Here is a 109,868-nt window from a genome sequence, read left to right as displayed (position 1 = left end):
AGCCATCCGGCACCCCCGGCTCGCGGCGGAGGCGGCAGCGGGAAAATACCAGGCCGAACTCCTGCGAGGCCGGGGTGCTGGGCGCGGCGACATAGCCGAAGCCGTCGGCGTTCGGGACATAACGCGTGACGAGCTCGCAGCGTTCGAACCAGGCCGCGGCGCCGCCGAAGATGAAGTCCACCCCGCCGACGATGCGGCTATCGGCGATCAGGGTGCGGGCCTGGAGGTAGAAACTGTCCTGAAAGCCGAGCAGCACGCAGCGATCGATGGTGGTGCGGTCCGCCTCGCGGCCCACCGCCAGCGCCACTGCCTGCGCGCCATTGCCGGCGCCGTCGCGCCGCGCGCCGACATAGTCGAAGCTGTTGGCGATGGTGAGGCCGCGCAGCGTCACGTCGGGCGCGGCGATGGTGAGCGTCCCCGATCCTCCGGTCCCCCAGCTGCCGCCGCCGGGCTTCGCCGTGCCGGCCGCGGTGCCATATTGGAGGATCGTGCCGGGGCTGCCCTGGAGGGTGACGCCGGGCGCGCGCACCGTCAGCTTCTCGGTGAAGATGCCGGGCCCGAGCAGGATGCGAAAGGGCCGCCCCGCCCTTTCCGCCCGCGCCAGCGCGGCACCGAGCGTGCCGGTGGCGGGATCGACCACCGCATCCCAGGGCTCGCCAACCCGCGCCGCCACCGGCAGCGGCAACGTCAGCGTACCGGCGAGCAAGGCGCGCCGCGCGATCATCCGCCCCGGCTTCCCCACGCGTTCCCGTGCCCAACCGGGGCCGAGCACCCGGCGGAGCCGGCCAGGGGCCGCAGGCTGCGGAGAAGCCGGTCAAGCGCCGTCGGATATTGGCTGCGCCTTTGGTCGCTCCGATAGAAGCTCAGATATGCTGCGAAGGGCCGCTCTCGAAACACGAAGAACAGCGCGACGGTTCGCTCGCCCGGCGCGTTGGCATCGCAGCTGGCCTTGTCGACGAGCTTGCCGGTTGCCGTGACACCATAGCCCTGCGCCGAGGCGGAGGTCACGAACAGGCTCAGCACAAGGGCAAGAAGTTGCATGACTGCGCTCCCGGTAGCGATGCCGTTCGGCTCTCTGAAACATACCCTGGCGTTCCGCGTCACCAAGCGGACGCCCCGTCATCCCCAGCGATAGTTGAAGCTGATGCTGATCCGCGGCACCTTGCCCGAGCCGGGTGGAACCTCGTGGCGCAGCCAGCTTTCCCACAGCAGCACCGTGCCGGGCTCGGGCAGGATCTCGACAAAGCCCAGCAAGGCCTCCGGCGCGTCCTCGCGCCGCGGCGGCGCCGCCATCATCATGGCATGGCGCGGATCCTCCAGCTTGAGGCCCCGCGAACCCTTGGGCAGCGCGACATAGAGCGTGCCGGAGACGGCGCTGTGCGGATGGATGTGCGCGCCATGCCCGCCCTTGCCGTCGAGCACGTTCACCCAGAGGCTGTCGAGCTTGAGCTTCCGGCCCTGCAGATCGAAGGCACAGGCCTTGGCGAATTGCGCGACATGCCTGTCGAGCAAACGCTTGAGGTCCGCGAAATTGGGGTCGCGGATCGGCAGGTCGTCGAGCGAGGCATAGCTGGTATAGCCGCGATACTCATGCTCGCGGCACCAGCGGCGGCCAGCCATGTCGTCCTCGGCCAGCTGGAGGCAGGACTGCTCCAGCGCCTCCAGGAGATCGGGATCGCCCAGCGGCTGCTCGTAGAGCAGAGTGGCGAAGAGCGTGCGCATCCCCGCCCTACCCCGTCATCCCGGCGAAAGCCGGGATCTCTTGCCGCTCCGTCCCCGCGCCTTCGCCTGAGATCCCGGCTTTCGCCGGGATGACGGGTATGGCCCGGACGACGACCGGGCGTTCAATACGCACGCGCCACCAGGATGCGCTCGACCGCGGGCGCGCCGGTGAAGATGCAGGCGCCGGTGGCCGGCGTCGCATCGTTCGGCACGTTGCGGAAGGTGAGCTTCAGCGCCTTCAGCCGCTCGACCACCTTGTCGAGATCGGCCCCGCCCGGCCTGGCCCATTCGACCTCGACCCAGCCGGGGAACTTGCCCGCGCCCTCGAAATAGGCCTCCAGCCCGGCAAAGTCGGTTACGTCGCGAACGATGTTCGCGTCGGTGCGCTCCCTGGCCTGCTCGAACAGCGCCTTCTGCACCGCCTCGAGCTGGCCGACCGCCTCGGCGAGAAAGGCGTCGCGCCCGACAATGGCCGAGTTGAGCTTGCCGTCCTCGCGGTACAGGTCGGTGCGAACAGTGACCGAGACGTTGCCGCCGGCCATGTCGCGCCCGCCGACCTCGACGACAAGCGGCGCGCCCTTCTTGATCCAGCCCCAGCGCTTGGTGACTGCCTTGGCGGCGCGCAGGTCGAGCAGCGCGCGCACCGGTTCGCCGAACGCATGTTGCTTCGACAGTTCCTGCTGGATGCCCTTGCAATAGTCGATCAGCGCGGCGTCCTCGTCATTGTCGCGCAGCATCGGCACGATCACCACCTGCCAGGGCGCGATGCGGGGCGGCACGCGCAGGCCGTCATCGTCGCCATGCGTCATGATCAGCCCGCCGATCATGCGGGTCGACATGCCCCAGCTCGTCGTCTGGGCCAGCTCGAGCTGACCTTCCGAATTCTGGAACTTGATGTCCTGCGCGCTCGAGAAAGTGGTGCCCAGGAAGTGCGAGGTGCCCGCCTGGAGCGCCTTGCCGTCCTGCATCATCGCCTCGATGCTGTAGGTCGAGACCGCGCCGGGGAAGCGCTCATTCTCGGGCTTCTCGCCGGCGATCACCGGCATCGCCACGCATTCCTCGGCGAAGCTGCGATAGACTTCGAGCATCTTCATCGTCTCTTCGCGCGCTTCCTCGACGCTGGCATGGGCGGTGTGCCCTTCCTGCCAGAGGAACTCGGCGGTGCGCAGGAACATGCGGGTGCGCATCTCCCAGCGGACGACGTTCGCCCATTGGTTGATCAGCACGGGCAGGTCGCGCCACGACTGGACCCAGCGGCTGAACGCGGCGCCGATCACCGTCTCCGACGTGGGGCGCACGACCAGCGGCTCCTCCAGCTTCGCCTCGGGGTCGGGGATCATCCTGCCGTCCTTGTGGATCAGCCGGTGATGGGTGACGACCGCCATCTCCTTGGCGAAGCCGTCGACATGCTCGGCCTCCTTCTCGAAATAGGAGAGCGGGATGAACAGCGGGAAATAGCAATTCTCATGGCCGGTCGCCTTGATGCGATCGTCGAGCAGGCGCTGGATCCGCTCCCAGATGCCATAGCCCCACGGCCGGATGACCATGCAGCCGCGCACGCCGCTCTCCTCGGCCATATCGGCCTCGGTGATGACGGTCTGATACCATTCGGCGAAATTGGCTTCGCGGGTGACGTTGAGCGCATGCTTGATCATGGCCGTGCCTCTAAATGCGTGGCCGGCCCGCCGCAAGCGAGCCGATGTTCAACCTTATAGTTGCACGATTCGTTGAATCGCTTGACACCCCCCGCAAGCGCGCGGCGACGCAGCGGGGGCATGGCGGGCGGCGAAGCCCGCCCGCATGGCAGTGCCAGCGAAAATCCTACATTGCCAGTGGCAGGGCTGCTCGGCCAGTGGCAGGGCTGCTCGGCCAGGAACCGGGCGAATGGTTCGAGGGATGCGTGGATGATGGGCAGGCGTTGGCGGATCGTGGCGCTGGGGGTGGTGGCGCTCGGGCTGGCGGCGATGGCGATCACCCAGCTGCCGCGCACCGGGCCGCGAAGCCCCCTCACCGATCCGGCGGCGGTGGAGCGCGAGCTGCTCGCCGACCGGCCCGGCGGGCAGTTGAGCGCGGCGATCAAGCGGACTTTCCCGGAGGAGTTCGAAGCGCTCAAGGCGGTGGTGGCCGAGCGCGCGCGGGCGGGCGGCGGGCCGCAGGACATCCAGCAGGCAGCAGGCACCTTCGTCAGCGAGGCGACGCGGCGTCACCGCGCCGGCCTGGCCCAGGCGCCGGCACCGCAGCTGCGCGCCTATCTGGCGGCGGAGACCGCGCTGGCGGGCAAGCTCGCGGCGACCTCGCCCGAGCGGTGCGATGCCTATTTCGCCGATCCGCTCGACGATGCCGCCTGGTTCGCGCCGGACCTGCGCGAACTCTATCTCCGGCAGAACATCGCGCTGTGGGAGGCCGCGGCGGCGGCACGCGACCATCCCGCCGGCCGGGCGATCACCCCGGGCGAAGCGAAGCCGGCGGCGGCGTGCGACGCGGGGCTGGCCGCGCTCGCGACGGCCGCGGCGCTGCCCCCGGCACAGTTCGAGCAGGTCTATCCGTCGATGCTTTGGGTCGAGAACCCAGCGCGGCCCTTGCGATGATTCCGGCCATCCCCGCGCGGGCGGGGAGCCGGGGCTTGCCGATTGCGGCTTGGCCCAGGGTTGCCGCCGGCGGCGCCCTGCCGCAAAGGCTCCGGCGTGCAGGGCGATCAGATATTGAAGGGCATCTTGCTGCGATTGTTCGCGGTCGCCTGCCTCGCGACCATGTCGGCGCTGATCAAGCTGGCCGAGATGCGCGGCGCCGGGCTGGTCGAGACGATGTTCCATCGCCAGCTCTGGGCAGTGCCGCTGGTGACCGCATGGGTGGCGGCGGGCCCCGGCCTGGGATCGATCCGGACGCGGCGCTTCGGCGCGCATGCCGCCCGCACCGCCGTGGGGCTGACCGGCATGGTCTTTACCTTCGGCGCGGTGCTGCTGCTGCCGCTGGCCGAGGCAGTGACCTTCCAGTTCACCGTCCCGATCTTCGCGACGATCCTGGGCGCGGTGCTGCTCAAGGAGCCGACCGGCCGGCATCGCTGGGGCGCGGTGATCGCGGGGTTCGCCGGCGTGCTGATCGTCGCGCAGCCGGGGAGCACGCACATCCCCGCGTTCGGGGCGATGGTGGGGCTGCTCGCCGCGCTGTTCGTGGCGATCGTGGCGATCCTGCTGCGGCAGATCGGCAAGACCGAGGCGACGGGGACGACGGTGTTCTGGTTCTCGGTCCTTTCCGTGCCGGTGCTGGCGATCCCCTATGCCTTTGCGTTCAAGGCGCATGACCCGGTGACCTGGGCGATGCTGGTGGGGATCGGGCTGATCGGCGGCGTCGGCCAGCTGGCGCTGACCGGATCGGTGAAGCACGCGCCGGTGAGCGCGGTGGTGCCGATGGACTATTCCAGCCTGATCTGGGGCACGCTCTATGGCTGGGCGATCTTCGGCATGTGGCCAAGCGCCTGGACCTGGCTGGGCGCGCCGGTGATCATCGCGAGCGGGCTCTACATCGTGTGGCGCGAGCGGCGGCGCGGGATCCCGGATCCGGCCGTGACCAGTGCGGAGATGGAGCCGGTGTGATCCGGCCGCGCCCCTCCCTGAAAGGGAGGGGAGTCTCAGGCTCGCCGGTACACCAGCATCAGGTTGTTCGCCGGCATCTCGACCAGCCGCACCGGCGACAGGCCGTGCGGCGCGGCGGCCGCGGTCACGGCTTCCACGAAGCGCAGCCCGAAGCGCGGATCCTTGTCCTTCAGCCACAGCTCGAACTGCTCGTTCGACAGCGCCGTCTCCACGCCTTCGCGGCGATAGGGACCGTAGAGGATCAGCGGGGCACCCGGGCCAAGCGCCCTGCCCGCCCCCGCCAGCAGCCCGAGCGTCGCTTCCCAGGGGCTGATATGGACCATGTTGACGCACAGGATCGCATCCGCCGCCGGGAAAACGGCCGAGGCCGCATCGATCTCCAGCGGCGGGCGGACATTGGCCAGCCCCGCGCACCAGTCCGCGATCGATGCCAGCGCATCGGCATCGGGGTCGCTCGGCTGCCAGGTCAGCCCGGGAAAGCGCCCGGCGAAGCAGGCGCAATGCTCGCCGCTGCCGCTCGCGATCTCGAGGACCTGGCCGGAAGCCGGCAGCTCCTCCGCCAGCACCGCGGCGATCGGATCGCGGTTCCGCGCGGTAGCCGGGGCGTGGCGCCTCATCCGGCGCGCGCCTGTTCGAGCAGACGGCGGGCGCGCAGGAACATCTCCACCCGCTGCAGCGTCAGCATGCCGAGCGCGAAGGCGATCAGCACGTCGGTCATCGCCATCACGTCGAAATGCACGCCGGGAATGCCGAGCGTCTCGGCATTGCGGGCGAGCGAGCGGATGAGGACGAGCGCGAGGATGAACGCCATCGCGGCGAGCGAGCCCCGCTGCGAGATCTCGTGCGTCTCCGGATTCACCGTGATCTGCATCATCCGGCCGCGCTGCCAGCCGAGCGCGGCACCGGCGAGCAGGGCGGCGGCCGCCGCCGCCCAGGTCATTGGCGCGGGCGGGATGTTCCAGAAGGTGAAGCCAGTGATCGCCAGATAGAGCGCGGGCACGATCCACAACCGCTCGACCCGCAACGGCCGCTCGCGGGTGAGCCGGCGGAAGCGCAGCGCGAGCACCACCAGGATGATCGCGATCGGGATGAGCTGGTAGAGCGGATTGGGATGAATGGGCTGCGCGTGCATCGATGGGAACCCCCGGAAGACTTGCAAGTGATCTATATAAGTAATACAGTACTTATGCCAGCCGAACTGGATGGCAAAGGCAAGAGGATTGCGCATGCGGCCACGCCGGTCCATCAGGGCGCCCGGAGGGTTCATGGACGTCGATCACGATAGCGCGGGGGTGAAGTTCGCGCCGCCTGCCGCTTTCCTTGGCATGCTGGTGGTGGGCCTGGCGCTGGGCAGGCTGCTGGGCAGCCCGGGACTGCCGCTCGCCCATTCGACCGAGCGCGGCCTGGGTTCGCTGGCGACGCTGCTCGGCGTGGGAATCATGCTTTCCGCCCTGGGCCTGCTCCGCGCCGCGGGCACCGATCCCAAGCCATGGAAGCGCTCCACCACGCTCGTCACCGACGGCGTCTATCGCTGGTCGCGCAATCCGATGTATTTCGGCATGGCGCTGGCCTATGCGGGCGTGGCGATCTGGATGGACAGCCTGGTCGCCCTGCTGCTGCTCATCCCGCTGATCTTCGTGATCCAGCGCGAAGTGATCGAGCGCGAGGAGAGCTATCTCGCGCGCAAATTCGGCGAGCGCTATCTCAGCTACAAGTCCGCGGTGCGCCGCTGGATCTGAGCGCCCGGCGCTCAGGGGTGCCGGGGATAATCGCCACGTATCGCGAGGCAGTAGCGCAGCTGCTTCTGCTGGTCGGTCGCCGCGGCGGGGATCGCCTTGCGCAGATCGGGCAATGCGAAATCCGTCTTGCCGTCGCCGCCATAGCTGTTGCCGAGGAGCGTGAAGAGCACGTGATAGTTGCGGATGGGCAGGAGCCGGCCATCGGCTTCGGCCCAGCCCTCGGGGCAATAGCGGGCGGGAAAGAGCATGATCTCGCCGACAAAGGGGTCGTTGCCCGCATAAGCCGGCATCGGCACCGAAAGCGTGGCGGCGGCGATGGCAGCGGCGAGCAGCGCGGTCTTCATGTCGGATTCCCCTTTGTCCGTTTCGGGGCACGCTGCCCCGGCAGCACGCCACAAGGCAAACCGCATTTGCACGGTTCCGGGGCTATCGCGCTGTGACATAAAGAAAAAGGCCGAGGCATCGCGCCCCGGCCTTTCGCTGTCCAGCCCTGCCCCGAGGGGAAGAGGAAGCCCAGGCTATTCCGCCGCTTCGGCCGGGGCCGGCGCCTTCCACGCCAGCACCGGCTTGCGCGCGGCGAGCGTCTCGTCGAGGCGGCGGCGCGGGGCGAAGTGCGGCGCGGTGCGGATCGTCGGGTCGCCGTTCTTGGCACGAGCCGCCACGCTGCGGAACGCGCCGATGAACTGGTCGAGCGTCGCCTTGCTCTCCGTCTCGGTCGGCTCCACCAGCATCGCGCCGTGGACGACCAGCGGGAAATACACCGTCATCGGGTGATAGCCCTCATCGATCAGCCCCTTGGCAATGTCGATCGTCGACAGCCCCTCGGGCAGCCCCTTGTCGCTGAAGATCGCCTCATGCATGCACGGGCCGAACTTGGCGAAGGGCGCGTCGAGCACGTCCTCCATCGAGCGCAGGATATAGTTGGCGTTGAGCACCGAATCCTCGGCGACCTGGCGCAGGCCGTCGGCGCCGTGGCTGAGGATATAGGTCAGCGCGCGGGTGAACATGCCCATCTGGCCGTTGAACGCGGTCATGCGGCCGAAGGTGCCGGCATGATGCTCGCCCGCGGTCTCTTCCTCGACGAGATGGAACTTGTCCCCGTCCTTCTCGACGAAGGGCAGCGGCGCATAGGGGGCCAGCGCCGCCGACAACACGACCGGGCCCGAGCCCGGGCCGCCGCCGCCATGCGGAGTCGAGAAGGTCTTGTGCAGGTTGATGTGCATCGCATCGACGCCGAGATCGCCCGGGCGGACCCGGCCGACGATCGCGTTGAAGTTGGCGCCGTCGCAATAGACATAGCCGCCCGCCGCATGCACCGCGTCCGAGATCGCCTTCATGTCGCGCTCGAACAGGCCGCAGGTATTGGGGTTGGTGATCATCACGCCGGCGATGTCGGGCCCCAGCCGCGCCTTGAGCGCCTCCAGGTCGACGCGGCCGTCCTCGGTGGCGGGAATGTCCTCGACCGAGAAGCCGGCGAACGCCGCCGTCGCCGGATTGGTGCCGTGCGCGCTGGTCGGCACGAGCAGGATCTTGCGGTCCTGCTGGCCCTGCGCGTCGAGCGCCGAGCGGATCGCGAGGATGCCGCAAAGTTCCCCGTGCGCACCGGCCTTGGGGCTCATCGCCACGGCCTGCATGCCGGTGAGCGTGATCAGCCAGTGCGCGAGCTGGTCGATGACCTCGAGCGCGCCCTGCACCGTGTCTACGGGCGCGAGCGGGTGGATGTCGGCGAAGCCCGGCAGGCGCGCCATGCGCTCGTTCAGGCGCGGATTGTGCTTCATCGTGCACGAGCCGAGCGGGAACAGGCCCAGGTCGATCGCGTAGTTCTGGCGGCTTAGGCGCGTATAGTGGCGCACCGTCTCGGGCTCGGACAGGCCGGGCAGGCCGATCGCCGCGTCGCGGGTCAGGCCGCCGAGGCGCGACTTGGCCTGGGGCACTTCGCCGAAATCGACGCCGGTGGTCTCGCTGGAGCCGATCTCGAAGATCAGCGCTTCCTCGAGCATCAGCGCGCGGTTGCCGGTGAAGGTCGAGAGGTCGCTGGCTTCGCCTGCCTGCGGGGTGGTCGGGCGCCAGCCGGACTGGTTGATCGTGCTCATGCCAGCACCTCCTGGAGCGCGGAGGCAAGCGTCTCGACGTCCTCCGAAGTAGTGGTTTCGGTGACCGCGACGATCAGGCCGTTGGCGAGCGCGTCGGCACCCGGATAGAGGCGGCCGAGCGACACGCCGGCAAGGATGCCCTGGTCGGCGAGCTGGCGCACGACCGGGCGGGCTTCCTTCGACAGCTTCAGCGTGAACTCGTTGAAGAAGGTCGGGGTGACCAGCTCGACACCCGGCACCTGGGCCAGGCGGTCGGCAGCGGCCGAGGCCGTGGCATGGTTGATCGCGGCGAGCTGGCGCAGGCCCTTCTCGCCGAGCAGCGTCATGTGCACCGACATGGCGAGCGCACAGAGCACGGACGAGGTGCAGATGTTCGAGGTCGCCTTCTCGCGGCGGATATGCTGCTCGCGAGTGGAGAGCGTCAGCACATAGCCGCGCTTGCCCTCGGCATCCTGGGTCTCGCCGCAGAGACGGCCGGGCATCTGGCGGACCAGCTTCTCCGAGCAGGCAAACAGGCCCACGTACGGTCCGCCGAACTGCAGGCCGACGCCGAGCGACTGGCCCTCGCCCACCACGATGTCCGCGCCCATTTCGCCGGGCGACTTGATCGCACCCAGCGCGACCGGCTCGGTGACCACGGCGACGAGCAGCGCCTTCTTGGCGTGCGCGGCTTCGGCAAGCTTCGACAGGTCGGCGATGCGGCCGAGAATGTCGGGATACTGGACCACGACGCAGCTGGTGTCGTCGTCGATCTGGGCGATCAGGTCATCGGTGTCCGGGGTCGGGCTCAGCGTGGGGAGCGCGGTGACCAGCTGGTCGCCGGTGAACTTCGCCATGGTCTCGGCAACCGAGACATAATGCGGGTGCAGGCCGCCCGAGAGGATCGCCTTGCCGCGCTTGGTGACGCGGCGCGCCATGGTGATGGCTTCCCAGCACGCGGTCGAGCCGTCGTACATCGAGGCGTTCGCCACGTCGCAGCCGAGCAGCCGCGCGACCTGCGACTGGAACTCGAACATCATCTGCAGCGTGCCCTGCGCGATTTCCGGCTGATAGGGCGTGTAGGCGGTGAGGAACTCGCCGCGCTGGATGATGTGATCGACGCTGGCCGGCACATGGTGGCGATAGGCGCCGGCGCCGAGGAAGAAGGGCGCTGCCCCTGCCGCCAGGTTCTTGGCGGCGAGCTTCGTCATATGGCGTTCGACCGCGAGCTCGCTGGCATGCATCGGCAGGCCCGCGATCGGACCGTCGAGCACGGCCGCGGCGGGAACGTCGGCGAAGAGATCGTCGATCGACTTGGCGCCGATGACGCCGAGCATCGCCTCGCGATCGGGCTGGGTAAGGGGCAGGTAGCGCATGTTTACCTTCTCGATGAATTTACAGGTGCGCCCTCGGACTCGGTCCAGACGCGGATATCGGTGGGTTTGATGCCGTAGGAATGATCGGAGTCGGGTATGCCGTTGCAGCCATCCTTCGCGATGGTGCCGGTCATGATGACGTAGCTGTTCTGCAGCGGCCCGGCCTTATCGACGAATGCGTCATCCGCCGCATCCTCCGCCTTGAACCCGAGTGGCGAGAACCGGTTAACGCTCTGTTGTGCCCGCTTCGCGGCGTCACTGAGCGCGTTGCTACCGCCTAGCGCCTGAAGATTCGTCCACGCGCTCGCATACGCACTCCAACTCGCCTTATGCGGTGCAAGGAAGCAGCCGTCGCGCGTACATTCGCCCAGATATCCCATCGCCTGGACAGGCTTGGCCTTGTACGCTGCACAATTGGCGAGAATGTCCGCGACCTTGACCTGCGGTGCGGCAGCGCCGCACCCTGTTGCCAGGAGCAGGATCAAGGCCAGCGCATTCCTCACAGCTTCGAGACGTATTCCTGATAGGCGCTGTCGTTCATCAGGCTTTCCAGCTCGCCCGGATCGGCGAGGGTGAGCTTGAAGAACCAGCCTTCGCCCTCGGGGTCCTCATTGACCAGCGCGGGATTGTCGGCGAGCTCGGCATTGCCCTCGATCACCGTGCCCGAGACCGGCGCATAGACGTCGGACGCGGCCTTGACCGACTCCACGACGGCCGCATCGTCGCCCTTCGACACTTGCTTGCCCTCGTCCGGCACCTCGACGAACACGATGTCGCCGAGCTGGCTCTGGGCATATTCGGTGATGCCGACAGTGGCGGTGTCGCCGTCGACGTCGACCCACTCATGGTCCTCGGTGAAATAGCGGCTCATCAGGCTCCCTTTCTGACGTAACGATGGGGGACGAAGGGCATCTTCACGACCTCCGCCGCATGAATCTTGCCGCGCTGGGCAAGGGTGATCTTCGTGCCCGGCTCCGCGCTGGCGGCCGGCACATAGGCCATGGCGATCGGCTGCTGCAGCGTCGGCGCGAACCCGCCCGAGGTGACCTTGCCGACCTCGTTGCCGTCGGCGTCGAGGACGAGGCCGCCCTCGCGGACCGGCTGGCGCCCCTCGACGACCAGGCCGACGCGCTTGAGGATCGAGCCGTTCTCCCGCTCCAGCATGATGCGCGCATGGCCGGGAAAGCCGCCTTCCTCACGGCGGCGCTTCTTGAGCGCGAAGCCCAGGGCGGCGGCGACCGGCGTGGTCTCGGTATCGAGATCATGGCCGTAGAGCGGCAGATCGGCTTCCAGGCGCAGCGAATCGCGGGCACCGAGGCCGATCGGCTTCACTTCCGGCTGGGCGGTGATCGCATCGGCCAGCGCCTCGGCACCCTCGACGGGAACCGAGATCTCGAAGCCGTCCTCGCCGGTATAGCCCGAGCGGCTGATCCACAGGTCGCGGCCCTGCCACGCGAAGGGCGCGCCCTGCATGAAGACGAGCGCGGAGACGCCGGGGATCACGCGCTCCAGCGCGGCGGCCGCTTCCGGCCCCTGGAGCGCGAGCAGGGCATGGTCCTCCATGTGGTTCATGCCGATCTCGTCCGCCAGGAACTCGCGGAAATGGGCGATGTCGTCCCATTTGCAGGCGCCGTTGACGACCATATAGACTTCGCCCTCGGCAAGGCGGGTCAGCATCAGGTCGTCCAGGATGCCGCCATTCTCGGCCATCAGCAGCGAATAGACCGGGTGGGAGAGCTTGGCGGCCTGGATGTCCGCCGGCATCAGCGCCTCGAGCGCGGCCTCGACGCCCTCGCCGGTGAAGGTCAGCTGGCCCATATGGCTGACGTCGAACAGCCCGGCATGCGCGCGCACCCAGAGATGCTCGGCCATGATGCCTTCATACTGAACCGGCATCTCGTAGCCGGCGAAGGGAACCATGCGGCCGCCCCGGGCGCGGTGCCACTGGTCGAGCGGGAGCAGGCGAAGCTCTTCGGCGCCCTCCCCGCCTTCGGGATCGCCGCCAAGGGGCTGGTCCTGGACTTGCTGGCTCATCGCGGCACTCCGGATTCGAGAGGGATTCGACGAAGCGGCGCGGAATCCCCGCGCACCGTTCCATCGCCCCCTCTGTCACGGAACCTGAGAGCTTTCGCCAGTCGCCTGGCTTACCCCTTCGGTGGGACGTGGCCGGGCCGCGTCCGCTTTCCAGAGTGTCGTGTCCGCGCGGTCCCTGGTGCCTGAGAGATTCCGGGGCGGTTGCTCCTTCGGCGGTGGGTTGCCCCACACTCTCCCGCGCGTGCCTGTCGACGGGCGCAGCCTTGGCCGTGGGGATGATTCGAGTCAATCACAGAAACTCCCCTCCCGCTTGCGGGAGGGGTCGGGGGAGGGAATGAAGTGCGCGAGGGAGCGTCATGCACGCCACTCACCACAGCCCCTCCCCTAACCCCTCCCGCAAGCTGGAGGGGGAATTAGGTTACCGCGTGACGTTGTACTTCAGCTGGTCCTCGGTCAGCTGGAAGCCCACCAGCGCCTCGAACGTGGCCGAGAGCACCGCGCCGCGGATCGAGGGATCGGCCAGCGGGTCCATCGCCGCCGCCTGCTCGCCGGCCTTGCGCTTCTCGGTGAGGCGCTTGCGGACCTCGTCGGGCAGCGTCGCGGCGGCGCGGTCGACATAGGTGGTGGCGGTGCCGCTGGTCTGGGCGCGCAGCTGGCCCGGCTCGAAGTGCACGGTGACGCGGTTGATCCGCTTGGCGACCACCGACGTGCCGCCACGCACCACCGTCACGAAATAGGGGAAGCTCACGTCGCGCGGGCCCTCGGCGCTCTGGCGGCGCGCCAGCACGTCGAAATTGACCGTGGTGACGACCTGCAGCCCGGCATCGTCGCAGGTCGAAGTGACGTTGGTCATCACCGCATTGACGTCGATCGCGCTGGCCTCGCGGCTGGTCGCCGGGTTGAAGATGGTCATGTCGCCCGTGCCCGCGGGAATCGCGACGTGCGGGCAGGCCGAGCGCACCGCCGTGACGCCGGCGCCACCGCCATTGGCATCGATTTCGCCGGTGCGGCTGCATGCGCCGAGCGCGAGCGGGATCAGAGCGAAAACGGCGAGGTTGCGGACCAAGACGGAAACCCTTTCAAACACACGGGACCAGATGGGGTCCAAAACGGCGCGCAGCATAGGAACCGCGTTGAGCCCGCGCAAGCAATCGCGTAGGTGCGAGGCGGAACTATGGCAGACCCTGTAAAACCCTTCCTCGAGCTGCTGATCGCAGCGCCCCGCGGCTTCTGCGCCGGAGTCGACCGTGCCATTCGCATCGTCGAGCTGGCGATCGAGAAATATGGCGCGCCCGTCTATGTGCGCCACGAGATCGTGCACAACAAATATGTGGTCGACAGCCTGAAGGCGAAGGGCGCGATCTTCGTCGAGGAGCTCGACCAGGTGCCCGACGATGTGCCGGTGGTGTTCTCGGCGCATGGCGTGCCCAAGGCGGTGCCCGCCAAGGCGGAGGAGCGTGGACTCGAATATCTCGACGCCACCTGCCCGCTCGTCTCCAAGGTCCATCGCCAGGCCGAGCGGCTGGTCGCCGCCGGGCGGCACATATTGTTCATCGGCCATGCCGGCCACCCCGAAGTGATCGGCACCTTCGGCCAGGTGCCCGCGGGATCGATGACGCTGGTGGAAACGCCCGCCGATGCCGAGGCCGTGCAGGTCTCCGATCCCGGCAATCTCGCCTTCCTGACCCAGACCACGCTCTCGGTGGACGACACGGCGGCGACGCTGGCGGTGCTCCAGCGCCGCTTCCCGGACATACTGGCGCCCGGCCCGAACGACATCTGCTATGCGACCACCAACCGCCAGGGCGCGGTAAAGGCCATCGCCTCGTCGGTCGACCTGGTGCTGATCATCGGCGGCCGGAACTCGTCCAACTCGCTCCGCCTGGTCGAGGTGGCCGAGCGGCAGGGTACCACCGCCCATCTGATCCAGCGCGCGGAGGATGTGGACTGGGACTGGTTCGCCGGAGTCGGCACGGTCGGCGTGAGCGCGGGCGCCTCGGCCCCCGAGCTGCTGGTCCGCGAGCTGGTCGACAAGCTCTCCGAGCGCTTCGAAGTGCGCGAGCGCGAAGTCGAGACGGTGCCCGAGAACGTCACCTTCAAGCTGCCGCGCGGGCTGGAAGCGGCCTGATGCACGCCCCAAGCACAACTGCGGTTGTGCACGGGGCGCCGGCAGGAGATGGGTCGCCCCGTTCGCGGGGATGACGAAGGGGGAAATGTGGCAGTCTATACGCAGGTTTCGGCGGAGGCCCTGTCGGACTTCCTGGCGAAGTTCGACATGGGCGAACTCGTCTCGGCCAAGGGCATCGCCGAGGGCGTGGAGAATTCCAACTATCTGGTCGACACGACGAAGAGCCGCTTCATCCTGACGCTCTACGAGAAGCGCGTCGCCGCCGGCGACCTGCCCTATTTCATGGCGCTGCTCGAGCATCTGGCGGGCAAGGGCCTGCCCGTGCCGCCCGCGGTGCCCGATCGCGACGGCACGCTGATCCACGAGCTGGAGGGGCGGCCGGCCTGCCTGATCCAGTTCCTGTCCGGCGTCTCCGTGTCGCACCCGACGCCGGCCCAGGCGCATGCCGCCGCCGAGGCGATGGGCAGGATGCACGCCGCCGCCGCCGACTTCCCGCTCGACCGGCCCAACTCGATGGGCTTCGACACCTGGCTGCCGCTGTTCGAGCGCTGCGGCCGCAGCCTCGACGAGATCGCGCCCGGCCTCTACGACGATATCGGCTTCGCCCTCGACGGCGTCCGCTCCGCATGGCCCGGCGACCATATGGACCGCTGCGCGATCCATGCCGATCTTTTCCCCGACAATGTCCTGATGCTCGGCAATCGGGTGACCGGCCTGATCGACTTCTATTTCGCCTGCACCGATATCCGGATCTATGATCTCGCCGTGATGCACGCCGCCTGGTCGTTCGACGCCGGCGGCCGCGCGCACGACAAGGCGGTGGGCGATGCGCTGATCCAGGGCTATTCGCGGAGCTTCCCGCTGAGCGACCCGGAGCAGGCGGCATTCCCGGTGCTGGCGACCGGCGCGTGCATCCGCTTCACGCTGTCGCGTGCCTGGGACTGGCTCAACACGCCCGTGGACGCGCTGGTGACGCGCAAGGACCCGCTCGCTTTCTGGCGCCGCGTGAAAACCTATGACAGCGACCTGGGGAGCCGGCTAAGGACGCTCGCCTGATGGAATTGCAACATGTCGAGATCGCCACCGATGGCGCGTGCAAGGGCAACCCGGGCAAGGGCGGCTGGGGCGTGGTGCTGCGCATGGGCGGCGTCGAGAAGGAACTCTCCGGCGGCGAGAAGCACACCACCAACAACCGCATGGAGCTGATGGCGGCGATCCAGGGGTTGAGCGCGCTCAAGCGCCCCTGCCGCGTCACGCTGTCGACCGACAGCCGCTATGTGCTGGACGGCCTGACCAAGTGGATCCATGGCTGGCTGAAGAATGGCTGGAAGACCGCCGACAAGAAGCCGGTGAAGAATGCCGATCTCTGGCAGGAGCTGCTCGCCGCCGCCAAGCCGCACCGCGTGGAATGGGTGTGGGTGAAGGGCCATGCCGGCCATCCCGACAACGAACGGGCCGACAAGCTGGCCAGCGACGCGGCGATCGCCGCATAGCTCTCCCCTTGGCGGGATGACCGGCCGCCCGCCTCCGCGCCGAGCCGCGGGGCACCCGGGCCATGGATCCCCGGGCGGTCCAGTCCCGGACCATCCCGCCTGAACCCTTTCGGCCCTGGCCCCGCCCGCGAATCCAATCCCCGCATGGGCTGGAAATGGTCCCCCCCGGTCCATGGCCGATCGCGACGTTCCGGCGGAAGTTCGGCCTCTCCAGATCGAGAGGACGATTCCAGGTGCGCGTGCTGATCGGCCCCATGGCGCGACAAGCGGGAAGGCAGGGCATCCAGCGGCTGCTCGAATGGGCGCCGGAGGGAATGATCAATTTCAACATCGTGCATTGTGTCGGGAACTGGCCGGCCCTGCTGGAGGCCGTCAGGATCGGTGCCGAGGACGCCACGCGCAAATACGACGTTCTGGTGGCGGAGTTCCGCCTCTCCGGCAGTCCCGAATTCGCCGCGATCAACACGCTCGACCCGACCATCTCGGTGATCGACATCGACCTCGACCGGGGCACCAGCAACACCCCGATGTTCGATGTCAGCAGCGCGAAACTGCGGCGCCTCGCCGAATGGCTGACCAAGGAAGCTGGGCTGACCTCGACGCCGGCGGCGATGGCCGCCCTGGTAGGGAATGCCGACGAGCATGCGCCGGAAACCCCTGCCGAGGGAGGACGCGTCCCGGAACCGGGAACGCCGCGCGAAACGCGGGAGCGCGAGGGGCCGTCCGCAGCCCCGGAGCCCGAGGCATCGGAAGAACGGCCCATGCCCGAGGCGCCGTTCCGGCCACGGCTGGTCGCGACGGGCACCCATGCACCGCCCGATCCCGAAGCCCAGCTCGAGGATCTCGTGCTCTGGCTCGAGCTGCGCCTCGCATCGATGCTGTCGCCTTCCTCCGCGGAAATCCTAAGCCTCGACCTTCCCGGCTGGGGGATCAATGCCAACCGCGCGCGCCTCCTGCTCGGCGACGACCTCGCGGAACTGCCGCAGCCCGAGTTGCTGCGCCGCTGGGAGGAAGTGGATGCGCGGCTGCATGGCTATGTCGAGGCGGCGCGGCATCACTCCGGCGGCAGCGCACTGGGCTCGATCTGCCACGCTTTCGGCCTCGATGAGATCGAACGGCAGATGCTGTGGATCGCCGCCGCGCCCGACATCGCCGGGAATCTCGCACAGGCGATCGGCTTCCTCAACGACGACCTTTCCGTTCGCCGCCCGACCTTCTCCCTGCTCGCGCAGATGATCGAGGGCGCCGGCCGGCCGTGGAAGCTGCAGCGACGCCTTGCCGGCAGCCATCCCTTTGGCCGCTTCCGCCTCCTGAACACCGTGCGCACCGAGGTCCTGACGCCGGACAGCCTGTGCCCGCTCCGGGTTCCCGAAGACATCGTCGCCCTGTTGCGCGGCTGCCCGCCCGACGCCATCGAAGGCGCTACGCTCTATGATCCGGCTGATTTCGCCGAAGCGTTCGATCCCCAGCTCGCGCTCGTCCAATGGGCGGCGGGCCGCGGGGCAGGCGAGCGGCCGATCATGCACTTCCATGCCCCGCCGTCGGAAGCCGCCTGGCTCGCGAGGCAGCTCGCATCGGCCGGCAATCGCGTGCTCGTCGGAAACCTCGCCCCAGTCGCGGGACAGGAGCCGCAGACGGCGCTCGACAGGCTGTTGTCGTTCGGGCACCCGCTCCATCAGGAAGCGCCGATCGCCTCCGCCATCAGCGTGCCGCATGCGACGACACGGCATGCCCAGGCCGGGCATATCAATCTTTCATGAATCAATTAGTTCATAGCGGCGCCGTGAAGGCACATGAAAAGCGGGCGGCCCCTTGGGACCGCCCGAGAATATGAGACACTGCGAAGTTGCAATCAGCCAGCGCCTCGGGGCTGGTTGATCGGATCAGAAATCCACCTTCGCGCCGACGCGGAAATAACGGCCCATGATGTTCGGGCCGGCCCAGGCCGGGTTGTAGCCGAAGATGCTGTAGGCAGCGTTCGGATCGAAGGGCGGCTTGGTGTCGAGCAGGTTGAGCACGTTCAGCGACAGCGAGAAATTGTCGTTGATCCGGTGCTGGATGGTGAGATCGACGTTCCAGATGTCCTTCGAACGGCATTGCACCGGCGTGCCGTCGCCATAGGTCACGGCACCATGCTCGACCGCGCTCGCGCAGTCGAACGGCGTCGCGCCCATGTCGACCTGCGATACGTGATAGCCGGCCGTGTAATAGGCAGTGGCCGTCACGCTGGTGGCGCCGAGCTGCAGCGTGTTCTGCCAGCTGGCGCGCCAGCGCGGCGAGCCCGAACACGAGGTGTTGTTGCATGGGCTGAGCGTGCCCTCATAACGCTGCGTCGGCTGCACCTCGCCGGTGATCGGATCGACCAGCGTGAGATGGTTCTTGTCGAGGTACGATGCCTCGAACGAACTGATCCAGCGCACGCCCTCGGTCAGCTTCAGGTTGGCGTTGAAGCCGGCATCGATGCCCTGGACGACCTGATTGTTGGCATTGGCATAGGACGCCTGGATGGTGCCGATATGCGGCAATGCGTTCGGATTGGCCGGATCCACCGGCCCGGGCCGGACAGTGAAGCCGGGAATGTTCACGACGCCGTTGTTGCGATAATAGGCATCGAGCACCGGCGCGGTGTTGTTCACGCCGACGATCTGGTCCTTGACCTTGATCCGCCAGAAATCGAGCGTGAAGCTCAGCCCCCGGATCGGCTCGAAGATCACGCCGGCGGTCAGGCTTTCCGACTTCTCCGGCCGCAGCGCGGGGTTGCCCACATTGGTGAGGCCCAGGGCGAATTGCTGCGTGGCATAGGCGTTGTTGCCATGCGCCGCGCAGAAGCTCGCATAGGTCTGGCAGAACGTGCCGCCGCCGCGAGTCACGAAGCCCGTGGTCGGCAGGCCGAAGGCTTCGTTGAAGCTCGGGATGCGGAAGCCCTTCGACCAGGTGCCGCGCAGCGCAAGGGCCCGGATCGGCGTGATCTTGGCGCCGACCTTGGGCGAGAAATTCTTCTGCCCGGTCGAATAGGAATCGTAGCGGCCCGAGAGATTCAGCTCGATCTTCTCCAGCGCGGTCGCCTGGATTTCGCCAAAGGCCGAGAAGACCTTGCGGCTGCCCGAGGTGCCGACCGCGTTGATGTCGTAATAGCGCTCCCAGGGATGCGCATCATTGCCGGGATTGGCGCTCGGCGCATCGATCGACTCATAGCGATAGGAGAGGCCGCCCGCTGCATCGACGCCGCCGCCCGGCAGGTCGAACACGTGCCGCGACAGGTTCGCAGTCGCCTGCCACAGGTCCGAGCTCGAGATCGTGGTCTTTTTCGGCGCGATATAATCCCAGACGCTTTGCGGATTCGCCGACGGGTTGGTGAAGTTGAACGTGCCGCGCGCGAGCACGTCCATGATGCGCTGCGCGATGAGATAGTTGGTCTGGGTGCGGGTGAGCTTGGAGTTGGCGGCGACGAAGCTCGCCGAATAGTCGAAGCCGGCGATCTGGCCGGACAGGCCGATCGTGCCGCGCAGCGTGCGCGACACCGAATCGTCCGCGCGTTGACGATCCGAGCGGAACAGGACCTGCGCGGTCTGGCCGGCAGCCGCGAAGGGGTTCTGCGGGTTGAGCGTGCCGTTGGTGGCGTTGCAGCCCGTGTTCAGCCCGTTGGGCGTGCCCACGCCGCTGGCGCAGACATAGACCGGCATGATCGCATAATAGGTGCCCACGGAGGTGGGATCCGGCATGAAGTAGTTGAACTGCTTCGGCGTCGACGTCGCATGGGTGGACGTCTTGTAATAGTTCGCCTGTGCGTAGAACTGGTGCGAATCACCGATATTGGCGGTGAAGCGGCTGGACACGCCGAAGCGCTCCACGTCCGGCAGCAGCATCAGATAGTCGGTCGGATTGCCCTCGCATATGATGCCGTTCGCGGGGGCCGTGCCCAGCTTTGCAATCTGGGCGGCGGTGAGTTGCCGCCGCGCGGCCCGCCCGCAATCGACCGAGGCGTTGAGATAGGAGAACCGCCCCGCGCCGATCGCCGCACCCGGAGTCGTCACCGGGCGAACCAGCGCGACATTGGGCGTGGCGATCATGCCGTTCACCGAACCATCGACATTGATGCCGTTCCAGTTGTTGTTCTTCATGCAGGCGCCGCCCGCGTTGCAGATCCGGCTCCAGTCGGTGGTGTTGAACGGATAGTCGCGGTCGCGCGCCCAGAGCGGGTTCTGCTTCAGATATTCGCCGCCGATATAGAAATTGAAGCCCTGCTCGTTGAGGTCGCCATAGCCCCAGGTCAGGTCGGCGCGCTGCTCGCCCGCATCGCCGCGCTGCGATATGCCGGCCGAGACATTGGCGTGGAGCCCCTTGATCTCCTTCTTGGTGATCACGTTGATCACGCCGGCCACCGCGTCGGCGCCATAGGTCGATGAGGCGCCGTCCTTCAGCACGTCGATCCGCTCGATGATCGCGTTCGGGATGGTGTTCATGTCGACGAAGTTGCGCTGGCCGTCGTCCGCGAGCGGATAGGGCGCCATGCGCAGGCCGTCGAAAATGGTCAGCGTGGCCTGCACGGTGAGGCCGCGCAGCGAGATCGCGCTCGCGCCCGCGGCGAAGTTGGCGCTCGCGTTCCAGCCCTGGGTGATCGTGCCGGCATTGCCCGCCGACAGGCGCTGCAGCGCCTCGGTGACGGTGTTCAGGCCGCGCTGCTCCAGCGTCTCGGCCGAGAGCACGGTGACCGGCGACGGCGTCTCCATGTCGGTGCGCCGGATCAGCGAGCCGGTGACGACGATCTGGTCGCCGGTTTCCACCGCTGGCGCTTCGCCGGGATCTGCCTGGGTGCCGGACTGGCTGGAAGTGCCCCGGTCCTGTGCCAGCGCGGCGGGCGCCTGGGCGGCGCCGAGCACGAGCGCCGAAAGCGCGGCCGTGGCGCGCAATATGTTCCTGAAGTGCACGAAGTTACCCCTTTCAAGTCCGCGGCCCTTTTGGGCCTGCCGATGGGCAACTATGCCGTGCTATCCGATCGCCGTGCGTAAGCTCTTCGAAAGCAAAGCGTAAATTTTCTGAAAAGACATCCGTCGGCGATAGCCTCGCATGGGCGCATATCATCGCTCCTCATCCCGCCGCCATATCGGCGGGATGGCACGGCATTTTCGGAAACGCGCCCGATCGAGCGCCGATGTCAGCCGGGCGAGCCTCGGCCGGGGCCAGCCTTCCGGGGCAAGGGCTCGAGGCGCCGGTGCAGCAGCTTCTCGACCAGTCCGCGATAATAGCCGGCGAGCTCCGGCTCGTCGCCGATGATCTCGAGGGCACGGACGATCGGTACCCATCCGTTCGCGCCGTTGACGAAGATGGCCGCCCCCGTGCGCCGATCGGGCGAGAAATAGACGAGATCGGTCTCGCCTTCGTCATTCCCCGTGTGCTGGAGCACGGTGTGGCGGCCGTAGCGCTGCACCTGCCATCCAAAGGAATAGCCATAGCGATCCGGGCAGCGGCGGGTGAAGCGGAGCTCGCAGCCATAGCGCCCGTCGCCGGCGAGCGGAGTCACGATCCGCTCGCGGATAGCGCGCGTCTCCGATCCCCGCCGCGATGCCGCGATCAGGCGCTCGAGAAACGCGCCATAGGCGTCGGGCGTCGCGATCAGGTCATAGGCGGCGCCCAGCCCGCTCCCCTCCCTGAGCCCCGGATACAGCGATGCCATGTCGAGGAACCGGCCGTCCGCGCCCATGGGCAGCGCAAGCCGCCCCGCGGTCCAGACCGGCAGCTCGCCCACCGCCATGTGCGTGATGGCCCAGGGGCGCAGCAGGGTTTCCGCCGTGAGCGCCCGCAACGTCATGCCCGTCTTCGCCTGGGCATAGCGCGCGGCAAGCTCGATGCCCGCACCCGAATAGCGATAGCGGGTGCCGGGCGCCCAGTCGAAGGCGAGCTTGCCTTCGGGATAATCGTCGGTCCAGTTGCGCAGCCCCGAGCGATGCGAGAGCAGGATGCGCGTGGTGAGCAGCTTGTAGCGCGGATCCCCGGCGAGATCCGGCGACGCGACATGGGCGGCGATCGGCTCGTCCAGGTCGATCCGACGCGCCGCCGCCAGCGCGAGCAGCGTCTCCGCCGTGACCGTCTTCGCGATCGACGCGGTGTTGAACACCGTGTCCGCGCTGATCGGCACGCCCGGCGCCTGCTCGCCATAATGACCCGACCAGATCAGGCGGCCGTCACGGACCACCGCGATGCCGATGCCCCCGATCTTCTCCGCCCGCACGATTTCCGGCATCCACCGCGCCATCGCGGCATCGAGCCTGGCGGCGGCCGGAGTCACGTCCCTGGCCGCCAGCGGCTGGGCCGCGAAACCGGCAATTGCGAGGGCGGGGATAACCCGCCTGACCATCCAGTGCTTCATATGCTGCATGTGCTGCCCCTCATTTGCCGGAATAGGGGCCGGACCGTGTGGCCAGCGGCGGTGCCTGCATCGCGGTCATCACGCTCAGGCACAGGTCGAACATCCGCTCGCCCGCTGCTTCCGTGGCGATATTGCTCATCGCCACCACGGCCCGGCCGGTTCCCGGCTCCACCATCATCCCGGTCGTGAACCCCACATCCTGCCCCATGTGAAAGGCGATGGCGCGCCCCTCGACCCGCAGCAGGAACCATCCCAGGCCGATCGCGGGCTCCCACTGCGCCCGGTCCGGACGATCGACGGCGGCGCCGGGCCGCAGCATCGCCGCGATACCGGCATCGGAGAGCAGCCGCCGCGTGCCGCGTCCCGGCACCGCCGCCCAATAGCGCGCCCAGCGCAGCATGTCGGCCGCATCGGCATAGAGCGTCGAGCTACCCGCATGGACGCGGTTATAGGGGAAGACCGCGCTCACCCGCACCTGTCCGCCCTCCGCCATGTGCGGCGCGGAGAGACGGCGGCGATCGACTTCGGCGAGCAGCAGCGAGCTGTGCCGCATGCCGAGCGGCGCCAGCACATGCCGGCGCACATAAAGCTCGAACGGCATGCCGCTGGCCTTGGCGATCACGTCGCCAAGCACGTCATAGGCAAGGTTGCTGTAATGCACCGCCGCGCCGGGATCGCTCACCAGCCTCAGCCCGGCGAGACCGCGCACCCAGCGCTCGAGCGCCGCGTCGGAAGTCTGCGGGCGCTCCCATTCATAATCCTCGATATCGGGCAGGCCTGAGCTGTGGTTGAGCATCTGCCGGATCGTGACGCGCCCGAAGCGGGGATCGGCGAGACGGAAATAGGGCAGGTAGCGGGTGGGCGAGGCGTCCAGGTCGAGCCGTCCCTGCTCGGCCAGCTGCAATATAGCCGTGGCGACGAAGGGCTTGGTCACCGAGGCCATGTGGAAGACCGTGCGCCGGTCGACCGGCACGCCGGTGGCGAGGCTGGCGGTGCCGGCGGCGGCGATGTGCGAACGACCATCGCCATCACTCCAGCCGATCACCATGCCCGGCGCGCCGGTAGCGCGGATATATTCCGCGGCGGCGTCACGGCGATGCGGCAGGGACGTGGTGGTGGCGCAGCCGGCCGTCAGCAACAGCAATCCGGACAGCAAGATGCGAAGCATCAGGCCAGCCGCTGCGCCGCGAAGAACGCGTCACGGTTCAGCTGCAGATCGACGCTGTCGCACCATTCCGTCCCGACGAGCAGGGTCCGCTCGCGCCTGCCGGTCTCACGGAAGCCGAGCCGGTCCAGCAGGCGCAGGCACGCGGCATTGCGCGGATCGACATCGGCGGTCACCACAGGCAGTCCGTGCACCTCGAACCCCCGGGCGAGCACGGCGCCAAGCGCTTCCGCGGCGAACCCGCGGCCCCAGCTGCGCGGGTGCAGGATCAGGCCGATCTCCGGAAACCGATAGAAGCCGACCTTGCCGATCACCGCGCCGTCATGCTCGACGACGAAATCCTCGCCTTCGCCGGGTGGGATGGCGAGCATGTCGGCCAGCCATTCCCTCGACTCGCCAATGGCCGAATGGGGCGGATGCGACCAATAGGCCGTCGCCACCGGATCGCCCAGTATCGCGTGCATCGCGGCCAGGTCCCCGGCGCGCGCCGGCCTTAGCGTCAGTCGGGTGGTATGAAGCGCCCCAGCCGGGCCCGGTCTTGCATTCGAGAACGTCACTTGCCCTCCGCATAGCGCGCCACCCATTCGGGCGGCTCCTGCTCCTTGCTGCCATCGACCTTGACCTGGCGCTCGCTCGCCCAGCGATAACCCCACATCGGGCCGTATTTCGTCGCGACGCGCGGCGACTCCCGATAGGCCGGGTCCGACTGCGCCTCGTCCAGCGAGACGAAGCGATAGCCCTGCTGGCGGACCAGGCGCAACAGCCGGTCCAGGGTCGCCGCGTTCAGCCGATTGAGGTGCAGCAGCAGGATCGCGGGCGGCTCATAGCCGAGCACGGTGCGGTCGAGCGCGGCATAATAGGCGATCTGGGTCCGGCTGTGCGCGAGATAGGCCTCCTCGATACGCCGGCGCATCCAGTCGTCCGCGCCCGCGAGCGCCCGCTCATAGGCCTGGTCGAACACATAGTCGGACGTATCGATCGTCGCGGCGGCCAGCCGGTAGCCCCGGCCGGCGAGCAGCGCCTCCGCGGCCTGCCGCTTCGCCGCCGTGTCGCCGACATGATTGTAGGGGAAGCGGAAGAACCGGAGCTTGCGTCCCGCCGCCTCGGCCATCGGCCGGATCGTCGCCTCGCCGTCGGTCACTTCGCGGGCGATGCCGTCAACGTCCAGGCGGTTGCTGTCGGCATGGGTGGAACCGTGATTGCCGAGTTCCAGCAGGCCGCGGTTCCATTCGCGGAGCAAATCGGGGCCGACATCGCCCAGGGCACGCACATGCTGCTCCGTGACGAAGCCGGTTGCCGGCACGCGCTGCCGCTTCAGCACCGCCACGATGGCGCGATTGGCGTCGGCGGCCGCACGCTTCCCGCCGGCCTCGGGGGCCGATGCATGGACATAGGGCAAGTCGTCAAAGGTGATCGCCACCCGGCGCTCGGCGGCCGGCGGCGCGGCTTGCTGCTGCGCCCGTGCGGGATGGAGCATGGCCGATAGCAGCAGCGTCGCCGCCAGAACCCCGCTTCCCCGGCGCGCCCGGCGCCACGGACCCGTCTTCATCGATGCCCCCTTCGTCGTCATCCGTTCCTCCGTGCGCACCGGCCGACGCCGCGGTCCGGACCCAAGATTGCGTGAACATTGCGCCGGCGGCGCCGCGGTTCAGTTCAGGAAGCGGACCGTGGACCGCTCGACCGTCTTGCCCTTCTCCTCGGCCTCGGTGCGCATCACGCCCAGCCCGGGCACGAAGAACTCGACGAGCTCGTACCGCATCGGGATCGCGATCCCGATGACCCGGAAGGACACGTTGAGCGTCGAGCGGATGACGAACGCCTGCTTGCGCCCTTGCGGCGTGTCGATCGCCTCGAATGCACGCACGCGGCGATCGGAGAGATTGAACCTGACCTTCATGGCCTTGCCCCTGGTCTCGCCGTCCAGATCGAAATCCACGCGCGATTCGAGGGCATCGCCGACCCGCATGCCGCCGGGATAGCGGAGCAGGACGGGGCGGCGCGACGACAGCGCCTCCTTCTGGCTCGGCAGGCTTCCGGTGAGGTCGAGCAGCAGGTCGCCATTCTCGCAGCGCGCCTCGCTCGTCGTCGCGGGCTCGCGCGTGTCGAGGCTGCGGGTCGTGAGCAGCGCCGTGGCCGATCGCGGCGTGACCTGCCCCGCCTGCACGGTCATCAGCTTGCGGTTCTTGACCGATCCGCCCGCGTCCAGGGTGACCGTCTCGACCCGGCGGCCGTTGGCGAAATAATAATAGCCGGCGCAATCCACGGGCACGCCGGGGCCGGCGGCCGCGCTCAGCGCCGCAGCCAGAAGCGGGAACAACATCGCGGTCTCCGTCTCGTTGGCGTCAGGTGCAGGGGTAGCTGCGACCGTCATCGGCGCGATAGGTGTCGCTGCCCTCGTCGTAATTGCCGTAGCGCTCGAGGCAGTAGCGCCGGCGCTCCCGGGCCTTCTTCTTGCCGTCACTGGTGAGCGCGACGATCAGCCCGCCGACCAGCGCGGTGCCGATGACGCCGGTCACGACACCCTTGGTCCGCGCATCGTCGCGCCGCTTGCGCTCCGCTTCGCGTCGCCAGTGATCCTCGCGCTCGCGTTCCCAGCGCGAGCGGTCCCGCTCGCAATGGATCCGGTCGCGGCCGTCGCGCCAGTCGCAACGCGGCCGGTCCCATCCGCCATCGCCATGCCAGTCGCCGCGGCGCTCCTCCTGCCCCGCGCCCGCCGGCATGCCGGCGACGGGCGGGCCGGCCGCCAGACAGGCGGCCGCGCCAAGCGCCAGGGCCGTTCGGCCAAGTCTCGCCATCATCCCATGCACTCCTCGACACGCGCCCCTGCCGGGCGCGGTTCGAGTAGAGCGGATCGACATTGCGCCAGTCTGGCGCGGCCCCGGTCAGCAGCCGAGCTCGGGGTTCAGATAGCTGTCGATCCGCCAGCCCGCGGAGGTCCGATGGGCATAGAAGGTGTAGAAGCAGCGCTTCTCCGCGGTGGTCGTCGGCGCATATTCCGTCCGCCGCCGCCCCCGCTCGTACGTGGTGGTCTCGCTGCCGCCGCTGGTGGTCGTCTCGACCTCCATCCACTGATAGGCGCGGCGTCCGTCGGGAAGATCGCGCACGTCGACCGGCGGGCCGTAGCGGGCCATCACCGCCTCGGGCGGTCGGCCGACATAGCCGCGCATGATGTCCGCCGAGCATCCCTGCAGCGCCACCGCCAATGCGAGCCAGCCGGCGCCATGCGCCGCCCGCCGGGAAGCGGGAACGAAGAAACGAAACGACATGCGCATTCTCCGGAAGCCTGATCGCCCGCACGCGCTCTCCCGCCCGAAGCTTGCGTCAACCTTGCGTGCTCTCGACGAATTCGAGCCGCATGATCGTTCCGCCGGCCGGCGCCTCCAGCGCGCAGGCCGTGCCGCCATGCAGCGTCATGACCTGGCGGACGAGATTCAGCCCCAGGCCCGAGCCCGTGCCGCGCGCGCGGAGCCGGTGGAACGGGTCGAACACCCGGTCGCGCTCTTCCGCGGGAATGCCGGGACCGTCATCCTCGACTTCGATGGCCGTGCCCTGGATGCGCAGGAGCACGTTCCGCCCGCCATGATCGATCGCGTTCTGGATGAGGTTCGCGAGCACCCGCTCGACGGCGGCGGGATCCCCCCGCACCGGCCGGCCACCCAGATCGGCGACTTCGAGATCGCCGCCGCCCGTGATCACCAGCGGGGCGATATCGGCGGCGACGCCGCGCGCGATATGGCCGAGATCCACCCCCTCCCGGAGCGGGGCGAAGCGTTCGAGCCGCTGCAGATCGAGCAGTTGCTCCGCCAGCGTCGCCAGGCGCGCGACGTCGCGCTGCAGCCGCGCTGCCAGGGGGATGTCGGCCGACGCCTCGATCTTCGCCTGCAATATCGCAATGGGCGTGCGCAATTCGTGCGCGGCGTCGACGATGAAGCGCTGTTGCCGGTCATAGCCTTCATCGAGCCGGCGAAGCGCGCCGTTCATGGACTCGACCAGCGGCACGACCTCCGCCGGAAGCCCTTCGGGCGACAGCCGGGTGCCCCGCCGATCAATGTCTATCCGCCCCGCTTGCCGAGCGGCGATGGAGAGCCGCCGGAAGGCGCGGCGAATGATCAGCGGCGTGACGACGATCGTGATCAGCGCCAGCAGGCTGAGCACCGGGATCATCATCAGGTTCGACAGGAAGAGCACGACGAAGGTCATGCTGAACAGCCCGCCCTTGCCGATCACGGTGAACTCGCCCGCAGGCCCGGCGGCACGGCGCACCACGGCGATGTCGCGGAACGGTGGGGACGTGTCCCGGATGTCGGCGAAGGTGATGCGATCGAGATTGTGGGCGATCGGCTGGTAGAGCGAGGGAACCTCACCGAAGGTGACGAACTCGCCGCGATCGCTTCGCGCCACGAACCAGAGGCCGGGCGTGGTCGTCCGCAGCTCGGCGAGTTCCTTCGTCTCCGCCAGGCGAAGCCGGCCATCGGCACCGCGCTGGATCGCGCGCGCCGCCACTTCGGTGAACTGGGGGTCGATCAGCGCCCCGCCCTCGTCCGCGCGGATCAGATAGCCGACGAGCGCCGCGCTGAAGACGAGCAGGATCGAGATCTGGAAGGCGAGCAGCCGGACGATCAGCTGGCGTTTGAGCGACACCGGCCGCGATGCTTTCATGGGCAATGCCGCAGCAGGTAGCCGACGCCGCGGATGGTATGGATCTGAACCTCCGCATCGGCTTCGGAAAGCCGCCTGCGCAGGCGCGAAATATGCGAATCGAGCGTGTTCGACTGGATCTCGTCATCGAAGCCGTAGACCGCATCCTCGAGCGCGGTACGCAGCACCGTGCGCCCCCGCCGCCGCATCAGCGCCGCGAGCACGCGCAACTCGCGGCGGGGCAGATCGAGCCGCTCGCCGCGCACCAGCGCCTCGTCATGCGCCATGTCATAGACCAGCTCGCCCACCTGCACTTCGTTGAGCGGCAACGCGGCCGGCCGCCGCCGGATCGCACGGATGCGGGCGAGCAGCTCCTCCATCGCGAACGGCTTGGCGAGATAGTCGTCGGCGCCGAGATCAAGCCCCACGACACGGTCCTCGACCTCGGCGCGCGCGGTTATCACGATCACCGGAATGCCGGGGATCCATTGCCGCAGCTCCGCGATCGCGTCGACGCCGTCCCCGTCGGGAAGCGCGCGGTCGAGCAGGACCGCATCGCTATTGGCGAGCCGGGCCGCCTCGCGCAGATCGGCAAGGCCGGTGACGTGATCGACGACATAGCCTTCGCGCTCCAGCACGGTCCGCAACGCGCCCGCCAACTCGGCCTCGTCCTCGACCAGCAATATACGCACTATACTTCTTCCTGCTTCCGCCCGGGCCGCCGGCGATAGGCCGGGTTTGCCATCGAAGCCGCTGGGCGCCAAGCGCCAGACGGGGTGAGGACGGACGGCCAAATGGCCGCCCGCCCTCGGGTTGAGAACGGACGGTCTCTCCTCCGTCCATCCTCGGGGCACTTTAAAAGCCGACCGACAGGCCCAGCCGGATATTCGAGGAGGTCAGCCCGTCGCGATAATTCGCCCGATCATATTCCGCCCGCGCATATACGCCCGGGCTGACGCCGGCCTCGATGCCGGCGCCCCACAGAAAGCCCTTCTCGGTCAGGTTGGTGCGGATATCCTTGAGGTTGGCAGCCCGGAAATCCGTCGTCTCCCGCACGCGCAGCCAGCTATAGCCGGCCCGGCCGTACAGCAGGACGTTCGGCGCCGGCAGGATCCCCGCGCGACCCGAGGCGTCCCAGGTCCAGCCCGGCTTCAGCGCATAATCGCCCGTGGGGCTGGCCGCGGTCAGGGTCTTGCCGCCCCGGCCGATCCCGGCCTCGGCACCGATCACCAGCAGATCGCCGAGCTGCGCGTCATAGCCGATATGGCCGCGATAGCCGATGCCACCCTTGCTCTGGTCGATGCGCGAAGCGATCCGCGGCAGGGAATAGTCGCCGTCTTGCCAGCGATAGTCGACCGAAACGCCGACCTTGACGCCGCTGAATGTCGCATCGCCTCCCGATTGCGCAAAGGCGGTTCCGGGCATTGCCGCCAAGACGCCGATCAGTACACAGATACGCTTCATCGAATTTCCCTCCGGTCTCACACGGGCCGCCCTTTCCGACGGTCCTGCACCCGGTTGGGCGACGAACCTTGCCTCAGCATTGCGCCGCGGAATCCGCCGAAAGATCCCGCCCCTGCCCTTCCATCCGCAGCCGATATCCGACGCCACGGACCGTCTCGATGCCGATATTGCGGCCGGTCGCGCGATCGAGCTTCAAGCGCAGGTTGCTCATGTGGACATCGATGCTCCGGTCATAGGGATGGCGGGAGCGCCCCAGGACCGCGAGGCACAGCGCGTCCCTGGTGGAGACCGTGTCGCCGCCGTGCATCAGCAGTTCGAGCAGGTTGAACTCGGTTGCGGTCAGGACGACCTGCTGATCTCCCCAGAGCGTGGCGCGGCGGGCCCGGTCGAGCCGCAGCCGGCCGGCCGAGATCGTCGGCTGGGCCGGCATGTCGCGGGTACGGCGCAGCACGGCGCGGAGCCGGGCGAGGAGCTCGCGCGGGAAACAGGGCTTCGCCAGATAGTCGTCAGCACCGAGCTCCAGGCCGATGACCCGTTCGACATCGTCATCGCCCCGCGCGGTCAGCATCACGACGGCGACGGCGCTGCGAGCCCGGACGCGGCGGAGCACTTCGATGCCGTCGATCCCGGGCAGCATCACGTCGAGAAGCACCAGGGCGAACCTGCCGGACAAGGCGAGGTCGACGCCTTCCTCCCCCGTCGCGCTGGCCGTCACCCGAAAGCCCTGCGGAAGCAGATAGTCGCCCATCAGGGCACCCAGCTGAACATCGTCGTCGATAAGCAATATCTCGATCATGTCGGCCCGGCACATATCGGAACCCCCCTCCCAAACGGAGGTCAGGCAGCCGCGAGGCGCGAGAGCGGGACGGCGCCGCCGAGCGCCGCGGAGTCAGCAAGACGCAATTTCATACCCACATCACCATCTGCCGGATCAACCGAACGGATTGCCCCGCAAGGTTGCGCGAACCTTGCGGCGCCAGGCCCTATTCCGCGTCGCCGCCGGTGAGCGCCGCGCGCAGCCGCAGGACCTGATCGTTGAGCGCGACCATCTGGGGCACGCTCAGCCGCGAACTGGCAAGCAGCGCATCGGTGAGGCACGAAGCGCGGCTCCGCAGCGCCCGGCCCTTCGGCTGCAGGAACACCTGCACCTGGCGCTCGTCCTTCGGGTTGCGCTTGCGCGCCACGAAGCCCGCGGCCTCCAGCCGCTTCATGAGCGGGGTTATCGTGCTCGGCTCGAGCGCCAGCCGGTCGGCAATGGCCGAGATGGTCTGGCCGTCGCGCTCCCACAACGTGCTCAACACCAGATATTGCGGATAGGTCACACCCAGCGAATCGAGCATCGGCTTGTAGAGCCGGTTGATCGCGATCGACGTGGAGTAGAGCGAGAAACAGAGCTGCGCATCGAGCGGCAGCGGCTCTCCGGTGGGAGTGGTCACGATAATCCTCGCTTCCGAATCATGAACTTACGACAAAATACATATCGCGATAAATTTCTTCTGGACAAGGAGGGCGAAGGGGTGCAGTTAATAATTATCGCGATAAAGAGTGTTGCGACAAACTTTGGAAAGGAGACCTCAGATGACCAAGTCCAAGATGCTGCTCGCCGCCGCTGCCACCCTCGCTCTCGGCACGGCCCCCGCCTCGGCCCAGGAAAAGGCTGCCACCCCCGTCAAGTCGGTCGTGCTGGTGCATGGCGGGTTCGTCGACGGCTCCGGCTGGATGGACGTCTACAAGATCCTGAAGAAGGACGGCTATGACGTCACCATCGTCCAGAACCCGACCAACGCGCTCGCCGACGATGTTGCGGTGACCCGGCGCGCGATCGCCGCCGCCAAGGGCCAGGTGATCCTGGTCGGCCACAGCTATGGCGGCGTGGTCGTCTCGGAAGCGGGCACCGATCCCAAGGTCGCCGGCGTGGTCTACATCGCCGCTTTCGCGCCGGACAAGGGCGAGTCGGTCTCGTCCCTGATCGCCAACCCCGCTCCCGGCGCTCCGGTGCCGCCGATCCTGCCGCCCCAGGATGGCTATCTGTTCCTCGACAAGGCCAGGTTCGCCGCCGCCTTCGCCGCCGACGTGAAGCCCGATGTCGCCGGGTTCATGGCGGACTCGCAGGTTCCCTGGGGGGTCGAGGCGCTGCAGGGTGCGGTCACCACCCCGGCCTGGCGGGTGAAGCCGAGCTGGTACCTGGTCGCCAGCGACGACCATATGATCCCGCCGGCGGCACAGCGCCAGATGGCGGCGCGGGCCGGGGCGCATGTCAGCGAAGTCGCGGGCAGCCATGCGGTCTATGTCTCGAAGCCGGCCGCCGTCGCCGCGGTCATCGAAGCGGCCGCGAAGGGCACGAAATAAGCCGCTTCCCCCGCCGTTCCCGGATGCCGGGCCTCGATCGAGGTCCGGCGTTCGGCGTTTCAGCGGCGCAGCAGCCAGGTGAGCGCGCTCTCGGCGCGCGCGAAGATGCGCAGATAGGGCTGGGTCATCTCGCGGCGCACCTGCATCCGGGCGATCGCGCTCTCGGTGACGACCGCGATGCGGCTCGCCTGGGGAAAGCCGGCAAAGTGGCGGCGAAAGGCGCGCACCGCCTCCTGCGCCTGCACCCCGCTACGGCGCATGTCCATGCGCAGGAGATAGCCTGGCACGAAACCCTCGGCATCGAACTGGTCGCGCAGCTTGCGGGCATAATCGCCGACCCGATCGGGCTCGAACATGGCGAGCCACTCGATATCGAGCAGATTCAATTCCTTGCGAAAGGTCACGCGGTACATCGCGGCCGCTCTCGCAGCCAAAGGTTAACGGCTGGTCGCCGTCACTCCTCGGTCTTGACGAAGAAGCGGTCGATCACTTCCCGCGCCAGCCGCGCGGGACGGAGCGTCTGCGCGTCGAGGCAGCACCAGCTCGACTTGACCTCGGCCAGCACTTCGCCGCCGCGGCGGATCACCGTCTCGTAAAAGGCCCGGGCGCCCTGGACCTTCTCGAGCAGCACGGTGGCGACGACATCGTCCTCGAGAAAGGCCGGCTTGCGATAGGTGATCTCGTGCTTGAGCGCGACCCAGAGATGCTCGGCCACCGCCTCGACCGGCGCCAGCGCCTGCCAATGGCTGATCACGGCCTCCTGCACCCATTTGAGGTACGAAGCATTGTTCACATGCCCCATGAAGTCGATATCGTCCTGAGCGACATCGATCGGAAATTCATAGGGAAGCGCGGTGCCGGACATATTCCCGCATCATAGGGCGAATCGGGTTTCGAAGCGACTAAAATCCCTGAAATCCCGGGGCTTCGAGGAACCGACGGATGCCGTAGCGTCACCCCGGCACGACGAGACGAACCCATCCGCCCGCGCGCCAGATTGGCCTTACCACTTGACTTGGACACGGCAGGCCAACATCGTCCGGGCATATCGCGGTGACAGCGGTAGCAGAGAGGAGACAAGATGAAACTGAAGCTTGCCGCCGCCGCCCTGGCCGGAGCCGTGCTCGCCATCAGCCCGAGCGGCATGGCCCGCCCCGTGGCGGCCGCCGCCGCGCCCGCGGCCGCGCTGCCGAGCCGCGCGCAGGTGATGGCGTCGATGGAACGCGTCGCCGACTGGCAGCTCACCCATCTCGACGATCTCAGCTACATGCCCGCCGCCCGGCCGAGCACCAAGCGCGCCCGCGACTGGCAACAGGCGACCTTCTGGGTGGCGCTCACCCATCTCGCCGATCGCTCGGACAGCGTGCGCTACAAGGACGCGATCTTCTCCAAGGGCCGCGAGGAGGGATGGAAGCTCGGCGACCGGCTCTACCATGCCGACGACCACATCATCGGCGCCGCCTGGATCTGGGCCGCACGCAAGGGGGCCGGGGCCGCGGCGCTCGCGCCCATGCGGGCAAGCTTCGACCGGATCCTTGCCGCGCCCAAGACCAACGACCTCAAGTTCATCGCACCCGAGCCCGGCGCCGGCGACCCCAGCTGCACTACCCGCTGGTGCTGGTGCGACGCGCTGTTCATGGCGCCGCCAACGCTCTGGGCACTCGCAAAGGACACTCGCCAGGGCCGCTACGCCGCCTTCGCCGACAAGGAGTATCGCGCGACCACCGACTATCTGTTCGACAAGGGCGCGCATCTCTATTTCCGCGACAGCCGCTTCTTCGACCAGCGCGGCGCGCACGGCGAGAAGCTGTTCTGGAGCCGCGGCAATGGCTGGGTATTCTCCGGCCTCGCCCGGATGATCCCCGAGATCCCGGCCAAGGATCCGCGCCGCCCCTATTATACCAGGCTGTTCAAGGAGATGGCGGCGAAGCTGGTGACGCTCCAGCGCGGCAATGGCTATTGGCCGCCCTCGCTGCTCGCCGATCCCGACCGTTCGCAGGACGAATCGAGCGGCACCGGCTTCTACGTCCATGGCCTGGCCTGGGGCATCAAGGCCGGCCTGCTCGACCGCAAGACCTATCTTCCGGCGGTGACCAGGGGCTGGGCCGCGCTCGAACATGCCGTTCAGCCAAGCGGCATGCTGGGCTGGGTACAGCAGGTGAGCGACCGGCCCGATGTGGTGAAGGCCGAGGACGCGCAATTCTATGGCACCGGCGCCTATCTGCTGGCCGGCGCCGCGGTCTATGACCTGACGAGGTAAGGAAGAAGCATGAAGCACGCCCTCTGGCTCCTCGCCGCACCGCTGCTGATCGCCGCCGGGCAGGACAGCGCCCCGCCCGCGCCGCTGGCAACGCTCAACGTCCGCCAGGCCGATGGCAGCTACAAGCTGGTCGACCGGATCGACGTGCCCGCGGGTCACAAGATCCATGACGGGCTGATCGCGATGGAGGGTCCGGGTTGGGAAAGCGATCGGATCGCCTATCGCCTGTACCTCGACGAGCGCAACGTGCCCGACATCTACGGCAAGAAGCTGCCCGGCAACGTGCTGCCGACGATCGGCATGGGCAAGGACGACTATCATTCGATGGCGCCCTGGGGCCAGGACATCTTCCAGGTCGACCAGTCGCTCGGCATGGGCGGGATCGGCGTGCTGCGCGGCGGCGTGGCGACCCAGCTCGGCAAGGCGAAGATCAGCGCGCGCGTGTTCAACAATGATCGCTCGGCGACGGTGCTGGTGACCAACACCGGCTTTCCGGGCGATGGCGGGCCGGCGGATCTATCGACCACCTACCGCATCTTCGCCGGCTCGCGCCTCACCAATGTCGAGGCGCGGGTGAACGGCAATGTGCCGGCGATGATCGCCGGGCTGACGCTGCACGACGGGATGACCAGGATCGAGAGCCCGAAGCGCGGCAAATGGCGCTATTTCGCCACCTGGGGCCGGCAGAGCCTGGCCAAGGACGATCTGGGCATTGCCCTGTTCTATCCGGCCGACGAGGCAGCGGCCACGGGAAGCGACGGCAAGTCGCTCTATGTGCAGTTCTGCGATCCGCGGAACCTGCGCTACGCGTTCGGCGCGGCCTGGGTGGAGGAGCCGGGCGCGCCGCAGACCGAGCGCGAGTTCCGGAAATGGCTGGACGATACCGCGGCCGAGCTTACCCGCCAGCCCTTCGTGGTGAGCACCGCCCAGAAGACCTGCCCGGCGAAATAGGCGGCGGCGGTTCACCGGCAACAACCGTCATCCCGGCGACCGCGGGCCTGATCCGGACGCGCACCGCATGGTCGGTTCTGCAGGCGCGTAGTCCCATCCCCCTTCCGTCGCCCCGGCGAAAGCCGGGGTCTCAGGCGATGGCGCAGGACAGGAGCCGCACCAGATCCCGGCTTTCGCCGGGATGACGATGGAGCGGCGGGGATGCAATGAAACGCGGAATGGTTCGGCACCCGGCACGCCACTGCGCGGCGCCCCTCCCCCGCCAAGCTGGGGGAGGAATTGCACCTGCTCCACCGGCAAGCCGGAGGAAGCCGCCGGTCAGCCCGGATTCTTCCCCTCGCCCACCGCCGGCGCCGCGCCGAAATAGCGCTTCAGCTCGGTTTCCGGCGCGAGCGGATAGCCGTCTCCCCAGGCCCCGCGCGCGCGCCGCAGCAGCTCGTCGAGCTCGCCGGCATCGGGACGCAGCTCGGGCATCGGCCAGCTGTCGACCTTGCGATAATAGGGCTTCAGGAAATCGGTGGCGCCCTTCAGGCTCTTGGCGCCATCGGCATAGTTCCACACGTCCACGCCCACGCACTTGGCCATATCGGCCACGTCATAGGCAGCGAACAGCGCATAGACCGAATAATGGAGGCTGCGCGTGCGGGCGAGCTCGAGCGGCATCTTGCCCTCGGCCGTGATCTGCGGCGAGATGCGCTTCTTGCCAAAGGCCTCGGCCACCGCCTTGGTCATCTCGGGCCGCCGGGCGAACAGCGCGAACTGCGAAGTCTGCGCATCGAACCACATGCCGTGATTGTTCTTGGCGGCATTCTCCGCCTTGCCGTTCCGGCTCGTCTGCATCCAGTCGAGATAGTCGGAGAACCATTTCTCCAGGCCCTTCTGCTCCTCGGCGGTGAGCCTGGCCGAGGGGCCGATCAGCCCGATGCCGTCGACCACCCGCTCCAGCCGCGACGTGTCGAGCACGCCTTCGGCACGGCCCTCCTCGCGCCCGGGCACGGCCTGGGCATAGTTCATATTGGGGTTCATGCGCGTTTCCGGGTTGAGGAACCAGGTGCGCACCAGGCTCGCGGCACGCCCGGCATAGCGCGGATTGTCGGAGAAATAATAAGCAAGGCTCAGCGTCTCGACGTCCGAGCTCATCCCCTCCAGGTCGGTGACGTCGAACTTGTCGGTGTTGCGGTCCGGATTGATCTCGCCGTCCTTGCGCATATAGGGCACGCCGCCCGGCTTGCTGGGATCCGGCCACCAATAGGGCGCGAGGCTGATATAGTCGTGCCGATCGCGCGAGGGCGGGATCGTGCGCTTGTCGACCACCGTGTAGAGCGGCCGCTTCATCGCCGCCTCGGCCCGCGCGATCAGCGCGTCATAGGCCGCCTTCACCGCCGGATCGGTCTGGATCGCGGCCTTGAGCCGCATCATCGCGTCCGGCGCCAAGAAAAAGGTCCTGCGTCCGCCGAACGACGCGGAATATCCTTCCGCGCCGGCGCAGACCGGCTGCTGGGTATTTAGGCCAGGGGAGGCGATCCCGGCATGGGAGGCAGCCTGCGGCACGAGCGCCGCAGCCAGGACAAGGAGAAGAGAGGAGCTGCGGCGCATCGGAGGTTCCTTTCGCGGGCTCAGTAGCGGATCCGGACGCCGAAATAATATTGCGGCCCGCTCTCGCTCACTTCGGCGATCGAATCGTAGCCGCCCTTGTAGAACACGTCCTTGGTGTTGGTGACGTTGAGCGCCTGCAGCTTGAGCTGGACGTTCTTGGTCACGTCATACTGGGCCGAAAGGTTCAGATAGCCCGCATCCTGCACGCCGCGGTTCGTGCCGCCGTTCGGCTTGTAGTAATGCGAGCGATAGCGATACATCGCGCGCAGCGAGAAGCCCTTGCGCTCCCAATAGACCGTGCCGTTGGCGACATATTTGGAGAGGCCGATCAGGTTCTCGGGATCGAGATAGAGCGCCAGCGCCGACGTATCCGGATATTTGAAGTTCGCGACGGCGATGTTGACCGAGCCATTGATGCCGAAGCCGCTGAGGATGCCGGGCAGCCAGGTGAAGGCATGGCTGCCGGTGAACTCGAAGCCGTAGAGACGGCGCATCTCGGGATCGTTGGCAGGCGCGATCAGGTTGACGTTGTAGGTCTGCTGGGTCGGCGCGCCACTATCCACCTGGGTGGTGACCGAGATCGTCGTCGGGATGCCCGCCGAACGCGAGATCACCGATCCGCGCAGCCACTTGTAATAGCCGGCGATCGAGAAGAGCGTGTCGCGGCTCGGATAGAATTCCAGGCTCAGATCCGCGTTCCAGGCGCGCATCGGCTTGAGGTTCGGGTTGCCGCTGGTCGGGTTGAAGGTGACGCTGGACGCGCCGCCCGAGCCCGAAGTCGGATTGAGGGTGATGCCCGCGCCGAAGCTCTCGATCGGCGAGCGCGACAGGGCGCGATAGCCGGCGGCGCGCAGCTTGATCTTGCTCGACAGGTCGAAGGAGAGATTCAGGCTGGGCAGCCAATATGCATAGTCACCCTTGAGCGTGTCGGTCTGGATCGTGCCGCTGGGATCGGCGGCGACGGTGTAATTGTCCGACGCGGTGTCGATCGTCACCTTGAACGGCAGGCGGAAGCCGACCGAGGTGATGCTGGTCTTCACATAGCGCAGGCCGATATTGCCGCTGAACGGCAGGCTGCCCAGGTCGCCGCCGAAGCTGGCCATCGCATAGGCAGCCCGGATCTTCTCGGTCACGTCGATGTCGCTGGGATCGCGGCTGTCGGCCGGCAGCGCCAGCGAATCCTGGCCGGTGAAGGTCTTGAACAGGCACTGATTGTCGAAGGTCGCCCAGCTCGAGAGATTGGTGTTGGTCGTCGGGAAATATTCGCTGGTCGGGAAGCCGCGCCGGCAATTGGCGTTGGCGTTGCCGATGATCTGCGCCACGGTCATGCCGCCATAGGGCACGATCGTGTTCAGATCGGTGTTGCGGTTGTTGTCCAGCGTGCGCTGGTGCTCCGAATAGCGGCCACCCGCCTTGATCGACTTGATGAAGCCATCATTGGCGAACCGGTATTCGGCATCGAGCCGGCCGGCCCAGATATCGTCCTTGCGATCGGTGACGAAACGCTGGCGGGCATAGACCGAGGTCGCCGTGTTGGCGGCGAAGCTCGCCGGATTGTTCACGTCGAAATTGAAGAAGGTGACGCGCGGGACGATCGGGCTCTCGGAATAGTCCAGCTCATAGCCGACGCGCGTGGTGGAACGCATACGGGTCGCCTTCTGCGTCTCGGTGCGGTGCGAGTCCGAGAAGCTGCCATCGGCGGTGATGACGAAGTTGCCCGGCTTCCAGGTGACGGTGGCGCCGCCGCCCTTGTAAGTCTCGTTGCGTTCGCGCAGCTCGAGCTGGTTCTCGATGTTCGAATTGCCGCTGTACTTGACCAGCGCGCCCGTGCTGAAACCGTTGCTGCCATCGCCGATGATGATCGGCTTGATGCCGCGCAGCGCTTCCGCGATCGACAGGATGTTGCGGTTCTCGGTGGATTCGCGCTTCGACCATTGGCCGTCGAGCGAGATGTCGAGATTGGGGGCCGGGCGCCATTGCAGCGCGCCGATCACTGCATTGCGCAGCTCGCGCGTGGTCTGCTGGCGGAAGTTGCGCGACTGGGTGGCGTAATAGGTGGTGCCGATCGTCTCGCCGGTGCGCGGCGTGCTGCCGACCTGGCAATTGACCGTGGCACCGGCGCCCGTCAGCACGGTGCCGTTGTTCGCGGAGGTGTGGCACGGCACGAAGTTCGAATTGCCGTTATAATAGTCTTCCGGCGCGGCGACATCCTGGCGCTGATAGCCGATCGCGATGCCGATCTCGCCGATGCCGGTGCGGAACTGCTTCACCAGGCTGGCATTGGCGCGATAGCCCAGGCCGTCGCGGCCGATGATCTTGTCGTCCTTGGGCAGATAGGAGCCGCGAATCTCCGCCTGGAAGCGCGACTTGCCATAGTCGAGCGGGCGCATCGAGCGCAGTTCGATCACGCCGCCGATGCCGCCCTCGAGAAAGTCGGCGCGCTGGGTCTTGTAGACGATGACGCCGTTGACCAGCTCCGAGGGGAATTGCTGGAAGGCGACCGAGCGATCCGCGCCAGCGGTGGACACTTCGCGGCCGTTGAAGGTCGAGAAGCTGAGCGTCGGGCCGAGGCCGCGCACCGAAAGCTCGTTGGCATTGCCCTTGAAGCGATCGGCCGAGACGCCGGTGATGCGCTCCAGCGTGTCGCCCACGCTGTTGTCCGGCAGGGCGCCGATCTCGTCATTGACGATACCGTCGAGCACGACATCGGCATTGCGCTTCACGTCGATCGAGCTGCGCTGCTCGGCGCGCGCGCCGGTGACGATGATGGCCTGTTCCGCATCCTGGGGCGCCGCGCCGTCCGCCTGGGCGGGATCGGGCGCGGTCTCGGCGGTCTGCGCATAGGCGGGCATCACCATGCAGGCGGATGCCAGCAACGCCAGGCGCAGCGAGTTGCGTCCGAAAGCGGAAAAAACAGTCCCAGGCATGGAATCTCCCCGTCAATTATTACGCCCGTTTTCGGGTCTGATGGCGTGGTAAGGCCAATTTGGCACCGGTGTCAACCCAATTGGCCAGCACGGCCGGTCCCGGATCGTAACGGCCGTCACTTGTAGCGCAGCGACCAGGTCAGCGTGAGCGGCGCGGCGAGGCGCCTGCCCGCCAGCGTGCAGCGGACGAGCGAAGCGAAGGCCCCGGTGGGCGCGCGATATTCCTTGCCCGTGGCCGGGCCGGCGGTGCAGCCGTCATAGCCGGTGGCGGAGAAGCCGGTCACCTCGCCCGCCCCGAACGCCACGGCGCCGGGCCCGGCGCTGCGCGGATCGCCCGAGAAGCCGGCGAATTCGAGCGTCACTTCGGAAAGATCGACGGGCGCCGCCGCCCGATAGACATCGGTACGGGTGATCCTGCCCGGCGCGAATTCATAGCGGGTGCTCACGGTGATCCGCTTGTCGGCGGCGGGCGCGTTGCCGCCCATCCGGTCCATCGCGTCCTGCCGCCAGCTGACGATCGTGCGATCGCCCTGCCGCTGCCACGCCACGCCCCGGAACCAGGCCAGCGGCATCAGCACGCTGCCGTCGGCGAGCGCGAAGCGCGGCGTGAGCTGCGGAAAGCCCGCATCCGCCGATCCCTGGAGCATCCCGCCCGCGAACGGGATCGGGAAATAGGGATTGTGCATATGCTGGCTCTCGGCGCCGTTGATGATCGGCAGGCCGATGACATGGCCGCGGTCGCGCAGCGTGAGCAGCGCCCGGTCATGCGCGCCGCGCGCGAACCAGGTGAAGCGGGCGGCGGGCAGCGCCTCCAGCCACGCCGCATAGCCGGGCGACGGCGCGGCGCTCTTGTAGCCGAGCCCGTTCCACAGCGCGTTGGTGTAGATATACTGGCGCGCCAGGCTCAGATTCTCGCCGAGGATCCGGTGCTTGCCGCGATAGCCGTCGGTGCGGCGGCCATCGTCCCAGAGATTGACCGAGCCCGTGGCCGGGTTCAGCCAGAAATCGGCATAGCGCGCGGCGATCCGGCTGGAGAGCGCATAGGCCATGTCGCGCTCACGCGGAGTGAGCACCCCCAGCTTCGCGGCGGCGGTGAGCACTTCCAGGAACGCCGTCTCGCCATAGGTGCCGATGCTGCGGCCATATTCCCAGCCCTCGCCGGTGAGGGTCGCCCGTGCCAGCATCAGCTCGGCGGACTTGCGCAGCCAGGCCTTCACTTCCGGGGTGGGCGCCATGCCGGTCTCGATGAAGCGCTGGGCGATCTCGCCGATCAGCAGCACCGAATAGCGATCGAAGCGGCCCTGCCCGTCGGTCTCGTCGGCAAAGCCATATTTGCCCGAATAGGTGCGGTAATGCGCGAGCATCCGCTTGAGCAGCGCCCTGGACGCGGTCTCGTCTTCCCAGCCGAGCAGATAGCGCAGCCGCGCGACGCTGAAGGCGACGCCGTAATAATTGTTCGGCAGGCCGTGCAGCAGGCCGAGCGACCGCGCATCGACGAAGCTGCGCCAGTCGAGACGCTGGCGGAGGCGCGCCAGGGTTTCGGGGCGCACCGCCTGCTCCAGCAGCCCGGCCTGCTTCAGCGCATGGAGCGCGGAGACATAATAATAGATGCCCCAGGTGTCGTTGGGATCGTCGATCGTCAGGTCCGCGATCTCGCGATAGCCGGCGAGATAGCCGGCGAGGCGCGGATCGCCACGGGGCGTGTCGAGCAGGAGATAGTGCAGGCCCGAGGCGATCTTGCCGGGGAGGAACTTGTCGCCGCTGTCGAACACCGGCACGCCGTCCAGCCGCATGCCGCGCTTCTCGCGCAGCAGCTGGTGGAGCAGACTCTCCAGCTGCGGCATCAGCCGTTCCTCGATCGTCGCGTCCATCGGCGGCGCCGTGACATAGACCGGACCGTGCGGCGCGGTCGCCGCTTCCTGCGCGGCGGCGGCCGGGCCGGCGAGCGACGCGAGACAGGCGGCGCCGAGCAGCGCGCGCGAGTGATTCTTCAATTGGCCTCTCCTTTTGGTCAGGCCAATTCCCATGTCATGGTAATCGGTGTCAAGCCACTGCGTCGCGAACCCGCTCCGGGCCAGCCCCGAGGGAGGCCCCCGCCCTCAGGCCGATCCGATCTTGAGCCGCTGGGCGACGCTGTTCCGGCGCGCATCGATCTCGCTGCGGGCGCGCTCCATCGCTTCGAGCTCGGTGGCCTCGAGCAGGTCGTCGACCACGCCGCGCAAATGGCGGCGCATCGCACTGCGCGCGGCATGCGGATCGCGCGCCTTGAGCGAATCGAGGATCGGGCGATGCTCCTCCACCCGCGGCGTGATGCCGCCACGCTTGGCGCGCGCGAACATGTTGGCGGCCAGCGGCGATTTGGTGCGCAGATCCCACAGATACTCGACCACGCTGCGGATCGCGGCATTGCCGGTGGCATTGGCGATGGCGAGGTGGAAGCGGTGATCGGCATCCATCACGGCGGGCTCGTCCGAATCGTCCGCCCCCATGTCGTGCAATATGGCTTCGAGTTCCTCGATCTGCTCGTCGGTGATCGAGACTGCGGCAAGCGCCACCGCCTCGCCCTCGAACAGGATGCGCGCTTCGGTCAGGTCGAAGGCACCCACGTCGAAGTTGAGCGCATCGGCACGCTCGCCGCTGCCATGGTCGCGGCGCGTGACATAGAGGCCCGAGCCGTGCCGCGCCTCGATCCAGCCCTTCATCTCAAGCGCGATCATCGCTTCGCGGATCGTCGGCCGGCTGACCTTGTATTCCTCGGCCAGGTCGCGCTCGCCGGGCAGCCGGCTACCCGGCGACCAGCGGCCGGCCTCGATCGCCTCGGTGATCGAAGCGGCCACCCGCTGATAGAGCTTGTTGCCGGTAATCTTCATCGCACCCTCATCGTTACACTACCTCGTAGGTTGACACGATAGGTCATACAAGTGGATATTGGCCTGACCACTTCCAGGGGGTTTCGTTTTGCCACGTATCACTGCCGCCCGCGTCATCGTGACGCGCCCCGGCCGCAACTTCGTAACGCTGAAGATCGAGACCGACGAGGGCGTCTACGGCCTTGGCGACGCGACGCTGAACGGGCGCGAGCTGGCGGTGGCGAGCTATCTCACCGACCATGTGATTCCGTGCCTTATCGGCCGCGATGCCCATAGCATCGAGGATATCTGGCAGTATCTCTACAAGGGTGCCTATTGGCGTCGCGGGCCGGTGACGATGACCGCGATCGCGGCGGTCGACATGGCCTTGTGGGACATCAAGGGCAAGCTGGCGGGCATGCCCGTCTACCAGCTGCTGGGCGGCGCCGCGCGCGAAGGCTGCATGGTCTATGGCCATGCCAATGGTAGCGATATCGCGGAAACGATCGAGCGCGCGCAGGAATATCTGGAGCAGGGCTATCGCGCCGTGCGCCTCCAGTCCGGCGTGCCGGGCATGGCGACGACCTATGGCGTGTCGGGCGAGCGCTTCTACTACGAGCCGGCCAAGGGATCGCTGCCCGAGGAAGCGCAGTGGAGCACGGCGAAATATATGCGCTTCGTGCCCGAGCTGTTCCAGAAGGCGCGCGACGCGCTGGGCTGGGACATTCACCTGCTGCACGACGTCCATCACCGCCTCACGCCGATCGAGGCCGGGCGGCTGGGCAAGGACCTGGAGCCGTATCGCCTGTTCTGGCTGGAGGATGCGACGCCGGCCGAGAACCAGGCCGCCTTCCGGCTGATCCGCCAGCACACCACCACGCCGCTGGCGGTGGGCGAGATCTTCAATTCGATCTGGGACGCCAAGCAGCTGATCGAGGAGCAGCTGATCGACTATATCCGCGCGACCGTGGTGCATGCCGGCGGCATCACCCATCTGCGCCGGGTGGCGGCGCTCGCCGATCTCTACCAGGTGCGCACCGGCTGCCATGGCGCGACCGACCTGTCGCCGGTGTGCATGGCGGCGGCGCTGCACTTCGGGCTGTCGATCCCCAATTTCGGCATTCAGGAATATATGCGCCATTCGGAGGAGACCGACGCGGTATTCCCCCATGCCTATCGCTTCGAGCGGGGCCTGATGCATCCCGGCGACGCGCCGGGCCTGGGCGTGGACATCGACGAGGAACTGGCGGCCAAGTACGAATATAAGCGCGCCTATCTGCCGGTGAACCGGCTCGAGGACGGGACGATGTTCAACTGGTGAGCCTGCCCACCCGCCGGCCCGCCGGGGCCGATTCGCGGCGCGGAAGTTTACGAAGTTGATGCCATGGGGGGCGGGTTTCGCCCCCCCGTGACGGCGCCCGTGGCTGGCCGGAGCGTGGGAGAAGGCGCGCGACTGCTGCATCCGGGCAGCGAAGCATGCGCAATCCTACATTGGAAGGGGGGTGACCGGGCGCGCTCCTCCCTCACCCGTCACCCCGGCTTGACCCGGGGTCCCGCTTATTCAGGCGAGCTGGCCATGGCGGTCGCGCCACCCGGGATTGCCGCGCTCGATCAGCGCGAACTTCCCTTTGCACCGCCAACGCTTCATCCGCTTCTCATGCGCGATGCAGTCGGTGATCGAAGGTGCGTGCTCCACCCAGACGAGGCGAACGAGTCCGTAGCGGCGGCGGAAATCGGAGCCGTCGCCAGTCCGATGCTGATAGATGCGCGAAGCCAGGCTGGAGGTCACGCCGGCATACATGGTGCCACGATAGCGATCGGCCATGATGTGGGCCCACCCACCCCGCTCTTGGGGCCCCATTCAAGCGGAACACAAGAAGCGGGGACCCCGGGTCAGGCCCGGGGTGACAGATCCAAGCAGGCCTGGCGCGAGCCCCTCAGACCTCCTCGACCGGCGCGGCCGGGCCGTTCTTCAGGATCGATTCGATCGCGTTCCGCGCGTTCGCCTTGCTGGAATAGCCCTCGGTCCAGAAGATTATCTCGCTGTTATACTTGAACTTCGCGACATACTCGCCGGCCTTGTTCTGCTCGATCACGAACTTGTGTGCCATTGGCTTTCTCCCGAACTCGAACGGCTAACCCGGGTTAGCTTCCGAAACGTGCAGGCGAATAGGGGGCCGGGTCAATAGCCGAGACCGCCGGATCGGGCATGGTGCCGAGCAGCAGCGCCGAAGCGAGCTTCGCGGCCGCCGGCGCGGTCTGGATGCCGAAGCCGCCCTGGCCGGCGCACCAGAAAAAGCCCGGCACCTCCGCGTCGAAGCCATAGACCGGCAGGCGATCGGGAGCGAAGGTCCTGAGACCGGCCCATTTGTGCTCGAGCTTCTCCACCCGCCAGTCGACGACGTGCTCGAACCGGTCGATCGCGGTGGCGACGTCGATATCCTCCGGCTGCGCATCGCAGGGCGGCGTCGCGATCTCGTCATGCGGGCTCAGCCAGATCCGGCCGCCGGCTTCCGGCTTCCAGTAGAAGCTGCCGCCGATATGCGCGACCATCGCGCTGCCGGGCGCGGGCGCGGGATCGGTCTTCAGCTGCATGATCGTGCGGCGATAGGGCCGGATGCCGAGCGGCCGCACCCCGGCCATCTCCGCCACCGGATCGGCCCAGGCGCCGGCGGCATCGACCAGCACCGCCGCCGCGAAGCTGCCCGCGCGAGTCTCGAGCCGCCACGCGCCGCCCTCGCGCCGCGCGGAGACCAGGGCGGCATGCGTCAGCAACTCTGCCCCTGCCCGTTTCGCTGCCGCCAGCATGTCGCCGTGCAGGCCGCCGACATCGATATATTCGCAGCTCGGCTCGAGCACGCCGAGCGTCCATTCCGCGCGCAGGCCCGGGATCAGCGCCCGGGGATCGACCGGGCGCAGCTCCACGCCGGTGCCTTCGAACTCGGCCAGGAACGCCGCGATCGCCGCCGCCTCGTCCGCCCGGCCGATATGGACCGAGCCCATCGGCTCCAGATATTTTCCGAGCATCGGGCCCGAGGCGGTGGTGAGCGGCTGGATCGCCGGCCCGCCATAGCTTTCGGACCAGAAGGCGGCCGAGCGGCCCGTCGCGTGATAGCCGGCGCGCTCCTCCGCCTCGAGCAGCAGCACGCGCGCATGGGGCGCGAGCTCGGCCGCGAGGCTGGCACCGGCGATGCCGGCGCCTACGATCGCTATGTCATGGACCATCAGCGCCGCTGGGCGCGCGCGGCGAGGAAGAGGTCGATCTCGCCGATCGCGCGATTGCGGACCCTGTCCTCCTCGCGCAGGATCTCATGCGCGCTTTCCTTGCCGAACGTGACGATGCGGGCGTCGGGAAGCCTGGGCACGATCCGGAGCGCCGCCTTCGCATCGACCAGCCCGTCCGCCTTGGCGACCAGGGCAAGCACCGGCACCGGCATCTTGCGGAGCTTCGGATCGCCGGCCAGCTCGCGCATCGACTTGAACGCCTGGATCAGCCAGCGCCAGCTCGGCGGGCCGGTGACGATGGCGGGGTCGTGCTGCTGCCACCAGATCTCGTCGGCATAGCGATCGGGATCATGGGTGAGCAGGTTGGCGCGAGTCTCGGTGGTGTAGGGCTTCTCGTTGCTCTTCCAGGCCGGCCGGGTGCTGTCGCCCACGCCGCCCAGGATGCGCGCGGCCCGCTCGGCAAAGGGCCCCAGCGCGCTCTTCACGCCCAGCATCGGCGCCACGATCACCGCAGCATCGGGCCCGATCGCGCCCTCGACCAGGCCGCGCAGCACCAGATGGCCGCCCATCGAATGGCCCATCACCACGTGCGGCCCGGGCGTCGCCGCCTCCCAGTCCGCATAAAAGGCGCGCAGGTCGGCGATGAAGCTGTCGAAGCTGTCGATGTCGCCGCAATTGGCCGCGGCGGTCAGCCGGCCCGAGCCGCCCTGGCCGCGCCAGTCGAACGAGGTGATCGTCCAGCCCTGGTCGTGCCAATGGTGGAAGACCTCGAGATATTTCTCGAAGATGTCGCCCCGGCCGCCCTGGAACAGGATCGAGCCGCGCGGCGTGGGGGCCTCGGCGGGCCAGGCGAAGGCGCGCAGCTGCCAGCCATCGGGGGCCGTCCAGCGATGGACCTTGGCTCCAACGGGGATGGTGCGGCGGGTATCCGGGTTTTCACGCATGGGGCTTGGTTACGTTTTGATAAGCCGTCCCGTCTAGGACTTTGGCGACATGGGGGATGTGTTCGTCACTTTGCTGCTCGTGGCACTTGCGCTGCTGCTCGTCTCGGCGGGCATCCAGGATGCGCGCACGCGCGAGATCGCGAACTGGAAGAATGCCGCCATCGCCTTGATGGCGCCGCTCTGGTGGTGGGCGAACGGGCTGGCGCTGTGGCCGGACGTGGCGATGCAGGCCGGCGTTGCCGGGCTCGTCTTCGCCTTCTTCCTGGGCGCCTTCGCGCTGGGGCAGATGGGCGGCGGCGACGTGAAGATGATCGGCGCGCTCGCCTTGTGGCTGCCGGTGCAGCCGCTGGTGTGGATGCTCGTGCTCATGTCGCTGATCGGCGGTGGGCTCACGCTCCTGATGGTGATCGAGAAGCGGCTGCGCCGCGACGCGGGGGGGCCGCTGGAGATCCCCTATGGCGTCGCCATCGCGATCGCGGCGCTGCTGGTTCTTCGCGAACCCATTTTTAACCAGTTCGGGTGAATAATTAACGCCGGCGCAACCACATAGGCCGGCGCTTTTGAGAAGGCTTGGAATAGCGAAATGGATGCACGCAAGCTGATCCTGCTCGTCGGTGCGCTCGTCGTGGCGGCCATCACCGCGTTCATGGCGCGCAACCTGATGACCGGCGCGCCCGCGCCCCAGGCCGGCGCCGTGCCGGCGGCCGTCCAGCCGCAGAACACCACCGAAGTGCTCGTCGCCAAGCGTGAGCTGCCGGTGGGCACCATCCTCGACCCCCAGTCGCTCGAATTCCGCCCCTGGCCCAAGGAGCTGGTCGAGGGCGCCTATTTCGTGCGCAGCGAATCGGACCCGGCCAAGCTGGTCGGCACCGTGGTGCGCTTCCCGATCCCCGCCGGCCAGCCGGTGACGCAGGGCGCGCTGGTGAAGCCCGGCGACCGCGGCTTCCTCGCCGCCGCGCTCGGCCCCGGCATGCGCGCGGTGACCGTGCCCGTCTCGACCCAGAGCGCGGTCGCGGGCTTCGTCTTCCCGGGCGACCGCATCGACCTGATCCTCACCCAGTCGGTGAGCGGCGGCGGCGACGGCCCGGCGCTCAAGGCCTCGGAGACGGTGCTGCGCAACCTGCGCGTGCTCGCCACCGACCAGAAGACCGACAAGCAGACCGACGACAAGGGCAACACGATCGTCAACACCTATTCGACCGTCACGGTCGAGGCGACGCCCAAGATCGCCGAGAAGATCGCAGTGGCGCAGACCATCGGCACGCTCTCGCTCTCGCTGCGCTCGATCGCCGACAATCAGGGCGAGCTCGAGGACGCGATCGCGAACGGCGACGTCGAAGTGCCGAGCGATCCGAAGAAGGAAAAGGAAATGATCGCCAAGGTGGCGCGCGCGCCGCAGGACGGCGCGACCACCTTCGCCACCGGTGCCGACGTGTCGCGCTTCCAGCGCAGCACCGTGCCGGCCAGGCCGCACGACATGGGCACGGCTGCCGCACCCGGCGCCGCGCCCACGCCCGGCCAAAGCTTTCCCGGCGCCGCGACTCCGCGCGGCCCGGTCGTGACCGTCGTTCGCGGCAATGCCGAGACCGCCGTTGCTCTGGGGGGCAAGAACTGAGATGACTCGCAAGCTTCTTCTGAAGCGCTCGCTCGCCGCGATCGTGTCGACCGCGCTGGTCGGCGCGCCGGCGACCGGCTTCGCCCAGACCGCCAAGTCCAAGCGGCCCCACCCGGCCCGTACCAATGCGCCAGGCCGCGCCAATGTGGGCGTCGCCAACCTGCCGCCGGGCACGCAGCGGCCGAGCGGCGAGATCCTGCTCTCGACCGGCCAGGGCGAGCTGATCACGCTTCCGGCCAACGTCGCCAATGTCTGGACCTCCAATCCGTCCGTCGCCGATGTCTATGTGAACAATCCGCGCCAGATCCACCTGTTCGGCAAGGATTTCGGCGAAGCGACGGTGTTCGCGACCAGCGCCTCGGGCGCGGTGATCTTCTCCACCAATATCCGCGTGGCGCAGAACATCACCTCGATCGATCGCATGGTGAAGGTCGCCATGCCCGATGCGGATGTCCAGGTGACCACGGTCGGCCAGATCGCGGTGATCAACGGCACGGTGAAGTCGCCGCAGGACAGCGAGCAGGCGCAGCGCCTGGTCACCGGCCTGCTCAACCCCGGCGTCAACGTCAACGATCCCAATGCCCAGCTCAAGATCGCGGTGATCAACCGCCTGCGGACCGCCACGCCGCTGCAGGTGCAGCTGCAGGTGAAGTTCGCCGAGGTGAGCCGCAGCTTCGTCAAGAACATCGGCGTCAACTTCACCACCAAGGATCCGACCGGCGGCTTCCAGTTCGGCATGGCCCAGGGCCGCAGCCCGGGCTCGTTCTCGGCGACCGACCTCGCCAAATATCCGACGGCGACGATGACCCAGAACGGCGTCACCATCACCGGCGCCTATGATCCCTCCACGGGCCGGTTCGTCAATCCGCGCGCCACCGGCCTGGCCGACATCACCCGCGGCTCGGACAACGCCACCATGGGCCTGGCCGGCAAGCTGTTCGGCCTCGACGTGCTCGCGGCGATCGATCTCGGCGAGACGATCGGCCAGGTGACCACGCTCGCCAACCCGAACCTCACCGCGCAATCGGGCGAGACGGCGAACTTCCTCGCCGGCGGCGAGATCCCGATCCCGGTCGCGCAGGGCCTGGGCACCACCACGGTGGAGTACAAGCAGTACGGCATCAGCCTGGCCTTCACGCCGACGGTGCTGGCCGATGGCCGCATCTCGCTGCGCGTGCGCCCCGAAGTGTCGCAGCTGACCTCGGCCGGCGCGGTGCAGCTCAACGGCGTCACCATCCCCGCGCTCAGCACGCGCCGCAGCGAGACCACCGTCGAGCTCGGCTCGGGCGAGAGCATGGTGGTCGGCGGGCTGCTGCAGAATTCGCAGAACAACTCGATCACCAAGACGCCGGGCCTGGGCGACGTGCCCATCCTGGGCGCGCTGTTCCGCTCGAACGGCTTCCAGCGCAACGAGACCGAGCTGGTGATCGTGATCACCCCCTATCTGGTGAAGCCGGTCAACGCCAACCAGATCGTCCTGCCGACCGACGGCTACAAGGCGCCGAACGACTTCGACCGCGTCTTCATGGGCGCCCTTTCCGGCAGCGGCAAGGGCGGCGACCGCCCGAAGCCGAGCATGGCACCGACGGACGGCCAGCCCTCGGTGGGCGCCTATTCGCCCGCACCGGCCGGCCAGGCCGCCGCGCCCGTCCAGACGGCACCCGCCCCGCAACCCAACCGCAAGCAGAAGAAGGGCGGCGCCGCAGCCCCCGGCTTCGGCTTCTGATCCCGATGCGACTGACGAGGAGATCGCCCGTGCTTCCGCGCTTCACTCCCCTGCTCGTCCCGGCGCTGCTGCTCGCCGGCTGCGGCACCTATAATGGCGGCGTGGAATCGATCCATCAGCCGATCGTCCAGCGCAGCGACTATGTGCTCGACCTGCAGACGACCGGCTATTCCCTGGCACCCGGCGAGAGCCAGCGCCTCGCCGGCTGGATGTCGGCCATGAGCCTGCGCTACGGCGATCGCGTCGCGATCGACGACGGCGCCGCCGGCGCCACCGGCCGCCGGGAAGTCGCCGCCGAGGCCGGCCGCTACGGCCTGATCCTCGCCGATCGCGCGCCGGTCACCGCCGGCCAGATCGCCCCGGGCACGATCCGCGTGGTGGTCACCCGGATGACTGCCAACGTGCCGGGCTGCCCCGACAATTCGCGCCCCGCCGAATATACGTTCGAGGCGAGCACCAGCTCGAACTATGGCTGCGCGACCAACAGCAATCTCGCCGCGATGGTCGCGGATCCCGCCGATCTGATCCGCGGCGCCGCGGGCTCGCCCACCGCCGATCCGATCAGCGCGTCCAAGGCCATCGGCGCGTTCCGCGCGGCGGTGCCCTCGGGCAGCGGCGGCAAGGTCGACGCCGGTTCGGGGAGCCCCAAGTGAACGCGCCATTCAATCCCGCCCGCACCGGGCATCGCGATCCGTTCGTTGCGTTCGTCTGCGACGAGACGACGGCGGAGATCCTGCGCCCGATCGCGGTCGAGCTCGGCTGGTCGCCGGAAAAGGTCAACAAGGGCGGCCTGCGCAACGCGGTCCAGACCCTGTCGGTCTCGGCGAGCCCGAACATCCTGTTCGTCGACCTCTCCGAGAGCGGCGACCCGCTCAACGACATCAACGCGCTCGCCGAAGTCTGCGAGCCGGGCACGATCGTGATCGCGTCGGGCCAGGTGAACGACGTGCGCCTGTATCGCGACCTCGTCGCGAGCGGCATCCACGACTATCTGCTCAAGCCGCTGAACCCGGATGCGCTGCGCGATGCCTTCGCCCAGGCCCAGGCCGCGCTCAACGCGCCCAAGCTGGCCGAGGCCGGCACCGATCGCCCGCATTGCGCGGTGGCGGTGATCGGCACGCGCGGCGGCGCCGGCGCCTCGACGCTCGCCACCTCGCTCGCCTGGCTGATGGGCGAACGCCTGGGCCGCAGCACCGCGCTGCTCGACCTCGACGTGCATTTCGGCACGGGCGCGCTCGCGCTCGACCTCGAGCCGGGCCGCGGCCTGACCGACGCGATCGAGAATCCCAGCCGTATCGACGGGCTGTTCATCGAGCGCGCGATGGTCCGCGCTTCGGACCGCCTCGCCGTGCTCAGCGCCGAAGCGCCGATCCATTCGCCGATCATGACCGACGGCGCGGCATTCTATCAGTTGCAGGAAGAGATCCGCACCGCCTTCGAATGCACGGTGGTCGACCTGCCGCGCTCGATGCTGGTCAACCATCCGCACCTGATCACCGATGTGCAGGTGGCCGTGCTGGCGACCGAGCTGACGCTGGCTTCCGCGCGCGACGCGATCCGCATCCTGAGCTGGTTCAAGTCGAACGCGCCGCAGACCCAGGTGATCGTGGTCGCCAACAAGATCCAGCAGGCGGCGGTGCTCGAGATCAGCCGCAAGGACTTCGAGGGCTCGATCGAGCGCAAGATCGACTTCATGCTGCCCTTCGATGCCAAGCTCGCCTCGCAATCGGCCAAGCTGGGCAAGCCGCTCGCCGAAGTGGGCAAGGGCAACAAGGGCATCGCCCCGCTCGTCGACCTCGCCCAGCGCATCGCCGGCATCGCCGATTCGGGCGCCGAGGAAGCCGGCCCCGGCAAGACGAAGGGCAAGGGCGAAAAGCCCAGGGGCGGCGGCTCGCTGCTCGACAAGTTCAAGGTGAGGATGCCGGTTAAGGCAAAGAAGTAACCATTGCGCGGCTAGGCTGCGCGCAGGTTACGCAAGCGGAGTTGGTGCGGCGTGGAGATGCTGCCGGTATTGATGCTCGCTGGAGGCACCTTCGTGGTGCTCGCGCTGATGGTGCTCGCCTTTTCGGGCCCGTCGGCCGAGCGGGCGGGCGCGCGCCGGGTCAAGACGATGCGCGAGCGCCATGTGGTGAGCGCCGTCGGCGCCAATGCGATGGAGGCGCAGATGCGCCGCGTCGCCGCCGCCCGCGCCACGCGCATGGACGTCACCGCCGCGCGTTTCCTTCCCAATCCCGCGCTGCTTCAGAAGCGGCTGAGCATGACCGGCAAGCCCTGGACGCTCGGCCAGTACATGATGGTCAGCGCCGGGCTCACGCTGGTGCCCGCCGGGCTGATCATGCTCCAGGGCCTGCCGATCCTGCTCGGCCTGGGCATCGGCCTGTTCCTGGGCGTCGGCCTGCCGCACTTCGTGGTCGGCTTCTTCATCAAGCGCCGCATCGCCCGGTTCACCGCCAAGTTTCCCGACGCGATCGAGCTGCTCGTGCGCGGGCTGCGCTCGGGCCTGCCGATCACCGAGACGATCGGCGTGGTCGGCCAGGAAGTCGACGGCCCGGTCGGCGAGGAATTCCGCGCGGTGAGCGACAAGATGAAGATCGGCAAGTCGCTCGACACCGCGCTGCAGGAAACCGCGGACCGGCTCGGCACACCCGAATTCCAGTTCTTCACCATCACCATCCAGATCCAGCGCGAGACCGGCGGCAACCTGGCCGAGACGCTGGCCAACCTGGCCGACGTGCTGCGCAAGCGCGCGCAGATGAAGCTGAAGATCAAGGCGATGTCGTCGGAATCCAAGGCATCGGCACTGATCGTCGGCGCGCTGCCCTTCATCGTCTTCGCGCTCGTCTGGTTCATCAACAACAACTACATGGCCAATTTCTTCGCGGATCAGCGCCTGATGATCGCCGGCGGCGGCGGCCTGCTCTGGATGGGCATCGGCGCCTTCATCATGGCCAAGATGGTCAATTTCGAGATCTAGCGGCATGAACCCTCCTTCCCCCGGCCCCACGCTGCTCGGCGTCGACGTCATCTCGGTGGCGACGATCCTCTCGGCCGTCGCCGCCTTCGCGGTGCTGCTGGCGATCTACGCCGCCACCACGGTGCGCGATCCGATGGCGAAGCGGGTCAAGTCGCTCAACGAGCGCCGCGAGCAGCTGAAGGCCGGCATCACCGCCTCCACCTCGAAGCGCCGCGCCAAGCTGGTCCAGAAGAACGAGACCACCGACCGCATCCGCTCGCTGCTCTCCTCGATGAAGGTGCTGCAGGACAGCCAGGTCAAGCAGGCGCAGACCAAGCTGCTCCAGGCGGGCATTCGCCGCAAGGAATTCGCGGTCGCGGTGATCTTCGGCCGCCTGGTGCTGCCGATCGCGATCGGCGGGCCGGTGCTCTATCTGGTCTATGGCACCACGATGTTCGCGGACTGGAGCCCGATCAAGGCCTATGGCCTGGTCGCCGGCAGCTTCATCCTCGCCTACAAGTTCCCGGACCTCTACCTCAAGAACAAGATCCAGAAGCGCAGCGCGGCGATCCGCAAGGGCCTGCCCGACGCGCTCGACCTGCTGGTAATCTGTGCCGAAGCGGGACTCACCGTCGACGCCGCCTTCGCGCGCGTGTCGAAGGAACTGGGCAAGGCCTATCCCGAGCTGGGCGAGGAGTTCCAGCTGACCGCGATCGAGCTGGGCTTCCTCACCGATCGCCGCCAGGCCTTCGAGAATCTCGCCGAGCGCATCGACCTGGATTCGATCCGCGGCGTGGTCACCACCATGATCCAGACCGAGAAATACGGCACGCCGCTCGCTTCGGCGCTGCGCGTGCTCTCGGCCGAGTTCCGCAACGAGCGCATGATGCGCGCTGAGGAAAAGGCCGCCCGCCTGCCCGCGATCATGACCGTGCCGCTGATCCTGTTCATCCTGCCGGTGCTGTTCGTCGTGATCCTCGGGCCGGCGGCCTGCTCGATCAACGATGCGCTGATCTCGAAGGGCCCTTAACCTTTCCGGTGGCGCGGCCTTCCCGGGCGGGATAGCTTCCCGCCAGACTAAGGGGAGGTCGACTCGATGCATGATTTGCCGTTCCAGACGATCACGCAGGTCGCGGGCTTGGGCCTTACGCTGATCGCCGGCTGGTTCCTGGGGCTCGCCAGCCACAGCGGCGGCCGCAAGTGGCGCGAGCGCCTCGAGGAAGCGGAGACCGAGAATGCCGGCTATCGCGACCGCGCCGAAAGCGATCTGCGCGACGCCGCCCGCCGCATCCGCGATCTCGAGGCCGAGAATGCCCGGCTGAGAGCCGCCGCGACCGCGCCCGTTGCCGCTCCGGCTCCCGTTGCGGCATCTGCGCCCGCCGCCGAGCCCGAGGGCCACTCGACCGCCACCGTGGCGGCAGCCGCCGTCGCCGGCGCGGCCGCCGGTGCCGCCGTCACCCATGCAGTGGAGCAGCATGCCGAGCCGGCACCGGCCGAGCCTGCCCCCGAGCCCGCCCCGGCGGAAGCGGCGCATGTCGAGGCCGCGCCGGCAGAAGCTGCGCCCGCCGCGGCGGCGCATGCCGACCCCGCTCCCGCCGCACCGGCGCATGACGCTCCGGCAGCGGAGGCCGAGCCGTCGCATCCCGAGCACGCGCACTAGGGCCGCCGGACCATGGCGCTTCCGTTCGAGACGGCGACGCAGTTCGCGGCGCTGGGGCTGACTCTGGTCGGCGGCTGGTTCCTGGGCCTCGCCAGCCGCTCCGGCGGCGCGAAATGGCGCGAGCGCTACCAGGACGAGGAGCTGGAGCATGCCCGCTACCGCGACGAGGCCGAGGAGCGCATCCGCGCGCTCCAGGCCGAGCTGGCGACCGCGCGCAGGCAGGCGCCGACGCCTGCTCCCGTGGTGGAGGATGCGCCCGGCGCCGGCTGGCGCGGCTGGTTCGGCTGGGGCCGTGACAATCTCGCGCGGATCAAGGGCATCGACGAGGCGCGCGAGAAACGGCTCAACGAGCTGGGCATCAAGACCTATCGCGAGATCGAGAAAATGGCCCCCGCTGACGAGGCCGCGCTGGAGCAGCGGCTGGAGATCGCGCCGGGCACGGTCGCCGGGCAGGGCTGGCGCGAACAAGCCGCGCTGCTGCGCGCCGGCAACGAGCGCGAGCATGCGGAGAAGTTCGGCTAGAATTCTCCCTCTCCTCTGGGGGGAGAGAGCGGCGAGGCGGAGCCGAAGCCGGGAGAGGGGCAAGAGCCGCGCATTCGCCGCACTCCCCCTCTCCCCGACCCTTTCCCCGAAGGGGAGAGGGAGAAACAGGCTACGGCCTGACCGGCGCACCGCGCAAAGCGGGCGAAACCCCATATGGCAATCCTGCCGTCATCCCGGCGAAAGCCGGGATCTCGTGCGGCTCCTTCCCTGCGCCTCCGCTTGAGATCCCGGCTTTCGCCGGGATGACGGAAGTAATTTCAGAGGCTTGCCCGGCTCTCCCCCTAGTGCCGCACGGGCAGGCCGAGCAGCGCGGGCGTGTAGTTCTCGATCACTTCGGCCAGCGGGCGTCCCTGCCCGTCCAGCACGATCGCCCGCTGCCGCAGGGCATGGGGGGCAACCGATGCATCCTCGCGCCGGGTCGCGATGCCCAGGGTGCGACGGCTGGGCGCGAGCGGGCGGATCGCCGCGCCGAACGGCGTGTCGCCGGCCAGCGCCGCATTGATCCCGGGCGTCAGCCGGGCGGGCACATACCAGTTCTCGGCGATCGACAGCGCCACCGCGCCACATTTCAGCACGACGCTGCGATAGGCGACCGGCTCGGCCGGGCCGACGCCCAGATCCGCGCGCTGTCCGGCCGTGGCCGGCTTCCGCCCGGCGCGGTCCACCTCGGCGCGGATCGGCTCGGCGCAGCGGCGCTGGAGCACCGCCGTGGCGCTATTTGCCGCCAGCAACTCCCGGCGGAGCGCGTCCGCCGGGTCTGCCTGGAGCAGCAGCAGCGCCGCGAGGATCACCCCTGGCGCAACGCCGCCTGCGCCGCCGCCAGCCGGGCGATCGGCACGCGATAGGGCGAGGCCGAGACGTAGTCGAGCCGGGTCTCCTCGCAAAAGGCGATGCTGGCCGGATCGCCGCCATGCTCGCCGCAGATGCCGAGCTTGATGTCGGGCCGGGTCTCCCGGCCGCGCTCGGCGGCGATCGCGATCAGCTCGCCCACGCCCTCCACGTCCAGGCTGACGAACGGGTCCTTGGCATAGATGCCCTTCTCCACATAAGTGGTGAGGAACTTGGCCGCGTCGTCGCGCGAGACGCCGAGCGTCGTCTGGGTCAGGTCGTTGGTGCCGAAGGAGAAGAAGGCGCCCACCTCGGCGATCTCGCCCGCGCGCAGCGCCGCGCGCGGCAGCTCGATCATCGTGCCGACCAGATAGTCGATCCGCCGGCCCGTCTCGGCGAACACCGCCTCGGCAGTCTTGTCGACCACCGCCTTCATCAGCTGCAGTTCCTTGGCGGTGGCGACCAGCGGGATCATCACTTCGGGAATCGGCGCCTCGCCCGATTTCTCCGCGACCGTCACGGCCGCCTCGAAGATCGCGCGGGCCTGCATCTCGTAGATCTCGGGATAGGTCACACCCAGGCGACACCCGCGATGGCCGAGCATCGGATTGAACTCGTGCAGTTCGGCCGCGCGGCGCTTCAGCGTCTCGACGTCGAGGCCCGCCGCCGCCGCCACTTCGGCGAACTCGGCCTCCTCGTGCGGCAGGAACTCGTGCAGCGGCGGATCGAGCAGGCGGATCGTGCAGGGCAGCCCCGCCATCACCTCGAAGATCTCGGCGAAATCGCTGCGCTGCTCGGGCAGCAGCTTGTCGAGCGCGGCGCGGCGCCCGGCCTCGTCGGCCGCCAGGATCATCTCGCGCACCGCGGTGACGCGCGAAGGCTCGAAGAACATGTGCTCGGTGCGGCACAGGCCGATGCCTTCCGCGCCGAAATCGCGCGCGGTGCGGCAATCAAGCGGAGTCTCGGCATTGGTGCGCACCTTCAGGCGGCGCTTCGCATCCGCCCATTCCATCAGCGTGCCGAAATCGCCGGCCAGCTCGGGCTGCACAGTGGGCACCGCGCCCAGCATCACTTCGCCGGTCGCACCGTCGATCGTGACGAGATCGCCTTCGCGGACCTCGCGGGTGCCGACGCGGAACAGCTTCTCGCGTGCGTTGATCGCCAGCGTGCCCGCGCCCGAGACGCAGGGGCGCCCCATGCCGCGCGCGACCACCGCCGCATGGCTGGTCATGCCGCCGCGCGCAGTGAGGATGCCCTTCGCCGCATGCATGCCGTGAATGTCCTCAGGGCTGGTCTCGACGCGGATCAGGATCACCGCCTCGCCCGTATTGGCGCGCTTCTCGGCGGTGTCGCTGTCGAACACCGCGATGCCCGAAGCCGCGCCGGGCGAGGCGGGCAGGCCCTTGGTGAGCACGTCGCGCGGTGCGTTGGGATCGAGCGTCGGGTGGAGCAGCTGATCGAGCGCGGCGGGATCGACGCGCAGGATCGCCTCGTCCCGGGTGATCAGCCCCTCGCTCGCCATGTCGACCGCGATCTTGAGCGCGGCCTTGGCGGTGCGCTTGCCCGAGCGGGTCTGCAGCATCCAGAGCTTGCCGCGCTCGACGGTGAACTCGATGTCCTGCATGTCGCGGTAATGCTTCTCGAGCGTCTCGAAGACGGCCGCGAGCTGCGCGTACACTTCGGGCATCGCCTCTTCCATCGAGGCGGGCCTGGCGCCCGCCTTCTCGCGGGCCGCCCTGGTGAGATATTGCGGCGTGCGGATGCCGGCGACGACATCCTCGCCCTGGGCGTTGATCAGGAACTCGCCATAATAGGCGTTCTCGCCCGTCGAGGGATCGCGGGTGAAGGCCACGCCCGTCGCCGAGGTGTCGCCCATGTTGCCGAACACCATCGCCTGGACGTTGACCGCCGTACCCCAGTCGCCCGGAATGTCGTTGAGGCGGCGATAGACCTTGGCGCGCTCGGACTGCCACGAGCCGAACACCGCGCCGATCGCGCCCCAGAGCTGGTCGTGCACGTCCTGCGGGAAGGGCTTGCCCCACAGCTCCTGCACCAGCGCCTTGTATTCGGCGACCAGCGCCTGCCAGTCCTTGGCGCTCAGCTCGGTGTCGAGGCTGTAGCCGCGATCTTCCTTGGCGATCTCCAGCGCTTCCTCGAAGCGGCCATGATCGAGTTCGAGCACCACGTCGGAATACATCTGGATGAAGCGGCGATAGCTGTCCCAGGCGAAACGCTCGTCACCGCTGATCGCGGCGAGGCCGACGACAGTGGTGTCGTTGAGGCCAAGGTTGAGCACCGTGTCCATCATGCCGGGCATTGATGCGCGCGCGCCCGAGCGGACCGAGACCAGCAGCGGATCGCCGGCGTCCCCGAACTTCTTGCCGGTGATCGCCTCGATATGGGCGATGCCGTTCGCGACTTCGGACTTCACGCTATCGGGGAAGATGCCGCCCTGGTCGTAATAGACCGCGCACATCGGCGTGCTGATCGTGAAGCCGGGAGGCACCGGCAGGCCGATCGAAGCCATGCCGTCGAGATTGGCGCCCTTGCCGCCGAGGAGATTCTTGTCGCCCTTGCCCCCGTCCGACACACCGCCGCCGAAGCGGTACACATATTGCGTCATGCAAAGCCCTTCGTTCGTTGGCGCCGCCTACCGCAGGTGCGAACAGGGGGAAACCCGCTGACTACGTTGTCATAGCGCAAGTTTTGCTATGATTGGGGACAAGTGACGAAGACACCGGTTACCCAAGATAAATGCCGGGGCCATTAGCCTTTTGCCCCTCCCGCCTTGTCCCGCTGGTGCTCGAGGAGCGCACGGCCGAGCGCGCCCACGAACAACAGGTCCGGCACTTCGCCCGCCAGCTTTACGCGCACCCGCTCGCCCACCAGCCTGCGCTCGCGCTCGACCGACTGCACGCGTGCCCAGGGCACGTGGATCGTCGGATGAAAGGGGCGGAAGATCAGGAACGGACGCAGCCAGAGGCCTGATTCCGCTGTCCAGCCCTCGACCGAGGACCCATAGTTGGGCGAGCGCAGCGATCCGCCGATGTTGAGCGACACGAAGCGCCAGCGCCGCGCGGAATAGGGCGGATCGGACGTGGCGGGATAGGCGCGGGCGACCTTGCGCCATCCCTGGTTCGCGATCAGGGCGATGATCGCGAGCCAGAAGAAAGGGAAGAACAGGAGGAACAGCGCGGCGAAGAGTTCCGGTGAAACCGGAAGCCCCTGCCCCGCCGCGCTCATCCCTCGATCCTCGAGAAGTCGGCGACGTTGTTCACTGCGTCGCGGATGCGGGCGAGCAGGGCAAGGCGCGCGTTGCGCTTCTGCGCGTCCGGATCGTTGACGGTGACGTCGTCGAAGAAGCTGTCGATCGGTGCGCGGAGCGAGGCGAGCGCGGCCATGGCGCCTTCGAAATCCTCCGCCGCGATCGCTGCCTCGGCCTTGGGCTCGGCGGCGTCGAGCGCTTCGATCAGCGCGGACTCGGCGGGCTCGGCTTCGTAGATGCCGGCATCCGCGACTTCGCCGGGGACCCAATTCTCCTTCTTGAGGATATTGGCGGCACGCTTGTAGCCGGCAAGCAGGTTCCGGCCCTCGTCCGATGTGACGAACGCCTGGAGCGCCTTCACCCGGGCCAGCAGCCGGACGAGATCGTCCTCGCCGCCCAGCGCGAACACCGCGTCGATCAGGTCGTGCCGGACGCCGGCTTCCTTCTGCTGGACCTTGAGGCGGTCGGCGAAGAAGTCGAGCACGTCCTGGCTGACCGACTTGGCAAGCGGGAAGCGCAGGCCGTTGTCGAGGATCAGCGCGATCACGCCCAATGCCGAGCGGCGGAGCGCGAAGGGGTCCTTCGAGCCGCTGGGCTTCAGGTCAACGCCGAAGAATGCCGTGATGCTGTCGAGCTTGTCCGCCAGGCTCACCGCCACCGTCACGGGCGCGCCGGGCACGTCATCGCCCTGCCCGACCGGCTTGTAGTGATCGCGGATCGCCTCGGCCACCGCCGCCGGCTCGCCCTGGGCGGCGGCGTAATAGCCGCCCATCAGGCCCTGGAGCTCGGGGAACTCGCCGACCATGCCGGTGACGAGATCGGCCTTGGCGAGGCGCGCGGCGCGCTCGGCCTGGTCGGGGTCCGCCTTGACCACGCCCTGTTCCGCCAGCCACCGCGCCAGCTTCGCCACGCGATCGACCTTGTCGGCCACCGTGCCCAGCTTCTCGTGGAAGACGATCTTGCCGAGCTTGGGCGTCAGCGCCTCGAGCCGGGTCTTGAGATCGGTCTCATAGAAGAAGCGCGCATCGCTCAGCCGCGCCGCGAGCACCTTCTGGTTGCCCTCGACGATCTTCTCGCCGCCGTCGGTCGCGTCGATGTTCGCCACGCAGACGAACGCATTGGTGAGCTTGCCCGCCGCGTCGCGGCAGACGAAATATTTCTGGTTCACGCGCGCGGTGAGCTGGATCACCTCGGGCGGCACGTCGAGGAACGCCGGATCGAAGCGCCCGAGCAGCGGCATCGGCCATTCGGTGAGGCCGGCATTCTCGTAGAGCAGCCCCTCGTCCTCGATCAGCGTCAGGCCAGCCTTCTGCGCGGCCATCTTGGCGCCCAGCGCGATGATGTTGCGGCGCTCGGCGCCGTCGACGATCACATGGCAGGCGCGCAGCTTCTCGATATAGTCGGCGGCCGAGCCGATCGTGATCCCGCCCGGATGGTGGAAGCGGTGGCCGACAGTGACCGCGGCGCTCTTCACCCCGGCGATCTCCACCGGCACCAGTCTGTCGCCGAGCAGCGCGATGATGCCCTGCAAGGGGCGCACCCAGCGCAGGCTCTCGGTCGATTCCGAAGCGGCGCCCCAGCGCATCGACTTGGGCCAGGGAAAGGCAGTGACGACATGGGTGATCGCGCTGGCGAGCACCGAGCCGGCGGCGATGCCGGGACGGTCGATCACGGCGAGCAGCAGCTTGCCGCCCTTGCCGTCGTCGCGCTCCACCAGCTGCTCGCGGCTGAGCCCGGTCGAGCGCAGGAAGCCCTCGATCGCCTGGGCCGGCGCATCGGCCCGGGGGCCCTTGCGCTCCTCGCTGGCGGCCGCGGTCATCGCGGCGACGCCGCGCGCGATCAGCGCGAGGCGGCGGGGCGTGGCGTAGCTCTCGATGCTCTCGAACGGCAGGTTGAGCGCCTTCAGCCGCGCCTCGAACAGCGCGGCCAGATCGGTGCGCGCCTTTTCCTGCATGCGCGCCGGAATCTCCTCCGAGCGGAGTTCGAGCAGGAAGTCTTCGGCCAGGCTCATACCGTCCACTCCGGGTACTTGGCGTTCCAGGCGGGCGTCATGTGTTGGATCCAGGCTTCGCAGCTGCCCTTGGCCAGGTCGCGGACGCGGCCGATATAGGCCTGGCGCTCGGCGACCGAGATCACGCCGCGGGCCTGCAGCAGGTTGAACAGGTGGCTGGCCTCGATCGCCTGCTCATAGGCGGCGATGGGGATGTTGTTGACCAGGCAGTTCTCGCATTCGGCCACTGCCTTGCGGAAGCCGTCGAACAGCATCTCGGTGTCGGCGACCTCGAAATTATACTTCGACATCTGGCGCTCGTTCTCAAGGAACACGTCGCCATAGGTCACGCCCGCATCGTTGAAGGCGAGGTCGAACATCGAATCCTTGTTCTGGAGATACATCGCCAGGCGCTCGAGCCCATAGGTGAGCTCGCCGGCGACCGGCTTGCAGTCGAAGCCGCCCATCTGCTGGAAATAGGTGAACTGGGTGACTTCCATCCCGTCGCACCAGACTTCCCAGCCCAGGCCCCAGGCGCCGAGCGTGGGGCTCTCCCAGTCATCCTCGACGAAGCGGATATCGTGCCGGGTGAAGTCGATGCCGATCGCCGCCAGCGAGCCGAGATACAGGTTCTGCAGGTCGGGCGGGCTCGGCTTCAGGATCACCTGATACTGGTAATAATGCTGGCCGCGGTTCGGGTTCTCGCCATAGCGGCCGTCGGTCGGGCGGCGGCAGGGCTGGACAAAGGCGGCGTTCCACGGCTCGGGGCCGAGCGCGCGCAGCGTCGTCGCCGGGTGGAAGGTGCCCGCGCCCATGCGCATGTCATAGGGCTGGAGGATCACGCAGCCCTTCTCCGCCCAATAGTCATGGAGCGTGAGGATCATGCGCTGGAAGCTGAGAGGCTCTGCCATAGCCCCGCGCTTTGGCGCCTCCCCTCCTGCCGGTCAATGCCGGTCAATCCCGCACCGCCGCCGCGCTGGATCGGGACGCGGTTCGCGGCTACCGGTTGGCGATGATCGCAAGCCCCATGATCCGCCGCCTGCTCCCTGCATTGCTGGCGCTGGCCCTTTGGGGCTGCGGGCAGCAGCCGCCCGCCCCGACGGAGAGGGCCGATCCGGCGCTGTGGGTGGTCAAGGACGACGACACCACCATCTATCTGTTCGGCACCGTCCATGTGCTCAAGCCCGGCATCGCCTGGTTCCAGGGCGGAGTGAAGCAGGCGTTCGACCGGTCCGACACGCTGGTGCTCGAGCTGGTGATGCCCCCCGATGCCGAGATGCAGAAGATCGTCGCCGAGCTCGGCACCGCGCAGGGCGGCCCGCCCCTGCCCGAGCAGCTCCCCCCGGCGGAAGCGGCCCGGATGCGCGCGGCGCTGCCCGAATATGGCATGGCGCCCGATTCGCTCGACCGCGCCGAGCCCTGGCTGGCCGCGACCCTGCTCTCGGTGATGCCGCTCCGCCAGCTCGGCTATGACGACAAGCAGGGCGCCGAACGGGTGCTCGCCGATGCCGCCAGGGCCGGGGGCAAGAAGATCGAGGGGCTGGAGACCGCGCGCCAGCAGCTCGGCTATTTCGATGCCCTGCCCCTGCCCGCCCAGCGCAAGCTGCTGATCGAGACGATCGACGACCTGCCTCGGGCCGGCAGCAGGATCGACCGGGCGGTCGCCGCCTGGCGCAAGGGCGATGCGGAAGGGCTGGCGAAGCTGGTCAACGAAGACATGGCCGGCGCCCCCGAAGTGACCGAGGCGCTGCTCGTCCGCCGCAACCGCAACTGGGCCGACTGGATCCAGCGGCGGATGGCCCGGCCCGGCACCGTGTTCGTGGCGGTAGGCGCCGGGCATCTGGCGGGCGAGGCCAGCGTGCAGGCCGAGCTGGCCAAACGCGGCCTCAAGGTGGAGCGCGTCCCCTCCTAGGTCGAGACCTTTGCGATTGCCTCCGTCATCCCGCCCGCGCGGGGACGACGGGGTTGGCCGAGTGAGTCGCGACCCCGCCCCTCACCAAAGGCAGTGGGTCACCACGGGATTGACATCGCCCGGGCCTTGATTTAACTGATTGGTTATATAACTGATGAGTTAGATATGGACCGACTGAGCAACACCTTCGCCGCCCTGGCCGATCCCACCCGCCGCGCGATCCTGGCGCGGCTGGCGCTGGGCGAGGCTTCGGTGGGCGAGCTCGCCCAGCCCTTCGCGATGAGCGGGCCGGCGGTGACCAAGCATCTGAAGGTGCTCGAGCATGCGGGGCTGATCTCGCGCAGCCGGGTCGCGCAGCAGCGCCCGGCCAGGCTCGAGCCCGCCGCGCTCAAGGCGGCGAGCGACTGGCTCGCCGAATATCGCCGCTTCTGGGACGCCAAGTTCGACGATCTCGACGCGTATCTCGCTGAACTGCAACGAAATGGAGAGAGCAAATGACCATGACCGAAATCGGTGTCGGCTATGAAGTGACGATCGACCGCACCTTCGCGGCGCCGCGCGACCTGGTGTTCGACTGCATGACCAAGGCAGAGCATCTCGCCCGCTGGTGGGGACCCCATCATTTCGACATTCCCTTCGCCGAAAGCGATGCGCGGCCGGGCGGCAGCATCCGCCTCGATATGCGCGGGCCCGAGCCCTATGGCACCAACCCGGTGCACGGCGAATATGAAGTGGTGGACCGCCCGGATCGCCTGGTGATGGTCCTGCGCGCCTTCCAGGGCGCGGACGGCAGCTGGGGCATCGAGCACCGCACCACCATGGCCTTCACCGACGCGCCTGGCGGCGGCACCCGCATGCACATGACCACGATAGTGCTGCAGGCGAGCGAGGAGCTGCTGCCGGCGCTGGCGGGCATGAAGGAAGGCTGGAGCCAGAGCTTCGAGAAGCTCGAAGCGGTGCTGCCGGAGCTGGTGTGATCGTTTCACCCTCTCCCCGTTCGGGGAGAGGGTGGGGAGAGGGGCAGGGCTGCGCAGCCGGCACCCACGCCTGCGGGCCAGGACATGCTTCCCCTCTCCCCGGCCCTCTCGCCGCGAGCGGGGAGAGGGAGAAGACTTCCTTGCTTTTCCCCCGCTCCCCCGCTATGCGCCCGCCTTCCGTGCCAGGGTCATCCCTGGAGGCCTGGCCGGTTGCATTGATACAACACTAGCGAATTGGAACGACACATGAGCGATACGCTTACGCTGTCGGCCGAGGCGCGCGAGCAGGTTGGCAAGGGAGCCTCCCGTTCGCTTCGTCGTGAAGGCCGCGTCCCCGCCGTGATCTACGGCAACAAGCAGGATCCCAAGAGCATCCACGTCTCCGAGCGTGAACTGACGAAGCTGCTCATGACCGGGCACTTCTTCAACTCGGTCGTGATGATCGGCGGCGAGCGCACCCTGCCCAAGGACGTGGCGTTCGACCCCGTCTCCGATCGTCCGGTCCATGCCGATTTCCTGCGCATCAGCGAGCACGCCACCGTGCACGTGAACGTGCCGATCGTCTTCACCGACGAGGAAGCGGCCCCCGGCATCAAGCGCGGCGGCGTGCTGAACGTGGTCCGCCACGAGCTGGAGCTGGTGGTCGATGCGGCCGAGATCCCCGACGAGATCAAGATCTCGCTCAAGGGCCTCGAGGTTGGCGACTCGCTGCACATCTCGGCAGTGACCCTGCCCAAGGGCGCGACCCCGGCGATCACCGACCGCGACTTCACCATCGCGACCGTGGTTGCCCCGTCGGCGCTCAAGTCGAGCGAAGGCGATACCACCCAGACCGAGGCTGCCGCCGAGGGCGAGGGCGAGTAATCCCGCTCCCGAACTTGCGGGTTCAAAAAATCGCCTCCGCATCCTAGGTGCGGGGGCGATTTTCGTTTTCAGGAACATGCGATGCAGCTCTGGGTCGGCCTGGGCAATCCGGGCCCGCAATATGCGATGCACCGGCACAATGTGGGCTTCATGGCGGTCGACGCCATTGCCGAGACCCATGGCTTCTCGCCCGAGAAGAAACAGTTCCAGGGCTGGGTGCGCGAAGGCAGGGTGGGCAACCAGAAGATCCTGCTGCTCAAGCCCGGCACCTTCATGAACGAGAGCGGGCGCGCCGTGCGCGCGGCGATGGACTTCTACAAGCTCGCTCCCGAGGACGTGACTCTGTTCCACGACGAGCTCGACCTGGTGCCGATGAAGGTGAAGGTGAAGCGCGGCGGCGGCACTGCGGGGCATAACGGCCTGCGCTCGACCGACAAGCATATCGGCCCCGATTTCCGGCGCGTGCGGATCGGCATCGGCCATCCCGGCCACAAGGACCGCGTGCACGGCTATGTGCTGGGCAATTATGCCAAGAGCGAGATCGAGCCCCTGACCGACATGCTCGGCGCCATCGCCGCGGAAGCGCCCTGGCTGGCGGCGGGCGACGATGCGCGCTTCATGAGCGACGTGGCGCTGCGGCTGCAGGATTAGGTTGAGGACTCATATTCCTCCTTCGTCACCCCGGCCTTGAGCCGGGGTCCCGCTGCCTTGCTGACGGAAGAAGAAGCGGGATCCCGGCTCAAGGCCGGGATGACGGTGGAAAATCAGATACTTGTTTGGGTTCTCAACCTAGGTTGGGGACTCATATTCCCTCAGCCGTTATCCCCGGCTTCGCGGGGATGACGGTGTCTGTTGATTGAGTCGGGGGCCCCAGGGCCCGACGATAGCGGCCTTCCGCGAAACCCGCCTTCCCCATCTGCAGGGTTCAGCGCGCATGGCGCACTTCCTCGGGGGTTCCGCCGGTCCACGCACGGAATGCCCGAAAGAAGGAATTCGGCTCGTCGAAGCCGAGCAGGAACGCGATTTCCGCCAGGGGCAGGGCCGTCCTCCTCAGATAGTGGTGCGCAAGCGCTTCACGCGTTTCCGCCAGGAGCTGCTGATAGCTGGCGCCTTCGGACTCGATGCGCCGTTGCAAGGTCCGCTTGCTCATCGCGAGTTTCCCGGCGATCGCCTCGATCGAAACACGGCCGCTCGGAATTCCCTCGAGAAGCGCCGCCCGAACGCGTTGCGACATCGTGACCGCGCCGTCGAGTTCGGCGAGCTGCTGGCGCAGATGCGGTTCGAACGTTTCCCACATTCGCGCATTCGAGGTCAGGAAGGGCCGCGTCGCGTCCGCCGCGCTGAAGCCGAGCTGGTGGCACGCTCCCCGTTTCAGGCTCACGCCCAGAAATGCTTCATAGGGGGCGATCGGCGAGGGCAAGGCGGTCGTCGTCACCGCAACTGGAATCACTGCCTCGCGCGTACCCATGCGGGCGAGCGACACGAAGAAGAGCAGCTCCATCAGGACCAGCGAATCCGGCGGCCGGGACGCACAGGTCCATAGGAGCTCCAGCGTCATCCCGTCATGCCCCTCCGACACCTCGAGGCGCATCGGCGCGATCAGCCGCTTGTACTGCGCGATGCGGCGGACGGCCGTTACGAGGTTCGGGCTGCACAGTGCGGCGAAGAGCGGCGGCGAGAAAGCCTCGCTGCGGATCGCTTCGCACACCCGCAGCGGAAGCAGTTCATCGCCCGATTCCGCCTCCATTCCTCTCCACAGGCGGTGATATTCATCGGGCAGGAGGCGGACCGAGGGGTGCTGCAGAAGATCGTCCGACAGGCCGGCGCGCCGCAGGGCGTCGGCCGCGGCGATACCGAGGTCCTTGAGGACCATCCGCCATGCCGTGTCGATTGCGTAAGTGTCCGATGGGGCCATTCTCGTTTCTCGCACGCGGGCGCCCGGGTTGAGGACTCATATTCCTTCAATCGTCATCCCCGCGACGGCGGGGATGACGGAACGAGGGAACATGCGTCTCCAACTTAAGCCATCCCCAATTGCTCCCTCATGGAAGCAAAGAACTCCGCGTCGCTTGACGCATAGCGCGCGGCCAGGAAATGCTCCGCGTCAGCGCCGGCAATGTAGCGGAGCCGATCGCTCTCGTCCGTCGTCGCTTCGTAAACGACTTCCGCAATCAGTTCCGGCGGCGACGTGTGCTCCCCCATCGCGTTCATAAGTTGTCCCATGCCCTGGATAAGGGGCTGGTATTCGGCAAGGGCCGGATCGTTGTTATATTCGAAGGACCTTCCGCCGAAATCCGTGGCGATCACGCCGGGTTCGACGAGCTTCATACGGACGCCGAGCGGCGCAAGCTCATATTGCAGCGCTTCGGAAAGCCCCTCCACGGCGAACTTGGTACCGTGATAGAGCGAGCCGGTCGGGAAGGCGATCCGTCCGCCCATCGACGAGATGTTGACGATGGTGCCGCCCCGGTTTGTCCGAAAATGCGGCAGCAGGGCTTTTATCGTTGCCATCAGGCCAAGGACGTTCACGTCGTATTGGCGGCGAATGCTTTCCAGGGGCGTTGCCTCCAGGGGGCCATAGGCGCCATAGCCGGCGTTGTTGATCAGGGCGTCGATACGCCCGAACCTGGCCAGGCCGGCTGCCACCGCGGCGGCGATCGACGCGACATCCTGAACGTCGAGGCGCGTGACCAGGATGTTGGCAAGCTGCGTCAATTCCGTTTCGGACGCAGGGTCGCGCATCGTCGCGACGACGTTCCACCCCTTCGCCTGAAAAAGCCTGGCCGTGGCACGGCCAAGGCCGCTCGAGGTTCCGGTGATCAGGATCGTCTTGGCCATCTCATGTCTCCATCTTCATGACGAGCGCCAATCTATCGCGTGAGTGTCCAGGTATCAGCATCGGATCGCGCCATTACACTATCCGATCGCGCCAGACATTCCCAACGCCCCGCCCATGGGCAGCACCATCATGAACCGGCCTGGCCCCGCGCGTCCGCGCGGCGCAGCCAGAGCTCCGCCACGATGAGGTTCGGGACCCAGGCCAGGAACGAGATCGCCCGGTACCAGGGCAGGAACGGCAGGTCCAAGGCCATGACCAGCGGCAGATAGACGCGCAGGGTGACCGCCGCCAGGGTGAGCGCCCAGGAGCGGATCATCCAGCGGCGATGCTCGGCGAAGCGGCCTTGCCGAACTGCGCGCCAACCCTGGAGAGTCACTGCCATCCACAGGAGGGCGAGACTGCCGAAGCCCGCCGCGGCGATCGGGCCCGCGGAGGATCCGGGCGCCAGGATCAGCCCCGCCGCCCCGCCGACCAGGCATCCCAGGACATAGATCCGGCCGATCCAGCGGTGCGGCGGCGACGCCCCTCGGCGCAGGCCGGGCAGGAATTGAAACGAGCCCAGCACCAGCGCAGTGATCGCGCCGGCGACATGGACGAAGAGCCAGGGGACCCCTTGCGGGTTGTGCAGCGCCTCGGCCGGCTTGCGGGGCGGATGCAGCAGATAATGCGCGGAATAAAGGGCGATCCCCAGGCAGAGCATGGCCAGGATCAGCCAGGCGATGCGGACAGGCCAGGGCATGGCCCCGGACGGCGAGGGTGCGGTGGTGGTGGTCAAGCGGGCCTCCATTGGCGGTCTCGCCGAACCTCGTTGCCGGCAAGGCGGCGGCTCGCTAGGCCGTGCTTCGCGAATGGTGCCAGGATTGCGCGAACGGAGCCGCATGGACGGTAAGGCGATGGGGCAGGCAGGGCAGGCGGCGCGGCGATGGTCGATCGATATCGCCATGCTGGTGGCGATCGGCTTGCTGATGGGATTCCTGGGCCCGTTCGCCTCGGAGCGCCTGCCCTTCGTCGGGCGCTATGCCTATTGGATGATCTGCATGGTCGGCGGCGGGCTGATCGGAGTGGTGGCGGACAACCTGCTGCGCCGGCGCATGGCGAAGACCTGGCCAAGGGTGGCGCTGGTCTCGGTGCTGATGACGCCGCTGGTGTCACTGCTGGTGCTGGCTACCGAGCATTTTCTCATCGGCGGGCCGTTCGGGTGGCGAAGCTATGAGCGGCTGCTCTGGCAGGTATGGCCCATCCTGCTGGCAGTGCTGGTGGTCCGCACCCTGGCCTGGCGGCGCCTGCCCGGGCGCATCGAGACCCGCACCGTGATCGCCCCGCCGTTGCCCGAGGCCGAGGCGGCCTTCAGGCAACGGCTTTCGGCGAAACGCCGCGGGGCCCGGCTGATCGCGATCGAGGCGCATGATCATTATCTGAAAGTCCATACCGACGCCGGCGAGGAACTGATCACTCTGCGCTTTGCCGACGCGCTGCAGGAACTGGCACGGGCCCATGGCTGGCGGGTCCATCGCTCCTGGTGGGTTGCCGCCGATGCCGTGGAGGGGGTGCGCTGGCGGCGGGGCGCGGGCGAAGTCCGTCTTGTCGGCGGCCTCATGACGCCCGTGAGCCGGACCTATGCGCCGACGCTGAAGGAAGCAGGCTGGTTCTAGGTTGGGAACCCAAGCAAGTATCTGATTTTCTACCGTCATCCCGGCCTTGCGCCGGGGTGACGAAGGCAGAATATGAGTCCCCAGTTTGGGATCGGGACTCGATCAAGGCTTTGACTGGTTTCGTCATCCCCGCCTGCGCGGGGATGACGGGGTTTGCCGATTGAGTCGTGACCAGGGTCGGGCTCCAATCAGCAAACCCCGTCAATGGGAGCCCGGCCTTCCCGAGGGGCTGGATGGCATTGCCGAAGTTCGCGACCGGCATGATCGCCATAAGAAAAGGGGCCCCGGCGAACCGGAGCCCCTTCCCTGTCTCGTGAAGCCGGAGCGGCTTACTTCTTGCCGATGACCACGCCGATCAGGCGCTGCTGGGCGCCGCCAAGCGTGCCCGAGGCGGAGAAGACCACACCGACCTGCTCGCCCTGCGAGCCGAAGAAGCCGCCCGCCAGCGTGCCCGAGAGCGGGCTCGCATTGGTGAAGCTGCCGGTCCACTGGTTCTGGCCGACCGGGATCGCGCCCTGCGCGGTGAAGTTGGCATAGGCGACCGGCGTGCCGCCGCCCGCCGGGATCGTGCTGAGCGTGAAGGTCATGTCCACCACGCCAGTGGCGAAGTTCACGTTCATCGTCACCGTGCCGGTGACCTTGTTGATCGCGGTGGTGGTGCCGACGGTGCTGACCAGGCGGCCGGTGATCCGGTCGCTATAGCTGACCGTGCCGGTGGTCGGCATGTCCGAGAGCGCGGTGGAATAGCCCCAGGCGGTATAGGCCAGGCGCTTCTGGCCCGCGGTCGAATCGCCGCGCCACCAATTGGCGTAGCTCACCCGCGTGAGCGCCAGCCCGGCATCGTTGGTCAGCGTCGTCGGGATCACGTTGTTCAGATACTCGACCTGGGTGAACTTGCCCGCGGTGGTCGCATCGTCGGTGCGGAAGATGAACTCGGGGTTGGTCGCCGCGGAGGGCGTGACCAGGGTGGAGGTGCAGGTCTGGCCGGTCGGCACGCAGAAGCGCGATTCCTCCTGGTTCTCGCGCATCACATAGGTGCCGGTGTTGATCGCCGAATCCGTGGCGAGGCGCACGCGGGTCGACAGCGTCTCGGTGCTGGCGGCGCCGAGCGTGACCGCGCTGGTCGCCGGATCGCCGGTATAGCTGATCGCGGCGCTATAGGTGTTGAACTCGGTCGGCGCGCTGAGCGGGAAGGTCGCATAGGTGGGCGACGGCGTCGGCGTCGGCGTGGGGCTGGCGGTCGGCGTCGGCGTGGCGCCGCTTTTGCCGCCACCGCAGCCCGACAGCGCAACCGTCGCGGCGAGCGCGCTCATGAACATGTGACGGCGAATCATTCCCTGCTCCTCAAAAACACGCGGGCACCGAAAGGGCTTTCCCCTGTACCCCAGATGAACGGCCCCCAGTCAAGCCGGACGGACCGGCTAATCCGGTTCCAATGCGGCGTTTTGAGGGCCTGGAAAGGCGAAACCGCGCGTCCCGGCGTCGCCTGCCTCCCTCGCGGGGACGGAGCCGCGCACGGCAACCCGCAACCGCCCGTCGCCGAAGCGCCACGGGCGGTCGCGGCGCGGATCAGGCTTCCCGGTCCTTCAGCGACTTGCGGAGCGCCTCGATCTTGAACATGCGCGCCACCTTGTCCTTCCCCGCCAGCGGGCCCGTGCCCATCTCGGCGGCGAACTGGACGCACTGGCCGACCATGTTGAACCCGCGGCCGCTGCGCTCGACATCGGAAACGGTGCCGTCGCCATTGCTGTCCTTGCCCGCGCGGAACTTGGCCGCGACCGTCTTGGGATAGGCCCAGTCGGCATATTGCTGGATCGTCGCGCGCGAAAGCGCCGGAGCGCCGTCCTCGCCCGCGGGCAGGGTCTGGTCGCCGAGCGAGGCCTCCAGCTTCCCGCGATAGAAATCCTCGTACGCCTTGGTGTCGCCCGCCGCGGCGGCGACCGCCGCCTTCTGCCAACGCAGCGCGGCGAGGCAGTCGAAATTATGCTCGACGCTGTCCTTGAGCTTCTGCGCCTTCTCGGCATCGGCGGCGCGGGCGGCGGCTTCCTCGTTCGCCTTCTTGTTGGTGGCGCTGTCGTCGCAGGCGGACAGGCCCAGCGCGAGCGCGAGGCCGGCCGTCGCGAGATTCCCGATACGGATCATTGCTTCTCTCCCCTCTTTTGCCGCGGCACTCTGCCATGCGCCTTCTCCAAGTCAACGCGCTGGCAAAAGCGGCGCATTGCCTCTATCGGGGCGCCTTTCCCAATACATTGGAACAGGCTTCACATGGGTTTCCGCTGCGGCATCGTCGGGCTTCCGAACGTCGGCAAGTCCACGCTCTTCAACGCGCTGACCGAGACGGCGGCGGCGCAGGCGGCGAACTATCCGTTCTGCACGATCGAGCCGAACGTCGGCAACGTCGCCGTGCCCGATGCGCGGCTGGACAAGCTCGCCGCCATCGCGGGCTCGGCCAAGATCATCGAGACGCAGCTCGGCTTCGTCGACATCGCCGGGCTGGTGCGCGGCGCGAGCAAGGGCGAGGGCCTGGGCAACCAGTTCCTCGGCAACATCCGCGAGGTGGACGCGATCGTCCATGTGCTGCGCTGCTTCGAGAATGACGACATCCAGCATGTCGACAACAAGGTCGACCCGATCGCCGATGCCGAGACGGTGGAGACCGAGCTGATGCTCTCGGACCTCGAGAGCCTCGAGAAGCGCGTGCCCAATTTCCAGAAGAAGGCAGCGCAGGGCGACAAGGAGGCCAAGGCGGCGGCCAGCGTGCTTGGCCAGGCGCTCGACCTGCTGCGCGACGGCAAGCCCGCGCGGCTGACCCAGCCCAAGGACGTGGACGAGGAGCGCATCTTCCGCCAGGCGCAGCTGCTCACTTCCAAGCCCGTCCTCTATGTGTGCAACGTCAACGAGGAGGACGCCGCCAACGGCAACGCCTTCTCGGCGCGCGTGTTCGAGAAGGCCGGGGCGGAAGGCGCCGAGGCGGTGGTCGTCTCGGCGGCGATCGAAGCGGAGATCGCGACCATGCCGGTGGAGGACCGCGGCGAGTTCCTGGCCGAGCTGGGGCTGGAGGAGACCGGCCTCGCCCGGGTGATCCGCGCCGGCTACAAGCTGCTCCACCTGCTCACCTTCTTCACCGTCGGCCCCAAGGAAGCGCGCGCCTGGACGGTGCATGCCGGCGCCAGCGCGCCCGAAGCGGCGGGCGTGATCCACAGCGACTTCGAGAAGGGCTTCATCCGCGCCGAGACCATCGCGTACGAGGATTATGTCGCGCTGGGCGGCGAAGCCCGCGCGCGCGAGGCGGGCAAGCTGCGCGCCGAAGGCAAGGCCTATGTCGTCAAGGACGGCGACGTGATGCACTTCCTGCACAGCTGAGGCCGGCCCGCCTCACGGCTTCGGCGCGCCCGGCAGCGTGGCGAGGCGCGCCTTGGGGATCTTGAGCACGATCCCCGCGGCCCGGCCCGGCACCGCGCTCACTCGATATTCGGCGGCGGTGCCGTAGACCTGGGCGATGTCGGCCGGGGCGAGGCCATAGTCCGCCGCCAGCCAGGCGAACATGCTCGAGCTGGCGCTGCGGAACGATGCGTCGAGCGAGCCGTCCAGGCCGATCGCGACAAGATGCGTCGGCGTCTCGATGCGGACCTGGCCGGCGCTCTTGCCGCGGACCAGATCGACTTCGACCTCGACGTCCATCGAAGTCTCCAGCGCATCGCCGGTGGTCTCGCCATCGCCCTGCAGCGCATGGCCGTCGCCGAAATAGAGCAGCGCGCCCGGCACCGCGACGGGGAAATAGACGGTCGTCCCCTCGCCCATCTCGTTGAAGTCCATATTGCCGCCGAACCGGCCGACATCGCCCGATCCCGGCGCGGCCGAGCGCGGATCGACCGCCACGCCGATGCCGCCGAGCATCGGCCGGACCGGCACCCAATAGCCTTTCAGCCCATCGCCCGGCGCCTCGGGCGTGGCGATGCCCTTGTCGCGGTCGAGCCGCCAGGTGACGGGCTTGCCCAGCCCGGCCATCCGCACCGCGGTGCGCGCATCCTGCCCGCGCTCCGTCATGCCGTTGGTGCTGATCGCCGTGTCGCGGTTGAGCCGGAGCCGGCGGATGCGCACGACCAGCGTATCGCCGGGCATGGCGCCGTCGACATAGAAGGGGCCGGTCTGCGGATTGCCCGGCGCGGCGCGGCGCACGCCCTGGGCGTCGATGCCCGCCGCGTCGATCGTCGTGGTGTGGATCGTGTCGCCCGGATTGACGTGCAGCACCGGCGGGTTGAGCGCCGAGAACTGGCGGTGGAAGCGATCGGGGACGAATTCGTGCCGGCGCGGCGCCGCGCCGTTCGGCTGCAGCGCGCGCTCGGCGGTGAAGGAAAGGCGATGCGGGGTGCGCGCCGGTTCCCCGCCGTCGACCAGGATCATCTCGCCGGCGATCCGCCCATTCACCAGCCGGGCAGTCACGTCCTCCGAGCCGCCTACCGTGTCCTTGGCGAGGAAGCGGATCTCGCTGCCCTTCACCGTGCCGGTGAGCACGTCGCCGGTCAGGTCGCCGCTGATCCGGTTGCCGTCCTGCTTGATGTCGAGCGTCCAGATGGTCGGCGTGCCGAAATAATCGACGGTGACGATCCAGCGCCCGGCGACCTGGGCCGTCTGCGCCTGTGCCGCCAGCGGCGCCGCACATGCCAGCGCCGCCGCCATACCCCGGATTCCGCCCCGCATATCGCCTTCCCCCGCGACTTCGTTTCGCCCGAGGAACGGAGCGGCGACTGAACTCCGAATGAACCGATTGCCGGTTCGCGGCGGAACGCGGCGCGGATCGGACGAAGCACCGCTTGCGCAAGGCGCCCGGGCGGAGTGAAATGCGCGCATGCCGCGTACTCCCGCCTCCGCCGTGCGCCTGCTGGGCATCGTCTCCGGCGCCGGGGTGGCGGGGCTGGGGCTTGCCTGTCTGCTGGTGCTGGCGATCGGGCTCGCGACCGCCGCTTCGCCCGGCGCGTCCTGGTTCACGGCAATGGACGTGCTGATCCTGTTGCTCGCGCCATTCCCGCTCGGCCTGGCCGCGGCCGTGCGCGGCACCGGGCTGGCCCCAGGTTCCACTCGTCTCGCGCTCCCCTGCATGGCCGCGGCGATGGCGCTGGCCGGGGTGGTGCATCTGTCGACCCTGGCACTGGGGGGCATGAACGATGCGCTCGCCTGGCCCTCCCTGCCCCATGCGCTCGACATCCTCGCCTGGGACGGGCTGTTCGCGATTGCCGTGCTGCTGATGGCCCCGGCGTTTCGCGGCGAGACGGCGATCCATCGCCTGCTGATCGCGAGCGGCGGACTGGCGCTGGCCGGACTGATCGGGCCGATCACCGGCGTGATGGCGCTGCGGTTGATCGGCATCGCCGGCCATGCCCTGGCATTCCCCGTCGCCGCCGCGCTGATCGCGCGCTGGTTCAGCCGCTGGCGGCCGGCAGCGCGAACTTGATCGGCGCCGCCTCGACGCGGCTCGGCAGCTCCGCCATCCCTCCTTCGCGCAGGAAGCGCAGCACTTCAGCGGCAATATCGGGGTGGTCGCGCAGCAGCGGCATCGGCCCATTGTGCTGGCCGCGATGAACGATCAGCGCGCGGGCATTGGGAAACCAGGGCAGCAGGTCGAGCAGATTCTCCATCGGCGTGTTCGCATCCCAATCGCCCTGGACGAACAGGATCGGCGTCTCGTCGCGCACCGGCAGGCGAAAGCCGTCGCCCAGGTCCGTGCTGGGCCACAGCCCGGCCGAGGCGGTGTAGGCCGCGAAGTTCCAGCGGCCGAGCATGTCGAGCGCGGGATCGCTTTCCAGCTGTGCCAGCCGCGCGGCAGTGACGCCGGTGGCAGTGTCGATCAGCGGGCCGATCAGCGACTGGGTGCCCGCCTTGCGCCCTTCGGCCACTTCGCGCGCCCAGGCCTGGTAGCGGCCATGATAGAGATTGATGACAAAGGCCGGCCATCCCGCGGCGTTGATCACCTTGGCAAACAGCGACTGCTGGTAATCGCCGAGCCCGATCACGACCTTGCCCTCGGGCAGGTCGACCGTGATCGGCCCCTTGGCGAAGCGATCGCGTACCGTGCGCGCCGCCGCGATCAGGCCGCTCTGGGGAATGAAGGGCCGCAGCGCCGGGTCCTGCTCCGCCTCGAACGCGACGCGCTGGAGCACGGCGAAGACATGGCCGGGCATGTCATAGCCGTTGTTCAGCGGCTCGGCCGAGGCGATCAGCGCACGCGCCACCGTGCCCGGATGGCGTTTCAGCACCGCGAAGCTCCATTGCGAGCCGAAGCTGGCGCCCATCAGCCCGATCTTCGGATAGCCGAGCGCCCGGCGGACCGCGTCGACATCGTCCGCGCATTCGGCGATCGTGTAGCCGGAAAGGTCGCGGCCCAGATTGGCGGCGGCCGCCTCATTGGCGAGCCTGCGCATCACCGCGACATCGTCCTCGATCGTCGCGGGCCGGTCGAGCGGCATCGCCGGGTAGCGGAGCTCCAGCATGTCGCCGCGCAGCGTATAACCGCGCTGCTCGACGATCACGAGATCGTTGGTCGCGCTGTAATCGAGCCAGCTCCCCAGGCGACGCCTGGCCGCCGGGCTCGGATCGCCGATCGTGTCGAGCATGGTGACGCCGGGGCCGCCGACGAGCAGGAAGATCGGCGGCTGGCCGCCCGGCTTCGCCGCCTTGATCCGCAGCACGCCCACCGTGATCCGCCGGCTGCCGGGCTTGGCGCGGCTCTCGGGAACCTCGATCGCGCCGATCTCGTAGCGGACGGGGCGGCCGTCCGCCGCGGTCTCGGTGCCCGGGGTTAGGGAGAGCGCGTCCTTCGCCGATGCGGGCATGGCCCCCGCCAGCCCGAACGCCATGATCAGCCCGAACAGAATGCGCATCCGCCCCTCCCCGTTTCGCGGCATCGTGGCGCGTGCGAAATGAACGGCGGATTTATCCGTCGAACGCCGTGAGGATCGGGCACGGCCCGGCACCGCCCCCGCCGCATTCGCGCGCCAGCCGGGCCAGCGCGTCGCGCGCGGCGGCGAGCTCGGCGATCTTGCGGTCGAGCACGGCGATCTGCTCGCGGGCCAGGGCCCGGGCGCGCGGGCGGTCGTCGCGCGCATCGAGCGCGAGCAGCTCGCCGATCTGCTCGAGCGTGAAGCCCGCCGCCTGGGCCGAACGGATGAAGCGCAGCCGGCGCACGTCCTGCTCGCCATAGCGCCGCACCCCGCCATGATAGCCGCGCTCGGGCTCGGCCAGCAGCCCGCGGCGCTGGTAATAGCGGATGGTCTCGACCCCTACGCCGCCCGCCTCCGCCAATTTTCCGATCGTCAGCATCCCGCCTTGACTCCGTACCATAGTACGGACCCTATATGGCATCCATGACTGGAAACGCAAAGCGCGCGACGCTCTATCGCATGGTGATGCCCGATCACGTCTGCCCCTATGGCATCAAGTCCAAATGGCAGCTCGAACGGCACGGCTACACGGTGGACGATCATTGGCTGACGACGCGGGAGGCAACCGACGCGTTCAAGTGGGAGCACAGCGTGCAGACCACGCCGCAGACGTTCATCGACGGCAAGCGGATCGGCGGCAATGACGACCTGAGCCGCTTCTTCGGCGGCAAGGTCGCCGAGCCGGGCGCGACCAGCTATCGCCCGGTGATCGCGCTGTTCGGCATGACCGCGGCGCTGGCGATGGCGGCAAGCTTCGCGGTGACGGGTTCGCCCTTCACGGTGCGCGCGGCCGAATGGTTCGTGAGCTTCAGCATGTGCGTGCTCGCGATGCTCAAGCTCCAGGACGTCGAGAAATTCTCGTCGATGTTCCTCAACTACGACCTGCTCGCGCGGCGCTGGGTACCTTATGCCTATGCATATCCATTTCTCGAGGGGCTGGCGGGCGTGCTGATGGTCGCGGGCGCGCTGCCCTGGTTCGCCGCGCCGCTGGGCCTGACCATCGGCACGATCGGCGCGGTATCGGTGTTCAAGGCAGTCTATGTCGATCGGCGCACGCTCAAATGCGCCTGTGTGGGGGGCAGCAGCAACGTGCCGCTGGGCTTCGTCTCGCTGACCGAGAATCTGTTCATGATCGGCATGGCGCTGTGGATGATCGCCGGGCCCGGCGGCATGGCGATGTAGGCACGCGAGACCCGTCGCCCCCAAGGCGGGACGGCGCCCGGCCAGGCATGGTTTGCCCGGCCGGGCGCCGGCATGTAACGACTTACCCCGGCAACATTTCGCTGTCAGGGGGCCGCGCATGCGCTGGTATTCGAAGATCGCCGCCGCGGCGCTTGCCGCCATTCTCCAGGCCTGTGCCACCGCGCCCGTCGCCGCGCCGCCGCCGGCACCGGCTCCGGCGCCAGCCGTGGCGCCGGCATCCGCCGAGCAACGCGCGCCCGTGACGATCCTGGTCTCGATCGACGGCTTCCGACCGGACTATCTGGAGCGCGGCGTGACGCCCAACCTCTCGCGCCTCGCCGCGGGCGGCGTCACCGCGCCGATGCATCCCAGCTTCCCGTCCAAGACTTTCCCCAATCACTGGACGCTGGTGACCGGCCTCTATCCCGACCATCACGGCATCACCGCCAACAAGATGGAGGATGCGGGCCGGCCGAAGGAAGTCTTCACCATGATGAGCGACGACCCGTTCTGGTGGAACGCGGCCGCGCCGATCTGGGTGGATGCCGAGAAGGCGGGCATCCGCACCGCGACCGAATTCTGGCCCGGCTCGAACGTGGCGGTCGGCGGGGTGAAGGCCGATAAATGGCCCAACACGATCACCGGCGGCACCCGGCCGAGCGACTGGGCGCAGTTCAACCAGGTGATCTCCGGCACACAGCGCGTCAACGCCGTGATCGACTGGCTGCGCCGGCCGGCGGCGATCCGGCCGAAGCTGGTGACGCTCTATTTCGACACCATCGATACCGCCGGCCACACCTATGGCCCGGGCGACCAGCGCACCACCGATGCGGTTGCCGATATCGACAAGACCATCGGCATGCTGACCGACGGGCTCGCCGCGCTGGGCCAGCCCGCCAACCTCGTCATCGTCGCCGATCACGGCATGGCCGCGACCAGCGGCGAGCGGACGCTGGCGATCCTGGGCAGGCTCCATCCCGACGAGTATCACCTGGTCGAGACCGGCCCCTATCTCAGCCTCACGCCCGCTCCAGGCAAGGAAGCCAAGGTGGAGAAGGTGCTGCTCGGCAAGCACGACCATTATGAATGCTGGCGCAAGGCCGAGATCCCGGCGCGCTTCCATTACGGCACCAATCCGCGCATCCCGGCGATCTTCTGCCTGGCGGAGACCGGCTGGCTGATCGGCGACAAGCCCGGCAAGCCGGGCGATGCCGGCGGCACGCACGGCTTCGACAACCAGTCGCCGGACATGACCGCGCTGTTCATCGCCAACGGCCCCGCCTTCCGCCCGGCGACGCTGCCGGCCTTCACCAATGTCGACGTCTATCCGCTGCTGCGCGACCTGATCGGGCTGCCGCCCAAGGCCGGGGTGGACGGCACCGACGCGCCGTTCCGGGACGTGCTGGCCCGATAGCGCTGGATTGGGAATCCGGGCAGGCCTTGAAGCCAACTTCGTCATCCCCGCGCAAGCGGGGATCCAGGGCCAAGGCGAATCGCCGCGAGGCTCGCTCTGCCGTCTCCGGCAAGCCCGAGCGCGATTGCTTTGACTACCCCATGCTACCCTGGATCCCCGCTTATGCGGGGATGACCGGGAATATGAGCTCCCACCCGGCCGCCACGCGGCGCGTCGGAAACCGCGCACGGGACTTGCCAAAGTTCCGTTTTCATCCGAAACTGATCTCATGCTCTACCTGGACGACATGCAAGCCGGCACGAAGCGGAGCTTCGGCCGTTACGAAGTCACGCGCGAGGAAGTGCTCGACTTCGCGCGGAAATATGATCCGCAGCCCTTCCACCTTTCCGACGAGGCCGCCGCCGAGACGCATTTCGGCCGGCTGGCGGCGAGCGGCTGGCACACCTGTGCGATGACCATGTCGATGTTCGTCGCCGAGATGGCGGTGCATCCCCAGGCCAGCCTGGGCGCCGCCGGGGTGGACGAGCTGCGCTGGCTCAAGCCCGTCCATCCGGGCGACGTGCTGCGCTGCGAGAGCGAGATCCTCGAAGTGAAGCCCTCGCGCAGCCGGCCCGACATGGGCAGCATGCGGACGCAGACGACTACCTATAACCAGCATGGCGAGCCGGTGCTGCGCTTCATTGCGCTGGCGCTGATGCGGCGGCGCCCGGCTTAGGATCACGCCTCAATCAGCAAACCGCGTCATCCCCGCGCAGGCGGGGATGACGAAATGCGCGTCCAGTCTCCAGGCAAATCGGATCCGGTCTGGACCGCGCCCTAGAATCAGGCTCTGCGCTCAGCGCCGCCTGCCGCCGCCGGGGCCGCGGAAATCACGCCAGTTGTTCCGCCAATGCGGGTTGCCGCGCCAGTTGGTGCGGCGGCCTTCCCAATAGCCGCGCTGCGCATCGGTCCAGGGGTGGCGGACCCGGCCGCGGTCATAGACGTAATAGCCGGTACCGGGATAATAATAGTCGCCATACCAGCCCCAATAGGGATCGCCCCAGGCGGCATTGTAGCCCACCGCGACACGGCCGCCATAGCCATAGCCGTCATCGACGCAGCCGCCGAGCGCGGCCGCACCGGCGATGCCGGCGGCGAAAACCATGGATTTGAGGACTAAGCGCATGTCCGGTCTCCTGGCGGGAGACGCGGACGGAAGCGGGATCGCACCTGCGCGCCCCCGTAGCGAGCTAAATGACCGACGGGGCGGAGAGTTCCCTGCCCGCCGGACGGGTCAATGCCCGTCGAACGCCACCAGTGCATGGACCCCGATCCCGTCGCCGCGCAGCGCATCCGCGCCGCCCAGTTCGGGCAGGTCGACCACGAACGAGGCCTGGGTGACTTCGGCGCCGGCCTTGCGCAGCAGGCGCACCGCGGCGCGGGCGGTGCCGCCGGTGGCGATCAGGTCGTCGACCAGCAGCACGCGCGCGCCGGGCGCCAGCGCATCGGCATGGATGGCGATCCGGTCGGTGCCATATTCCAGGGCATAATCCTCGGCGATCGTCGCGCCGGGCAGCTTGCCGTCCTTGCGGACCAGCAGCATGCCCGCGCCGAGCCGCACCGCCAGCGCCGCGCCGAACAGGAAGCCGCGCGCCTCGATCCCGGCGACGAGATCGATCGGGCCATCCACCGCCGCCGCCATCCGCTCGACGGTGAGCCGCAGCCCCTCGGCATCGAGCAGCAGCGTGGTGATGTCGCGGAACATGATGCCCGGCTTGGGGAAATCGGGAATCGTCCGGATGCGCTGCCGGATGTCGTCATTCTCAGCCATGGAAACCCTCGAAACAGGAATCCCGCCCTGGCGGTGCCGGGGCGGGATTCGATGCGACCGGTACTGCCGCCGAAGCGGATCAGTGCTTAACGCCAGCCCATACCGAGCGATAGGCGCCATAGGTCAGGAACGCCGCGAAGATCAGGAAGCCCAGCACGGCGAGGCCCGCCGCGTGGCGCGTCTCGAGCGTGGGCTCCGCCGTCCAGACCAGGAACGCCGCCACGTCTTCCGACATCTGCGGAATCGTCGCGCGGGTGCCGTCCGAATAATTGACCTGGCCGTCCTGGGTGAGCGGCGGCGGCATCGCGATGTTGAGATTTGCGAAATAGGGATTGAAGTGCATCCCGTCCGGCGTCTTGGCGAACTCCGGGAAGTGCTTCAGCGCCTCGGCCGACGGCTTCTCGTTATAGCCGGTCAGCAGCGAGTGGACATAGGCCGCCCCGTTATGCCGCGCCTTGGTGATCAGGCTGAGGTCCGGCGGCGTGCCGGTGCCGGCATAATAGACCTTGGGGAAACGATCCGACGGCACATTGTCGCGCTCGCCCCAGGTGCCGCCCTTCTCGTCGAACACCGGCTGCTTGGTGCCCCAGTCCTTGGCGATCTTCTTCACCTCGGCATCGGTGTAGCCGAGGTCCTTCAGATTGCGGAACGAGACCAGGTTGAGCGAGTGGCAGGTCGAGCAGACGTCCTTGTAGACCAGGAAGCCGCGCTGCAGCTGCCGCCGGTCGAACTTGCCGAGCAGCCCGTCCGAGGCGAGCTTCAGCGGCTCCGGATGCTTGTGCATCATGTGCTCGGCGGTTTCCGCAGGCGGCTCGTAGATCACGCCCTTGACCGAGCCGAACAGCGCGATCGCCAGCACGAGGATGAAAGCACCGCCGACCAGGAACTTGATCGATTTGATGAACAGCGAAGTCATTGTTCCCAGTCCCCCTTACGCGCCGGTCTTGGCCAGCACGGCCTCGGTGATCGAGCCCGGCAGCGGCTTCGGCGTTTCCAGGTGCGAGATGATCGGCACGACGATCAGGAAATGCGCGAAATAATAGGCCGCCGCGATCTGGCTGACGATCACGTAGAGCGGCTCGGCCGGCGAGCCGCCGCAATAGCCGAGCACCAGCACGTCCGCCACGAGCACCCAGAAGGCGATCTTGTACATCGGACGATAGCTGCCCGAGCGCACCGGCGACTTGTCCAGCCAGGGCAGGAAGAACAGGAGCAGGATCGAGCCGAACATCGCCAGCACGCCCCACAGCTTCGCCGGCAGGATGAAGTCCGCGGTGAAGGCACGCAGGATCGCGTAGAACGGCCAGAAATACCATTCCGGGACGATGTGCGCCGGGGTGGAGAGCGGGTTGGCCGGGATGTAATTGTCCGGATGGCCCAGCAGGTCCGGCGCGAAGAAGATCAGCGCCGAGAAGGCGATCAGGAAGACCACCACGCCCAGCCCGTCCTTCGCCGTGTAGTATGGGTGGAACGGCACGGTATCCTGCTCGCCCTTCACCTCGACGCCCGTCGGGTTCGACGAGCCCGGGATGTGCAGCGCCCAGATATGGAGGATCACGGCGCCCGCGATCACGAACGGCAGGAGATAGTGGAGCGAGAAGAAGCGGTTCAGCGCCGCATCGTCCGGCGCATAGCCGCCGAGCAGCCAGATGCGCACCCAGTCGCCGACCACGGGAATCGCCGAGAAGAAGCCGGTGATCACCTGCGCGCCCCAGAAGCTCATCTGGCCCCAGGGAAGGACATAGCCCATGAAGGCAGTGGCCATCAGCAGCAGGAAGATGACCACGCCCAGCAGCCACACCATTTCGCGCGGCGCCTTGTACGACCCGTAATAGAGGCCGCGGAACATGTGGATGTAGATCACCACGAAGAACATCGAGGCGCCGTTGGCGTGGGCGAAGCGCAGGAACCAGCCCGCGTTCACGTCGCGCATGATGCCGACATTCACCGATTCGAAGGCGCCCGCGGCGGACGAATGGAAGTGCATCGCCAGCACGATGCCGGTGATCAACTGGCAGACCAGCGCCACCCCGGCGAGCACGCCGAAGTTCCACCAGTAGTTGAGGTTGCGGGGCACCGGATAGCCGGCGCCGACGGCGTTGTAGACGAAGCGCGGCAGCGGAAGGCGCTGGTCCACCCACTGCATCAGCGGGTGCTTCGGCTCATAATGCTTGGCCCAGGGAAAGCTCATCGCGCTGTAATCCTCACCCAACCACGACGACGGTGTCGGACGTGAAACTATATTTCGGAACCTCGAGGTTCTTCGGCGCCGGCCCCTGGCGGATGCGGCCGGCCGTGTCATAGGCCGAGCCGTGGCAGGGGCAGAAATAGCCGCCGAACGGCCCGCGATTCTCGCCCTCGCCCGCGCCCAGCGGCACGCAGCCGAGATGGGTGCAGACGCCCAGCGTGATCAGCCAGTTGGTGTGGCCCTTCGCCGTCCGCTGCTCGAGCGTCTGCGGATCGCGCAGGCTGGAGACCGGCACCGCGTCCGCCTCGGCGATTTCCTTCGGCGTCAGGTTGCGCACGAACAGCGGCTGCTTGCGGAAGCTCGTCTTGATCGCCTGCCCCGGCTCGATCTTCGACACGTCCACCTCGGTGGTGGACAGCGCGAGCACGTCGGCCGACGGGTTCATCGAATTGACCAGCGGAAGCACCACGACGCCCGCGCCCACAGCCGCCACCGAAACGGCGGCATATTGCAGATAATCGCGGCGGCGGGGATTTTCGAGACCGGCGAGATCGCCTTCAATTGCCATGTTTACCCCTTGCACTTCGAACTTGCCGCGGCGAACGCGCGGGTAGGACGTGACGCAGACACGGGCGCTAAGGCCCCCCTCGCGGCCTACCGGTGTCTCCCGGTTAAGCCAGCTGGCCTGATAGACGGCGCCCAAGCGCTTCCGCAACAGGGATTTTGAACGACTTGCTGCGCCGGGCGGGGGGACGCTAGGAGCAGCGCCATGCGACTAGCCCTGTTCGAGCCCGATATTGCCGGCAATGTGGGTGCCGTGCTGCGCCTCGGCGCCTGTTTCGGCGCGCCCGTGGATCTCATCGAGCCGATGGGATTCGCCTGGAACGATGCCGCCCGCCGCCGCGCCGCGATGGACTATGGCGAAATCGCCGAAGTCGCGCGCCACGCGGATTTCGATGCGTTCGCCGGCAAGCTCGCCGGCCGCGTGGTGCTGTTCAGCACCAGGGGATCGATCCGGCTCGACGAAGCAACGTTCCAGGCCGGCGACACCCTGTTGTTCGGCTCCGAGAGCCGCGGCGCCCCCGATTTCGTGCATGCGCGTGCGGATTTGATCGTGCGCATACCGCTGCGCGCCGGGCTGCGCTCCCTGAACCTCGCGGTATCGGCGGGCATCGGGCTTGCCGAGGCGCTCCGCCAGACCAAAGGATTTCCGGAATGATCGAGCTCGACGAACAGCAACAGGCTGCCCGCACCTGGTTCGAGAGCCTGCGCGACGCGATCTGCGCCGAGTTCGAGGCGATCGAGGCAGAGGCCGGATCGGACGCGCGCTTCGAATATGTCGCCTGGGACCGCACCGATCCCTCGGGCGAGCCCGGCGGGGGGGGCGTGCGCGGCGTGATGAAGGGCAAGGTGTTCGAGAAGGTGGGCGTCAACGTCTCCACCGTCGGCGGCACCTTCGAGGGCGAGTTCGCCAAGACGATCCACGGCGCGGGTGAGGATCCCAAATTCTTCGCCACCGGCATCAGCCTGGTCGCGCACATGGCCAATCCGCATGTGCCCGCGGTGCACATGAACACACGCTTCCTCGCCACTACCAAGCGCTGGTTCGGCGGCGGGGCGGACCTGAACCCGCCCATCCCCTATGCGGAGGACACCGAAGCGTTCCACGCGGCGCTCCAGGCCGCTTGCGACGCGCACGACCCGGAACATTATCCGCGCTTCAGGAAATGGGCGGACGAATATTTCTACATCCCCCACCGCAAGGTGCATCGCGGCGTGGGCGGGATCTTCTACGACCATCTGGAGCGGGACTGGGCGGCGGACTTCGCCTTCACCCAGGATGTCGGCCGCGCGTTCCTCGACGTCTATCCCCGTATCGTGCGGCGGCGGATGGGGCTGCCCTTCGGCGAGGCCGAACGCCAGCAGCAGCTCGAATGGCGCGGCCGCTATGCCGAGTTCAACCTGATCTACGACCGGGGCACCCTGTTCGGGCTCAAGACCGGCGGCAATATCGACGCGATCCTGATGAGCCTGCCCCCGATGGCGGCGTGGAGCTGAGCATGGGCCTGATCCCGGTCGCCGACGACCAGGTCGCCACCGTCGTCACTGCGCTCGAGATGCTGGCGCGCCCGCGGCCCCGGCCCGTGCCCGATTCGCCGCTGCGGCTGGTGCGCTGGACCCTGCCCGATCCGGCCAAGTATCGCGCGCTGTTCCGGCGGGTCGGCGAACCCTGGCTATGGTTCTCGCGGCTGGTGATGGACGAGGCGCGCCTCACCACCATCATCCACGATCCCCGGGTCCATGTCTTCGCGGTGGTCGATCGCGCGGGGATCGAGGTCGGCATGCTCGAGCTCGATTTCCGCGCCGAGGCGACGTGCGAGCTGGGCTTTGTCGGGCTGGTGCCCGAGCTGGCGGGCAAGGGACATGGCGGCTGGCTGATGGCGCAGGCGCTGATGCTCGCCTGGACGCCGGAGGTGACGCGCGTCTGGGTGCACACCTGCACGCTCGACCATCCGGGGGCGCTCGGCTTCTACCGCAAGCATGGCTTCGTGCCCTATCGGCGCACGGTGGAGACATTCGCGGATCCGCGGCTGGCGGGTGTGCTGGCGCCCGGCGCGGCGCCTCAGATCCCCTGCCTGGGTGCGCCCGCCAGCCGATAGGCGGCGACGCGGATCAGCGCGAGCGCGGCCCAGGCGGCACCCCCGAGCAGCGCAGTGACGAGATAGGAGACCGGCGCCACGGCCTGCGCGCCGCCGATGAGCGCGGCGATCGTTCCCAGGATGCCGCCGGTGACGATCACGAGCCCGAACGCCAGGAACAGGACCATCGATGCCAGGCCGAGCAGCGCGAAGCCGGTGAGGCCGGCACTGCGCCGCCACCCTTCGCGAAAGGCGCCGAGCACCCCCGCGGCCGGATCGGCGGCCAGGGCGGGCCCCGCCAGCCAGGTTCGCGCCACCACGAACAGGCCGGGGATCACGAACAGCGACAGGCCGAAGGAGAAGAACAGCCCGGCGATCAGGTTGAGCACGAAGAAGGCGGGGAAGCGCCGCAGCGTGATCAGCAGCACTTCGCCCAGCGTGCGCCCGCCGCCCTGGAGATAGAGGTTGAATATCGCGAAGCCGCCGAAATCGATGGCGATGTTGATCGCCAGGATCGCCGGCAGATTGGCGGTGTAGAAGGCCGTCAGTGCCGTGCGCAGCTTTTCCGGGTCCTCGGTCGCCGGCAGATCGAGCCCCGCGAGCAGCAGCGCCGCGCCCAGCATCGGCACCACGAAGAACATGCCCGCCAGCGCCACGAGCAGCTCGCGCTCCGCGCGCCAGAGAGTGACGGCATCGGCGAGGATGCCGCGGCTGGTGAGGCTCATGCCCGGAACGCGCCTTCGCGCAGCCCGGCATCGGCCGCGAGGGCCAGATAGAGCTTGGCGGTGAAGGCGGGCACCAGCACGGTGAAGCCGGTCTGCACCGCGGCGACGACGATCGAAGTGAGCACCCCAGCCAGCGTGATCCCTTCGGCCGGGCCGCCGGTGACGAGCGCGAAGATGCTGCCGAACACCATGTTGGCGGCGAGGATCGAGACCCAGGAGACCAGCGCGAAGAGCAGGATCACCCCGATGATCCGCCAGGTCATGCCGCGGGTGAGCTTCCATGACTGGCGCAGCGCGGAGAACATCCGCTTCTCGCGCACGATCACCGCGTTGGTGATCAGCAGCCGCGCGCCGATCCACAGCAGCAGCCCGAGCAGCGCCAGCCCGTAGAGCGCGATCCCACCGGCAATCTGCGGGCCGAGCCCGACATTGGTGCCGCGCGCGATCTCCATCAGGTCGTACCCGTTCAGCTGCAGTGCCAGCGGGACCGGCAGCACCAGCAGGAACATCACCGCGAACAGCAGCACCGAGACCGCGAGCGCCGGCAGCAGGCGGTCGCGCCCGATCACTCCGGCGCTGCGCGCGCTCGCCATGTCGAGCGCCATCGCCGAGATGGTGAGCGAACCCCAGAGCGAGAGAATGCCGAAGGCGAGCTGGACGAGGTAGAGTGACAGCACCAGCTCCGGACTGCCCCCGGTCTTGGCCGCCTGGAAGCTGCCTTCGATCGATGCCGGCACGAAGAAGGCGAGCAGCGCCACGGGCAGGATCGCGCCCAGATTGTCGCTCAGAAACTCCGCCGTCCGATCCCAGACGGTGCCCATCTTCGCCATGCGCCCGATGTCCTCCCTCCATCCGGTGTTAGCGGGCGCGCATTATGTTGCCAATGCTTGCGCAATCGCTTTCGGATGCGCAATTCGCATGGCGATGAACCAGGATATCGAATGGCGGGTCGCCCCGGAGCCGATCGAATATGGCGCCGCGCTGGCCGAGATGGAGGCGCACGTCGCCGCGCTGACCGCCGGCACCGCGCCCGAACGCATCTGGCTGCTCGAGCATCCGAGCGTCTACACCGCCGGCACCAGCGCCACCGACGCGGGCGAGCTGATCGACCCGCGCTTTCCCGTGTTCCGCACCGGGCGCGGCGGGCGCTACACCTATCACGGGCCCGGCCAGCGCATCGGCTATCTGATGCTCGACCTCCGCCGGCGGAAGCGCGACGTGCGCGGCTATGTCCATGCCGTGGAGGGCTGGGTGATCGCCGCGCTGGCCGAACTGGGGATCGAGGCGTTCCGCGCCGAGGGGCGCATCGGCATCTGGACGCTCGACCAGGCGGGCCGGGAAGCGAAGATCGGCGCGATCGGCGTGCGCATCCGGCAATGGGTGACCATGCACGGCTTCGCAGTGAACCTCTCGCCGAACCTGGGCGATTTCAACGGCATCGTCCCCTGCGGCATCGCCGAATTCCCCGTCACCAGCGCCGCCGCCCTCGGCAAGCCGGTAACATCCCGGCAATTCGATTCGGCGCTCCAGGCCACATTTTTGCCATTTTTGGACGCTCTCTCCTGAGCGCAGGTCAAATCGAGTCTTGAGGGGTTTGCCCGAACCGTCTAATGTCCACTCCGGTTTGGGTATTAAACGGCGTAACCGTAATCCAGATCCATTATCTAGGGAGCTTTCTACATGCGTGCAGTCATTTCGAAGATCGTTGCAGGTTCGATGATCGCCGGCGCGGCCCTCCTGGCCTCGGCGTGCACCAGCAACGAGTCGACCAACGTGACCAACACCACCGAAGTCGTTCCGACCGAGAACGTGACCACCGACACCATGGTGACCAACATCGACGCCGCCGCCACCGAGAACGGCGCCGTGGTCGAGAACACCACCACCGTCGAGACCAACACCACCAACGCGCACTGATCGCGCGCCCGGTAGGGTGTTTGAAGAAAGGGCCGTCCGGGCGACCGGGCGGCCTTTTTCGTTTCCGGATTTGCGATGAAATGCCGGTATGGCACGGCCCGGATGGTAAAAAGGGGCTTCAACCCGGACTCGGAACACCGTAACCCCTGCCCACGGGGTCAACTGGTAGTTTTCGAGGGCAGCATGCTCGCATCGCGTATCGCACTTATGCTGGCCGGGGGGATCGGCCTGTTCGTATCCGCGCCGGCTTCGGCGCAATTCTTCCTCAAGCCCGCCAATCTCGAGAGCGGGCGGGTCACCGGGGCGGAGCCCGGCATGACGGGCCCGGCGCTGCCGGGTGCCACCGCCGCGGAGCTACGCGCCGCGCTCGCCTGGAACCTGCGTGCCGCGCTCAACGTCGCGGCGCTCCAGTGCCAGTTCGAGCCGACGCTGTTGTCGGTCGACAATTACAATTCGCTGATCAAGGACCACGCGATCGAACTGCGTGATTCCTACGCTACGCTCGAGAAATATTTTGAACGAGCATACAAGAACAAGAAGCAGGGCCAGCTAGAGCTCGACAAGTACGGCACCCGCATCTACTCGGGATTCTCGACTGTTCAGGGGCAGCTTTCTTTCTGCCAGACGGCCGCCGCAATCGGCCATGATGCGGTGTTCGTGAAGCCGGGCCAGTTCGGCGAGTTGGCGCAGGACCGGATGAAGGAACTCCGCGCCAGCCTGGGTCCCTGGGGCGAGCAATATCGTCCGTCGGGCTATATCGTCACCGGCATGTACGGCGTGAAGATGCCGCCCTTCGGCAACGACAAGTGCTGGAAGAAGGGCCAGTATCAGGTCAAGAAGTGCGGCCCGCTGCTGATCGATTGATCGACTGACCAGCCTCCCCGCGCCCTCCCGCCATCCCGGCGAACGCCGGGATCTCAGGCGATGGTGCGGGGAAGGAGGCGCACGAGATCCCGGCGTTCGCGGGATGACGATTTTACCGCAATCCCAGCATCTTGTGCGTCTGCAAGGTCAGGCGCCATCGGGGCCGCGCCATCGCGAAGGCGATCGCGGCCCGCAGATTGTCCGCCGCTTCCGCGCTGTCCATCGGCTGGACCAGGAAATTGGCAAAGTCCCAGCCCTCGAGCGTGTCGACATCGGTGCCGGGCTGCGGCCAGACCAGCTTGAGCTCGTCGCCGGCACGCTGGACGACCTCGCTCCCCGCCTTGGGGCTGATGCACACCCAGTCGATCCCCGGATGTACCGGCAAGGTACCGTTGCTCTCGATCGCGATACGGAAACCGCGGCCGTGGAGCGCATCGACCAGCGCATCGTCCACCTGCAGCATGGGCTCGCCGCCGGTGAGCACCACGAAGCGCGCCTCGGCGCCCTCGCCCCAATACCCGGTCACTGCATCGGCCAGCGCCGCTGCATCGGCGAACTTGCCGCCGCCCAGCCCGTCGGTGCCGACGAAATCGGTGTCGCAGAACCGGCAGATCGCACCGGCCCGGTCCTGCTCGCGGCCGGTCCACAGATTACACCCGGCGAAGCGCACGAACACCGCGCGCGCGCCGGCATTCACGCCCTCACCCTGGAGCGTGAGGAACATTTCCTTGACGCTGTAGGTCATTGCCCAGAAGCCCTATGGATGGGTCGCGTACTGCGTCGGGTCGGGGATGCCGGCTTCCTCGAAGCCCTTCGCACGTAGCCGGCAGCTGTCGCACAGGCCGCAATGCAGCCCGCCCGGCGCCGGATCGTAGCACGACCAGCTCAGGCCCATGTCGAGCCCGAGCCGCGCGCCCTCGCGCACGATGTCCGCCTTGGTCATGTGCTGGAGCGGCGCGCGAATGCGGAAGGGCGTGCCTTCCACGCCGGCCTTGGTCGCCAGCTCGGCAAGCTTCTCGAAGCCTTCGATGAACTCCGGGCGGCAATCCGGATAGCCCGAATAATCGAGCGCATTGACGCCGATATAGATGTCGCGCGCGCCCGAAGCCTCGGCCCAGCCGAGCGCGAGGCTGAGGAAGATGGTGTTGCGCGCCGGCACATAGGTGACGGGAATGTCGTCCCCCACGCCTTGCTTGGGCACGTCGATATCGGCAGTGAGCGCCGATCCGCCGAACGCGCGCAGGTCCATCGGCATCACGATATGGCGTTCGGCGCCCAGGGTCGCGGCGACCCGGCGGGCGGCGGCCAGCTCGATATGGTGACGCTGGCTATAGTCGAACGAGAGCGCCATCAGCCGATAACCCGCCTCGCGCGCGAGCGCGGCCGAGATCATCGAATCGAGTCCGCCGGAAACCAGTACGATTGCAACGCTGTCTGTCATCGCCGCGCCCTACTCCGGATTTCGCCGCGAGGCAAAACGCGCGGCGGGCGCAAAATGGGCCGCCCGTGAGCGGCCCAGTTTCTTGGGATAACCCATGCCAGAGAGGAAAGTGCTCACGAGGAGCGAGGAGCAAGTTAGCCCGGCAGCAATGAAATAAGAGTTAAGTCCCGTTCAGCCGCAGGCGCCGGCGCGGCGCGCCTCATATTCCTGCTCGAACGGCGAACCGTCGAGCACGCCCTGGGTCTCGATCCGCACCAGTCGCGGCGTCTCCACGGTGATCGTGGTGCGGCCCTGGCCATGCCCGGTGCAAGTGTAGCGCACCGTCGCCGCGCGCTGGTCCTGCGCGACCACGAACTGCTCGCACGGCGTAGCGCCATGGGCGAGCTGGATGAAGCTATTCGGCCCCGCGAAGCAAATCTTGCGCTCGCCGCCGCGCCGCTCCTTGAGCAGCCATTGACCGCGCTCGATCTGCGAGAGCACTGCCTGGCTGGAGGAACGATGGGCCGAAGCCGGCCCATCGCCCACGATAAACAGTGATGCGCCGGCAACTGCCACGCACACCAGACGCTTGAACAACATGCGCAACGTCCTCCCGTCGCGGACCCGAGAGCCCACGCCCTTTGCGCCCGATATGGGGCGATCGCGCCGGATTACAACGGCGGCGGAACGAAATCGGCGAGCTTCACCGGGAACTTCTTCGAGCAGAAGGCACAGTCGACGGCGATCACCCCGGCCTCGTCCGCCATCGCCGCCCGCTCCTCTTCCGGGAACTTGGCGAGCACCTCGGTGATGTATCCGGGGTCGCACCGGCAGCCGCGCGAAAGATCCGCGCCGCTGAGGACGCGCACCTCTTCCTCCTCGTTGAACAGCCGCCAGACGAGCGATTCGAGCGGGATCGCCCCATCGGCCAGCTCGTCGACGCCCATGGTCGAGCCCAGCGCCTCGACATGCTGCCACTCGGGATGATCGAGCCGCACGTGCAACCGCTCGCGCCCTGCCTCGCCCTCCGGCAGATGCTGGAGGAACAGGCCGCCGCCGATCCACTTGCCGGTTTCCCGGTCGCGCCGCGCGCCCAGCCGCACCAGGCTGGGGATCTGTTCCGACTGAAGGAAATAGCTCTGCGCCGCCTCGGCCAGCGAGCCGCCGTCGAGCGGCACGATGCCCTGGTAACGCTCCTTGGTGGTCGCCTGGTCGAAGGTGATCGCCAGATGGCCCTTGTGGAACAGCGCGAACAGCGACGGATTCTTGCCGAGCTGCGACAGGCGCAGGGCATCGAACTGCACATAGCCGCGCAGCTCGCCATTCTTGTAGTCGCACACCAGCAGGCTGACGATGCCGCCCTGGGTCTGCGCCTGGAGCGTCATCTGCCCCTCGGCCTGCTTGAGCGTGGATCCGAGCAGGGCAGTGAGCGTCAGCGCCTCGGCCAGCAGCCGCTCGATCTGCTCGGGATAGGCGTGCGCCGACAGAATCTCGTCGAGCACCGGCCCCAGCCGCGCAACGCGGCCACGAGTGTGGCGGCCGGGAATGGTGAAGCCGATCACGCGATCGAGATCGGTGGAGGGGGCGGTGTTGGTCACGTCGAAATCCTCGCTGCCCCGGCACAGGCCGGGTCATGCCTTGGGTGGCATCTATGTATGGGGTCTTGCGGAATGTAGGGAGCCGTGCGCCCGAAGCAACTCAGGCCCGCCGCCGGCGCTTCCAGCAATCGGCAAACACCAAGCCCCAGCCGGCCAGAAGGCAAAGCGCCGCGACCGAAACCAGCACCTCGGCTATCCGAACAAGCTGATCGAGCGGCGCAAGAATCTCGACCCAGCTGGTTGCGGGCGGAATCACCCAATCGGACCATAGGCCATTGCTGCCGATCGCGGACAAGGACAGGCCGCCGATCGCAATCAGCCAGAGTCCGGCAAGCAGTCGCCTCCGCCCCGCATGTGTCGCGAAACGCAAAATGCCACATGCGTTCAGGACCGCGAGCCCGAGCACCACCAGCGCGCAGACGACGGGTTCGTCGATGCCCTGCCGCACCGTCAGCCAGATCGCCGCTATCATTGCCAACGCTATTTCCGCGATGGCGACAAGTGCGATCGGCATGCCAGCCTCCTAGATCTGCCCGAAGCACCACCTCAGCACCGCCTTCTGCGCATGGAGACGGTTCTCCGCCTCCTGCCAGATCAGCGACTGGGGTCCGTCGATCACGGCATCGACCACTTCCTCGCCGCGGTGCGCGGGCAGGCAGTGGAGGAACTTCGCGCCCGGCTTGGCCGAGGCCATCAGCGCCTCGGTCACCTGGAAAGGCATCATCGCGGCGAGCTTGGTCTCGGCATGGGCCTGGCCCATCGAGATCCAGGTATCGGTGACGATGATGTCGGCGCCTTCCGCCGCTTCCCGCGGCGTGCCGACCACCCTGGCACGGCCCTTGCCGCGGGCGACGTCCGCGTCGCTCGGCTGATAGCCCTGGGGGCAGGCCGCGACCACGTCGAAGCCCATCAGCCCGCCGGCCTCCATGATCGAGGCGAGGACGTTGTTGCCGTCGCCCAGCCAGGCGACCCTGAGCCCCGGCAGCGCGAAGCCCGCCTCGAGGATCGTCTCCATGTCCGCCATGATCTGGCAGGGATGCGAAGCGTCGGTGAGGCCGTTGATCACCGGCACGCTGGCGTATTTCGCCATGTCGACCACCTTCTGGTGATCGTCGGTGCGGATCATGATCGCGTCGACATAGCCCGACAGGATGCGCGCGGTGTCGGCGATGCTCTCGCCGCGGCCGAGCTGCATCGAGCCCGCATCCATCACGATCGAAGTGCCGCCGAGCTGGCGGATCGCCATGTCGAACGAGACGCGGGTCCGGGTCGAGTTCTTCTCGAACACCATCGCCAGCACGCGGCCGGCAAGCGGGGCGTCGGCATCCACCTTGCCCTTGGGCCAGCCGGCGCGAGCCTGCTTGCGGGCGATCGCGTCGTCGAGCATCGCCTGGATGCCGGCGGTGCCGGCGTCGGTGAGATCAAGGAAATGGCGGGTCATCTCTAATTCCTCCCCCAGCTCGCCTGGGGGAGGGGGACCGCCGGCCGCAGGCCGGTGGTGGAGGGGCCGCGCCGAAGGCGCTGGAGACCGCTCCGCATCCACGCCGCTGCGCGGCGACCCTCCACCATGCTGCGCATGGCCCCCCTCCCCGAGACAAGCTCGGGGAGGAATTGTTCATCAGGCCGCACTCGGCGCCCCGAAGCTGCGCGCGCCTTCGCTCAGGCGCTCGATGCACTCGGCGATGTGATCCTCGTTGATCACCAGCGGCGGCAGCACACGGAACACGTTCTCGCCCGCGGCCACGGTCAGCAGCCCGTGATTGTCGCGCAGATGCGCCACGAAATCGCGGCTGACCACACTGTCCTTCATCTTGATGCCGAGCATCAGGCCCTTGCCGCGAATCTCCTCGAACAGGTGATCATGGTTCGGGATCATCTGCTCGAAGGCCTGGCGCAGGCGCTCGCCCATCTTCTCGACATGCGGCAGGAAATCGGGCTCGAGCATCACGTCGAGTACCGCCTGGCCGGCCGCCATGGCGAGCGGGTTGCCGCCATAGGTGGAGCCGTGGGTGCCGATCACCATGCCCTTGGCCGCTTCCTCGGTGGCGAGGCAGGCGCCGAGCGGAAAGCCGCCGCCGATGCCCTTGGCCGCGGTCAGGATGTCGGGAGTGATGCCGTAATGCTCATAGGCCCACATCTTGCCGGTGCGGCCATAGCCGCACTGGATCTCGTCGAGGATGAGCAGCAGGCCATGCTCGTCGCACGCCTTGCGCAGGCCCTGGATGAACTCCGGGGTGCCCGCGGTCATGCCGCCCTCGCCCTGCACCGTCTCGACCAGGAAGCCGGCGGTCTCGCCGTCGATCTTGGCGAGCGCACCCTCCAGATCGTTGAACTTCACATAGTCGAAGCCCGGCAGCAGCGGCTCGAAGCCGTCGCGCATCTTGGGCTGGTCGGTCGCCGAGATCGCGCCGATCGAACGGCCGTGGAAAGCGTTCTTGAAGGTGATCAGCTTGTGGCGCTGCGGGTTGCCGTTGACGTAATGATAGCGGCGCGCGGTCTTGATCGCGCACTCGATCGCCTCGACGCCGCTGTTCGTGAAGAACACCGTGTCGGCGAAGCTGTTGTCGACGATCCGCTGGGCCAGCGCCTCGCCCTGGGGGGAGCCGTAGAGGTTCGACACGTGCATCAGCGTGGCGACCTGGTCCTGCAGCGCCTTGGTCAGATGGGGATGGCCATGGCCAAGCGCGTTGACCGCGATGCCGGCGGCGAAGTCCAGATACTGCTCGCCGCGCTCGCCATAGAGATACACGCCCTCGCCTCGCACCGGCCGCACAGCGCACCGCGGATAGACGGGCATGAGCGGGGTGATGGCCATGGGAACGTACCTCCTTCGTGAAAAGCTCGGAAACGAGACTCCAGAAACGACAAAGGGCGGCCTGTCGGGACCGCCCGAGGCGGGTGTTTACGTGCGGTGGCCGGGAGGCGTCAATAATCGTTTCGGCGCGGGGCATGCCGGGGCGTTATCGGCCCTCTCCGTCATCCTCGCAAAGGCGGGAATCCAGGGTTACTTCGCGCATCGCTCTCGGCTCTGGATCCCCGCCTTCGCGGGGATGACGATGGAAAGGGACAGCGCCGAAAGCGTCAGTTCTTGATCTTCCACCCGCGGCGCAGCAGCGCGTAGCAGACGAAGCCCAGCAGCACGTCGAGGCCCAGGATCACCAGGCTGCCGACCAGGATCGGCGAATCGGCGACGCCGATGAAGCCGTAGCGGAAGCCGGAGATGATATAGAAGAACGGGTTGGCGTGGCTGATCGCCTGAAAGGTGGGGGCGAGCCGCTCGACCGAGTAGAAGGTGCCCGAGAGCAGGGCCAGCGGCGCCACCACGAAATTGGTCACCGCCGCGGCGTGATCGAACTTTTCCGCCCAGATCGAGGTCAGCACGCCCATCAGCGCGAGGAACAGCGAGCCGAGAAAGCCGAACCACAGCACCGCCCAGAGATGCTGCGGCCACAGGTTCACGCCCCAGATCGCCATGGCCAGCCACACCGTGCCGCCGACGCAGAAGGCGCGCGTCACTGCCCCGCCGCACAAGGCCGCGAGCATCTCGGTGGTCGAGAGCGGGGGCATCAGATAATCGACGATCGTGCCCTGGATCTTGCCGACGAGCAGCGAGAAGCTGGCATTGGCGAAGGCGTTCTGCAGCATGCCCATCACGATCAGGCCGGGCGCGATGAATTCGGCGAAGTGAATCTCGCGATGCTGGACGCTCACCATCCGCCCGCCGCCGCCCAAAGCGACGGTGAAGATCACCAGAAACAACAGGGTCGTGACCGCCGGCGCCCATACCGTCTGGAGCTGCACCTTGAAGAAACGGCGCACCTCCTTGATATAGAGGGTGCGCAAACCTCCCCAGTTGACGTTGCGGATCACCGGAACGCCGGGCTCGGGGAGCTGTTGACCGAATTCAGGCTGGCTGCTCATCGCGCGTTCGCGTAACCGCTGCACGAGCCGACGGCAAGGTGAAGGAAGAGAAGTTTTGAGCTGGACCGAAGAGCGGATCGATACGCTGAAGAAGATGTGGGACAGCGGGCTGACCGCAACCCAGATCGCCGAGGAGCTGGGCGGGGTGAGTCGCAATGCCGTTATCGGCAAGGCGCATCGCCTGGGCCTGCCCGCCCGTCCGTCGCCGGTGAAGCCCAACGAGCCCAAGGCCGCGGCCGAGCCCAAGCCGGCGCCCGCGCCGCGCCCGGCCCCGGCCGCCGCCGCCGCGCCGGCCGAGTCGCCGGCCCCGCGGGCCGCGGCCCCCGTTGCCGCGCCCTCGGCTCCGGCCGAGCCCAAGCCCGTCGCCGACGGGCCGGTGCTCCGTTCGGTCGGCCCGGGCGGCTTCGTCCGCCAGAATCCCGGCGAACAGGCTCCGCCGATCTCGCCGGCGCCGCCGCGCCGCCTTGTCCCCGCCAAGCCTTCCGAGGCGATCGCGGGCAAGACCAGCCTGCTCGATCTCAACGACAAGATCTGCAAATGGCCGATCGGCCATCCGGGCGAGCCGGACTTCCATTTCTGCGGCGACAAGGTGAACCCGGGCTTCCCCTATTGCGTCGAGCATTGCGGCCATGCCTATCAGGCGCAGCTGCCCCGCCGCGATCGCCGCCCGCCGCCGCCGCTGCCCTTTGGCGGGCCTCGCGTCCGCTAGATCCTGATGCCGATCGCGGCACGCCTGGCGCCCGGCGAGACGCTGGGCGACCGCGTGCTGCGCGTCGACCATGCCGGCGAGCATGGCGCGGTGTGCGTCTATCGAGCACAGCTGCGGCTCGCCCGCTGGACCACGCCGGGCCTGCTGGCCGAGATCGAGGATTTCATCGCGCACGAGACGCGCCACCGCGCGCTGTTCGCTGCCGAGCTGGCACGCCGCGGCCATTCGCGCTGCCCCAGCTACAGGCCATGCGCGGTGCTGGGCACCATGCTCGGCACCATCACCGGCCTGCTCGGCCGGCACGCGATCGCCGCCACCACCGTCGCGATCGAGCGAGTCGTGCTGCGCCACATGGCCGGGCAGATCGCGGCGCTCGGATCCAGCGATCCGGCCGTTGTCGCCATCCTGGCGGACATCGTCGCGGAGGAGCAGGAACATCATGACCGATCGGCGGCGCATCTGCGCGGCGGCTTCCTCCAGCGCGTGCTCGATATCGGCATAGGGGCGGCAACCGAGGCGGTGATCTGGATCGGCATGCACCGCCGGTCCGGGCCAAGGACCATCGGATAGGCGCGACGAACATCGTAATCTGCGCAAATAGCGTGGTTTACGTGTTTCTAACCAACTCCCCGCTAGACGCGCGGAATGAACCGTTTCGGATCGATCCTCGCCCGCCATGCCCTGGCCGCGCAACTCGCGCTCGTCGGGCTGGCATTGGCCTGCGCGGCCTTCTGGCCCCCCAGCCAGGGGCGGATGCTGCTGGTGCCGATGCTGCCGGGCGCGGCGGACCGCATGCTCGCCCAGGCGATCGAAGGCGGGGCGCGGCTGCTCGGCGACGGGCCGCTGCCCGGCAGCTTCGTCGTCATCGGCACGCATCCCGCCATCGCTGCGGCGCTCCGGGGCCGGGCGATCCTGATCCTCGCGGCGCCGCCCGCCCTGTGCGGAAACACGGCCGCATGAACGAGATCGATCGCCTTCGCCGCCGCGGCGTCCGGACGCTGGTGATGGCCAGCTGGGCCACCGTCGGCGTGGTCTTCCTGCTCGGCCTGCTGCTCGGCAGCCAGCGCGAGTGGATGACCTTCGTGCTGGGCACGGCGGCAAACATCGCCCCGACGATCGTCGCGCTGCGCCGCCGCTACGATGCCGCCGCGCGGCTGATCGTCGGCACGCTCGCCGCCATCCAGCCCGCGCTCGCCGTCTATGCGCTGACCGGCCATCCCTGGCAGATGGACTCGCACATGTATTTCTTCGTCGCGCTCTCGGGCCTGACGCTGCTCTATGACTGGCGGTCGATCGCGCTCGCCTGCGCGCTGATCGCCGTCCATCACATCGTCTTCCAGCTCGCGGTGCCGGCCTGGGTATTCGAGGGCGGCGGCAATTTCGGGCGCGTCGCGTTCCATGCCGTGGCGGTGCTGCTGGAATTCGCGGTGCTCGCCTATCTCACCACCCAGCTCGTCCGCCTGATCGAGGCGCAGGCCGATGCCCGCGCCCAGAGCGACCGCTTCGCCGCGGACGCCACTGCGCGGCGCGATGATGCCGAGGCGGCACTCACCGCGATGCGCGCCGCCGAAGCACGCGAGCGCGCCGAGCGCGAACGGCGCGAGACGAGCGAGCGCGGCGCCGCCGCCGAACGCCGCCACGAGATGCTGGCGCTCGCCACCGCCTTCCAGGATTCGGTCGCGGAGACGGTGCGCGACGTGACCCGCGCCGCGAGCGACCTCGATCGCTCGGCCCATGCGCTCAATTCGCTCGCCCATACGGCAAGCGTGGAACTCGCTGCGACCGCGCATATCGCGAGCCAGGCTTCGGACACGGCCGGCGGGCTCGCCAGCGGCGTGCGCCAGCTCACCGCCTCGATCGTGGCGATCGCCACCAGCGTCGACCAGCAGGCGAATCTGAGCGGCGCGGCGCGCGGCGTCTCGCGTTCGGGCGAGAATGCGGTGCGCGCGCTCGCCGAGCGGACGAGCACGATCACCCGCTTCGCCGAATCGATCCAGGAGATCGCCGCGCGGACCAACCTGCTCGCGCTCAACGCCACGATCGAGGCGGCGCGCGCCGGCGATATCGGCCGCGGCTTCGCAGTGGTGGCCCATGAAGTGAAGGCGCTGGCCAACCAGACCGGCTCCGCCACCGAGGAGATCCGCACCCTCGCCGGCACCGTCCAGGGCGGCGCCACCCTGGCGCACGGCGCGCTGGACGAGATCGCCGCCACCGTCGCCGAAGTCGCCGCGGCGGCGGAGGCGATCCGCAGCGAAGTCGACGGGCAGCGCCAGGCCGCCGGCATGATCGAGGCGACCGCGCACGACACCGCCATGGGCGCCACGCGCATGGCCGAGCGGATCGGCGCCGTCGCCACCGTGGCAAGCGACACCGAGGCGCTGTCCGACCGGGTCTCCAGCGCTGCGACCGGGCTTTCCGAAGCAGCGGTGGCGCTGGAAGCGGCGACCGACAGGTTCATCGCGCAGCTCAAGGCGGCGTAGGGAATCTCACTCCCCTCCAGGGAGGGGAACTAAGCTTGCGCCCGTCACCCCGCACCCCCTATACGTTCTCCATGGCCGCTGAAGACCTGTTTGCTGCGCCGGGCGTGCCCTCCGGCACCTATGACGCCTCCTCGATCGAAGTCCTCGAAGGGCTGGAGCCGGTCCGGCGCCGCCCGGGCATGTATATCGGCGGCACCGACGAGCGCGCGCTGCACCACCTGGCCGCCGAGATCCTCGACAATGCGATGGACGAAGCGGTCGCCGGCCATGCCAATCGCATCGAAGTCACGCTGGAGGCCGGCAACCGCATCACCATTGTCGACAATGGCCGCGGCATGCCGATCGATCCGCACCCGAAATTCCCCGACAAGTCGGCGCTCGAGGTGATCCTCTCGATGCTCCACTCGGGCGGCAAATTCTCCGGCAAGGCCTATGCCACTTCGGGCGGCCTGCACGGCGTCGGCATCTCGGTGGTCAATGCGCTGTCGATCGACACCACCGTCGAGGTCGCACGCGACAAGCAGCTCTATCGCCAGCGCTTCAGCCAGGGGAAGACGCTGGGACCGCTCGAGCATGTCGGCGGCACGCCCAACCGGCGCGGCACCTCGGTCAGCTTCGTTCCCGATACCGAGATCTTCGGCGAGATGCTGTTCAAGCCGGGCCGGCTCTACAAGCTGGTCCGTTCCAAGGCGTATCTCTTCGCCGGCGTCGAGATCCGCTGGAAATGCGATGCCGAGCTGATCGCCGACGGAGACCGCGAGAGCGGCCTCCCAACCGAGGCGGTGTTCCAGTTCCCCGGCGGCCTGGCCGATCACCTGAAGGAACAGCTCGGCGCCCGCGAATGCGCCACCGCCGATTTCTTCGCCGGCCGCCAGGACTTCCCCGGCGAGAATAATGGCCGGGTCGAATGGGCGGTCGCCTGGCCGCTGTGGAGCGACGGGTCGTACAGCTGGTATTGCAACACCATCCCGACGCCCGATGGGGGCACGCACGAAGCCGGCCTTCGCGCCGCGCTGACCAAGGGCATCCGTGCCTTTGGCGAGCTGATCGGCAACAAGAAGGCCAAGGATATCACCGCCGACGACGTGATGACCGGCTCCGAACTGATGCTGTCGGTCTTCATCCGCGATCCGCAATTCCAGTCGCAGACCAAGGACCGGCTGACTTCGCCCGAGGCCGCCGGCCTGGTCGAGAAGGCCGTGCGCGACCATTTCGACCATTTCCTCGCCGACAATATGGATCGCGGCAAGGCGCTGCTCGGCTATGTGCTCGAGCGGATGGACGATCGCCTCCGCCGCAAGCAGGAGCGCGAGGTCAAGCGCAAGACCGCGACCAGCGCCCGCAAGCTTCGCCTGCCCGGCAAGCTCACCGATTGCTCGGCCGACGATCCGGCGGGAACCGAGCTGTTCATTGTCGAGGGCGATTCGGCAGGTGGCAGCGCCAAGCAGGCGCGCGACCGCAAGACCCAGGCGATCCTGCCGATCCGCGGCAAGATCCTCAACGTCGCCTCGGCCACCTCGGCCAAGATCCTGGCGAACCAGGAGATCGCCGACCTGATCCTCGCCATGGGCTGTGGCACGCGCAAGGATTGCGACCCGTCGAACCTCCGCTACGAGCGCATCATCATCATGACCGACGCGGACGTGGACGGTGCGCACATCGCCACGCTGCTGATGACCTTCTTCTTCCAGGAAATGCCCGATCTGGTTCGCCAGGGGCATCTCTACCTGGCCCAGCCGCCGCTCTATCGCCTGACTGTCGGCTCCAAGTCGCTCTACGCCCGTGACGATGCGCACCGGCTCGAGATCGAGAGCACCGCGTTCAAGGGCAAGAAGGTCGAGGTCAGCCGCTTCAAGGGCCTGGGCGAGATGAACCCGAACCAACTCAAGGAAACCACCATGGACCCGGCGACCCGGGGCCTGCTGCGCATCACCCTGCCCCAGGAATATGAGGAGCGCGCCGGAGTGAAGGACCTGGTCGACCGGCTGATGGGCAACAATCCCGCCCACCGCTTCGCCTTCATCCAGGAAAATGCGGCGCGGCTGGACGAGGAAGTGATCGACGCCTGAGCGGGCTCGCCCGCCCAGTCCCGTTGTCCCGGCCCCATTCCGTCATCCCGGCCAAAGCCGGGATCTCGTACGGCTCTTTTCCCACCATCGCCTGAGATCCCGGCTTTCGCCGTGATGACGATGAGGCAATAAATGTTGATATCATGATTTCTAACGGCTAGAAGCAGCACGTCCACAGCCGATGAGGCAATGATGCGCCTGCTCCCGCTTCTCGCCGCCTTCCTGATCGCCGCGCCCGCCACCGCGCCCGCCGCACCGCTCCAGACCGTTCAGGCCGATCCCGCCTTCGCTGCGCGACTCGGTGAACTGATCGCGATCCTGAACGGCGGCGGCGATTATGCGGCATTCTTTACGCCCGCCTTCAAGGAGAAGGTGCCGAAGGCAATGTTCGACGAGGTCGCCGCCCAGCTGAACGCCGCCAACGGCAAGCCGGTCGCGATCCTGGGCGCGGCGCAGGAAACGCCGTGGCGCGCGAATGTCCGGGTCCAGTACGAGAAAGCGGTGGCGAACGTCCTGCTGGTCGTCGATCCGGCGCCGCCGCATCAGGTGGGCGGGCTGCTCGTCCGCGGATTCGAGAGCGCGGAGACGACGCTGCCGGAGGTCGAGCGCGCCTTTGCCGCGCTGCCCGGCGATGTCGGCTATGCGATCGCGAAACTGGGCAGCGGCGCGCCGCAGCTGCTCGCCAGGCGCAATGCCGACAAACCCTATGCGATCGGATCGGCGTTCAAGCTGGTGATTCTCGCCGAGCTGGTCCGCGCGACCAATGCCGGCGAGCGCAAATGGGACGATCTCGTCACGCTGGACGGCGGCCCGCTGCCCGGGGGCGGCTATTTCGGGAAGCCCAAGGGCACCCGGGTCAGCCTGCGCGAGCTCGCCGCCCAGATGATCTCGATCAGCGACAACAGCGCGACCGACATTCTGCTGAAGACGCTGGGCCGCGAGAAGGTGGAAGCGATGATGCCCGTGCTCGGCATTGCCGATCCGGCGCGCAACCGGCCGTTTCTGGGCACGCTCGAGCTGTTCAAGCTGAAGGGCGTCGCGGGACTGGGCGAACGCTATCTCAAGCTCGACGAAGCCGGGCGGCGCAAGCTGCTCGACGGCGAAGTGGCCGGCGTGCCCAATATCCTGATCGACGCGACCAGCTTCACCAGGAAGATCCCGAAGCTGATCGACACGTTCGAATGGTTCGAAAGCCCGAACGATCTGGTCCGGGTGATGGACTGGCTGCGGCGGAACACCGAGAGCGCGGCCGGCACCGAGGCGCGCAGGATCCTGTCGATCAACCCCGGCATCGGCCCCGATGCGCGCGGCAAGTGGCAATGGATCGGCTACAAGGGCGGATCGGAGCCCGGCGTGATGAACATGACCCTGCTGCTCCAGGCGCGGAATGGCGACTGGTACGTCGTCACCGGCAGCTGGAACGACGTGCAGAAGGCTGTCGACGAGGGCCGCTTCGCATCGCTGATCGGCAGGACGGCGGAACTGGCCGCGCCGGCGCCCTGATCCCTCAGATCTCGCCGCGCATCCGCCGCTTGTGGTACTTGGCGCGCGCGCCGATGCCGAAGAGCATCAGCGCGAAGCCGGCGACGATCGCGGCGAGCGTGACGATGTTCGGGACCGGCGTCCAATAGGCGTTGACCAGGATCAGCGCCGAGCCCAGCACCGCCAGCGCGACGCCGGTGCGGCGAAAGCCCTTGGCCACGCCCATCAGCTCATGCCGATAGGCGCGGCGCTGCTCGGGATCGCGCAGATCGGGGATCGGCCGGCTCAACGATTACCCCCGATCAGGTCGCCAATCCCGCCCAGCACCGAGCCTTCGCCGCGATTCTGCCCGCCATGGCTGCCTGCCGCAGCCATCATCCGTCCGGCAAGGCGCGAGAAGGGCAGCGACTGGATCCATACCTTGCCCGGTCCCCTGAGCCGCGCGAAGAACAGTCCCTCGCCGCCAAAGAACACGCTGCGCACCCCGCCCGCGGTGACAAGGTCGAAATCCACCGAGGGCGTGAAGGCGGCGACGCAGCCGGTATCGACGTGCAGTTCCTCGCCCGGCGCCAGCTCGCGCTCGACGACCATGCCGCCGAACTGGACGAACACCCAGCCATCGCCGTCGAGCTTCTGCATGATGAAGCCCTCGCCGCCGAACAGGCCGGTCATGACCCGGCGCTGGAAGGCGATGCCCATCGACACGCCCTTGGCGGCGCAGAGGAACGCGTCTTTCTGGCAGATCAGCGTGCCGCCGACCGAATCGAGCTTCAGCGGCACGATCGCGCCCGGTACCGGCGCCGCAAAGGCGACGCGCGCTTTGCCCGAACCATTATGGGTGAAGACGGTGGTGAACAGGCTCTCGCCGGTGACCAGCCGCTTGCCGGCGCCGAGCAGCGCGCCCATGAAGCCGCCGCCCTGCGCGCCGCTGCCGTCGCCGAACACGGTGGTCATCCCCACCGCGGCATCCTTCCACACCAGCGCTCCCGCCTCGGCCACCGCGCTCTCGCCCGGATCGAGCTCGATCTCGACGAACTGGAGCTCCTGCCCCTTGATCTCGAAATCGATATCGTCGGCGATGCCGGCGCTGCGGCTGTGGCTCCAGGGACTTTGCGGCATCGGGAAACTCCATCCTGCGGGTGGCGCGACACTAGCCGCGCGCGCATTGCTCCGCCACGCCGGACCGGCATTCGCTGGCAAAAGATTCGAATCTCCTGCACCTTCTCCCCCGGGGGGAACGGGATGATGCGCAGCGGGATATTGGCCGGGATGGCGCTGGCCGCCGCGATGCCGGCCTGGGCGCAGGAAAGCGGAAACCAGGAGGCTCCTCCGCCGGCGATCGTCGTCACCGGCAACCCGCTGTCCGAAACGGCGAAGCGGCTCCAGGCCTGTCTCGATCGCCATTGTCCGCCGCTCGAGGACATCCAGGCCAGCCTGGCCCATGCCGAGAACCAGTTTCTGGAGGGCGATTATCGCGCCGCGCGGGCGACGCTGGCGGCCGCGCGCCGCCGCAACGACCAATATGCGAAACAATATCCGGTCGCGCTGTCCGACCTCGAACGCGCCCATGGCCGGCTGACCAGCATGGACGGCCATCCCGAATGGGGTCGCTTCCTGCAGATCGGCGCGCTCGAGACGCTGAAGAACGGCTTCGATTCGGGCGATGCGCGGATCCTGATCCAGCGGCTGATGACGGGCGACGAATATCTGCAGACCGGCCGGGTCGACGCGGCGATCGACGTCTATCGCAAAGTGGAGAGGCAGGCGCGCAAGGCCGGGCATTGGCGCGTCGTCGGCACCGCGATGCTCCGCCCCGCTGCCCTCTATGCCGGGCTCGGCGCGCGCGATCGGGGCTATCGCAGCCTGGCCCGCCGCGAGATCGCCCGGCTCGAGCGCACCCCCGAGCCCGAGCTCGCCGGCTTCCGTGTCGCGGCACAGGTGCTGCGCGCGCGCCTCGCCGGCGCCACCGGCGATCAGGAGGAGATGGAGAAGACGATCGCCGCGCTCGCCGGCAATGGCTTCACCGCTCCCGTGCTGGTCTATGACGAGCCGCCGTTCCGCGACATGCCCACCACCGGCGTGATCAATCGCGACCTCGACAGCAATCCCGAATGGATCGACCTGCGCTACCGGATCGATTCGAGCGGCCGGGTGCGCGATGTCGACGAGCTGCGCCGGTCCCCCGATATCTCGGGCGACTGGCCCAGCCAGGTTCTGAAGTCGATCGCCAGGCGGCGCTACGTGCCGCTCGCGCCATCGGCGAAGCCGGAAGGACTGGTCCGGATCGAGCGCTTCACGCTGGTCTTCGACGCGGAGGGCCATACGGGCTCGGCCATGCGCGCGCGCTCCGCCACGGGCCGCCTGGTCTCGCTCGACCTTACGCCCGATCCCCCGCCACCGCCGTCCGCCAGGGGCAGCTGACTACGGAGCCGCGCAGGCGCGGAACCTGCTCATGCCGCGAGCGCGTCGACCAGCGTCTTCACTTTCTTCTGCCGCCACTGGGGCAAGGGCGCGACCAGCCAATAGCCGAGCTTCGAGCTCTTGGGCTCGCCGACGACCACGACCCGGCCCGATTCGATGTCGCTGCGCGCCAGCAGCTCGGGCACGGTCGCGCGGCCCAGCCCCTCGGCCGCCGCGTCCAGCGCGAGCCCCGCATCGGCGACTCGCACCAGCGAGCCGGCATCCTCAGCCATGCAGCCGGGCCAGGAGATGCGCACGTCGATGCTGCCCCCCGGTCGCTCGACCGTGATCATCCCGTCGCTCTCCAGCGCCTCGCCCTCATGCTCGCCGGGGCCCTCGCCCCAGCGGATGGCGAGGTCGAGATTGGCCTCGGTGAAGTCGATCGCCTCATCGGCGGGGACAAGCATGAAGCGCAGGTCGCTGTCCTCGCGCGCGATCTCGGCCAGGCGCGGCATCAGCCATTTCGCGGTCAGGTCGCGCGGCGCGGCGATGGTCAGCGACTTGGACGATTGCCCCGCCTGCATCGCGCGCACGCTCTCCTCGAACTGGAGGAAGCCCGCCCGCAGCGCGGCCAGCCCGGCCTCGGCCTCAGGGGTCAGCTCCAGCCCCTTGGTGGTGCGGCGGAACAGGACGACGCCCAGCGTGTCCTCCAGCGCGCGAATCTGCTGGCCGACCGCCGCCGGCGTCACTGCCAGCTCGTCCGCCGCGCGCGTGAAGCTCAGGTGCCGCGCCGCCGCGTCGAGCACGCGCAGGCCGTTCAAGGGAAGATGCGTCCGCTTCATTCCGCCACCGCCGGCGCCGTGAGCGCGAACTTCGGAATGGCGACGTCGAACGCCGAGCCATCCTCCCCGATCATGTGATAGCTGCCCTGCATATTCCCCATCGGCGTGCTCAGCGGGCAGCCCGAGACATAGTCAAAGCTCGCCCCCGGCGCGATCATCGGCTGCTCGCCGACCACGCCCTCGCCCTCCACCGTATGGCGTCCGCCACGGCCATCGGTGATGATCCAGTGGCGCGTCAGAAGCTGCACCGTCATCGGCCCGCTATTCTCGATGCGGATGTGATAGGCCCAGAACCAGCGGCCGCGATCGGGCTCGCTCTGCTCGGGCAGATAGCTCACCGACACGCGCACGGTGATCCCGCGCGTTTCCGCCGCATCGGTGAACAATGCGTCCATCACAATCCGGCGGCCCTCAGCGCCTGGTCCAGATCGGCGATCACGTCCTCGGAATCCTCCAGCCCGACATTCAGGCGCAGCATGCCCTCCGTCACGCCCATCTCCAAGCGCTTCTCCTCGGCCACGCTCGAATGGGTGGTGGAGGCCGGATGCGTCATCAGCGAGCGCGAATCGCCGATATTGTTCGAGATGTCGACCAGCTCGAGCGCATCGAGCAGCGCGTGCGCCTGCTTGCGGCCGCCATCGACCTCGAACGAGAAGATCGGGCCCGCCGCGTCCATCTGGCGGTTGAAGAGGTTGTGCTGCGGGTGGCTGGGCAGCGCCGGGAAATTGATCCGGGGCACGCGCGCCTCCAGGAAGCTGCCCACCTTCAGCGCATTCTCGCTCTGCCGGCGGATGCGCAGGTCGAGCGTCTCCAGCCCCTTGAGCACCACCCAGGCGTTGAACGGCGACAGCGTCGGCCCGGTGTTGCGCGTGAAGGGCAGCAGCACGTCGTTGATGAAGGCCGAGGAGCCGGCGACCGCGCCGGCGAGCACACGGCCCTGCCCGTCCATCATCTTGGTCGCCGAATAAGCCACCACATCCGCGCCGAATTCCAGCGGCCGCTGCAGCGCGGGCGTAGCGAAGGCATTGTCGACCACGCTGGTGATGCCGTGCCTGCGGGCGATGGCGCACACCGCTGCCAGGTCGACCACGTCCATCGTCGGATTGGCCGGCGTCTCGAAGAAGAAGACCTTGGTGTTCGGGCGCACCGCGTCGGCGAACTGCTGCGGATCGCGCGCGTCGATCACCGTGGTCTCCACACCGAAGCGGGGGAGCAGGCTGTCGGTCAGCCAGCGGCAGGAACCGAAGGCGGCGCGGCCCTGGACGATATGGTCGCCCGCGCTCACCTGGCAGAGGATCGCCGCCGTCATCGCCGCCATGCCCGAGGACATGGTGCGGCAGGCCTCGGCGCCTTCGAGCAGCGCGATCCGCTCCTCGAGCATCTCCACCGTCGGGTTCTGCAGGCGCGAATAGGTCATGCCCTGCTGCTCGCCCGCGAAGCGCGCGGCGGCGTCGCCCGCGCAATCATAGGCATAGCCGGACGTGAGGAACATCGCCTCGCTCGTCTCGCCCCATTCCGAACGCGCGGTGCCCCCGCGCACGGCCTGGGTGGCGGGTTTCCAGTTGCGGGTTACGCTGCGGTCTTGGCCGGTACGACGCTTCATAGTGCGAGATGCTTTGCGGCTGAGGGGACGGGGCGTCAACACCGCTCGTCACTTGGGCGCCGACAAGTCCTGCTTCATCGCTTCGCGAATCCGGAAACCAAGTTCAGCATGACGGCCGCGAAACGCTCGGCTAATCAACGCGCCATGCTCGATCGCCTCAAGGCCCTGCAGGACCGCCCCTGGCTCGTCGCCCTGCTCCTCGCCATTGCCGTGCAGGCGCTGTTCCTGGTCCATCTCGACCAGCCGAGCGTGATCATGTTCGACGAGGTGCATTACCTGCCCGCCGCGCAGGCGCTGCTCGACCTGTCGGGCCCGCGCAACGTCGAGCATCCGATGCTCGGCAAGGAGCTGATCGCGGCGGGCATGGCGCTGCTCGGCGACAATCCCTTTGGCTGGCGCATCGCCTCGACGCTGGCGGGCACCGCCACCGTGCTCGGCGTCTTCGCGTTCCTCTGGCTGTTCGCCGGCAACATGCGCACGGCGCTGGTCGGCGCGGTGCTCACCACGCTCAACCAGACCGTCTATGTCCAGGCGCGCACCGGCATGCTCGACATCTTCCTCGGCGCCTTCCTGGTCTGGGCTCTGGTGATGCTGCTCTGGTCGATGCAGGGAAGCGGCAGGGCGGTGTGGTGGCGCTGGATCGCCGGCAGCGCGCTGCTCGGCTGCGTCACCGCGGTCAAATGGGCGGGCGTGCCCTATATCATGCTCGCCGCCCTGGCATTCCTCGTGATCCGCGCGCGCGACGCGCGCCTGGCGAAGCAGCCGATCCTCTCGGCGCTGTCGGGCAAGGAGCAGCGCCATTGGGCCGGTCTGCCCGCCGTCCCGGCGATCCTGGCGATGGGCGTGGTGAGCGTGATCACCTATTTCGTCACCTTCGCCCCGGCCTTCTTCTACGCCACCGATCCGCTGACTTCGCTTTCCGGCCTGTTCAGCCAGCAGATCCACATGTGGCAGATGCAGACGCAGATCCTGCCGCACCACACCTATCAGTCGAGCTGGTGGAGCTGGCCGCTGATGCTGCGGCCGATCTGGTATTTCTACGAATGGGACCGCGGCGCCCAGCGCGGCGTGCTGCTGATCGGCAATCCGCTGATCATGTGGGGCGGCCTGGTCGCGGTGGCCGCCTGTTACTGGGCCTGGTTCAGGGACAGGGCGATCCGGCCGCTGGCGATGGCGCTGCTATGGACGGCCTCGCTGGCGATCTATGTCGTCATCCCCAAGTCGATCGGCTTCTATTATTACTATCATCCGAGCAGCATCTTCCTGTGCATGGCGCTGCCGATCGCCTTCCAGCATTTCGACCGCGGCCGGAACCGCGGCTGGGAGGAATGGTTCGCCGCGCTCTCGCTGCTGGTGTTCGGCTATTTCTATCCGATCCTCTCGGCCGCCCCGCTGGCGGACAGCCAGGGCTTCACCCATTGGATGTGGATCGGCAGCTGGCGGTAGCCAACGCCCCTCCCTTCCCGGGAGGGGAACGTCAGTATCGTCCCCAGACGAAGCGTGAGGACAGGGCGAAGTTCCAGACGGCGGCGACGGCGATGCCGGCCAGCGCCGCGAAACGCCAGTCGCCATGCTGGACGTTGTGCAGGAACGCCGCCACGCCCACATTCGCCGCCGCGCCCACGCTGCACACCAGGCAGAAGGAGAACCAGCCGGCCAGCATCGGGCCTGCCCCCTTCAACCGCTGCTCACGATAGGTGAGCGCGTTGTTCAGGAAGAAGTTGAAGGTCATCGCCGCCGCGGTGGCGAGGATGGTGGCGCCGACAAAGGGCCAATTGAGGCCGCGGAACAGGGCGCCGAGCACCAGGAAATGCACGCCCGCGCCGAGCGCGCCGATGCCGGAGAACATCACGAAGCGCACCGGCACCACCCGGCCGAACATCCGGTCGTAGAGCGCGATGAGATATTCCATCGCCACCACGTAATCGAGCTTGCTCTCCCCCAGCGCCCG

General features: G+C 67.9%; 116 protein-coding genes and 1 riboswitch (1 of these 117 running past the window's edge). Of the genes, 46 read left to right on the top strand and 70 right to left on the bottom strand.

Features of this window, described 5'->3' with window-relative positions; genetic code table 11:
* The 4 genes from ACIQCS_RS20065 to ACIQCS_RS20050 form a co-directional block, all read right to left on the bottom strand.
* Positions 1-724, bottom strand: the 5' portion of a protein-coding gene (locus ACIQCS_RS20065; RefSeq protein ID WP_345848219.1) for a pectinesterase family protein. 284 nt of this gene lie to the left of the window's left edge; the window shows 724 of its 1,008 coding nt (coding positions 1-724); the start codon lies at positions 722-724; the stop codon falls past the left edge of the window.
* Entirely contained in the window at positions 721-1,041 is a 321-nt protein-coding gene (locus ACIQCS_RS20060) for a hypothetical protein (RefSeq protein WP_345848220.1), read from the bottom strand. The genes ACIQCS_RS20065 and ACIQCS_RS20060 overlap by 4 nt, the downstream gene beginning before the upstream one ends.
* Positions 1,042-1,119: 78 nt before the next feature.
* Positions 1,120-1,722, bottom strand: a complete 603-nt coding sequence (locus tag ACIQCS_RS20055; protein ID WP_345848222.1) for a TIGR02466 family protein — start codon at positions 1,720-1,722, stop codon at positions 1,120-1,122.
* A gap of 122 nt (positions 1,723-1,844) precedes the next feature.
* Positions 1,845-3,377: an aminoacyl--tRNA ligase-related protein gene (locus ACIQCS_RS20050; protein WP_345848224.1), complete on the bottom strand. Its 1,533-nt coding sequence runs from the start codon at positions 3,375-3,377 to the stop codon at positions 1,845-1,847.
* Between the two features lie 249 nt (positions 3,378-3,626).
* On the opposite strand from ACIQCS_RS20050, the gene ACIQCS_RS20045 reads away from it, so the two are divergent.
* On the top strand, positions 3,627-4,310 hold the full coding sequence (locus ACIQCS_RS20045) for a hypothetical protein (RefSeq protein WP_345848226.1): 684 nt from the start codon (positions 3,627-3,629) through the stop codon (positions 4,308-4,310).
* Between the two features lie 126 nt (positions 4,311-4,436).
* Positions 4,437-5,315 (top strand): DMT family transporter, encoded by an 879-nt coding sequence (locus ACIQCS_RS20040; protein ID WP_401531564.1) that lies wholly within the window; start codon positions 4,437-4,439, stop codon positions 5,313-5,315.
* A gap of 35 nt (positions 5,316-5,350) precedes the next feature.
* Here the strand turns inward: ACIQCS_RS20040 and ACIQCS_RS20035 are convergent, their stop codons facing one another.
* Positions 5,351-5,932 (bottom strand): DUF938 domain-containing protein, encoded by a 582-nt coding sequence (locus ACIQCS_RS20035; protein WP_345848229.1) that lies wholly within the window; start codon positions 5,930-5,932, stop codon positions 5,351-5,353.
* Positions 5,929-6,447, bottom strand: a complete 519-nt coding sequence (locus ACIQCS_RS20030; protein WP_345848231.1) for a CcdC protein domain-containing protein — start codon at positions 6,445-6,447, stop codon at positions 5,929-5,931. The genes ACIQCS_RS20035 and ACIQCS_RS20030 overlap by 4 nt, the downstream gene beginning before the upstream one ends.
* Before the next feature lie 133 nt (positions 6,448-6,580).
* On the opposite strand from ACIQCS_RS20030, the gene ACIQCS_RS20025 reads away from it, so the two are divergent.
* A complete protein-coding gene (locus ACIQCS_RS20025) occupies positions 6,581-7,054 on the top strand; it encodes an isoprenylcysteine carboxylmethyltransferase family protein (RefSeq protein ID WP_345848232.1) in 474 nt (157 codons plus the stop codon).
* A gap of 11 nt (positions 7,055-7,065) precedes the next feature.
* On the opposite strand, the gene ACIQCS_RS20020 is transcribed toward ACIQCS_RS20025, so the two are convergent.
* The 7 genes from ACIQCS_RS20020 to ACIQCS_RS19990 all read right to left on the bottom strand — a co-directional run bounded on the left by ACIQCS_RS20020 (position 7,066) and on the right by ACIQCS_RS19990 (position 13,602).
* Entirely contained in the window at positions 7,066-7,398 is a 333-nt protein-coding gene (locus tag ACIQCS_RS20020; RefSeq protein ID WP_345848234.1) for a tail fiber protein, read from the bottom strand.
* Between the two features lie 174 nt (positions 7,399-7,572).
* The gene (gene gcvPB / locus ACIQCS_RS20015) at positions 7,573-9,147 is read right to left on the bottom strand and encodes an aminomethyl-transferring glycine dehydrogenase subunit GcvPB (RefSeq protein WP_345848236.1); all 1,575 of its coding nucleotides are present in this window, start codon (positions 9,145-9,147) and stop codon (positions 7,573-7,575) included.
* Positions 9,144-10,502: an aminomethyl-transferring glycine dehydrogenase subunit GcvPA gene (gcvPA, locus tag ACIQCS_RS20010; RefSeq protein ID WP_345848239.1), complete on the bottom strand. Its 1,359-nt coding sequence runs from the start codon at positions 10,500-10,502 to the stop codon at positions 9,144-9,146. The genes gcvPB and gcvPA overlap by 4 nt, the downstream gene beginning before the upstream one ends.
* 2 nt (positions 10,503-10,504) lie before the next feature.
* Positions 10,505-10,987, bottom strand: a complete 483-nt coding sequence (locus ACIQCS_RS20005; protein ID WP_345848241.1) for a hypothetical protein — start codon at positions 10,985-10,987, stop codon at positions 10,505-10,507.
* 14 nt (positions 10,988-11,001) lie between these two features.
* On the bottom strand, positions 11,002-11,373 hold the full coding sequence (gcvH, locus tag ACIQCS_RS20000; RefSeq protein WP_086131087.1) for a glycine cleavage system protein GcvH: 372 nt from the start codon (positions 11,371-11,373) through the stop codon (positions 11,002-11,004).
* Positions 11,373-12,536 carry a glycine cleavage system aminomethyltransferase GcvT gene (gcvT, locus tag ACIQCS_RS19995; RefSeq protein ID WP_345848243.1) on the bottom strand — a complete coding sequence of 388 codons (1,164 nt, stop codon included), beginning with the start codon at positions 12,534-12,536 and terminating at the stop codon, positions 11,373-11,375. The genes gcvH and gcvT overlap by 1 nt, the downstream gene beginning before the upstream one ends.
* A 159-nt stretch (positions 12,537-12,695) precedes the next feature.
* Positions 12,696-12,784, bottom strand: a riboswitch (glycine riboswitch).
* A 170-nt stretch (positions 12,785-12,954) separates the two neighbouring features.
* Entirely contained in the window at positions 12,955-13,602 is a 648-nt protein-coding gene (locus ACIQCS_RS19990; protein ID WP_345848244.1) for a hypothetical protein, read from the bottom strand.
* 108 nt (positions 13,603-13,710) lie between these two features.
* On the opposite strand from ACIQCS_RS19990, the gene ispH reads away from it, so the two are divergent.
* The 4 genes from ispH to ACIQCS_RS19970 all read left to right on the top strand — a co-directional run bounded on the left by ispH (position 13,711) and on the right by ACIQCS_RS19970 (position 17,917).
* Complete coding sequence (ispH, locus tag ACIQCS_RS19985; RefSeq protein ID WP_345848246.1) at positions 13,711-14,664, top strand: 4-hydroxy-3-methylbut-2-enyl diphosphate reductase; 954 nt, start codon at positions 13,711-13,713, stop codon at positions 14,662-14,664.
* Between the two features lie 87 nt (positions 14,665-14,751).
* Positions 14,752-15,720, top strand: a complete 969-nt coding sequence (gene thrB / locus ACIQCS_RS19980; RefSeq protein WP_345848248.1) for a homoserine kinase — start codon at positions 14,752-14,754, stop codon at positions 15,718-15,720.
* A complete protein-coding gene (gene rnhA / locus ACIQCS_RS19975; RefSeq protein WP_294053036.1) occupies positions 15,720-16,157 on the top strand; it encodes a ribonuclease HI in 438 nt (145 codons plus the stop codon). Before thrB ends, rnhA begins: the two co-directional genes overlap by 1 nt.
* A 233-nt stretch (positions 16,158-16,390) precedes the next feature.
* A complete protein-coding gene (locus ACIQCS_RS19970; protein WP_345848252.1) occupies positions 16,391-17,917 on the top strand; it encodes a hypothetical protein in 1,527 nt (508 codons plus the stop codon).
* A gap of 123 nt (positions 17,918-18,040) precedes the next feature.
* Here the strand turns inward: ACIQCS_RS19970 and ACIQCS_RS19965 are convergent, their stop codons facing one another.
* The 13 genes from ACIQCS_RS19965 to ACIQCS_RS19905 form a co-directional block, all read right to left on the bottom strand.
* Complete coding sequence (locus ACIQCS_RS19965; RefSeq protein WP_345848254.1) at positions 18,041-21,085, bottom strand: TonB-dependent receptor domain-containing protein; 3,045 nt, start codon at positions 21,083-21,085, stop codon at positions 18,041-18,043.
* 227 nt (positions 21,086-21,312) lie between these two features.
* Positions 21,313-22,512 (bottom strand): serine hydrolase domain-containing protein, encoded by a 1,200-nt coding sequence (locus ACIQCS_RS19960; RefSeq protein ID WP_345848255.1) that lies wholly within the window; start codon positions 22,510-22,512, stop codon positions 21,313-21,315.
* A 31-nt stretch (positions 22,513-22,543) separates the two neighbouring features.
* A complete protein-coding gene (locus ACIQCS_RS19955) occupies positions 22,544-23,692 on the bottom strand; it encodes a serine hydrolase domain-containing protein (protein WP_345848257.1) in 1,149 nt (382 codons plus the stop codon).
* The gene (locus ACIQCS_RS19950; RefSeq protein ID WP_345848258.1) at positions 23,692-24,246 is read right to left on the bottom strand and encodes a GNAT family N-acetyltransferase; all 555 of its coding nucleotides are present in this window, start codon (positions 24,244-24,246) and stop codon (positions 23,692-23,694) included. Before ACIQCS_RS19950 ends, ACIQCS_RS19955 begins: the two co-directional genes overlap by 1 nt.
* Complete coding sequence (locus ACIQCS_RS19945) at positions 24,243-25,238, bottom strand: polysaccharide deacetylase family protein (protein WP_345848260.1); 996 nt, start codon at positions 25,236-25,238, stop codon at positions 24,243-24,245. Before ACIQCS_RS19945 ends, ACIQCS_RS19950 begins: the two co-directional genes overlap by 4 nt.
* 99 nt (positions 25,239-25,337) lie before the next feature.
* Positions 25,338-26,009 (bottom strand): hypothetical protein, encoded by a 672-nt coding sequence (locus ACIQCS_RS19940; protein ID WP_345848262.1) that lies wholly within the window; start codon positions 26,007-26,009, stop codon positions 25,338-25,340.
* Positions 26,010-26,031: 22 nt separating this feature from the next.
* The gene (locus ACIQCS_RS19935) at positions 26,032-26,484 is read right to left on the bottom strand and encodes a hypothetical protein (RefSeq protein ID WP_345848263.1); all 453 of its coding nucleotides are present in this window, start codon (positions 26,482-26,484) and stop codon (positions 26,032-26,034) included.
* An 87-nt stretch (positions 26,485-26,571) separates the two neighbouring features.
* Positions 26,572-26,955 carry a hypothetical protein gene (locus ACIQCS_RS19930; RefSeq protein ID WP_345848264.1) on the bottom strand — a complete coding sequence of 128 codons (384 nt, stop codon included), beginning with the start codon at positions 26,953-26,955 and terminating at the stop codon, positions 26,572-26,574.
* A gap of 55 nt (positions 26,956-27,010) precedes the next feature.
* Positions 27,011-28,348 (bottom strand): sensor histidine kinase, encoded by a 1,338-nt coding sequence (locus ACIQCS_RS19925; protein ID WP_401531558.1) that lies wholly within the window; start codon positions 28,346-28,348, stop codon positions 27,011-27,013.
* Positions 28,345-29,019, bottom strand: coding sequence for a response regulator transcription factor (locus ACIQCS_RS19920; protein WP_345848267.1), 675 nt, complete (start codon positions 29,017-29,019; stop codon positions 28,345-28,347). The genes ACIQCS_RS19925 and ACIQCS_RS19920 overlap by 4 nt, the downstream gene beginning before the upstream one ends.
* A 163-nt stretch (positions 29,020-29,182) precedes the next feature.
* Positions 29,183-29,791, bottom strand: a complete 609-nt coding sequence (locus ACIQCS_RS19915; RefSeq protein ID WP_345848269.1) for an outer membrane beta-barrel protein — start codon at positions 29,789-29,791, stop codon at positions 29,183-29,185.
* 73 nt (positions 29,792-29,864) lie between these two features.
* Positions 29,865-30,602, bottom strand: coding sequence for a response regulator transcription factor (locus ACIQCS_RS19910; protein ID WP_401531556.1), 738 nt, complete (start codon positions 30,600-30,602; stop codon positions 29,865-29,867).
* A 172-nt stretch (positions 30,603-30,774) separates the two neighbouring features.
* Positions 30,775-31,227: a MarR family transcriptional regulator gene (locus ACIQCS_RS19905; RefSeq protein WP_345848272.1), complete on the bottom strand. Its 453-nt coding sequence runs from the start codon at positions 31,225-31,227 to the stop codon at positions 30,775-30,777.
* Between the two features lie 142 nt (positions 31,228-31,369).
* Between ACIQCS_RS19905 and ACIQCS_RS19900 the strand changes: the two genes are divergently transcribed.
* Positions 31,370-32,140, top strand: coding sequence for an alpha/beta hydrolase (locus tag ACIQCS_RS19900; protein WP_345848274.1), 771 nt, complete (start codon positions 31,370-31,372; stop codon positions 32,138-32,140).
* Positions 32,141-32,199: 59 nt separating this feature from the next.
* Here ACIQCS_RS19900 and ACIQCS_RS19895 read toward each other — a convergent pair whose 3' ends face one another.
* A complete protein-coding gene (locus ACIQCS_RS19895) occupies positions 32,200-32,553 on the bottom strand; it encodes an STAS/SEC14 domain-containing protein (RefSeq protein ID WP_345848276.1) in 354 nt (117 codons plus the stop codon).
* A gap of 41 nt (positions 32,554-32,594) precedes the next feature.
* Positions 32,595-33,005 (bottom strand): thioesterase family protein, encoded by a 411-nt coding sequence (locus tag ACIQCS_RS19890; RefSeq protein ID WP_345848278.1) that lies wholly within the window; start codon positions 33,003-33,005, stop codon positions 32,595-32,597.
* Positions 33,006-33,221: 216 nt separating this feature from the next.
* On the opposite strand from ACIQCS_RS19890, the gene ACIQCS_RS19885 reads away from it, so the two are divergent.
* Positions 33,222-34,400: a glycoside hydrolase family 88 protein gene (locus ACIQCS_RS19885; RefSeq protein WP_345848280.1), complete on the top strand. Its 1,179-nt coding sequence runs from the start codon at positions 33,222-33,224 to the stop codon at positions 34,398-34,400.
* A gap of 9 nt (positions 34,401-34,409) precedes the next feature.
* The gene (locus ACIQCS_RS19880; protein WP_345848282.1) at positions 34,410-35,351 is read left to right on the top strand and encodes a DUF4861 family protein; all 942 of its coding nucleotides are present in this window, start codon (positions 34,410-34,412) and stop codon (positions 35,349-35,351) included.
* A 318-nt stretch (positions 35,352-35,669) separates the two neighbouring features.
* On the opposite strand, the gene ACIQCS_RS19875 is transcribed toward ACIQCS_RS19880, so the two are convergent.
* The 4 genes from ACIQCS_RS19875 to ACIQCS_RS19860 form a co-directional block, all read right to left on the bottom strand.
* Positions 35,670-36,770, bottom strand: coding sequence for an alginate lyase family protein (locus tag ACIQCS_RS19875; protein ID WP_401531553.1), 1,101 nt, complete (start codon positions 36,768-36,770; stop codon positions 35,670-35,672).
* A 197-nt stretch (positions 36,771-36,967) separates the two neighbouring features.
* The gene (locus ACIQCS_RS19870; RefSeq protein ID WP_345848284.1) at positions 36,968-39,874 is read right to left on the bottom strand and encodes a TonB-dependent receptor; all 2,907 of its coding nucleotides are present in this window, start codon (positions 39,872-39,874) and stop codon (positions 36,968-36,970) included.
* Positions 39,875-39,990: 116 nt separating this feature from the next.
* A complete protein-coding gene (locus ACIQCS_RS19865; protein ID WP_345848286.1) occupies positions 39,991-41,868 on the bottom strand; it encodes a hypothetical protein in 1,878 nt (625 codons plus the stop codon).
* 105 nt (positions 41,869-41,973) lie between these two features.
* On the bottom strand, positions 41,974-42,744 hold the full coding sequence (locus ACIQCS_RS19860) for a FadR/GntR family transcriptional regulator (protein WP_345848287.1): 771 nt from the start codon (positions 42,742-42,744) through the stop codon (positions 41,974-41,976).
* A gap of 88 nt (positions 42,745-42,832) precedes the next feature.
* Between ACIQCS_RS19860 and manD the strand changes: the two genes are divergently transcribed.
* Entirely contained in the window at positions 42,833-44,044 is a 1,212-nt protein-coding gene (gene manD / locus ACIQCS_RS19855) for a D-mannonate dehydratase ManD (protein WP_345848288.1), read from the top strand.
* A 240-nt stretch (positions 44,045-44,284) separates the two neighbouring features.
* On the opposite strand, the gene ACIQCS_RS19850 is transcribed toward manD, so the two are convergent.
* From ACIQCS_RS19850 to ACIQCS_RS19835, 4 genes are all read right to left on the bottom strand, one after another.
* Entirely contained in the window at positions 44,285-44,584 is a 300-nt protein-coding gene (locus ACIQCS_RS19850; protein WP_345848289.1) for a GIY-YIG nuclease family protein, read from the bottom strand.
* A 76-nt stretch (positions 44,585-44,660) separates the two neighbouring features.
* Positions 44,661-44,834 carry a DUF1508 domain-containing protein gene (locus tag ACIQCS_RS19845; protein ID WP_280280638.1) on the bottom strand — a complete coding sequence of 58 codons (174 nt, stop codon included), beginning with the start codon at positions 44,832-44,834 and terminating at the stop codon, positions 44,661-44,663.
* Between the two features lie 34 nt (positions 44,835-44,868).
* Positions 44,869-45,948 (bottom strand): FAD-binding oxidoreductase, encoded by a 1,080-nt coding sequence (locus ACIQCS_RS19840; RefSeq protein WP_345848292.1) that lies wholly within the window; start codon positions 45,946-45,948, stop codon positions 44,869-44,871.
* Positions 45,948-46,892 carry an alpha/beta hydrolase gene (locus tag ACIQCS_RS19835; protein WP_345848294.1) on the bottom strand — a complete coding sequence of 315 codons (945 nt, stop codon included), beginning with the start codon at positions 46,890-46,892 and terminating at the stop codon, positions 45,948-45,950. The genes ACIQCS_RS19840 and ACIQCS_RS19835 overlap by 1 nt, the downstream gene beginning before the upstream one ends.
* 49 nt (positions 46,893-46,941) lie before the next feature.
* Here ACIQCS_RS19835 and ACIQCS_RS19830 point away from each other — a divergent pair, with 49 nt between their 5' ends.
* The 9 genes from ACIQCS_RS19830 (at position 46,942) to ACIQCS_RS19790 (ending at position 55,368) form a co-directional block, all read left to right on the top strand.
* Positions 46,942-47,415 carry a prepilin peptidase gene (locus ACIQCS_RS19830; RefSeq protein WP_280280641.1) on the top strand — a complete coding sequence of 158 codons (474 nt, stop codon included), beginning with the start codon at positions 46,942-46,944 and terminating at the stop codon, positions 47,413-47,415.
* Positions 47,416-47,475: 60 nt separating this feature from the next.
* A complete protein-coding gene (gene cpaB, locus ACIQCS_RS19825; protein ID WP_345848296.1) occupies positions 47,476-48,507 on the top strand; it encodes a Flp pilus assembly protein CpaB in 1,032 nt (343 codons plus the stop codon).
* Between the two features lies 1 nt (position 48,508).
* Positions 48,509-50,233 (top strand): type II and III secretion system protein family protein, encoded by a 1,725-nt coding sequence (locus ACIQCS_RS19820; protein WP_345848298.1) that lies wholly within the window; start codon positions 48,509-48,511, stop codon positions 50,231-50,233.
* 29 nt (positions 50,234-50,262) lie between these two features.
* Positions 50,263-50,886 (top strand): CpaD family pilus assembly lipoprotein, encoded by a 624-nt coding sequence (locus ACIQCS_RS19815; RefSeq protein ID WP_345848300.1) that lies wholly within the window; start codon positions 50,263-50,265, stop codon positions 50,884-50,886.
* A complete protein-coding gene (locus tag ACIQCS_RS19810; protein WP_345848301.1) occupies positions 50,883-52,175 on the top strand; it encodes a pilus assembly protein CpaE in 1,293 nt (430 codons plus the stop codon). Before ACIQCS_RS19815 ends, ACIQCS_RS19810 begins: the two co-directional genes overlap by 4 nt.
* A gap of 51 nt (positions 52,176-52,226) precedes the next feature.
* Entirely contained in the window at positions 52,227-53,207 is a 981-nt protein-coding gene (locus ACIQCS_RS19805) for a type II secretion system F family protein (protein ID WP_345848303.1), read from the top strand.
* A 4-nt stretch (positions 53,208-53,211) separates the two neighbouring features.
* Positions 53,212-54,216: a type II secretion system F family protein gene (locus ACIQCS_RS19800; protein WP_345848304.1), complete on the top strand. Its 1,005-nt coding sequence runs from the start codon at positions 53,212-53,214 to the stop codon at positions 54,214-54,216.
* Between the two features lie 66 nt (positions 54,217-54,282).
* A complete protein-coding gene (locus tag ACIQCS_RS19795; protein ID WP_345848305.1) occupies positions 54,283-54,846 on the top strand; it encodes a hypothetical protein in 564 nt (187 codons plus the stop codon).
* A 12-nt stretch (positions 54,847-54,858) separates the two neighbouring features.
* The gene (locus ACIQCS_RS19790; RefSeq protein ID WP_345848306.1) at positions 54,859-55,368 is read left to right on the top strand and encodes a hypothetical protein; all 510 of its coding nucleotides are present in this window, start codon (positions 54,859-54,861) and stop codon (positions 55,366-55,368) included.
* A gap of 302 nt (positions 55,369-55,670) precedes the next feature.
* On the opposite strand, the gene ACIQCS_RS19785 is transcribed toward ACIQCS_RS19790, so the two are convergent.
* From ACIQCS_RS19785 to ACIQCS_RS19765, 5 genes are all read right to left on the bottom strand, one after another.
* Positions 55,671-56,180: a hypothetical protein gene (locus ACIQCS_RS19785; protein WP_345848308.1), complete on the bottom strand. Its 510-nt coding sequence runs from the start codon at positions 56,178-56,180 to the stop codon at positions 55,671-55,673.
* A complete protein-coding gene (gene ppdK / locus ACIQCS_RS19780) occupies positions 56,177-58,840 on the bottom strand; it encodes a pyruvate, phosphate dikinase (RefSeq protein ID WP_345848309.1) in 2,664 nt (887 codons plus the stop codon). Before ppdK ends, ACIQCS_RS19785 begins: the two co-directional genes overlap by 4 nt.
* A gap of 143 nt (positions 58,841-58,983) precedes the next feature.
* Positions 58,984-59,460 (bottom strand): hypothetical protein, encoded by a 477-nt coding sequence (locus tag ACIQCS_RS19775; RefSeq protein ID WP_345848310.1) that lies wholly within the window; start codon positions 59,458-59,460, stop codon positions 58,984-58,986.
* Positions 59,457-61,493 carry a glycine--tRNA ligase subunit beta gene (gene glyS, locus ACIQCS_RS19770; protein WP_345848311.1) on the bottom strand — a complete coding sequence of 679 codons (2,037 nt, stop codon included), beginning with the start codon at positions 61,491-61,493 and terminating at the stop codon, positions 59,457-59,459. The genes ACIQCS_RS19775 and glyS overlap by 4 nt, the downstream gene beginning before the upstream one ends.
* The gene (locus tag ACIQCS_RS19765) at positions 61,490-62,383 is read right to left on the bottom strand and encodes a glycine--tRNA ligase subunit alpha (RefSeq protein ID WP_345848314.1); all 894 of its coding nucleotides are present in this window, start codon (positions 62,381-62,383) and stop codon (positions 61,490-61,492) included. Before ACIQCS_RS19765 ends, glyS begins: the two co-directional genes overlap by 4 nt.
* 116 nt (positions 62,384-62,499) lie before the next feature.
* Between ACIQCS_RS19765 and ACIQCS_RS19760 the strand changes: the two genes are divergently transcribed.
* The 5 genes from ACIQCS_RS19760 (at position 62,500) to pth (ending at position 65,876) form a co-directional block, all read left to right on the top strand.
* The gene (locus tag ACIQCS_RS19760) at positions 62,500-63,384 is read left to right on the top strand and encodes a TraB/GumN family protein (RefSeq protein WP_401531546.1); all 885 of its coding nucleotides are present in this window, start codon (positions 62,500-62,502) and stop codon (positions 63,382-63,384) included.
* A 165-nt stretch (positions 63,385-63,549) separates the two neighbouring features.
* The gene (locus ACIQCS_RS19755) at positions 63,550-63,882 is read left to right on the top strand and encodes a helix-turn-helix transcriptional regulator (protein ID WP_167301130.1); all 333 of its coding nucleotides are present in this window, start codon (positions 63,550-63,552) and stop codon (positions 63,880-63,882) included.
* Positions 63,879-64,361 carry an SRPBCC domain-containing protein gene (locus ACIQCS_RS19750; RefSeq protein ID WP_345848319.1) on the top strand — a complete coding sequence of 161 codons (483 nt, stop codon included), beginning with the start codon at positions 63,879-63,881 and terminating at the stop codon, positions 64,359-64,361. Before ACIQCS_RS19755 ends, ACIQCS_RS19750 begins: the two co-directional genes overlap by 4 nt.
* A 246-nt stretch (positions 64,362-64,607) precedes the next feature.
* Positions 64,608-65,225, top strand: coding sequence for a 50S ribosomal protein L25/general stress protein Ctc (locus ACIQCS_RS19745; protein WP_086131043.1), 618 nt, complete (start codon positions 64,608-64,610; stop codon positions 65,223-65,225).
* Between the two features lie 81 nt (positions 65,226-65,306).
* A complete protein-coding gene (gene pth / locus ACIQCS_RS19740; RefSeq protein ID WP_345848320.1) occupies positions 65,307-65,876 on the top strand; it encodes an aminoacyl-tRNA hydrolase in 570 nt (189 codons plus the stop codon).
* A gap of 274 nt (positions 65,877-66,150) precedes the next feature.
* On the opposite strand, the gene ACIQCS_RS19735 is transcribed toward pth, so the two are convergent.
* The 3 genes from ACIQCS_RS19735 to ACIQCS_RS19725 all read right to left on the bottom strand — a co-directional run bounded on the left by ACIQCS_RS19735 (position 66,151) and on the right by ACIQCS_RS19725 (position 68,839).
* Positions 66,151-67,098, bottom strand: coding sequence for an AraC family transcriptional regulator ligand-binding domain-containing protein (locus ACIQCS_RS19735; protein ID WP_345848323.1), 948 nt, complete (start codon positions 67,096-67,098; stop codon positions 66,151-66,153).
* 146 nt (positions 67,099-67,244) lie between these two features.
* A complete protein-coding gene (locus ACIQCS_RS19730; RefSeq protein WP_345848325.1) occupies positions 67,245-68,063 on the bottom strand; it encodes an SDR family oxidoreductase in 819 nt (272 codons plus the stop codon).
* Between the two features lie 128 nt (positions 68,064-68,191).
* Entirely contained in the window at positions 68,192-68,839 is a 648-nt protein-coding gene (locus ACIQCS_RS19725; protein WP_345848326.1) for a DUF2306 domain-containing protein, read from the bottom strand.
* 103 nt (positions 68,840-68,942) lie between these two features.
* On the opposite strand from ACIQCS_RS19725, the gene ACIQCS_RS19720 reads away from it, so the two are divergent.
* Entirely contained in the window at positions 68,943-69,716 is a 774-nt protein-coding gene (locus ACIQCS_RS19720; RefSeq protein WP_345848327.1) for a LytTR family DNA-binding domain-containing protein, read from the top strand.
* Positions 69,717-70,045: 329 nt separating this feature from the next.
* Here the strand turns inward: ACIQCS_RS19720 and ACIQCS_RS19715 are convergent, their stop codons facing one another.
* The gene (locus ACIQCS_RS19715; RefSeq protein ID WP_345848328.1) at positions 70,046-71,050 is read right to left on the bottom strand and encodes a transferrin-binding protein-like solute binding protein; all 1,005 of its coding nucleotides are present in this window, start codon (positions 71,048-71,050) and stop codon (positions 70,046-70,048) included.
* 235 nt (positions 71,051-71,285) lie between these two features.
* Complete coding sequence (locus tag ACIQCS_RS19710; RefSeq protein WP_345848329.1) at positions 71,286-71,858, bottom strand: hypothetical protein; 573 nt, start codon at positions 71,856-71,858, stop codon at positions 71,286-71,288.
* Between the two features lie 123 nt (positions 71,859-71,981).
* Between ACIQCS_RS19710 and ychF the strand changes: the two genes are divergently transcribed.
* Positions 71,982-73,079: a redox-regulated ATPase YchF gene (gene ychF, locus ACIQCS_RS19705; RefSeq protein WP_345848330.1), complete on the top strand. Its 1,098-nt coding sequence runs from the start codon at positions 71,982-71,984 to the stop codon at positions 73,077-73,079.
* Positions 73,080-73,091: 12 nt separating this feature from the next.
* On the opposite strand, the gene ACIQCS_RS19700 is transcribed toward ychF, so the two are convergent.
* A complete protein-coding gene (locus ACIQCS_RS19700; RefSeq protein ID WP_345848331.1) occupies positions 73,092-74,417 on the bottom strand; it encodes an acetamidase/formamidase family protein in 1,326 nt (441 codons plus the stop codon).
* Between the two features lie 148 nt (positions 74,418-74,565).
* On the opposite strand from ACIQCS_RS19700, the gene ACIQCS_RS19695 reads away from it, so the two are divergent.
* Entirely contained in the window at positions 74,566-75,168 is a 603-nt protein-coding gene (locus ACIQCS_RS19695) for a hypothetical protein (RefSeq protein WP_345848334.1), read from the top strand.
* Here the strand turns inward: ACIQCS_RS19695 and ACIQCS_RS19690 are convergent.
* Both ACIQCS_RS19690 and ACIQCS_RS19685 read right to left on the bottom strand, forming a co-directional pair.
* Positions 75,137-76,594: an alpha/beta hydrolase gene (locus ACIQCS_RS19690; protein WP_401531541.1), complete on the bottom strand. Its 1,458-nt coding sequence runs from the start codon at positions 76,592-76,594 to the stop codon at positions 75,137-75,139. The two genes, ACIQCS_RS19695 and ACIQCS_RS19690, sit on opposite strands and share 32 nt — an antisense overlap.
* 52 nt (positions 76,595-76,646) lie before the next feature.
* Complete coding sequence (locus ACIQCS_RS19685) at positions 76,647-77,033, bottom strand: MerR family transcriptional regulator (RefSeq protein ID WP_345848337.1); 387 nt, start codon at positions 77,031-77,033, stop codon at positions 76,647-76,649.
* Between the two features lie 44 nt (positions 77,034-77,077).
* Here ACIQCS_RS19685 and ACIQCS_RS19680 point away from each other — a divergent pair, with 44 nt between their 5' ends.
* The 3 genes from ACIQCS_RS19680 to ACIQCS_RS19670 all read left to right on the top strand — a co-directional run bounded on the left by ACIQCS_RS19680 (position 77,078) and on the right by ACIQCS_RS19670 (position 79,965).
* Positions 77,078-77,836 carry a MauE/DoxX family redox-associated membrane protein gene (locus ACIQCS_RS19680; RefSeq protein ID WP_401531539.1) on the top strand — a complete coding sequence of 253 codons (759 nt, stop codon included), beginning with the start codon at positions 77,078-77,080 and terminating at the stop codon, positions 77,834-77,836.
* A gap of 118 nt (positions 77,837-77,954) precedes the next feature.
* Complete coding sequence (locus tag ACIQCS_RS19675; protein ID WP_345848340.1) at positions 77,955-79,250, top strand: ectonucleotide pyrophosphatase/phosphodiesterase; 1,296 nt, start codon at positions 77,955-77,957, stop codon at positions 79,248-79,250.
* 268 nt (positions 79,251-79,518) lie between these two features.
* A complete protein-coding gene (locus ACIQCS_RS19670; RefSeq protein ID WP_345848342.1) occupies positions 79,519-79,965 on the top strand; it encodes a MaoC family dehydratase in 447 nt (148 codons plus the stop codon).
* Between the two features lie 120 nt (positions 79,966-80,085).
* On the opposite strand, the gene ACIQCS_RS19665 is transcribed toward ACIQCS_RS19670, so the two are convergent.
* The 5 genes from ACIQCS_RS19665 to petA form a co-directional block, all read right to left on the bottom strand.
* Positions 80,086-80,415 (bottom strand): hypothetical protein, encoded by a 330-nt coding sequence (locus tag ACIQCS_RS19665; RefSeq protein WP_345848344.1) that lies wholly within the window; start codon positions 80,413-80,415, stop codon positions 80,086-80,088.
* Between the two features lie 108 nt (positions 80,416-80,523).
* Entirely contained in the window at positions 80,524-81,060 is a 537-nt protein-coding gene (locus ACIQCS_RS19660; protein WP_280280674.1) for an adenine phosphoribosyltransferase, read from the bottom strand.
* Between the two features lie 79 nt (positions 81,061-81,139).
* The gene (locus tag ACIQCS_RS19655) at positions 81,140-81,976 is read right to left on the bottom strand and encodes a cytochrome c1 (protein ID WP_280280675.1); all 837 of its coding nucleotides are present in this window, start codon (positions 81,974-81,976) and stop codon (positions 81,140-81,142) included.
* A gap of 15 nt (positions 81,977-81,991) precedes the next feature.
* A complete protein-coding gene (locus ACIQCS_RS19650) occupies positions 81,992-83,251 on the bottom strand; it encodes a cytochrome b N-terminal domain-containing protein (protein WP_280280676.1) in 1,260 nt (419 codons plus the stop codon).
* A 13-nt stretch (positions 83,252-83,264) separates the two neighbouring features.
* Positions 83,265-83,816, bottom strand: a complete 552-nt coding sequence (gene petA, locus ACIQCS_RS19645) for a ubiquinol-cytochrome c reductase iron-sulfur subunit (protein WP_280280677.1) — start codon at positions 83,814-83,816, stop codon at positions 83,265-83,267.
* 201 nt (positions 83,817-84,017) lie between these two features.
* Here petA and ACIQCS_RS19640 point away from each other — a divergent pair, with 201 nt between their 5' ends.
* From ACIQCS_RS19640 to ACIQCS_RS19630, 3 genes are read left to right on the top strand one after another with little or no spacing between them, the layout of a single operon-like run.
* Positions 84,018-84,467, top strand: coding sequence for a tRNA (cytidine(34)-2'-O)-methyltransferase (locus tag ACIQCS_RS19640; RefSeq protein ID WP_345848350.1), 450 nt, complete (start codon positions 84,018-84,020; stop codon positions 84,465-84,467).
* Positions 84,464-85,306, top strand: coding sequence for an oxygen-dependent coproporphyrinogen oxidase (gene hemF, locus ACIQCS_RS19635; protein ID WP_345848351.1), 843 nt, complete (start codon positions 84,464-84,466; stop codon positions 85,304-85,306). The genes ACIQCS_RS19640 and hemF overlap by 4 nt, the downstream gene beginning before the upstream one ends.
* A gap of 2 nt (positions 85,307-85,308) precedes the next feature.
* On the top strand, positions 85,309-85,908 hold the full coding sequence (locus ACIQCS_RS19630; RefSeq protein ID WP_345848352.1) for a GNAT family N-acetyltransferase: 600 nt from the start codon (positions 85,309-85,311) through the stop codon (positions 85,906-85,908).
* Here ACIQCS_RS19630 and ACIQCS_RS19625 read toward each other — a convergent pair.
* Positions 85,872-86,612: a hypothetical protein gene (locus tag ACIQCS_RS19625; protein ID WP_345848353.1), complete on the bottom strand. Its 741-nt coding sequence runs from the start codon at positions 86,610-86,612 to the stop codon at positions 85,872-85,874. The two genes, ACIQCS_RS19630 and ACIQCS_RS19625, sit on opposite strands and share 37 nt — an antisense overlap.
* Entirely contained in the window at positions 86,609-87,442 is an 834-nt protein-coding gene (locus ACIQCS_RS19620; RefSeq protein WP_345848355.1) for a hypothetical protein, read from the bottom strand. Before ACIQCS_RS19620 ends, ACIQCS_RS19625 begins: the two co-directional genes overlap by 4 nt.
* A 94-nt stretch (positions 87,443-87,536) precedes the next feature.
* On the opposite strand from ACIQCS_RS19620, the gene lipB reads away from it, so the two are divergent.
* From lipB to ACIQCS_RS19605, 3 genes are all read left to right on the top strand, one after another.
* Positions 87,537-88,178, top strand: coding sequence for a lipoyl(octanoyl) transferase LipB (lipB, locus tag ACIQCS_RS19615; protein WP_345852000.1), 642 nt, complete (start codon positions 87,537-87,539; stop codon positions 88,176-88,178).
* Between the two features lie 114 nt (positions 88,179-88,292).
* Entirely contained in the window at positions 88,293-88,529 is a 237-nt protein-coding gene (locus ACIQCS_RS19610; protein ID WP_086131019.1) for a hypothetical protein, read from the top strand.
* Between the two features lie 183 nt (positions 88,530-88,712).
* The gene (locus ACIQCS_RS19605; RefSeq protein WP_345848356.1) at positions 88,713-89,393 is read left to right on the top strand and encodes a hypothetical protein; all 681 of its coding nucleotides are present in this window, start codon (positions 88,713-88,715) and stop codon (positions 89,391-89,393) included.
* A gap of 112 nt (positions 89,394-89,505) precedes the next feature.
* On the opposite strand, the gene queE is transcribed toward ACIQCS_RS19605, so the two are convergent.
* From queE to ACIQCS_RS19570, 7 genes are all read right to left on the bottom strand, one after another.
* Positions 89,506-90,138: a 7-carboxy-7-deazaguanine synthase gene (queE, locus tag ACIQCS_RS19600; protein ID WP_345848357.1), complete on the bottom strand. Its 633-nt coding sequence runs from the start codon at positions 90,136-90,138 to the stop codon at positions 89,506-89,508.
* Positions 90,139-90,150: 12 nt separating this feature from the next.
* Complete coding sequence (gene queC / locus ACIQCS_RS19595) at positions 90,151-90,834, bottom strand: 7-cyano-7-deazaguanine synthase QueC (RefSeq protein WP_345848359.1); 684 nt, start codon at positions 90,832-90,834, stop codon at positions 90,151-90,153.
* Between the two features lie 171 nt (positions 90,835-91,005).
* Positions 91,006-91,413 carry a hypothetical protein gene (locus ACIQCS_RS19590; RefSeq protein ID WP_345848361.1) on the bottom strand — a complete coding sequence of 136 codons (408 nt, stop codon included), beginning with the start codon at positions 91,411-91,413 and terminating at the stop codon, positions 91,006-91,008.
* A 71-nt stretch (positions 91,414-91,484) separates the two neighbouring features.
* Entirely contained in the window at positions 91,485-92,411 is a 927-nt protein-coding gene (locus ACIQCS_RS19585) for an Hsp33 family molecular chaperone HslO (RefSeq protein WP_345848363.1), read from the bottom strand.
* Positions 92,412-92,511: 100 nt separating this feature from the next.
* Positions 92,512-92,925 carry a hypothetical protein gene (locus tag ACIQCS_RS19580; RefSeq protein ID WP_345848364.1) on the bottom strand — a complete coding sequence of 138 codons (414 nt, stop codon included), beginning with the start codon at positions 92,923-92,925 and terminating at the stop codon, positions 92,512-92,514.
* A 9-nt stretch (positions 92,926-92,934) separates the two neighbouring features.
* Positions 92,935-93,852: an ornithine carbamoyltransferase gene (gene argF, locus ACIQCS_RS19575; RefSeq protein ID WP_345848366.1), complete on the bottom strand. Its 918-nt coding sequence runs from the start codon at positions 93,850-93,852 to the stop codon at positions 92,935-92,937.
* Between the two features lie 177 nt (positions 93,853-94,029).
* The gene (locus ACIQCS_RS19570; RefSeq protein WP_345848367.1) at positions 94,030-95,226 is read right to left on the bottom strand and encodes an aspartate aminotransferase family protein; all 1,197 of its coding nucleotides are present in this window, start codon (positions 95,224-95,226) and stop codon (positions 94,030-94,032) included.
* Here ACIQCS_RS19570 and ACIQCS_RS19565 point away from each other — a divergent pair.
* Positions 95,207-95,503, top strand: a complete 297-nt coding sequence (locus ACIQCS_RS19565) for a hypothetical protein (protein WP_345848368.1) — start codon at positions 95,207-95,209, stop codon at positions 95,501-95,503. The genes ACIQCS_RS19570 and ACIQCS_RS19565 overlap by 20 nt on opposite strands.
* Here ACIQCS_RS19565 and ACIQCS_RS19560 read toward each other — a convergent pair.
* Positions 95,493-96,332, bottom strand: a complete 840-nt coding sequence (locus ACIQCS_RS19560) for an ABC transporter permease (RefSeq protein WP_345848370.1) — start codon at positions 96,330-96,332, stop codon at positions 95,493-95,495. The genes ACIQCS_RS19565 and ACIQCS_RS19560 overlap by 11 nt on opposite strands.
* A gap of 55 nt (positions 96,333-96,387) precedes the next feature.
* Here ACIQCS_RS19560 and ACIQCS_RS19555 point away from each other — a divergent pair, with 55 nt between their 5' ends.
* The 6 genes from ACIQCS_RS19555 to ACIQCS_RS19530 all read left to right on the top strand — a co-directional run bounded on the left by ACIQCS_RS19555 (position 96,388) and on the right by ACIQCS_RS19530 (position 103,093).
* Positions 96,388-97,041, top strand: a complete 654-nt coding sequence (locus ACIQCS_RS19555) for a GcrA family cell cycle regulator (RefSeq protein ID WP_345848371.1) — start codon at positions 96,388-96,390, stop codon at positions 97,039-97,041.
* A 6-nt stretch (positions 97,042-97,047) separates the two neighbouring features.
* Positions 97,048-97,611 carry a demethoxyubiquinone hydroxylase family protein gene (locus ACIQCS_RS19550; RefSeq protein ID WP_345848373.1) on the top strand — a complete coding sequence of 188 codons (564 nt, stop codon included), beginning with the start codon at positions 97,048-97,050 and terminating at the stop codon, positions 97,609-97,611.
* A gap of 75 nt (positions 97,612-97,686) precedes the next feature.
* Entirely contained in the window at positions 97,687-98,001 is a 315-nt protein-coding gene (locus tag ACIQCS_RS19545) for a hypothetical protein (RefSeq protein ID WP_345848375.1), read from the top strand.
* Positions 97,998-99,521 (top strand): methyl-accepting chemotaxis protein, encoded by a 1,524-nt coding sequence (locus ACIQCS_RS19540; RefSeq protein ID WP_345848377.1) that lies wholly within the window; start codon positions 97,998-98,000, stop codon positions 99,519-99,521. Before ACIQCS_RS19545 ends, ACIQCS_RS19540 begins: the two co-directional genes overlap by 4 nt.
* A 71-nt stretch (positions 99,522-99,592) precedes the next feature.
* Positions 99,593-101,590 (top strand): DNA topoisomerase IV subunit B, encoded by a 1,998-nt coding sequence (gene parE / locus ACIQCS_RS19535; protein WP_345848379.1) that lies wholly within the window; start codon positions 99,593-99,595, stop codon positions 101,588-101,590.
* A gap of 192 nt (positions 101,591-101,782) precedes the next feature.
* Positions 101,783-103,093 (top strand): serine hydrolase, encoded by a 1,311-nt coding sequence (locus ACIQCS_RS19530; protein WP_345848381.1) that lies wholly within the window; start codon positions 101,783-101,785, stop codon positions 103,091-103,093.
* 4 nt (positions 103,094-103,097) lie between these two features.
* Here ACIQCS_RS19530 and ACIQCS_RS19525 read toward each other — a convergent pair whose 3' ends face one another.
* Positions 103,098-103,361 (bottom strand): hypothetical protein, encoded by a 264-nt coding sequence (locus tag ACIQCS_RS19525; protein WP_345848382.1) that lies wholly within the window; start codon positions 103,359-103,361, stop codon positions 103,098-103,100.
* Entirely contained in the window at positions 103,358-104,191 is an 834-nt protein-coding gene (locus tag ACIQCS_RS19520) for a TIGR00266 family protein (protein ID WP_345848384.1), read from the bottom strand. Before ACIQCS_RS19520 ends, ACIQCS_RS19525 begins: the two co-directional genes overlap by 4 nt.
* Before the next feature lie 123 nt (positions 104,192-104,314).
* Between ACIQCS_RS19520 and ACIQCS_RS19515 the strand changes: the two genes are divergently transcribed.
* Positions 104,315-105,493 carry a hypothetical protein gene (locus ACIQCS_RS19515; protein WP_401531529.1) on the top strand — a complete coding sequence of 393 codons (1,179 nt, stop codon included), beginning with the start codon at positions 104,315-104,317 and terminating at the stop codon, positions 105,491-105,493.
* A 29-nt stretch (positions 105,494-105,522) separates the two neighbouring features.
* Here the strand turns inward: ACIQCS_RS19515 and ACIQCS_RS19510 are convergent, their stop codons facing one another.
* The 3 genes from ACIQCS_RS19510 to ACIQCS_RS19500 are packed head-to-tail and all read right to left on the bottom strand — an operon-like array spanning position 105,523 to position 107,917.
* Positions 105,523-106,314, bottom strand: a complete 792-nt coding sequence (locus ACIQCS_RS19510; protein ID WP_280280700.1) for a LysR family transcriptional regulator — start codon at positions 106,312-106,314, stop codon at positions 105,523-105,525.
* The gene (gene apaG / locus ACIQCS_RS19505; RefSeq protein WP_345848388.1) at positions 106,311-106,709 is read right to left on the bottom strand and encodes a Co2+/Mg2+ efflux protein ApaG; all 399 of its coding nucleotides are present in this window, start codon (positions 106,707-106,709) and stop codon (positions 106,311-106,313) included. Before apaG ends, ACIQCS_RS19510 begins: the two co-directional genes overlap by 4 nt.
* Positions 106,709-107,917, bottom strand: coding sequence for an aminotransferase class I/II-fold pyridoxal phosphate-dependent enzyme (locus ACIQCS_RS19500; RefSeq protein ID WP_345848390.1), 1,209 nt, complete (start codon positions 107,915-107,917; stop codon positions 106,709-106,711). Before ACIQCS_RS19500 ends, apaG begins: the two co-directional genes overlap by 1 nt.
* Before the next feature lie 144 nt (positions 107,918-108,061).
* On the opposite strand from ACIQCS_RS19500, the gene ACIQCS_RS19495 reads away from it, so the two are divergent.
* Entirely contained in the window at positions 108,062-109,363 is a 1,302-nt protein-coding gene (locus ACIQCS_RS19495; RefSeq protein ID WP_345848392.1) for a phospholipid carrier-dependent glycosyltransferase, read from the top strand.
* Between the two features lie 31 nt (positions 109,364-109,394).
* Here ACIQCS_RS19495 and ACIQCS_RS19490 read toward each other — a convergent pair.
* Positions 109,395-109,868, bottom strand: a 474-nt coding sequence (locus ACIQCS_RS19490; RefSeq protein ID WP_401531526.1) for a GtrA family protein, incomplete at its 5' end; no start/stop codon positions are given.

It is taken from the genome of Sphingomonas sp. NPDC092440 (genome assembly GCF_044754985.1).
Classification (GTDB): domain Bacteria; phylum Pseudomonadota; class Alphaproteobacteria; order Sphingomonadales; family Sphingomonadaceae; genus Sphingomonas.
Note: the sequence above shows the minus strand (reverse complement) of the source record. Positions and strands in the feature narration are given on the sequence as shown.

Coding starts and splice junctions, on each gene's coding strand:
- ACIQCS_RS20060 (WP_345848220.1), bottom strand. CDS start 1,041: ATGCAACTTCTTGCCCTTGTGCTGAGCCTGTTCGTGACCTCCGCCTCG.
- ACIQCS_RS20055 (WP_345848222.1), bottom strand. CDS start 1,722: ATGCGCACGCTCTTCGCCACTCTGCTCTACGAGCAGCCGCTGGGCGAT.
- ACIQCS_RS20050 (WP_345848224.1), bottom strand. CDS start 3,377: ATGATCAAGCATGCGCTCAACGTCACCCGCGAAGCCAATTTCGCCGAA.
- ACIQCS_RS20045 (WP_345848226.1), top strand. CDS start 3,627: ATGATGGGCAGGCGTTGGCGGATCGTGGCGCTGGGGGTGGTGGCGCTC.
- ACIQCS_RS20035 (WP_345848229.1), bottom strand. CDS start 5,932: ATGAGGCGCCACGCCCCGGCTACCGCGCGGAACCGCGATCCGATCGCC.
- ACIQCS_RS20030 (WP_345848231.1), bottom strand. CDS start 6,447: ATGCACGCGCAGCCCATTCATCCCAATCCGCTCTACCAGCTCATCCCG.
- ACIQCS_RS20025 (WP_345848232.1), top strand. CDS start 6,581: ATGGACGTCGATCACGATAGCGCGGGGGTGAAGTTCGCGCCGCCTGCC.
- ACIQCS_RS20020 (WP_345848234.1), bottom strand. CDS start 7,398: ATGAAGACCGCGCTGCTCGCCGCTGCCATCGCCGCCGCCACGCTTTCG.
- gcvPB (WP_345848236.1), bottom strand. CDS start 9,147: ATGAGCACGATCAACCAGTCCGGCTGGCGCCCGACCACCCCGCAGGCA.
- gcvPA (WP_345848239.1), bottom strand. CDS start 10,502: ATGCGCTACCTGCCCCTTACCCAGCCCGATCGCGAGGCGATGCTCGGC.
- gcvH (WP_086131087.1), bottom strand. CDS start 11,373: ATGAGCCGCTATTTCACCGAGGACCATGAGTGGGTCGACGTCGACGGC.
- gcvT (WP_345848243.1), bottom strand. CDS start 12,536: ATGAGCCAGCAAGTCCAGGACCAGCCCCTTGGCGGCGATCCCGAAGGC.
- ispH (WP_345848246.1), top strand. CDS start 13,711: ATGGCAGACCCTGTAAAACCCTTCCTCGAGCTGCTGATCGCAGCGCCC.
- rnhA (WP_294053036.1), top strand. CDS start 15,720: ATGGAATTGCAACATGTCGAGATCGCCACCGATGGCGCGTGCAAGGGC.
- ACIQCS_RS19960 (WP_345848255.1), bottom strand. CDS start 22,512: ATGGTCAGGCGGGTTATCCCCGCCCTCGCAATTGCCGGTTTCGCGGCC.
- ACIQCS_RS19955 (WP_345848257.1), bottom strand. CDS start 23,692: ATGCTTCGCATCTTGCTGTCCGGATTGCTGTTGCTGACGGCCGGCTGC.
- ACIQCS_RS19945 (WP_345848260.1), bottom strand. CDS start 25,238: ATGAAGACGGGTCCGTGGCGCCGGGCGCGCCGGGGAAGCGGGGTTCTG.
- ACIQCS_RS19940 (WP_345848262.1), bottom strand. CDS start 26,009: ATGTTGTTCCCGCTTCTGGCTGCGGCGCTGAGCGCGGCCGCCGGCCCC.
- ACIQCS_RS19935 (WP_345848263.1), bottom strand. CDS start 26,484: ATGGCGAGACTTGGCCGAACGGCCCTGGCGCTTGGCGCGGCCGCCTGT.
- ACIQCS_RS19930 (WP_345848264.1), bottom strand. CDS start 26,955: ATGTCGTTTCGTTTCTTCGTTCCCGCTTCCCGGCGGGCGGCGCATGGC.
- ACIQCS_RS19925 (WP_401531558.1), bottom strand. CDS start 28,348: ATGAAAGCATCGCGGCCGGTGTCGCTCAAACGCCAGCTGATCGTCCGG.
- ACIQCS_RS19915 (WP_345848269.1), bottom strand. CDS start 29,791: ATGAAGCGTATCTGTGTACTGATCGGCGTCTTGGCGGCAATGCCCGGA.
- ACIQCS_RS19910 (WP_401531556.1), bottom strand. CDS start 30,602: ATGTGCCGGGCCGACATGATCGAGATATTGCTTATCGACGACGATGTT.
- ACIQCS_RS19900 (WP_345848274.1), top strand. CDS start 31,370: ATGACCAAGTCCAAGATGCTGCTCGCCGCCGCTGCCACCCTCGCTCTC.
- ACIQCS_RS19895 (WP_345848276.1), bottom strand. CDS start 32,553: ATGTACCGCGTGACCTTTCGCAAGGAATTGAATCTGCTCGATATCGAG.
- ACIQCS_RS19890 (WP_345848278.1), bottom strand. CDS start 33,005: ATGTCCGGCACCGCGCTTCCCTATGAATTTCCGATCGATGTCGCTCAG.
- ACIQCS_RS19885 (WP_345848280.1), top strand. CDS start 33,222: ATGAAACTGAAGCTTGCCGCCGCCGCCCTGGCCGGAGCCGTGCTCGCC.
- ACIQCS_RS19880 (WP_345848282.1), top strand. CDS start 34,410: ATGAAGCACGCCCTCTGGCTCCTCGCCGCACCGCTGCTGATCGCCGCC.
- ACIQCS_RS19875 (WP_401531553.1), bottom strand. CDS start 36,770: ATGATGCGGCTCAAGGCCGCGATCCAGACCGATCCGGCGGTGAAGGCG.
- ACIQCS_RS19870 (WP_345848284.1), bottom strand. CDS start 39,874: ATGCCTGGGACTGTTTTTTCCGCTTTCGGACGCAACTCGCTGCGCCTG.
- ACIQCS_RS19860 (WP_345848287.1), bottom strand. CDS start 42,744: ATGAAGATTACCGGCAACAAGCTCTATCAGCGGGTGGCCGCTTCGATC.
- ACIQCS_RS19850 (WP_345848289.1), bottom strand. CDS start 44,584: ATGGGGCCCCAAGAGCGGGGTGGGTGGGCCCACATCATGGCCGATCGC.
- ACIQCS_RS19845 (WP_280280638.1), bottom strand. CDS start 44,834: ATGGCACACAAGTTCGTGATCGAGCAGAACAAGGCCGGCGAGTATGTC.
- ACIQCS_RS19840 (WP_345848292.1), bottom strand. CDS start 45,948: ATGGTCCATGACATAGCGATCGTAGGCGCCGGCATCGCCGGTGCCAGC.
- ACIQCS_RS19835 (WP_345848294.1), bottom strand. CDS start 46,892: ATGCGTGAAAACCCGGATACCCGCCGCACCATCCCCGTTGGAGCCAAG.
- ACIQCS_RS19830 (WP_280280641.1), top strand. CDS start 46,942: ATGGGGGATGTGTTCGTCACTTTGCTGCTCGTGGCACTTGCGCTGCTG.
- cpaB (WP_345848296.1), top strand. CDS start 47,476: ATGGATGCACGCAAGCTGATCCTGCTCGTCGGTGCGCTCGTCGTGGCG.
- ACIQCS_RS19820 (WP_345848298.1), top strand. CDS start 48,509: ATGACTCGCAAGCTTCTTCTGAAGCGCTCGCTCGCCGCGATCGTGTCG.
- ACIQCS_RS19800 (WP_345848304.1), top strand. CDS start 53,212: ATGAACCCTCCTTCCCCCGGCCCCACGCTGCTCGGCGTCGACGTCATC.
- ACIQCS_RS19795 (WP_345848305.1), top strand. CDS start 54,283: ATGCATGATTTGCCGTTCCAGACGATCACGCAGGTCGCGGGCTTGGGC.
- ACIQCS_RS19790 (WP_345848306.1), top strand. CDS start 54,859: ATGGCGCTTCCGTTCGAGACGGCGACGCAGTTCGCGGCGCTGGGGCTG.
- ppdK (WP_345848309.1), bottom strand. CDS start 58,840: ATGACGCAATATGTGTACCGCTTCGGCGGCGGTGTGTCGGACGGGGGC.
- ACIQCS_RS19775 (WP_345848310.1), bottom strand. CDS start 59,460: ATGAGCGCGGCGGGGCAGGGGCTTCCGGTTTCACCGGAACTCTTCGCC.
- glyS (WP_345848311.1), bottom strand. CDS start 61,493: ATGAGCCTGGCCGAAGACTTCCTGCTCGAACTCCGCTCGGAGGAGATT.
- ACIQCS_RS19765 (WP_345848314.1), bottom strand. CDS start 62,383: ATGGCAGAGCCTCTCAGCTTCCAGCGCATGATCCTCACGCTCCATGAC.
- ACIQCS_RS19760 (WP_401531546.1), top strand. CDS start 62,500: ATGATCCGCCGCCTGCTCCCTGCATTGCTGGCGCTGGCCCTTTGGGGC.
- ACIQCS_RS19755 (WP_167301130.1), top strand. CDS start 63,550: ATGGACCGACTGAGCAACACCTTCGCCGCCCTGGCCGATCCCACCCGC.
- ACIQCS_RS19750 (WP_345848319.1), top strand. CDS start 63,879: ATGACCATGACCGAAATCGGTGTCGGCTATGAAGTGACGATCGACCGC.
- ACIQCS_RS19745 (WP_086131043.1), top strand. CDS start 64,608: ATGAGCGATACGCTTACGCTGTCGGCCGAGGCGCGCGAGCAGGTTGGC.
- pth (WP_345848320.1), top strand. CDS start 65,307: ATGCAGCTCTGGGTCGGCCTGGGCAATCCGGGCCCGCAATATGCGATG.
- ACIQCS_RS19735 (WP_345848323.1), bottom strand. CDS start 67,098: ATGGTCCTCAAGGACCTCGGTATCGCCGCGGCCGACGCCCTGCGGCGC.
- ACIQCS_RS19730 (WP_345848325.1), bottom strand. CDS start 68,063: ATGGCCAAGACGATCCTGATCACCGGAACCTCGAGCGGCCTTGGCCGT.
- ACIQCS_RS19720 (WP_345848327.1), top strand. CDS start 68,943: ATGGACGGTAAGGCGATGGGGCAGGCAGGGCAGGCGGCGCGGCGATGG.
- ACIQCS_RS19715 (WP_345848328.1), bottom strand. CDS start 71,050: ATGATTCGCCGTCACATGTTCATGAGCGCGCTCGCCGCGACGGTTGCG.
- ACIQCS_RS19710 (WP_345848329.1), bottom strand. CDS start 71,858: ATGATCCGTATCGGGAATCTCGCGACGGCCGGCCTCGCGCTCGCGCTG.
- ychF (WP_345848330.1), top strand. CDS start 71,982: ATGGGTTTCCGCTGCGGCATCGTCGGGCTTCCGAACGTCGGCAAGTCC.
- ACIQCS_RS19700 (WP_345848331.1), bottom strand. CDS start 74,417: ATGCGGGGCGGAATCCGGGGTATGGCGGCGGCGCTGGCATGTGCGGCG.
- ACIQCS_RS19695 (WP_345848334.1), top strand. CDS start 74,566: ATGCCGCGTACTCCCGCCTCCGCCGTGCGCCTGCTGGGCATCGTCTCC.
- ACIQCS_RS19690 (WP_401531541.1), bottom strand. CDS start 76,594: ATGCGCATTCTGTTCGGGCTGATCATGGCGTTCGGGCTGGCGGGGGCC.
- ACIQCS_RS19685 (WP_345848337.1), bottom strand. CDS start 77,033: ATGCTGACGATCGGAAAATTGGCGGAGGCGGGCGGCGTAGGGGTCGAG.
- ACIQCS_RS19680 (WP_401531539.1), top strand. CDS start 77,078: ATGACTGGAAACGCAAAGCGCGCGACGCTCTATCGCATGGTGATGCCC.
- ACIQCS_RS19675 (WP_345848340.1), top strand. CDS start 77,955: ATGCGCTGGTATTCGAAGATCGCCGCCGCGGCGCTTGCCGCCATTCTC.
- ACIQCS_RS19670 (WP_345848342.1), top strand. CDS start 79,519: ATGCTCTACCTGGACGACATGCAAGCCGGCACGAAGCGGAGCTTCGGC.
- ACIQCS_RS19665 (WP_345848344.1), bottom strand. CDS start 80,415: ATGCGCTTAGTCCTCAAATCCATGGTTTTCGCCGCCGGCATCGCCGGT.
- ACIQCS_RS19660 (WP_280280674.1), bottom strand. CDS start 81,060: ATGGCTGAGAATGACGACATCCGGCAGCGCATCCGGACGATTCCCGAT.
- ACIQCS_RS19655 (WP_280280675.1), bottom strand. CDS start 81,976: ATGACTTCGCTGTTCATCAAATCGATCAAGTTCCTGGTCGGCGGTGCT.
- ACIQCS_RS19650 (WP_280280676.1), bottom strand. CDS start 83,251: ATGAGCTTTCCCTGGGCCAAGCATTATGAGCCGAAGCACCCGCTGATG.
- petA (WP_280280677.1), bottom strand. CDS start 83,816: ATGGCAATTGAAGGCGATCTCGCCGGTCTCGAAAATCCCCGCCGCCGC.
- ACIQCS_RS19640 (WP_345848350.1), top strand. CDS start 84,018: ATGCGACTAGCCCTGTTCGAGCCCGATATTGCCGGCAATGTGGGTGCC.
- hemF (WP_345848351.1), top strand. CDS start 84,464: ATGATCGAGCTCGACGAACAGCAACAGGCTGCCCGCACCTGGTTCGAG.
- ACIQCS_RS19630 (WP_345848352.1), top strand. CDS start 85,309: ATGGGCCTGATCCCGGTCGCCGACGACCAGGTCGCCACCGTCGTCACT.
- ACIQCS_RS19625 (WP_345848353.1), bottom strand. CDS start 86,612: ATGAGCCTCACCAGCCGCGGCATCCTCGCCGATGCCGTCACTCTCTGG.
- ACIQCS_RS19620 (WP_345848355.1), bottom strand. CDS start 87,442: ATGGCGAAGATGGGCACCGTCTGGGATCGGACGGCGGAGTTTCTGAGC.
- lipB (WP_345852000.1), top strand. CDS start 87,537: ATGAACCAGGATATCGAATGGCGGGTCGCCCCGGAGCCGATCGAATAT.
- ACIQCS_RS19610 (WP_086131019.1), top strand. CDS start 88,293: ATGCGTGCAGTCATTTCGAAGATCGTTGCAGGTTCGATGATCGCCGGC.
- ACIQCS_RS19605 (WP_345848356.1), top strand. CDS start 88,713: ATGCTCGCATCGCGTATCGCACTTATGCTGGCCGGGGGGATCGGCCTG.
- queE (WP_345848357.1), bottom strand. CDS start 90,138: ATGACCTACAGCGTCAAGGAAATGTTCCTCACGCTCCAGGGTGAGGGC.
- queC (WP_345848359.1), bottom strand. CDS start 90,834: ATGACAGACAGCGTTGCAATCGTACTGGTTTCCGGCGGACTCGATTCG.
- ACIQCS_RS19590 (WP_345848361.1), bottom strand. CDS start 91,413: ATGTTGTTCAAGCGTCTGGTGTGCGTGGCAGTTGCCGGCGCATCACTG.
- ACIQCS_RS19580 (WP_345848364.1), bottom strand. CDS start 92,925: ATGCCGATCGCACTTGTCGCCATCGCGGAAATAGCGTTGGCAATGATA.
- argF (WP_345848366.1), bottom strand. CDS start 93,852: ATGACCCGCCATTTCCTTGATCTCACCGACGCCGGCACCGCCGGCATC.
- ACIQCS_RS19565 (WP_345848368.1), top strand. CDS start 95,207: ATGAGCGGGGTGATGGCCATGGGAACGTACCTCCTTCGTGAAAAGCTC.
- ACIQCS_RS19570 (WP_345848367.1), bottom strand. CDS start 95,226: ATGGCCATCACCCCGCTCATGCCCGTCTATCCGCGGTGCGCTGTGCGG.
- ACIQCS_RS19560 (WP_345848370.1), bottom strand. CDS start 96,332: ATGAGCAGCCAGCCTGAATTCGGTCAACAGCTCCCCGAGCCCGGCGTT.
- ACIQCS_RS19550 (WP_345848373.1), top strand. CDS start 97,048: ATGCCGATCGCGGCACGCCTGGCGCCCGGCGAGACGCTGGGCGACCGC.
- ACIQCS_RS19545 (WP_345848375.1), top strand. CDS start 97,687: ATGAACCGTTTCGGATCGATCCTCGCCCGCCATGCCCTGGCCGCGCAA.
- ACIQCS_RS19540 (WP_345848377.1), top strand. CDS start 97,998: ATGAACGAGATCGATCGCCTTCGCCGCCGCGGCGTCCGGACGCTGGTG.
- parE (WP_345848379.1), top strand. CDS start 99,593: ATGGCCGCTGAAGACCTGTTTGCTGCGCCGGGCGTGCCCTCCGGCACC.
- ACIQCS_RS19530 (WP_345848381.1), top strand. CDS start 101,783: ATGCGCCTGCTCCCGCTTCTCGCCGCCTTCCTGATCGCCGCGCCCGCC.
- ACIQCS_RS19520 (WP_345848384.1), bottom strand. CDS start 104,191: ATGCCGCAAAGTCCCTGGAGCCACAGCCGCAGCGCCGGCATCGCCGAC.
- ACIQCS_RS19515 (WP_401531529.1), top strand. CDS start 104,315: ATGATGCGCAGCGGGATATTGGCCGGGATGGCGCTGGCCGCCGCGATG.
- ACIQCS_RS19510 (WP_280280700.1), bottom strand. CDS start 106,314: ATGAAGCGGACGCATCTTCCCTTGAACGGCCTGCGCGTGCTCGACGCG.
- apaG (WP_345848388.1), bottom strand. CDS start 106,709: ATGGACGCATTGTTCACCGATGCGGCGGAAACGCGCGGGATCACCGTG.
- ACIQCS_RS19500 (WP_345848390.1), bottom strand. CDS start 107,917: ATGAAGCGTCGTACCGGCCAAGACCGCAGCGTAACCCGCAACTGGAAA.
- ACIQCS_RS19495 (WP_345848392.1), top strand. CDS start 108,062: ATGCTCGATCGCCTCAAGGCCCTGCAGGACCGCCCCTGGCTCGTCGCC.